Source organism: Marinomonas gallaica (genome assembly GCF_001639745.1).
Lineage (GTDB): Bacteria > Pseudomonadota > Gammaproteobacteria > Pseudomonadales > Marinomonadaceae > Marinomonas > Marinomonas gallaica.
On the sequence record NZ_LTAX01000014.1, the window covers coordinates 1 to 83322 of the forward strand.

The following is an 83322-nucleotide window of genomic DNA, read 5'->3' on the forward strand; positions in this document are numbered from 1 at the left end:
CATTTAAGACTTCAAAATTTTTAGAAGTCTCCAGCGAGCGCCCACACAAATTATCTGATTATCTATTTTAAAGAGCGGCTGACGCGTTGTGCTTCGTTGTTGTGAAGCGTTGTCCGTGTCAGTGGAGGCGTATAATACGCATCTGAATTTTTAGCGCAAGAACTTTTTAAAAAACTTTTAATAGTTTTTAATTCCATGGATTTGTCGGCTTCCCCTATTGCGAGCCAGCGACAGGTAGAAGCAAAGCGCAGAAACTAAAAGAAGCGCCACGCGCTTCTTTTAGAGTAAGTTACTAGGCCCAAACGAATACGGCAGGAGCTGATCCATACTAAGCGTTTTACGTATGCCTTTTTCAGGCGAACAAATGTGTATAAGAGTCAGCCCATCTGAGAACTCTCGTATGCGTTGACGACACCCACCACACGGGGAGACCAATAGCTCGCCGGCTCCCATTACGTATATCTGTTTAATACGCTGACCGCCGCCCATGACCATCGCGGCAATTGCACCCGCTTCAGCGCAGGTGCCTTCGGGGTAAGACGCATTTTCTACATTACAGCCAGAGAACAATTCACCTTCTGCTGTTTCAATGACAGCACCTACTTGGAAGTTTGAGTAAGGCACATAGGCCTTACTCATTGCTTGTCTGGCCAACTCAATACATTGTTCAGCCTGACTCATTAAGCACGCTCCTTCACATAGGGTTTACCAATGGCTTTAGGACCTACGGCTTTACCAATGAAACCCGCTAACAATAGCACCGTCAAAACATATGGCAGTACTTCAATCGCTTGAACAGGGACCTCACCAATCCCGGGCAACGAGACACCCTGCAGACGAACCGCTACTGCATCCAAGAAACCAAACAGCAAACACGCACACAACACAGGCACTGGACGCCACTTACCAAAGATCAACGCAGCTAGCGCCATATAGCCTTTACCTGCACTCATATCTTTTAAGAAACCCGCATTATGTGCGGTGGATAAATACGCCCCTGCGATGCCACATAGCACCCCACAGATAATCACTGCACGATAGCGCACCAACGCAACAGAAATACCGGCAGTATCTACAGCGTGAGGGTTTTCACCTACGGCACGTAAACGTAAACCAAAGCGCGTTTTGAACACCACCCAGTATGTCGCAGGCACAAAAGCAAATGCTAAATACACTAGAATGTTATGACCGCTTAATAGCTCCGAGTAGATTAAACCAATCACAGGCACATCGGCGACCTGCTCGGCAAAAGGCAATGTAATCGGAGTAAAGCGCGCATCACCTGTTAAAGCGGGCGTTTGGCCACCTTGACTAAACCAATCCAACCCCAGTGTAACCGTCAACCCTGCGACAATGGTATTGATCGCTACCCCCGACACAATATGATCGCCACGATGAGTAATACAAGCAAAGCCATGAATCAAAGCAAGGCAAACTGATGCACCGATGGCAAACAGCAGACCTATCCAAGCTGAACCAAATACAGCTGCCGCTGCCGCTGCCGCAAACGCGCCACCGAGCATTTTACCTTCAAGACCAATATCCACGATTCCTGAGCGCTCAGAGAACAAACCCGCTAATGCGGCTAAAATCAATGGTGTCGATACACGTAACGTCGCATCGAGAATCAGTATTAATGTTTCAAACATACCGCGCTCCTATGCTGCCGCTCGTCTTAAAAAGAAACCTTCAATCCTGCCTTTAAACATGTTCTCCAGTGCACCAGAAAACAGAATAACAAGACCTTGAATCACTACCACAATTTCAGGGGTAATGGTCGGGATTTCAAAAGCCAGCTCTGCGCCGCCTTGGTACAAAGCCCCAAATAGCATCGCCGCCAAAATAATGCCCACCGGATGATTACGCCCCATCAATGCTACCGCAATACCAGCAAAACCATACCCTGCCGTAAAGTTAAGCAGCAAGTTATGGTTCACACCCATAATTTCGTTCACACCAACCAAACCGGCAAAGCCGCCAGAGATTAGCATGACCCAAATAGTTACTTTCGCGTTATCTATACCTGCGTACTGAGCCGCAGTTGGGTTTGTACCCACAGTACGTAACTGATACCCCCAGCGAGTGTGCCAAACTAGTCCCCAATACAACACACAGCATAGAAGTGCCAATATAAACGCCATATTCAATGGCGAGCCCCCAATATCCAAACCAAACGGCGAAAACAAGTCGTGCATATACGGAAGCCATGCGCTTTCTTCAAAAGTACGACTGATAGGAGACATCACCCCTTCTGCTTTTAACCAGTTCACCATTAGATATACCATCAATGATGATGCGATGAAGTTAAACATAATCGTTGTAATAACGATGTGACTGCCGCGACGAGCCTGAAGATAAGCCGGAATATAGGCCCATGCCGCACCAAACAACGCCCCACCAATAATCGCTAACGGCGCAATCACAATTAAAGGCAATGAACTGTCAAACCATAAACACAACAAGCCTACACCCAAACCACCAATGTAAGCCTGCCCTTCTCCACCAATGTTAAAAAGCCCCGCTTTAAAGGCAATCGATACTGCTAAGCCCGTAAAAATAAGGTTCGTGGCGTAATAAAGCGTGTAACCAATACCTTCATCATACCCAAAGGCACCATAGATCAAGTAACCGGCCGCTTCGATTGGATCTTCACCAATGGCTAGGAACACAAGACCGGAAACAAAAAATGCTAGCAAGATGTTCAGCAGCGGAATCAATCCAACACTGACCCACGCAGGGACTTTCGCTTGGCTCATTCCGGCGCTCCTTGCTCTTCATTCCATGCATTGGCCATCATCAGACCCAACGTACGCTCATCCGCTTCACTTGCATCGACTTGACCCACAATAGCCCCATCAAACATCACAATAATTCGATCACTTAATGCCATAATTTCATCTAACTCGACTGAGACCAGTAAGATCGCTTTACCAGCGTCCCGCAATTTAACTATCTGTTCATGAATATTTTCAATTGCACCAATATCCACACCACGAGTCGGCTGGCCGATAAGCAGCACCTCAGGGTTTTGCTCTACTTCTCGAGCAATAACGATTTTTTGCTGATTACCACCAGAGAAGTTCGCCGTTTTCAAATGCGGATTAGGAGGTCGAACATCCCATGCGGCCATTCTTTCATTACACTCATCCAACATAGCTTTGCGGTCCATTAGGATAGCGCCATTGTAATCGGATGAGTCATGGTAACCGAGTACTGCGGCTTCATAAGCTTCAAACCCCGTTACCAATCCCATTTTATGTCGATCTTCCGGCACGTGCGCCATCTTAAGATCACGCATTTGCGCGGCGGTCTTCGCTGCATTCGCTGTGATCGTCTGTCCTGCGAACTGAATCTCGCCTGATGCCATCGGCGTAATCCCAGACAGAACATTCAATAATTCACTCTGACCGTTACCGGATACACCTGCTATACCGAGAATCTCGCCCGCCTTGAGCTCAAGAGACACTTTCTTCAATCGTTCGACGCCCTGACCATCAAAAAACGATAACTCTTTAGCCGTCAGCACGGCTTGTTGCGGCTGAGCCTCATCTTTATTGACCTTAAGACGGACTTTTTTTCCGACCATCAATTCAGCCAACTCTTCCTTGTCAGTTGTTGCTGTTTCACGATGCGCTACCATTTCACCTTGCCGCATCACAGACACATTATCTGTCGACGCAAGGATCTCGCGCAGTTTGTGCGTAATCAGTAGAACGGTGACACCTTGTTCGGTCAAAGATTTTAAAATTCGAAATAAGTGGTCAGCCTCTTGCGGCGTCAACACCCCGGTTGGCTCATCAAGAATTAGAATTTTCGCGCCACGGTACAGCGCTTTTAATATTTCAACACGCTGCTGCAAGCCTACAGGCAAGTTCTCAACGACCGCATCCACATCAATATCTAAGCTGTATTCCTGTTCTAAGCGCTTCAACTCTTTGCGCGCCGCACTAATACCTTGATTCAAGACCGCGCCACCTTCAGCGCCCAAGATGACATTCTCCAATACGGTAAAATTTTCAACCAACATAAAGTGCTGGTGAACCATACCTATACCTACTTTAATGGCATCTTGAGAATTGCGAATATCGACCTGCTGCCCGTCAATAGAGATCGTACCCGAGTCTGCTTCATAGAAACCGTAGATGATGCTCATCAAGGTAGATTTGCCTGCACCGTTTTCACCAATAATGCCGTGAATCGTGCCTGCGGGTACCTGCAAACCAATATCTTTATTGGCCTGTACGGCACCGAATCGTTTCGAGATCCCTTCTAACTCAATCGCGTATGGATGTGTTTGATCACTCATATTTTGTTCTATGCAAAGTTCCAAGCAAAAAAAAGCAGCTGCTCACCACTAAAAATAGTGAACAGCTGCTTCTCTAGCGATTAATAATTACAAGTGCTATCAGACATATAGTCATGTACGCTGATCTCACCACTGATGATTTTCGCTTTTACGTCGTCCATCTTCGCTTTCATATCGGCTGTGATTAGGTCTTTATTGTAGTCATCCTGCGCCCAAGAAACGCCACCATCAGACAACCCAAGTACTTCTAACCCAGGCTTCCAAGTACCGGTATTCGCTTCTTCAAACACCTTGTATGCAGCCGCATCAACTCGCTTAACCATAGACGTTAGCATTGTGCCCGGTTGGATATGATTCTGGTTTGAGTCCACGCCAATCGCCAGTTTACCTTCATCTTTAGCGGCTTGGTAAACACCGATACCAGTACCACCCGCAGCCGCAAACACAACATCCGCACCTTTAGAGAATTGACTCTTCGCCAATTCAGAGCCTTTTGTTGGATCGTTAAATGCCGCACCTGTTGACCCCGTCATATTCTGAATAACGGTTGCATTAGGCGTCACAAACTTGACACCTTGTTCGTAGCCACAGCCAAACTTACGGATCAGTGGAATATCCATGCCCCCTACAAAACCCACCGTATCGGTTTTAGACGCCATGGCGGCTAATGCACCAACAAGGAATGACCCTTCATGCTCTTTAAAAACAATCGACTGTACATTTGGCAGGTCAATCACGGCATCAATAATGGTAAATTCCACATCAGGGAAATCTTGTGCGACCTTGGTTACCGCTGACATCATAGTGAAGCCCACTGCGACAATTGGACTGTAACCACGTTTCGCTAAACGTCGGAGATTCTGCTCGACCTGAGCTTCGTTCTTAGGCTCAGACTCACGAATTTTAATGCCAGTATCTTCCGTAAACTTGATAATGCCGTTATATACACCTTCGTTAAACGACTTATCAAACTTGCCAGCCTGATCGTAAACGACAGCTGGCTTAATATCCGCAGCATAGGCTGATGATGCTGCAATGGCTAATGCGGTAGCCGACGCAAGAAAGACACCTTTCATTAATGATTCCCCTTTGAATGCTTCTCGATTCCAACTTAAAAGAGATAAAGCTGGCTAATCGGTCAAAAATAAACTGATTATTGTTTGAGCGCAATGCCAGCGTGCACATTTGCACCATTATTGCTGTTGAATTTATGTCTGGTTGGATCCACCATTCATAAAATGTAGACGGTTTTTAAAGCGTTTGCCGCTTAAAATAACAGCAAAACGCACAATCACCTCTGGCAATGCGCGCAGTACACAGTACTACGCTGCCCCTGACGGATCTCCGTTAAAGGCAATTTACACACAGTACACGGCAAATCCGCACGACCATAGACTTTAAGTTCCTGTTTAAAGTAGCCTGGTTTTCCTTCACCGCTAACAAAGTCTTTCAAGGTGGTACCACCTTGCTCAATCGCTGCCGCTAACACCTGTTTGATGCATTCCACAAACAGCGCTAGGCGTTTCTTACTGATGTTACCGGCCGCTCGTGTCGGACGAATACCCGCCATAAACAAGGCCTCATTAGCGTAGATGTTTCCCACTCCGACCACGACCTTACTGTCCATGATGAATTGCTTAATCGCCTGCTTTCGCCCTTTCGCTCTTTCATGAAGATAATCCACACTGAACGCCTCCGTCAGAGGCTCGGGACCAAGATGAGAAATTAGCTCATGAGCATACCAATCACCGTCACTCCACAGCATAGCGCCAAAGCGACGCGGGTCGGTATAACGCAACACTTTGTTCAGCCCGACAAAATGAATGTCCACATGATCGTGAAACATGGGCGGGGTATCGGGTTCGACAAAGTACAGGCTTCCTGACATACCTAAATGAATAATTAGGGTGCCCACAGCGGTATGCACACCAATGTATTTTCCACGACGAGTTACATCTTGAACAGTTTGGCCTGGCAACAATGTACTTATCGCTTCAGGAATCGGCCAACGCAGCTTCGGTTGGCGGATTTCAATGCGCGCAACGGTTTGCTGAAGGATATGCGGCGCAATGCCATTTTTGGTGGTTTCAACTTCGGGTAATTCCGGCATAAATTCCTCAAGTCCACAATGGTTAGCTTATTTAAGATACAAAAAAACCGGCACAAGGCCGGTTTTTTTGTTAACAAAGCAGCAAAATTATTTAATTTTTGCTTCTTTGTACATCACATGCTTACGTACAACTGGATCAAACTTTTTCATCTCCAATTTTTCTGGAGTGTTACGTTTGTTCTTGTCAGTCGTGTAGAAGTGACCAGTACCTGCAGAAGATACCATGCGAATTAGATCGCGAGCGCCTTTAGAAGCCATGATTCAGATTCCTTATACTTTTTCGCCACGAGCACGCATTTCAGTCAAAACTGAATCGATGCCTTTTTTATCGATAATACGCATGCCTTTAGAAGATACACGTAGACGTACGTAGCGGTTTTCACCTTCGACCCAAAAACGGTGCCAATGAAGGTTAGGAAGGAAGCGACGCTTTGTGTGACGCTTTGAGTGAGAAACGTTGTTACCTGTAACAGGACGCTTCCCAGTAACTTGACAGACGCGAGACATAATTTAATTACCTTATGCTATCCGAAAATTATTGGAAGTTGATACTTCCTCAGGCGGAGCGTGGGTCACTCTGGAACTTCTTCTGAGAAGAAGACACTGGGGCCACAAAATCCCGTACCGAGGATATAGCGGCGCGAATTCTCCCACAGTCCCCTGCAAACAGCAAACGATTTGTTAAAAAATTGATCAACATTCATAGCTCAGTAGACTTTTTCGCTTCCAAAGTAAGAAGGTCAACCCAGAAATAAAACAAGCCATTATGAACGATAGAATGACATTGGAAATGATGTACAGATCGTAGGCTTCTTCCACCTTTAACTTGATTGCCATGGACAATATAAAAGTCGAGGAAGAACTACCTATACTCCCCCTTCGTTCAGAGAGTATTAGCTAACACCGAAATGATTGCTTGCGTCAGCTCTTGATGAATATCAGATCGACTGCGCTGACCACCATCGTCACATAAGGCATCCGTTTCTTTAACTGCTTTTAAAAACGCTGCAGCACCTTCCCTGCATTCAGGTAAAAAACTGAAATGTACCGCATCATGGACGTATGTCAGAGAACTATTTGGGGCAAGCTCTGCGAGTGTATCGGCTTTGACAGATACAGGCACTTTTGCTGGATCCCCTAAATTGATAAACGATAAAGGAGCATTTATGTGCTTTAAACTAGTATGGTCAAATGCCTTAGCTAAGCTCGGATCAATTAGCACCGCCGCCCTAACTCTTGGGTCGATATTAGACTGCTCAAACATAGCTCGATCCGTCTCATACAAGTCAAAACGTTCGACACTTACCTTTTTTTGATTAATGTAGGCCACACCTGAGGCAAACCAATGGCAGTCAGCCATGCTTGGGTAGCGCTCACAATATTGAGCATAATCCTCTAAGCTAGCCGTTGCACCGACCAGTTCCATCGCGGCCGCACCCCCTAAAGAGAACCCCAATACACCGATACGCTTTTCATCAACATGTTCTCGCCATGTAGAATGAGTTGTCAAAAAATCAATCAGAGTCGAAAGATCATCGGTGCGTTGCCATATCTTGGGCGTATCTTCTGGTGTCGAATCTCCTGTCGTTGTCTTTGGGTGATTAGGGCCTGCAACAACATACCCAGCACGCGCTAATTCTGTAGCGATCCACGCCATCCCTTTCACTGATGAACCAGAACCATGAGACAATAAGACTAACGGAAAAGAGCCTTTTACAGCGGGCGCATCACGCCAAGCAGGCACCCCTTCAAATACTTTACTAGCACCTACTTCTTTTAAAATTCCACCTTGCTTTGCCGGATACCAAACATCCACAGATAAATATTGATCACGCATCGAAGAAAACACCTGAAACGTTTGCACCCCCACCAACGCCTCACTTTTTTCTTCGGCGTATAGAGGCGCAGCCAACATGCCTTGCACCCAAATACAAATTAGCAAAACACCATATAATTTCATAATAAACCCACCCATCTCATTCAGTAAGTGAAGCGTCTATTATTGGAAGGCGATCATTTAAAGCGCCCTAAAACAGGTTTTAGGACGTTCTAAAACAGGATCTGGGAGAATTTGTGCTATAAATGCCCCCTCTCCGCCAACGACAATGGCCGGCTATCGCCCACAATAAAATGATCCAGTAAGCGCACATCAATGAGATCCAATGCTTTGCGAATACGCTCGGTAATATTGATATCCGCTTGGCTGGGCTCGGACACACCTGATGGATGATTGTGCGCCAAGATCACTGCGGCGGCATTATGGGTTAATGCGGCTTTAACGACTTCACGCGGGTAGACGGCCGCGCTATCGATGGTGCCCATAAACAACTCTTGGTAGCGAATTAGCCGATGTTGTGAGTCTAAAAACAACACGGCAAAAATCTCTCGCTGGGAGTGGCGTAGTTGCGTGGCAAGGTAAGTACGCACCGCTTCGGCGCTGTTGAAGATGGTGTCGCGGGTCAGTTGTTCCTGTAGATGTCGCTTGGACATTTCCAGCACGGCTTGTAGCTGGGTATATTTGGCATCGCCCAAACCGAAGCCTTGGCAAAATTCGTCGCGTGTGGCAGATAATAACGCTCGTAACCCACCAAACTGATGCAATACGCGTCGTGCCAACTCTACCGCACTGACACCTTGAGTGCCGGTACGTAAGAAGATCGCCAACAGCTCAGCATCACTGAGCATATGGGCGCCTTGCTGTATTAATTTTTCTCGCGGCCGTTCGGCTTCTGGCCATTGCTTGATACTCATAAACACCTCCTTGTGGTACGCTTTACCAAACTCAATACCGTGCACTGGCGACATCCTGTCGCATAGAAACAGCACGGTAAAATCGACTAATTTGTAATCAGAAGCTTATTATGTCCAGTCTTTTAAATAAACAGATTTTAGTGGGAATTACGGGTGGCATTGCGGCCTATAAAACCATTGAACTGATCCGCCTATTAACCAAAGCCGGCGCAGACGTACAAGTTGTATTCACAGAAGGCGCCAAAGCCTTTGTGACAGAAATGACCTTACAAGCTGTCTCTGGGCATCCTGTCCGCAGTAGTTTACTCGACCCGGCGGCAGAACTCGGTATGGGACATATTGAACTGGCAAAATGGGCGGATGCGATTTTAGTGGCCCCGGCCTCGGCGGACTTTATGGCGCGCTACAGCCAGGGTATGGCAAATGACCTACTCACCACGCTTTGTCTTGCTAGCGAGGCGCCCGTGATCCTTGCTCCAGCTATGAATCAAGCGATGTGGAAACACCCTGCCACACAAGCCAACCTTAAAACACTTCAAAGTCGTGGTGTAGACATGATTGGACCGGCTTCCGGGGCTCAAGCCTGTGGTGATGTCGGTGTAGGTCGCATGGAAGAACCTGACAATATTTTTCAATCGCTGAAGTTTATTTTAATGCCTACGCAGCAAGACTTAACTGGCCAACATTGGGTTATTACGGCCGGTCCAACCATGGAAGCCATCGATCCCGTGCGTTACATCAGTAATCACAGCTCTGGTAAGATGGGCTACGCGCTCGCCGAAGCCGCCAAAGTACGTGGCGCAACGGTTACACTCGTGAGTGGTCCAGTCAATCTACCTGCCCCTAGCGGTGTGCATCTGGTTGCCATAAAAAGCGCCGACGATATGCTTACTGCGTGTCGTGCTGCCATGACGTCGCCAGCAGATGTCTTTATCGGCGCCGCTGCCGTAGCGGATTTTCGCATGAAAGACGTTGCCACACAGAAAATGAAGAAGACTGGTGACAGCAATGAAATGCAGCTGACATTGGTTAAAAACCCAGATGTGATCGCCACGTTAAGCCAAGAAAAAGCCGCAAAATGTATGGTTGGCTTTGCCGCCGAAACACAAGATGTAATTGCTTACGCAAAAAGCAAGCTAGAGCGAAAAGGTCTGGACCTCATCATCGCCAACGATGTATCACGCACTGACATTGGTTTTAACAATGATGAAAACCAAGTTACCGTGTTATCCAAAGACCAACAATGGACACCGCCGAAAGAAGCGAAATCCGCCCTCGCCGTCGAGCTTGTCGAACTGATCACGCAACACCAATCCCAAATGTCATGAGTTAACCGATGAAACAACCTATTCAACTAAAAATCTTAAATCCTAAAATCGGCACAGAGCTGCCATTACCAAGTTATGCCACAGAAGGCTCTGCAGGATTAGACTTACGTGCCTGCCTTGACGAAGCCATTGTGCTGGCCCCAGGCCAAACCACATTGCTTCCGACAGGCCTTGCGATTTATATTGAAGATCAAAATCTAGCAGCGACGATTTTGCCGCGCTCCGGCCTTGGTCATAAACACGGTATCGTCTTAGGCAACTTAGTCGGTCTAATTGACTCCGATTACCAAGGCGAATTAATGGTGTCATGCTGGAACCGTGGTCAAACGACCTTCACTATTGAACCAGGTGAACGTGTTGCTCAGCTTGTGCTGTTGCCGGTGGTTCAGGCTGAATTCAACATCGTTGAAGAGTTTGAAGCAACCGATCGCGGCACGGGTGGTTTTGGCTCTACCGGAACCAAGTAACTCTCCGCTCCTGATTAATTTAGGTGAGTAAAACTCACCTAAATTAGCTCTCTTTTTGAACTGCCTCACGCTTCTTGCCTTTGGTAAATAAAGATCTCTTCTTTTGGTCAATTTTGCGTCAACTTTCATCATTTATAACTAGAGAGTCGACGCAGTTCACGTTATTATTTTGAGACATAAGTGGTCGCTTACACTCGCTGTAATGATTCTGCTACATGCTTCAAGTAGACTCCAGCGAACAACGCTTTGCGTCACTTCACTCTCTTCTTTGACTCAGTCAAAAGAGCTCTTTAAATAACAATAGGAGTGTTCCCATCGTGGCTTACACACGCGAATCTGCATTAGATGTTGCTCAGGTATTGAGCGAGTCGCTACCCTACATTCAGCGCTTTGCTGGCAAAACGCTGGTCATAAAATATGGCGGCAACGCCATGACTGACGAAGCGCTTCAAGCAGGGTTTGCACGCGATATCGTGTTAATGAAAGCGATTGGCATCAACCCAATTGTGGTGCATGGTGGCGGTCCGCAGATTGGCGAGATGCTAGCCAAGCTCAGTATCGAATCTAAATTCATCAATGGCATGCGTGTGACTGACACCGCGACCATGGACGTGGTGGAAATGGTGTTGGGTGGTCAGGTAAACAAAGACATCGTCAACATGATTACTCGTGCTGGCGGTAAAGCCATTGGCTTAACGGGTAAAGACAGCGGATTTATTAAAGCGAAAAAGCTGTTTGTAAAACATCAAGCAGAAGGCATGAGCGCACCAGAACAAGTAGACATTGGTCATGTCGGTGAAGTGGCAAGCATTGATACAAGTGTTCTAAAAGTCTTAGAAAACAGTGACCTGATCCCTGTTATCGCACCTATTGGTATTGATGAAGAAGGCAATGCCTACAATATCAATGCGGATTTAGTGGCGGGTAAAGTTGCAGAAGCGGTCAATGCTGAAAAGTTAATGCTACTGACCAATATTTCTGGAGTACAAGACAAGCAAGGTAACGTACTAACAGGCCTTAGCACGATGCAGGTCGACAATCTGATTGCGGACGGTACGATTTATGGCGGCATGCTACCAAAGATCAGCTGTGCCCTTTCTGCTGTAAATGCCGGTGTCACGAGTGCGCACATTATTGATGGTCGCGTACCACACGCTACGCTACTAGAGATCTTTACGGATACGGGCGTAGGGACCTTGATCACGAATCAAAACCAAAACGCTTAACTCGCAAACAACATAATTTTAAAAGCGATAGGCAACATTGATATGACCACAAAAAAAAGCGATCGACGCACGGAAATATTACAAGCTCTGGCGGCCATGCTGGAAAGTAGCCCTGGAGCACGTATCACTACTGCTGCTTTAGCAAAAGAAGTGGGCGTCTCTGAGGCGGCTCTCTATCGTCACTTCCCCAGCAAAGCGAAGATGTTTGAAGGGTTGATCGAGTTTATCGAAGAAACACTTTTCACTCGTATCCACCGCATCGTTCAAGAAGAAAGCGATGTACTGGTACGATTAGAGATGATTTTGAAGTTGACACTCGGATTCGCAGAGCAAAACCCTGGGATGTGCCGCTTACTAACTGCGGATGCGCTCGCAGGAGAAACAGAGCGACTACGGGTTCGAATCGCCCAATTGTTTGATCGTATCGAAACACAGTTGCGTCAGGTGTTACGTGAGTCTGAGTTGAAACAAGCCATGCGGCCTGCCATGGGAAGCAACGCTTGTGCGAATTACCTACTGGCATTATTGGAAGGGAAAATTCGTCAATACGTACGTACTGAGTTTAAAACAAAGCCAACTCAGGCCTGGCAGGAACAATGGCAAGTTATTGCCCCAAGCTTAATGATTGATCACGACTAAGCGTGATCAATCATTAGCCGTTAGACACCGTATTGGTCGCGGTAAGCTTTCACGGCTTCAAGGTGCTGAGCAAACTCAGGAGAGTCTTGTTCTGATAGATAAGTCATGATGTCATTTAGAGACACGATGCTGACCACAGGCATATTGAAATCACGCTCCACTTCTTGGATCGCAGATAACTCGCCTTGGCCACGCTCTTGACGATTCAGTGCGATCAGAACACCGGCTGGCTGTGCGCCCGCCGTATTGATGATATCCATGACTTCACGAATCGCTGTACCTGCGGTGATGACGTCATCGATAATCATGATGTTGCCTTGCAGCGGAGCGCCGACTAATGTGCCGCCTTCGCCGTGTGATTTTGCTTCTTTGCGATTAAACACGTACGGTGTATCAATGTCGTGATGATCATAAAGCGCTACGGCGGTGGTCGTCGCCAGCGGAATACCTTTGTAAGCAGGGCCAAATAAAACGTCGAATGACACGCCTGCTTCGACTAGGGCTGCAGCGTAAAAGCGGCCCAGTTTAGCCAACGCTTGGCCTGAGCTAAATAAGCCAGCGTTGAAGAAATAAGGGCTCACACGTCCCGATTTAAGTGTGAACTCGCCAAAACGCAACACGTTTTGCTCGATGGCGAACTCAATAAATTCTCTTTGGTAAGGTTTCATGCCGACTCCAGAAAGATAAATAACTATAAACAAATTGCCTCTTGCCAGAAAAATATGCTTTCCTGACAAGGAATGGGCGCTAATATAACACACGGCTAGGAATTGTAGGGACCAGAAATGAAGGTCATCAGCCTTAATGTAAACGGTATAAAACAAGCAGCAGAACGCGGCTTCTTCGAATGGATGGTACGCCAAGACCCAGATGTGGTGTGTCTGCAAGACATTCAAGCAGATGAACGCAGCTTAAACGACAGCGTTTTCTTTCCATCTGGGTACAATGCGTACTTTTTTGATTCGATGGAAAATCCAGAAGAAGCAGGTGTGGCCATCTACAGCAAAGCCATGCCTAAAGCGATTATGACAGGAATGGGATTCCCTGAGTGTGACTTCGAAGGACGCTTCATCCAAGCCGACTTCGACAAAGTCAGCATTGGTTCATTCCTCACGCCGCACGGCTCAAACCACGAAGAAGCACTACAAGAGCAGAAATATCGCTTTATGGAAGGTTTCAAGAACCACCTAATCAAAACACGCCGAAAACGTCGCGAGTTTATTTTCTGTGGTACGTGTAATGTGGCACGTTCACCCATTGATGTGAGCAGCTGGTTTGTCAATCAACGCAATTCAGGATTCTTACCTGATGAACGCAAATGGATTAACGAGATTTTCAATGATCACGAATACATCGATGCGTTCCGTCAAGTAAACAAACAAGATAAACAGTACACTTGGTGGCCTGATTATGAGCGCGCTTGGAAGCTAGATGAAGGTGGTCGCTTAGATTATCAAATCACAACGCCTGGCCTTAAACACATCATTCAAGGTGGCAGTGTCTACAAAGGGCAGCGTTTTTCGGACCACGCCCCATTGATCATGGAATACGATCTAGACTAACGTTAACGTGCGTTGAGTGTATAAAAAAGCCCAAGAACATACGACATTCTCGGGCTTTTTTAACATACAATCGCGCTCGCTTAATCTTGAGCGGTCGTCTCAGCATGAACCGTTAAGCGCAGCTGGTGCATTTCACCGGCTGGGATCTCATATTGGTTATCCAGTGCATTAGCAGTTTCAACACAAACGAATTGACGATAGTCACCTTCTTCCATATCCGTTCTTAACTTCGCAAGCGCCTCACCAGGGTTCCATAATACTGTAGATTGAGCCCCTTCCGACGCCACTACAAACTTACGCTTAAACACAGGATCATGAAGCTCTAACACTTCTGGCGCATTTAGATAAACACGATCTAATGCTTCACAGGGTGAAACAACACCAGATTGTTTCGATATTTTGTTGTCATCAAACTTATCAACGTACTTCACACCCTCTAAACCGCGCACTTCAGCGGATTGATTATCGCCAATATGGAAATAAGTATGAAGTGCCTCAGAAACAGGCATAGGTTTGTCGGTTAGATTGGCAGCAGAAAAATTGATACTAAACCCATCCCCCAAACGGAACACTTGACGCAACTCAAACGCATATGGCCACATCTCTTCAATAAGGGGATGATCTTCTGATGCCAACCGAATAACGATTTTCACATCACCATTTTTGAAACGTCCGACTTCAACTAGCTGCCAACGAAAGTATCGAGCTAAGCCGTGAGCAGGTAAATCTTCGTCTTCGACATTCGAACCAAACCAAGGCCAGCATACCGGTACACCAAAATGGCGACGCCCAAAGCGCGTTTGCGCCCCTTCATTAGCCGATTGAAACAGTAAGTCAGGTTGTCCGGCCGGAACAAAACTCACCAAGTGCCCGCCCCACAGTGCAATACGGGCCGTAAAACTTGGCTGGTCGATGATAATCTCATCGCATTCTCTCAGACTATTAGGCAGTATTTCACCGCCTAATTCCTCTAGCTCGCGCATCAGCTGAGCATCCATTTATCGCTCCAAAAATTCTCTTCAATTGAGTCATATTAGCCCTTCACGCCTGTATTACAATAGTTTGACGTTATGCTGAACATTCAAATCACAAAATAATACTCCGAATGCAAAAATAGCTTACTAAATCGTCGACTTTGCGCTATAACGCTGCCATCGTAATGGCAGGTTAAATCAGGCAAAATAACGCAATTCTACTATCCTTATTTAATACGCTTCTCCCTCTTCAACACTCTTGAGAATATGACACTATGAGTGATTATTTTGACCAGAAATCCGTGATCGGTAACGCCGAATGGTGCACCTTTCCATCATTAAACATCCCGGCAATTAAAGCTCGTGTCGACTCAGGAGCTAAGACATCGTCTTTGCATGCAGTCAACATTCAATCCTTCCAGCGAGCAGGCCAGCTTTGGGTAACCTTTGAAGTTCACCCGATTCAAGAAAGTCGTAAAGTCGTTGTTTACTGCGAGGCTGAGGTTGTTGATCAACGGGTTATCAAAAGCTCAAGCGGCGACCGCGAGAAACGTTACGTCATTCAAGTACCGTTACAGCTTGGTGAACGCACGTGGGAGGTTGAGCTTACGTTAACGGATCGCGACAGCATGGGTTATCGCATGCTCTTAGGCCGAGAAGCCATGAACGGCCGCCTACTGGTTGATCCTCAAGTGAGCTGTATATTCGGGGATCGCCCACAAGAAACGCTAGCAAAGCTGTATGAGACACCAGAGATTCGCGAAGGCGGTCTACGTATTGGTGTACTCGCGAGTAACCCTGAGCTGTACAGTAACCGCCGCATCATCGAAGCTGGCGAAGCCATGGGGCACGAAATGCAGTTTCTTAATGTGCGCCACTGCTATATGAAACTGGACGCTACGACTCCCGAAATCCACTATCGTGGCGGCCGTATTCTGAACGACTTGGATGCAGTGATTCCACGCATTCGACCAAGCATGACGTTCTACGCGTGTACCTTGCTTCGTCAGTTTGAGTCATTGGGCATTTTCTGTCTAAACGACTCAACTGCAATCGCTCAATCACGTGATAAGCTGCGTTCACTGCAATTACTGCTTGAACATGGACTAGCCATTCCGACCACTGGGTTTGCCAATTCACCGTTAGATACAAACGATCTGATTAATATGGTGGGTGGCGCACCACTCATTGTGAAGCTATTGGAAGGCACACAAGGTAAAGGGGTCGTTTTAGCCGAAACGAAAAAGGCCGCTGAATCTGTCATTAACGCCTTTAAGAGCCTTAATGCGAATATTTTAGTGCAAGAGTTCATCAAAGAAGCCAGTGGTAAAGACTTACGCTGCTTTGTAATCGATGGCAAAGTGGTCGCATCCATCCAGCGTGTAGCCGCTCCTGGAGAGTTCCGCGCTAATATCCATCAAGGTGGTCGTGCTGAATTAGTGAAAATCACGGCGGAAGAAAAACGCATTGCAATCAAAGCCGCGAAGGCGATGAATTTAAAAGTAGCAGGCGTGGATTTAATTCGCTCAAACAATGGCCCATTACTGCTTGAAGTAAACTCCTCTCCAGGTTTGCAAGGCATCGAAACGGCTACCAATGAAGACATTGCCTCGATGATGATCTCGGCTATTGAAAGACGCCTTGCAGCAAAAGCTCGCGACGCCCTTTAACAATATAAAGCAAAAAGGCTCTTACACCATCTATAAGAGCCTTTTTGCTTATTCTAGCTTCAATAGGAGATCTAGCCTGCAACCACGGTTTGATTACGACCTTTGTCTTTGGCACTGTAAAGCGCTTGATCCGCACTTTCGACCCACTGTTCGATCGAATCGTGGGCTTGGTTAAGCTCACTACAGCCTAAGCTAATGGTGATTTTTAGATTGCCTTTACTGGTTTTAAAGACATTTTCTTCCACTTGGGATCGAATCTTCTCACAGTAAATTTTGGCATTTTCTTGTGTGGTGTTTAGCAGCAAAATACAGAACTCCTCACCACCATAACGCCCAACAAAATCCCCTCGACGGGATCCGCTGGACAACATTTTCGCCATTTCCTGCAGCACAGCATCGCCAGTCTGGTGACCGTAGTTATCGTTCACACTTTTAAAATGATCTATATCGACAATGACTAACGAGTGCGGACCACTATTCCCTTTTATATAGGCATCAAAGGTAAGCTTAATCGCTCGGTCTAAGCTAGCACGATTATGAAGATCCGTTAGCCCATCCGTTTTACTCAGTTGATCTAGCTTACGATTAACAGCAGAAAGCGCGGCTTTATTGACAGCCACATCCGTTACATCATAAACCACTAAACATAAATGATTGACCGTACCGTTGGCATTATTAATCGGACGAATCACAACATTCTGAAACATCAGCTCTGAAATGCTGGTAATGGCTCGGTAAGATTTAAACGGAAATAAATAAGGGCGCTGTTCCCACGAAATGTAAATGGGCGTTCTTAGCGCTAATACCGTATCCAATTTTTGCTGTAACCAGTTTTGATTGATGGATGGAAAAATATCAAACAAGCTACGTTGACGAGCACTCGTCGAACTCACACCAGAATGGTTTTCCATAAAACCATTCCAAAGCTCCACTTCGTAATTATTGTTGATCACAACCAATCCCACATCGATATGCTGCAACATATCAAACAACCAATGCAGCTCGGTCATATCTGTCTGTTGCGTCATTTCAATCATCCTCAACCAAATAAGACAAAAGATCCTCTAGTACGGGTAAGGAATCTTCTGTGAACAACAACATCAAATCACAACTAATTTGGTAATTATCCACTTCGTATACGATCTCAACAGCCAGCGTTCTTTTCCATTGAGCACGTTTCACATTAATAAGATCAGCGACTTTAATATGCTGACCTAAGACCACTGGATGACTGTAGCTGAAATCAATATTTAGCTGGTCACCTAGCGCTTTAATAAAAGGCCCTATTAATACAGAGGAGATATCCATCTGTAATTCAACTTCTAAATTATGATCAATGTCTTCCGTCACATTTAACAGTTTGGCCATTTCAGGAAAACTTGAGTCAGAGAAGATCAGCAATGCTTCCATCGCAATGCCGGCACCAACAAACCCTTGAGTCACGGCAGAGCAACGACCAGTATTCATTGCACCGTAGGTCAGTGCCATCTGTAATTCACTGACTTCTAAAATATTGACTTTGGGGACAGGCAGTTTCACAAACACATTGAGCATATCCGCTAATACACTCGCAGCCCGCCCCATCGCGACGTTAGACACTTCTTGCAAACACTGACTTAGACTGAAGTCGTCTGCGGCACTGCTCTCGAGTACTAAACCCTGTGAGTTCGCGCCATCACCAAACAAGTTGTAGTCTTCAAGTGCTTTTTCCAGTACGTCTTGATCGACCGGTTTTTTTAGAAAGTCTAATGCGCCCAGTGCTTTTACGCGCTCCAAAGCTTTCGTCTGGATATCACCTGAAACGACTAACACCTGAGGAGCGTTGGCAACCGACTGCAATGCTTCTAGTGTTTGGTAGCCATCCATCACAGGCATATTCAAATCTAGAAACAGAACATCAACTTCATTCGATTGAATATGCTCCAATGCTTCTTGACCGTTTGTCGCGAATTCTACTTGGGCATCCCATTCTTTGGGCAAAACTCGAGCTAACTGCTTACGCGCAATTCCAGAGTCATCACATATGAGAACTTTTTTGCTCATTAGAGTTACAACCGCCTATGAATTTAGAGCAACTAACCGCTCAATTTTTCTACAAATTTCATCAAGTGTATCGTTTTCAATACACGATTTATAGTCACTCTTTCGACACACTGATATTAGGCAAACGACAACAGCGCCTCAACAACCTGCTGTTCATCATAACGGTCAGGCTTATTGCGGATAAGATCCGCTTTTACGACCGTTACTCCCCATAACTGCAACTGTAATTCATCCACCTCACCATAATCGTAGTTGCTGTCTAACAGTATCCAATTAAGTACAGGCGTCTGACGGTTTAGTTCTGGCGAACCGAGCATTAAGCGCAACAAATACTCGATACGAGCCATGATTGACCAACCCTTTTGTTCCGGATCCTCCCCTAAATTCGGCAAATACAGCTTAGGATTTGGATTCGCTACGATCGCCTCAGAAACGCCGGACACCAGTAAATTAGCCACAACACTGGTGAAAAAACTGCCTGGTGGATAACAAATGATATCGGCTTGCTCAATGTTCTGCCGACGGTCTTCAGGGACTTGCGCTGATATAGGGTGATTCTCCGTCAAGCCATGATTGAGCCAAATCTCTTCAATTGGAGACGACAATGGCCGACATTCTTTTCCAGTTATCAAGTGCTGACCTAAGATACATTCACCGGAGATTAAACGAACCCCTAAGTGATGTGTTTCATCCACGATCGTCGTGACTTCACCAAGCGTTTTAACCAGTCGGGAGAATAGAAAAATAATGGGATCAAGTAATTGCTGATTGCCCAAATACCCTCCTGAAATAATCAAGTTACCAACACTGGCCCCACGAAGATCAAAGTCCTCTGGCAAATGCGCTTGCAATCGAGCCAATTGCGCTTTGATCAACGATTTCATTGGTGCCACAATGGGCTGCATCAACACATGAGAACCATCGGTTAATTGACCAAATTCCTGCCACAACTGCTCATCGGACATATCGTGTGCCAAACGGTAGCTGAACAGATCAAATACATCGGGCTGCCCTAAAACCGTTTCGTCCGCCAATGCCATAATGCGACTTCGTAAATCCCCTACCGCTGGCATATCAAATGCTTGACGTAACTTTGCCGAACTACCGCCAGAATCAAACGGAGTGACCATGTGGATCGAATGGTGTGTATAACGCTTAAGCTGACGTGAAATTTTATTAAGAGCAGAGCCGCCACTGAAAAATAAAATAGAAGGGGCGAGCTCTGGGAGGCTTTGATAACGATGAACTCGGACGGAGTCCGGTACCACAAGTCGACGCGAGACGTTGAACATAAAATTATCTACTACTGGGTCAATGGAGGTTCTTCCGTGGATTCAGCTTGATGTAGGGCTCGCCATACCATCATACAGTTTCGGCCACTATTTTTTGCTTTATAAAGACTTTTATCCGCCTGATCAAAAACCTTTAGAACGGCATCTTCAGCAGTTTGCTGAACACTAATGCCACAGCTCACACTCAAATATTCGTGAGGCGATGTTGGATGAGGGACGCGTTGGCCGTAGACATCCTCAACAATGGACTGAGCAATATTGACTGCCCGGCGCTCTGGGCAGTCAGGGATAAAGACTAAGAACTCCTCCCCACCATAGCGAATCGCAAGACCTGACGCAGGTGTATTGCGCTTAATCACAGACGCCACCATTTTTAAAATATTGTCGCCCTGCAAATGGCCTAGCTGATCGTTATAGTGTTTAAAATAATCCACATCAAATAACAGAACCGCATAACCACCTTCCCTCTCCCCTGATTGGAAAGAGGCCACTTGCGTATCAAACAACTTTCGGTTTAGTAACCCTGTCAGTGGGTCAATTTTTGCTTCACTTTCCACCACCATCAAAGTTCGCTTAAACTCTTGCTCTGCTTTGATTTGCTCCGTTACGTCCATGAAACACACTAAGTCAGCTCGCTGGTTATCCCAAAATACAACATCGCTGACAATTTCATACCAATGCTGATTGTGCTCATCTAAGTACGTTGCTTTATCAGCTGCTTTTAAACCACTTTTTGATGCTCGAATACTCTGCTGAACTGATTCAGGGAATTCATCCACACAACGCAACTCTCGTTCCGAAAATAACTGGCTCAAGGATTCACTGCAATACAAGAGTTGCTCACCTTGAAACACCGCCACTTTCATGTGCGAATGTTTAATAATCATCTGCAGTTGGTGGCTTGTGGCTTCGATTTGCTGTTGCTGAGCGGTGATCGTATCCACATAATTCTGCAGCTGCTTCACCAACACACCTAATTCATTACGCTCATCAAACAGAGCCACATCGTCAGCGGTGATCTTTTTCTGTTGCCCGACTAAGTGTTTCAGTGCCTGTAAACGCCTGAACAGTTCCCGATGTAAATACACAATCAACGACAAAGCAACCAGCAACTGAATAATAAACATCACCGTAAGCACATCGATAAAGCGTTCAGAACTCGCAGAAATATCATTTGCTTGAAACGTGACATTGTCTTCTGTTTCTATATATACACGATGCCCAAAATCAACCACGCTCCCTAGAAGAATTCGATTTTGAGTACTGAGCCCCAAAACTTCTGTGCGATAGACTTCTTTTTTGGACAGCAACTCAAATACACCGTTAGGTGCACTGATCAATGGATTGATGGCTTGAAATGATGCGCTGTCTACTTGAGATAACGACGCCAACGTTTTGCGGATGTTGGCCAGCGTTCTATTCTGCTCGTAAAGATGCTCGTTTGCTGCCAACTGGTTTAAGTCCTGCCAAAGACTATCCAGTAAGACTTTCGCATCGGCTTGATTCACTAATTTATAATGCTCTATGGCTTGTTGTAGAGCTTCTGTGGTGCGTGCAATCAACGTATCTTCTACTTGATCTAACATCGCTTTAGAAAGCGACATATTCATAACACTTGGCTCAACTTTCGCTACAATTTCTGTCAATCTTTGAATTTGCTCGTTAGCGCTGCCAAGCGTTTTTAAGCTAAGTTGTAGCTCTTCCACTTGCTGACGTACTTGTGACATCAATATTCGGCTGTAAGCAGGCGAGTTACTATTAGAGACTTCATTAGAAAGTGTTGCTAAACGGGTGATGCTCAGCTGAATACTGTTCAGTGTTTTTAAGGCAGGCAGCTCTTGTTCTGATTGTTTCGAAACCGCAATGTTTAATTGAGAAAAGTAATACAGTGAGACTGCGCCCGACACCAACATCAGCAGCACCATAGTGAACACAGCGGCTGCAATTCGAGCACGCAAACTCTTGCGAATACTCAACGATTTATCGGGCATAAATTAACGACCTATATCACTTGAAGGTGTGCGATTAATGATTCGACCTTCAATGGCTGGAGAAATGGTGTCAAATTGCTCTAAATAGTCAGAGACAATATTCCATACAAGACGCTGACTGCTTAAGTTATCGGAAATAACCGTTACGTCAGAAAAATTATACCCATCCCCACCTTCTAGCATGTAGTCCGAGATAGCTAGGGTATAGCGCCCTTTTTCAAGAGGCTGCCCTTGAGCATTCTTTATGCTCATTATACGTTGACCTACGGGCTTGCTGCCATCGTATTCATAATGAAGCCCAGACACCTGAAGGAAGCGGCCATCTAAATCTTCCACGCGAGAAACACTGTGCTCTAACAGCTGCTTAATTTTGTCCGCATTCACTTCGACGACGTAGACATTCCCTCCAAAAGGTAACTCACGCTGTACGTCTCGACGGGTTAGCACATAGCCAGCTTCATAATCACGATAACCACGAATCCCACCCCCAACTGTCGCGGCAAAATCCGCTCGAGTATAGTGCCGTATCGCATCCAAAACGATGTTCCCCCAACGGGACTCTTCGCTACGTAAAATATTACGATGAGAATCCATTGGCGCAGCAAGAGTAACGAGTTCTTGATTCAGTACCACGTCTAATTGACTTGTATAACGTTTGATCACAGCTTGGAGTTGATCATCTGGCGGCTCATTCGCCACATGAACAATGTGCCCCGTCATTCCATTAGGCTGAATGTCAATCACCGCTAACTCGTCGTCGACACCTCCAGAGAACATCACTAATGGGCGCTCTGAGTGCACTTTATCCGCGCCATCCTGAGTCACCATGATAATGTCTAGGCTCTGTAAGCGACTCAGTGGGACAGATTTCAGATAAGAATTTTCGGTAATTAACAGTACTTTATCTGCACCCTGCTGACGTGCTTGCTCCGCCCAACGCAGCAACTGCTCAGACGTTTCATCCACAATGGCCTGATTAAACAAAAAAGTCGTGTTTACTTCACTCGATACTGTCATCAGTACGGCGAGGGTCATATCACCTAGTGGCAATAAAGCGTAGGGGCGCACGCCTTCAACATGACTCAAAGTGCGACGATCCAATAAATTCGATAACACCATAGGAAACAGAGCTTGTGTACTCAGTAAAGAAATTTGGTCAAAACCGTCGTTGAATTCTCGTCGATTGACGCCCAGAGCATCAACAGACATCGAATTCATAATAGATATCATATGAGCGCCTTTGTCATAAACCGATAACGGATTCGGATAAAGGCTATCACCACCATGAATAAACAAGACTGGCTCATCACCTTGTTTCATTCTTTTGACGTAATTTGAGATCTTCGCTAAGGAATAACCATTTTCATCTGGGTATAACTCTGGAGCATTAGAGGTGAAAATGATCTTCGCGGCCTCCACATTTGCACTCATTAAAGTGATCGTAAAAAGCGTTGTAATAATTCCTTTCATATCGGCGGTCTCATAACTATTTAAACGTCAGTGTACATTCAACTTATTGAGTAAACATGACAGTCAGCTAGACATCTTGATGCTTTTTCCCTAGCCATGTATTAATCACCTCATTCAAGCGGTCTTTTGAAATAGGCTTAGCAACATGATCATCCATGCCTGCCTCAAAGCAAAGCTGGTCATCACCTTTCATTGCATTTGCGCTGAGTGCAATCACCGGTACATCTTTCGCTGTTGCAGATTCGGTTCCTAAACAGCGTATTTTGTGAGCCGCCTCATAACCATCCATGACTGGCATTTGACAGTCCATGAATATTAAGTCGTAGGTTGTTTGCGCCATCATATCTAATGCAACTTGACCATTTTCTGCCACATCCACCGACAAACCAAATAGGCCAAGCATGCCTTTAGCGACAATTTGATTGGTCAAATTATCTTCCACTAGCAAGACTTTTGCCTGTAAGTCCATAGACGTTGCCGGCTCGGTTTGATCAACAACCGTCTCAGATGTACGGTGCTGAACACTGTCTAATGCAGCAAATAATGCTTTACGATGAACCGGTTTATACACTGATGCTGCACCACAACGCTCAACTTCGGTAGTTTGACTTCCCTGACTTACGAGCACAATCACTTGATTTTGAATCGTGACCATTGCTCCACGAGTTTCATCATTTAAATAAGACTCATCAACAATCAATATATCGCCGTCATTGATAACATTTAGATTCGGTAGCACATCCGAAAACTCACTGGAAACGTGCCATCTTTGCAGCATGGCCTGAATGTAAGGTTTATCCTCCGCCTCTAGCCCCAATGCATAGACCTTAGATACGTTTTGCAATGTTTTTGAAGATAGCTCATTCAAAACCGTTTCTTTAATCGGTAAATTCAACTCAAACCAAAACGTCGCACCTTGCCCTAATTGGCTTTCAACACCGATCTCACCCATCATAGCATCGATCAACTCTTTACTAATCGCCAAGCCTAGCCCCGTACCACCATAACGCCTTGTCGTAGAGGCATCAGCTTGCTTAAAGCGTTGAAACAAACGTTTTTGCAGACTATCGGAAATACCAATACCACTATCAACGACTTGCAGCTTAAAGGTTGCTTGATTACCGGCTTGAACTTCTTGATGAGCAACCAGCCGCACCACGCCTCCCGTTTCGGTAAATTTAATCGCGTTGCCTAGTAAATTAAGAAGCACTTGTCGTATACGTAAACGATCGCCAAATACCATGGTCTCAGGCAATAATGTTTGTGGTGCGACTAAAACCAAGCCCTTCTCTTGGGCTTTAATACGCATCAAACTCGAAACATCCTCAAGTAAGTCTTGTAAATCAAAATACTCTGGTTCAAGTTCTAATTCGCCCGCTTCAATTTTAGACAAGTCCAAAATATCATTCACCAAGTCCAGTAACGCATCACCACTTTGATGCGCAAGCTCCACCAGCTTTTGTTGCTCCGTACTCATGGATTGGCTCTTCATTAATGTAAGACTGCCCAGCATACCGTTGAGTGGCGTACGAATTTCATGACTCATATTGGCCAAAAAACGGCTTTTAGCTTGATTCGCTTCTTGGGCCTCTTGTGACACCTGCTTCAGCTTTTCTCCTGACTCACGTAACGCTAAGTTGGCCTGAGACAACTCTTTTGTACGCATGGCTACTTGTCGCTCTACTTGCGCGGCATGACTGAAGACAAGACTCAATACCCATCCCAACAGTCCAGCAACGAATAACCCCCCCACCAGAACGAAATGTGTTCCCCAAGGCTGCTCGATAAACTCTGAGTGACTCACATGAATCAATTCCCAGCGGTGAGCTCCAACCGGAATCATGGATCGATGATAAAAAGGAAATGCTTGCTCAGATATTCCCTTTAATAGCGCGTCACTGCTTAACGATGCATTTTTGCTAGAGGCGAGGATGTACGGCGCTTGATTGGCTTGTCGATCAACTAAATAGACTTCAACACCGCCTACTGGATTACGATCCAGTATGCGGGATGATAGGTCATTGATTTCAAAGAGGCCTGTCGCCATCGCATAAAGTTTCTGGTTTTTATATGCAGGAAGAAAAATCAGAACGGCTTTCGTATTCTGGATTAAGGTAATACTAGACGTCGGCATGGCAGCATTGAGTCTGATCGCATTTTTAATTGCGGTACGTCTCGATGCTTCTGAATAGACATCAAACCCAACTGCCTTCTTGTTCGGCTCAAATGGGTAAATCAACCCTACAGACACATAACGATCTCGTGCCTTTACAGGCTCCAACTCACCTTCCGAATTTCGTTGCTTGACTTCAAATGGAAAGCCATACAAAGCACTCATAGTGGCTTCGTAATCCGAAATGTCTTTCGCTTCAAGTACATGATTAACGGACAGCGCTTTGATTGCCCTATCTTGACTCATCACGACGTCACTGTAATTTTGGAACTCTTGTCTTGATACTTGACCGCTCCCGCGAATGTAACCCACCAGACCGTAGAGAACATCTGTTGAATTCTTTACTCTTTCGCTGAGCAATGTTGAGCTTAAATCGGCATTTGCGTTAAAGGCTTGTCGCTGTTTGTCAAACTCAAAATACGCTGTTGATATGGATAGAATCACTGTGGTTATCGCCACAATAAACAACGCCAAAATAATACGAACGGGGTGATCGTAGTAAACGGAAAAATGCTTACGGAACAAGACGGCTAACCATGGCACTAAGACAATGACGCCCACGGAGTCACCAAGCCACCAACTTAGCCAATTTAATGGCGCTTGATCCGCCGACAAGACACCAAAAGAATAGAGAATAAAGGTTCCCGCGCTGGCACTGACAAGACACCCAATAGGACCCGCTAACAAGATAAAACTTAATACATGGCGTATGTTATAAAACTGAAGTTTTTTGCCAATAAAATATCGTATTAAGGCGTAACTAAACGCCGTTTGGACAGAGCTGCCCAACGCGATAAGCACGGGGATTAAAAAAGAAATTTGCCCCGTATTGCTATAACCAATAGAGATATTAACTAAAGCAGAGCCTAAGAAAACACCCATGACAGGGCGATAACCAAATAATAAACACGCCGCAATGGCCACACCCGATGCCGGCCAAATCACCGTGGCATACCCTGGAGGAATGGCAAATGCCTGCCCAAGCCAACCCGCCGCAAAATAACAAATCGCCGCGATGATAACTATTTTCAAACTTTGATTTATGAGCATAAATACCCTTTCTAATCTCGGTGCTCGCATTGGTAGAAGGTCTACCTAGAAGCAATATTCCGCAGCATTTTCCCTTCTTTCGAATATAGCAAAGCTAAGCATTTAAATATAAGAAAAGATGAAAGAATGTGTAAATGCGCTTCTTAGGGATTAAAAGATAGTTAACCGGCAATCACACATGCTGAATTTGAAGATTGGTTTTTTGGAGGGGCTAGAAACTAAAAAACCCCGCTATAAGCGAGGTTTTAAATGGTGCCCAGAGGCGGAATCGAACCACCGACACGAGGATTTTCAATCCTCTGCTCTACCGACTGAGCTATCTGGGCATACTTTAACGGGATAAGGCACCGTTTTTTTACTGAAAAATTGTATAAAACAAGCTTTTAGTAAAATGGTGCCCAGAGGCGGAATCGAACCACCGACACGAGGATTTTCAATCCTCTGCTCTACCGACTGAGCTATCTGGGCAAGTGCGGCGTATTATAAATAACTGATCATACTCGTCAACTCTTTTTTAAAATTTTTATTGATAAGTTAGTAAATTAGCGCGCTCTGGTATGATTAACACATCTTGAGGAGACCTTAGATGCTAAACATTGTTTTATACCAACCAGAGATTCCACCTAATACTGGCAATGTCATCCGACTTTGCGCCAATACCGGCTACAAGCTGCATCTTATCGAGCCACTTGGTTTTGATTTAGATGAGAAAAAAGTGCGACGTGCTGGGCTTGATTACCACGAATTAGCAAATGTTAAACGCTACACCGACTGGGAAGCCTTTCTTGAGCAAAACGAAGGTCAGTTGGGTACTGTTTATGCCTTGACAACAAAAGGTAGCCACACTCATTCTGAAGCACAGTTTAAAGCCAATGATGTTCTTGTCTTTGGTCCAGAAACAAGGGGGTTGCCAAGCGATTTTATCGAAGCGCTCCCCTATAGCCAGCGCTTACGCTTGCCGATGCAAGCGGGCTCACGTAGCTTAAATCTTTCTAATACCGTAGCCGTGATGGTCTATGAATCATGGCGACAACTTGATTACGTATTACCCAGCTCGAAATAAAGGGAACGTACTATGCTGCTAGGAAAGCTAATACATCGCCAAACTCGGTCCCGATTAAGATATCGCAAGCAAGTACACCTGCATGCCGCCAAAGATCTAAAGCGACGCTTTATAATGCTCGCCATGGTCGTTGCTGTACACAGCATCGCGATGGTGTATTTTGAAGACTTAGATTGGTGGCAGGCATTTTGGCTAACCATGACCTCGGCCAGCACCACAGGTTATGGCGATTTATCGGCAGCGACTTTTTGGGGTCAGTTTGCCACCATTGTATTAATCTACGGTATGGGTATTACCTTGCTGGCTCAGATTGCCAGTGACTACGTAGAAATTCGCATCATGCGCAAAGAAATGAAGATCAAGGGACGCTTGGAGTGGAGCGATATGCAGGATCACCTTTTAATCATCAATACACCTTCAACGAATACTGAACGCTATTTGAGCTTGATGGTTCAACAAATTTGCAATACTCCTGGATTAGATGATGTACCCATTCAAATCCTGACGCCTAAGTTTCCAGAAGGGTTGCCGGAAACACTCAGAGCAAAAGGCGTCGTTCACCATACAGGTGATGCAACCAGTCCTGGCATGCTCAACAATGCAGGGGTAGCAAACGCTAAATACATCGTGGTGCTGTCCCCAGATAGCTTAAATGCCCACAGTGACAGTTTGGTGTTTGATACCTTACACCGCATTCAAGAGATCGGTACAAAAGCTTTCATATTGGCGGAAGCCATTGATGATGCGAACCGCCAACGCTTCCGTGAAGCAGGCGCCAAAGCCGTCATTCGACCAATACGTGCTTACCCAGAAATGCTGGTACGCTCAATTGTCGCACCTGGCACCGAGCAAGTACTGGAAGATTTGTTTCGCTATCAAGGTGATCATACCGTACGCATAAATGTCTCGTTGTACGATGTGCGCTGGGCGGATGTGGTGACACAATTGATTCAACGAGATATGGGCACAGCCATTGGTTTTGAAGATACGATGGGGAATATTGTGACGCACCCTAAATCAAGTGAGCACATTAGCTTAAACGCTCTAATACTATTGATTGGGGAAGATCAAGTTACGCCAACCAGTGCAGAAGTAAAAGCGCTTCTAGCCCCAAAAAACTGACGTTCAGATCACACCAATGACGCATAAAAAAGCCAAGCAAAAATTGCTTGGCTTTTTTATTAAAGTTGACCCGTCAATACAAGGTACTTTTCCATTAACTGTTCTTCCGATTCCTTGAAATTAGGATCATGAGGGATACAGTCAACAGGACATACCTGCTGGCATTGAGGCTCATCGTAGTGGCCAATACATTCGGTACATTTAGTAGGATCGATCACGTAGATCTCTTCACCTTGGCTAATTGCTTCGTTTGGACACTCTGGCTCACATACATCACAGTTGATGCATTCATCGGTAATGATTAGAGACATGATGCTCTCCTAATAAATCTGATGCCACTCAGGGCATTCATATAATCAATCAAGAACGCTTTTCAGCCGCCAAAGCGGCTTTATGATAGTGTTCGGTTAACACGTGCTTCACTTTAGGGTGAACAAACATTCCGAAGTCACCATTCAATGAAGCAATCTCACGCACCAATGTTGACGATATATAGGAGTGTTTTTCTGACGGTGTCAAAAATAGGCTCTCTACATCCGGTGCAATAACGCGGTTCATATTCGCCAGCTGAAATTCGTACTCAAAATCCGATACAGCACGTAAACCACGCACAACAACCTGACCATTAACAGAGCGTGTAAACTCAGTTAATAAGTTATCAAAGCCAAGTACTTCGACATTATCTAAATGCCCCAAGACATCCTTAGCCAGTTCAATTCGCACATCATGAGCCAAGACCGGTCGTTTCTTAGGACTTGCCGCTACAGCAACAATAACCTTCGGAAACAGTTTAGCCGCACGCTCCACAAGATCGGTATGACCGTTTGTGATGGGATCAAAAGTGCCTGGGTAAACTGCGATTGTACTCATAGCTCTAGTCCAAGTTAGTTTTGTTTAAAGAACCAGACGATTCTCGGCTTACCTTTAGGCTGGGCATCATATAAGAATATTCTGTTCTACTCAAATCAGCCGCCTAAATCTGACCCAATTTGTTAAATAACAAATGGCGCAATAAATTGTTTCAGCACCGAAATGCCTAAGAAGATAAAAATCGGCGATAGGTCAAAACCACCCAAAGATGGAATAAAGCGATGGCATAAGCGATACAAAGGTTCACATATTTGCATCACCAACAATGCCCCTGGATGACTCGACGAAGGCGCAACCCAACTTAAAATCACCGAAATCAACATGGCCCAGAAATACAGATCCAACAAGTGGTAGACAACACCTGCCACCGTATAAATCACGTAATGAGTAGGCGTTAACTTGAAACCCACAATAGTCATCACTAGAACGAGAATCAACGCTTGTACAGCCAGAGCCAATACCACAGAAGACGTATCAACACGACCAATGGACGGAATCACTTTACGCAAGGGCTTCAATAACGGACTGGTCGCTTTTACAATGCCTTGGCTAATAGGGTTATAAAAATCCGCGCGGGTTAATTGCAAAACCAGACGCAACAAGACAATAAATAGGTATAAGTTACCTAATGTTTTTACTACAAGAATTAGCGGATCACCCATCTTTTTGGCTCCTGTTTACATTATTTATTGGCAAATTCTTCGCCAAGTTCTTTAGAGCGCTTAGCACATGCTTCGATCGCTGCAGTAAAAAGTGGTTCAATGCCCTGCGCTTCTAACGTTTCCAAAGCCGCCTGAGTGGTTCCATTTGGCGAAGTAATATTACGGCGAAGCTGAGCAATGTCATCGTCTAGTTGGGTCACCATTTCGGCCGCCCCTTTCATCGCGTACGTTGCCAGTTTACGGCAAGTAGCGTCATCCAGTCCCTGCGCTTTACCTGCTTCAATCATAACTTCAAGAACTCGGAAGAAATACGCTGGTGCGCTACCAGATAACGCAGTGACCGTATGCATTTGGTCTTCTTCATTGACCCAAACATGGTTACCGAAACTATCAAAAGCTTGAGCAACCCATTCTTTTTGTGGCTCAGTCGTCTTGTCATTGGCAATCAAACCCGACATGCCACTGCCGACTAACGCTGGCGTATTCGGCATAGAACGAACCACGGCAACAGGTTTAACCAACCATTCAGCTAACGCATCGAGTTCAATACCGGCGGCAACGGAAACAAACAACTGATCATCACGCACAACACTGGCAAAATCTTCTACAACCGATTGCAGCATATTGGGCTTTACACATAGAAAGACCACATCAGCTTGTGCTACAGCGTCTTTGTTGTCGGCATACATTGTAATACCAAAACGCTGCTCAATCGCCTCATGATCGTCGACATTAATGGAACTGCCAACAATAGACTCACCATTATAACCACTTGCCCGCAATCCACCTATAATCGCAGATGCCATGTTACCTACACCTACAAAAGCAATTTTTAAACTCATTTTTCACCTATCTAAACTAATGACTTAAGCGAGCTAAGCTCGCTATGATGTGTAATTTCGCGCACCGAAAATTGCTGTACCGACGCGTACCATGGTGCTACCTGAGGCAATGGCAGCGGCCATATCTCCAGACATTCCTATAGACAAGGTGTCAATATCACAATCTTGTTGTTGCAGTGCTTTAAATGCCTGATAAAGCGGGGCATATACTTGAATTTGATCCGCTTCGCTGGTTTGCGGCGCAGGAATCGCCATTAACCCTCGCAATTTGATATTGGGCAGCTGTTGTATCAACGATACCATGTCATCAAGCTGCTCTAATAAAATGCCTGATTTAGACGCTTCACCACTAATGTTAACTTGGATCAGAACATTCAACGGTAGCTGTTCAACAGGGCGCTGTTCACTTAATCGACGCGCAATTTTCTCGCGATCAATGGTGTGTACCCACGCCATTGTTTCTGCTATCTGGCGAGATTTATTGGATTGGATCGGACCAATGAAATGCCACTCGATATCACTTAGGTGACTCAAATGCTCGTGCTTATCGACCGCTTCTTGAACGTAGTTTTCACCAAACATTCGCTGACCTGCCGCATACGCCGCCTCTATATCAGCCAAAGGCTTAGTCTTACTAACCGCTAACAAGCGTACGCTATCAGAGGTTCGATCAAACCGTTGCTCTAACGCTACAATGTCTTGTCGTACATGCTTAAGGTTTTCCGCGACTGACACAGCCTTCCCTCTAAACTCGTTAAATATATTAAACGTCGTATGCTTCATCTAAGTTCTGAACAAACTTACCGTAGTATTCAAGACGGTAACCTAGCCTCTCCGAAACAGCATTCGCAGCCGCGACAGACGCAACGTGCAGTTTTATATGATTCGCTTGCTCTGGGTACAAAGACATCCCAATTTTGACGTCGCCACTTAATACGGAAACTTGATTAGGGTCCACCTTCAATAACGCTTTCTCTATTTTTTGCGCTACGATCGGAGCATCGTCTAATTGCATAATCCGCATGGCCATCACAAACTCGTGATCCGTCTTGTTGGCTAACAAATCATTGTCTCGCAACGTTTCTCGTAATGTATCTGACAACAATTTCAGTTCATCCTCGTTTGCATCTTCATTGACCAATACAGTGACATAAGCCAAACGCTGAAAATAACGTCGTGCGTCTCGCAGCATCATATCTAATGCTTTATCAAAGGCATGAGATTGCAGTAACCCGGTTACTTTATTGGTGTGCTCTTGCAGCCGAACGTCTGTATGAAGACGCGCAACGATGGCATTAAACCAATACGGTAATGTTTGAAGCACTTGCTCAACGGACCAGTAATACAAACGCCGCTCAGATTCAGAATTCAAATTTGGTGAGAATAAACAAAAAGTTAGCCAGTTTTTGTTTTCATCGTGCAAACTTACCATGTCACACGTTTCAAGAAAGTGTTCATTCAGAGAGTTATGCCAACAGCTCCAGTCTGTTTTTGTGGATAGATTATGTTCTCTAGCAAATGGTCGTGATGGGCTGGCTACGAAAGTAGACAGCGTCTGCGGTATATGATGGAGGACGCCGAGAGAATCGGCCATTTCAGGCCAATCTTGATAGTTCAAAATGCGCCACTGAACCAGCTCTTTATCACACCAAATAACGCATGGACGCAGTGTATTAGGAAACAACGACCAAATACTGTTTACAACCTGTTCAGTATATGAAGTCAAACCAGCACTGTTAGCCACTAAATCCAACAAAACCAGATCAACTTTGCGTAGCTGTAACAAAAAATCGCGCTGTATGAGCGATTCATGCACAGCTTCAATCTGTGACGAGTCTTGCTTTAGTGCATCCATTATTGCTGTCTCCATAAACTCCATTACCAAACCAGTTAAAGCCCTTAACAAATATAAATACGCCCAGTAGGGCGTATTTATATAAACCTGTTAACTCTATCATAAATTAGAGTCTATTCTGAGCAAAGCTAGCTAAGTGTGTACACGCGCTGCCCAGAAATAAAGGTCTGCACAACTCGGCCAGTCATTTGCTCACCCGTAAAGCCCGAGTTCAAGCCTTTAGATTTACGTGTTGGATGATCCCAAAGCCAGCGATCGGTACTATCGAAAATAACAAAATCAGCAAAGCTACCGACAGCTAAAGAACCCGCTTCTAGGCCAAAACATGCTGCCGGACCATAGGTCAAAGCGGTAAGTAGCTGATCCAGAGATAAGTCGCCCTCATCCATTAAACGTAGCGCCAAAGGCAGCAAAACTTCTACGTTTGCCATACCAGGCTCAGTTGCTGCAAACGGTGCGACTTTAGCCATTTTTTCGTGAGGTTGATGATCCGAGCAAATTGCGTTGATAACGCCTGTCTTTAACCCCTCAATAAGGGTCAAACGATCGTTCTCAGAACGCAATGGCGGAATAACATGGAACTGACCATCAAACTCTTTCAGTACTTCATCGGTTAATAGCAGGTTATGCAACGCGACATCACATGTAACGTCTAACCCTGCCGCTTTCGCATTCGCGATCATTTCGACAGACTTAGCACAAGATAATCGAGCAAAGTGCGCTCGCACACCGCTTTTTTCAACCAGCAGCAAATCTCGCATCAATGCAATGGTCTCTGCTGTTTCTGGAATTCCAGCCAAGCCGTGCATAGTAGACATCATGCCTTCATGGGCGCATCCACCTTCAGATAGACTACTGTCATCAGAGTGAAAGACTACCAATAAGTCATGTGTCGCGGCGTATTCAAGCGCACGTGAGAGTACTCGATTACTCGCAATATCATGACCGTGATTGGAAAGCGCTACACAGCCTGCATCTGTCAAAGCAACCATATTGCTCAATTGCTCACCTTGCAATCCTTGCGTGAGCGCACCAATAGGGAACACATTCGCCATCCCCGCGTCATCGGCTTTATCTTGAATCAAAGCAGCAACGGCCGGCGTATCCACAATCGGCTTCGTGTTAGGCGGACAAATCAACGTAGTCACACCGCCGGAAACAGCGGCCCTTCCTTCGGAAGCAATGGTGCCTTTTTGAGAATAACCCGGCTCTCTTAAGGCGACGGCGGTATCAACCAATCCTGGTAATACCCACTTACCTTCGACATCAACAACCTCACAGTCGTCGAAACCAGATGGCGCTTCGCCAATGGCCACTATACGATGGTCTTCGACAAATAGATCCACAACAGCGTCCAGATTTTGACTCGGGTCGATGACACGACCATTACTAATACGCAATTTCATAGTTAGCCCTCATCTCCCGCCGTCTGTTGTTCTTGCATTTGTCCACTCATGGCCATGGACATCACAGCCATGCGCACCGCAATACCATTGGTCACTTGATCAAGAATGACGGCTCGGTCGCTATCCGCCACCTCCGAAGAAATTTCCACACCACGGTTAATTGGGCCAGGGTGCATAACAATGGCATCGGGCTTCGCCCATGCCAATGTTTCTTCCGTCAAACCGTATAAACGGTAGAACTCGCTCTCGCTAGGAAGCAAAGCCCCCGCCATACGCTCTTTTTGCAGACGTAACATAACAACAACATCCACATCATCAAGACCCACTTTTAGGTCGTGACAGATCGTCGCCCCCATGTCGCGGAAATATTCTGGCACTAATGTTTTTGGTCCAACTAAGCGAATATCATCAACACCTAACGTTTTTAAGGCGTGCAATTCAGAACGTGCTACCCGAGAGTGAAGAATATCGCCCACTATGGCCACTTTTAAGCCTTCGAATTGGCCTTTGTGGCGTCGAATGGTCAACATATCCAGCATTGCTTGCGTAGGGTGAGCATGACGCCCATCACCGGCATTAATAATGGCAACGTTTGGGGTGCAGTTTTCGGCGATGAAATGTGGAGCGCCACTGTCTTGATGGCGCACGACAAACATGTCACTTTGCATCGCCTCTAGATTTTGTAGGGTATCCAGTAAGGATTCACCTTTCGACGTCGCTGACGTGGCGATATTGAGATTGATAACGTCCGCCGATAAGCGTTTTGCAGCCAACTCAAATGTTGTACGAGTTCGCGTGGAATTTTCAAAGAAAAGATTAACGACTGTTTTACCACGCAACAAAGGTACTTTCTTAACGGACTGCTCGCCCATTGAAAGGAACGATTCGGCACGATCGAGAATCTCTGTCAGAATATCTTTACTTAAGCCATCCAAGGTTAGAAAGTGCTTTAGTTGACCTTGTTCGTTTAACTGTAACGCCCGAGGGTCGGATCGCATCATAGTTTGCTTTCCTCAATCACTATGTATGATAGGAAAATGCCCGGCGTAGACTTGGCTACGCCGGGCATTCGTGGAGCTAGATGATTACCAGCGAACCACAGTATCCAAGATCTAATTGTCGTATGAGTTGCTTAAAAAATAAAGCGTACATACTAATTTTAGTGGGTTTCCATCACAGAAACAGACAACGGTGTCGGCCCAGACAATTTTATCCGCTGATTTTCAGTCAAGGTGAGTTTCTCCCCAACAATATCCGCACGAATAGGCAACTCACGACTGTTTAGGTCAAATAAAATGGCCAATGTGATACTGGCAGGACGACCGAAGTCAAAAATCTCATTCATCGCCGCCCGAATCGTACGCCCAGACATCAACACATCATCAACCAGAATGACATGACGATCTTCAATGGCAGGTAGATTCGTGTGCCCTACCTGCGGGTGTAGACCTGCGCGAGTAAAGTCATCACGATAAAAAGTAATGTCTAACGTCGCCAGTTCTTCATTGGTCGGCACGGCGTTAAGGATTTCATTTGCCACCCATACGCCACCTGAATGAATACCAACCACAATAGGGTTTTCTAGGTTTTGCTGCCGACAGTAGTCAGCTAACTGCTGCTTCATTGAGTTCAGCGCTTTATCGAGATCCAACGTCATGTGTGATGGTTATCCTTGATTCATTCTTCGGGTTGAGAAGCCAGCTGCGCAAACCATGATTCCAAAATCATTTGTGCTGCCAGCCCATCGACCGAATTTTCTTTAAAGTTCCGATGCCCGCCTTGAGCAATCACATGCCCTTTCGCTTCATAGGACGAGAGGCGTTCATCCATCATATGGTAAGGACGGTTATAACGTCCATGTAGACGTTTCGCGAACTTTCGTGCCCGTTGACACATTTCATTTTCGCTACCGTCCATATTCAAAGGCAAACCCACCACAAAGGCATCTGGCAGCCATTCTTCAACTAAAGCACTGATCGTATCCCAGTTAGGAATACCTTCATTCGCTTTCAATGGATTAAGGGGACGACCTTGCCCTGTGAGGCTTTGGCCAAAAGCCACACCTATTCGGGTCGTACCAAAGTCAAACCCCAATGCAGTATAAGCTGCATTGGGGTTTGCTGATGTATCTGATGTTGACACTTGGGTCATCAAGCGTGTCCTATTTCAGGCGATAAAAAACTCATATCCAAACCTAGTACTTTTGTCGCGGCACTAAACTGCATATCACTCGGTGTATTAAATAATACGTCTAAATCCGCTTCACACACCAGCCAATCATTGTTCGCAATTTCATTTTCTAACTGACCTTCTTCCCATCCGGCACAGCCTAAGGTAATGAGAAACGATTTAGGCCCATCTCCAGCGGCAATGTGCTCCAGAGTTTCAAGCGACGCTGATAAACACACGTCCTCAGTTACAGCTAAGGTGTTCCCCCAACTCCGATCACTAGTATGCAGAATAAAACCGCGTTCAGACTCTACGGGGCCACCTACATAGATGGTTTCGGAAGTAAGTTTGGGGCGAGCCATTTGCATTCCCAAATGCTCTGCGAGTTCGCCAAAATCAATACTGGACGGACGGTTTATTATCACCCCCATCGCGCCTGTGTCCGTGTGTTCACACAAATATACGACTGTGTGTTCAAAATTTGGATCATTCAAATGTGGCATAGAAATCAAAAAGTGATGCTTTAACGATTGAAAAGTATTCATCATACGAACCGCCCTCTATTTGAAATCGACGCAAGAGCTCGCGTCTGTCTATTCCCCGATCGATAAAGACGCTCTTTTAATAAACCTGCAAATCGAGGATCGTATTGCCAGTATAGGACAAGGAATTCATTTGCCCAGAAACAAATCAGTATTTTCTGAATTCATCTTCATTTTGCAAGAAATGCTGTTAAACTCTTTAATATTCAACCAAATGGTTATACTTTAAATTATTCACTGGTAACAAAGGACGCTCTCTTGTACGACAAATCTCAACAACTTAGTTTAGAGAAATGGCGTGATCACTACCTCGAAGAGACCATCGACCTTCGCTATTTCTTTCATAAAGGCTGGTCGTCCTAGTCATACCTTCTTACGTATCCCGTCAATTTTTTCTGTTAGCTAGGCAACCTTCTAGCACATATCGGACTTGATCATAGGAAGACAACATGACTTTAGAAGCCGTCGATTACCGTAGCCCAAATGCCGCCCAAGACTTTGTGAAATCCCTTCGGGAAACGGGCTTTGGTGTACTAAAAAACCATCCTATTCGCCAGCAACTGGTGTCAGACATATACCGCAACTGGCAAGATTTTTTTAACAGTGCAGAAAAGCATACCTACCGCTATAACGTAGGCACACAAGACGGTTACTTCCCGCCCGATGTGTCAGAAACAGCAAAAGGGCATAGCAAAAAAGACATCAAAGAATACTTCCACTATTACCCTTGGGGTCAGTGCCCTTTGCAACATAAAGACCAATTGACACAGTATTACGAAGAAGCCAACACCTTGGCTGAAGAGCTGCTCGGTTGGATTGAACAGTATTCACCGGAAGAGGTAGCAAGCCACTACTCCCAACCACTATCAGGCATGATTGAAAACAGTGATCAGACTTTATTACGAGTCTTACATTATCCACCTCTGCAAGGGGATGAAGAACTCGGAGCCATTCGAGCTGGGGCTCATGAAGATATAAACTTGATTACTATTTTACCTGCGGCAAATGAACCTGGGTTACAAGTAAAGCTCAAAGATGGCCGCTGGATAGATGTACCATGCGACTTTGGCAACCTGATTGTTAATATTGGCGACATGTTGCAAGAAGCGTCTGGAGGCTATTTTCCATCGACCTCCCACCGTGTGATCAATCCAGAAGGCACCGATAAAACCAAATCACGTATTTCACTGCCTTTATTCCTGCACCCTCGCCCAGATGTTGTGTTATCGGATCGCCATACGGCGGGCTCATACTTGCATGAGCGCTTAACCGAACTTGGTGTCATCTAAAACCACAGTACAAACTACAAAAAATGGCACCAGTTTAAAGCTGATGCCATTTTTCATTTATCGCTATTCGGTAGCAGAGTCTTTAATACAGCGCTTTCACCAGCAAGATTCCACCTGAAATAAGCAGCATTGTCATAGCAATGCGCTTTACTATAGCGGCTGACAACCATGACAACAGATAACGACGTGACAGCATGGTCCCCAACAGCACGATGGGCGTACCCACCAAAGAGACTGTGATCATATCGTCTGTGACAAGCCCTGAGATCAAAGAGGCACTGGTACGAAAGCCCGCTAACACTAAAAATACGCTCAATAGTGTTGCACGTATGACAATAAGTTCAACCGGCTGGCGATACATCAAATACGATATCGGCGGTCCAGCAGTAGAAAACAATCCACTCAACATTCCGGCAAACGCACCGCTGACACCAAAATGCCACGACGGCGACAATGTCGCTTGCGGTTCAGGACGTAAAAGCGAGCTTAGGCACACCAGTATCATCACGCACCCCAGCAAGCCTTGCAGTAAGTTCAATGCATACTGGCCCATATGCTCTAACCAATACAGCCCAACCGCAACCATTGGCAATGCTACCGCAAGAAACACAAACATCTGGCGAAACTGAGCCTGTCGCCAAACATTTCCATATAAGCCCGATATACTGTTCACAATGCTTAGCGCACTGGCGATAAATGCTAAGTCGGCGATCGGTAATAAACCAAATGCGCCGCCAATGCCCAATACGACTAAGCCAAACCCAAACCCCGTCGCTGTTTGAATATAGGCTCCAAAAGCAATAACAAAGAGTAAAACCACTAATGAAACCGTCATAAAACTTACCTTACATAAACCTATCAAAAGCATGAAACATGCATATTTGGACTCAGAGACAACAGTTTTGGACTACGAAACAAGTAATTATTACACGTTCCACTAACGTTAAGGCAGCCGACGATAATTACTATTATCGTCTGAGCGATACTAAAATAATTAAGGGAGTATTTTATGAAAGCTGCTGTTGCCAATACGTTTGGCTCAATTCTAACCATTGAAGACGTCCAAAAGCCTACCATTGAACCACATCAAATCTTAGTCAAAATTCATGCCTGCGGCGTTTGTCATACGGATCTCCATGCTTGTCACGGTGATTGGCCTGTCAAACCTACGCTGCCGCTGATTCCTGGCCACGAAGGCGTTGGCGAAATTGTAGAGCTAGGCAGCGCAGTGACACATCTAAGCCTTGGCGATAGAGTCGGTATCCCATGGCTGTACAGTGCCTGCGGTCACTGTGAATACTGCCTAGCAGGCCAAGAAAGCCTGTGTATGTCGCAACAAAATGCTGGCTACTCGGTTGCAGGTAGCTATGCTGAATATTGTGCTGCGCATGCTGACTACGTCATTAAAGTACCCGACAACTTGAACTACGTGGATGCGGCACCGCTTTTCTGCGCAGGTGTCACCACTTATAAAGCGCTAAAGGTATCCGATGCAAAACCAGGCCAATGGGTCGCAGTGTTTGGTGTCGGTGGACTTGGGCACCTAGCTGTTCAATATGCAGTAGCAATGGGTTTACGCGTTGTCGCGGTTGATACCGGTGAAGCGAAGCGTGAATTAGCCACCTCACTTGGAGCTGAGCACTTCTTTGATTTTAAAACAGACAATGTGGTCGAAGATATCCGTGACGCAACAGGTGGTGTTCATGGCAGTGTCTGTACAGCAGTGAGTAAAGCCGGGTTCCGACAAAGCTATGACGTGGTTCGTCGCGGCGGTAAATGCGTATTAGTTGGCCTGCCACCTGAAGACATGCCATTGCCTATCTTTGATACTGTTCTTAATGGTGTTAGCGTTGTTGGTTCAATTGTTGGCACGCGTAAAGACCTCGAAGAGTGTCTAGAATTCGCGGCACGTGGCAAGGTCAAAGCAATCATCACCGAGAAAAAGCTCGACGATATCAATGCCATCTTTGAAGATATGGAAAAAGGCGATATCACAGGCCGTATTGTCATGTCACTTTAACCCGCTAGGCGCTGGTTTCAATCGTTTAAAACCAGCGCCTACCTATAAACTAAATTAATATCACCAAGCACACTGATTCGCTCATAAAAACGCCAGTTTTTCTGCCACTTTTTCGATGGTCTGTGGTATCTTAGCGCATCCTTGAACATTGTTTGCATTTTTGCAAAAACAAGCGTCTAGGACGATCACTTTATGGGGGGTTACGTGTTTTTTCAGCGAGTGCAAAAATCTTTGCTGCTGTCCGTTATTTGCGGTTTTCAAATGAATGCTTGGGCTCAGACCGTCACGTTACCGGTGGTCGACTTTCCTCCCTACATTATGATCTCTGAATCAGATAATAGTATCTCTGGTATGGACATTCGTGTTGTCGAAGCCGCCTTCAAAGAAGTTGGTATTCAGACCACGTTTGAAAAGAAACCGTGGCACAGCATCATCCAAAACATGCAAGCAGGAAAGGTGTTAGGAACCGTCACGTGTTCTCGTCGCCCTGAGCGCGCACCGTTTATGTATTTCAGCGATGAGCTGAGCGCAACCAGTCGCGCGGTTATTAGTCGAGTAGAGCTGGACACTCACGCAATAGAAACTATCTACGACCTTGCAGATTATCAAATTATTTCCGTCGAAGGCTGGGATATGGAACAGCAATTACGCAGTCTCAGCATTCCTCATCAATTAGCGCAAAACATCACCCAAGGCTTAAACTCCGTTGTCAGTGGTCAAACAGACCTTTTTTATGTGTCTGATTACCCTGCATTGTATCAAGCACGTATTCTTGGTATTCATAAAAGTCTAAAAGTCACTAATATTGTATCGGAGCCACTGGTCCCCTTACACGTCTGCTTCAGTAAACACTACCCCGAGTCACGTGAGCTGCTACAAGAGTTCAATAAAGGGCTACAGATCATTAAACGTAACGGCACCTACCAAACCATCCGCGACGAATACCTATAGCCCTTTCATTTTTAGATTGGGCAAGCAGGCAAATGCCAAATTTCGTCTGCGTATTCTTGGATGGTTCGATCGGATGAAAACTTAGCCATTCTCGCCGTATTCAAGATCGCCATCTTCGCCCAATGATTTTGATCTCGATACGCCTCGCTCACTCGTTCTTGGCATTCAACATAAGCACGATAATCTACCAACACTTTAAAGCGGTCGCCCTGATCTAATAAGGTGCGACGGATCTCATCGAACGCATGCGGGTCATACGGGCTAAAATACCCTGAACACAGCCAGTCTAGTGCATTTCTAAGCTCTTCATCTCCATAATAATAGTCATATGGGTTATAGCCATTACGATCAAGCGCCTGAACATCTTCGATTTTCAGGCCAAAGATAAAAATATTCTCATCGCCCACTTCTTCTTGAATTTCAACATTGGCGCCATCCAATGTGCCAATGGTTAATGCGCCATTCAAAGCCAGTTTCATATTTCCTGTACCAGAGGCTTCTTTACCAGCAGTGGAAATTTGTTCTGATAAATCAGCCGCAGGGATGATCTTCGCCGCCAACGAAACACGATAGTTCGGTAGAAACACCACCTTTAATTTGCCTTGAATACGCACATCATTATTAACGGCTTCCGCCACCGCATTAATGGCGTAAATGATAGTTTTAGCTAAAGCATAACCTGGTGCTGCTTTGGCCCCAAAAATAAAGACCCGAGGGACCATATCCATATCAGGATTGTTAAGTAGTCGATGATATAAAGTTAGAATATTTAACAAAGTTAAATGCTGACGCTTGTATTCATGCAAACGCTTGATTTGTACGTCAAACATGGCATTCGGGTCTACATCAACACCGCATTCCGCTTTGATCACCTGCGTTAATGCCTGTTTGTTCTGCAACTTCACCTTCATGAAGGCTTGTTGAAATTCTGGCTCGTCAGCGAAATTTTCTAACTTTCGCAAGCGGTCTAAATTCTTTGGCCAATCAGATTCGATACCGTATTGATCAAATAATTGCGCTAAGCCTGAGTTACAGTTCAATAACCAGCGTCTTGGCGTAATGCCATTGGTTTTGTTGGTAAACTTGCCTGGATAGAACTCGTCAAAGCGCGCAAACAAATCCGTCTTCAAGAGCTGCGAGTGCAAGGCTGCTACACCGTTCACTTTATGGCTACCCACAACCGCAAGATGTGCCATACGCACCATCTTGCCATGCCCCTCTTCAATAATAGAAAGTGCTTGTTTGATGTCATCACGACCAGGCCAACGGGCCTCCACATCATCCATTAAGCGGTGATTAATCTCATAAATAAACTGCAAGTGACGCGGCAACACCTTTTCAAACAGCGCAACGCTCCATGTCTCAAGCGCCTCTGGTAACAAGGTGTGATTGGTATAAGCAAAAATTCGGGTTACTAAGGACCATGCTTGATCCCAATGCAGGCGCTTGTCGTCCACTAAAATGCGCATCAACTCCACGACAGCAATCGCTGGGTGTGTATCATTTAGTTGGATCGCGGCCTTTTCCGCTAATACTTCCCAATCCGAGCCGTTATTACGCTCAAAACGTCGTAAAATATCCGCCAAAGAACAGGCCACGAAAAAGTATTGCTGTACTAGCCTTAGCTCTTTGCCATTTTCCGTTGTATCGTTTGGATAAAGCACCTTCGAAATCGTTTCACCAATCGCTTTAGATCGCACCGCTTCAACGTAGTCGCCTTTGTTGAACTCATCTAAGTCAAAGTCCTCTGTTGAGCGAGAAGACCACAACCTTAGAAAGTTAACCGTTTTGGTGTCGTAACCAGCGACGGGGATATCATGGGGAATGCCCAATACATTTTTTGTTTCGACCCAAAGCGGATGGTAATTACCATAACTGTCATAGGATTCCTCTACACGGCCATAAAACTGAATGGTTTGCGCGTACTCGGGGCGAACTAACTCCCAAGGCGTCCCATAATTGATCCATGTATCAGGATGTTCCACTTGTTTCCCACTCTGAAACGCCTGTTTGAAGAGACCGAATTCATAGTAAATGCCGTAGCCGACAGCAGGTAAATCGAGTGTTGCCAACGAGTCTAAGAAACAGGCTGCCAACCGCCCTAGCCCACCGTTACCCAATCCCATATCCATTTCTTCATCACAGATTTCATCCCAATTTTGGCCAAGCTCTGTAATAGCTTGCTGGGCTTGCTCAAACACTCGTATGTTATGCACGTTATTTACCAGCATTCGCCCCATCAAATATTCCATTGAGAGATAATAAAGTCGGCGTACATTGTCTTGATTATGGCGCGCTTGAGTCTCCACCATGTCATCGATGATGCGATCACGCACCGCAAGGGATAGACAAAGCCACCAATCACGCTTTGAAGCTTGCTCTGAACGCAGCGCTAAGGTGTAACGCATGTGGTACAAAATACCCTCTTTTAGCTCAAGACAAGAAGCTGTGTTGGTATTGGATAGCTCTTGAGAAGTATTCGGCATTGCTATCGTCCTCTGATAAACGATTAGGGATACGTAAAGTGTATGTGCCGTATGTTGCAACGGCATTGCGAGGGCTGTCTAGGGATAAATACGCACTCAGAAAACCTATTAATGCGTTAGATTCATGCAATAAAAAAGCCGACTCTTTGAATCGGCTAAAACAAAAGCAGTTTTTAACGCTAAGCATTACCAAACAAAGTGGCGTGCTTCCACGCCAAGAGCACTAAAGGCAATCGAACGCCCCTGTTTCTGTGCGAGTGCATGACATACGATCAAAGGGATTAGATGCTCTTCACGAGGGTGACAGAAACGTCCGCCTTCTACTTCCGACCAATGCAACCAACGCTGCTTCGCTTCGTTTAGGTCTAGATGGCTGCTGGTCACGGTTTCATCAAGCCATGTTTGAAAAGCGTGCACATCGTGTTTCACTTGTGGTGTTTTTGGAGCAAAAAAAGCACGCATATTATGAAAACTAAAACCGGAGCCAATCACCAACGCATCCTCAGGAAGGGCTTCAGCTAACTGCTCTCCTAACATCCAATGCTGGTCTGGGCTTAAAGAGCTGGCTAACGAGATTTGCACAACTGGAATATTTGCTTCTGGATACATCAGCATCAAAGGGATAAACATACCATGATCAAACCCACGCTTTTCATTTAAACCTATGTGTGTGCTTTTCGCTTCCATTTTATCAGCGATGTCACGCGCCAGTTTAGGGGCGCCCGGCGCGGGATATTGAAACTGATAAGACTCATCAGGAAAGCCATAATAGTCATAGATCAAATCGGGATTTTCAGCCGTCGTTATTTCAAAGCCCGACGTTTCCCAATGGGCACTGATCATGATGATAACCGACGGTTGTTTTGGAAATTGCTGAGGTAACGCCTTAAGTGTAGAGACCAATTCCGCATGGCTTGGGTCACCTAGCAGAGGCATAGGCCCACCACCATGAGATACAAATGCGACATGAGACATACATTGCTCCTTGAACGTTTTATGTTCAATAATTTTTACGATGCATCAAACATTAACCTTATCTTTATTGACAATAAATACATCAAAAGACAATGCATTGTTTACCTATCAGAAACAGTTATAGACCGCAGTCACTTATCTAAACAGCCAATTGACTGTTCAGCACTATACCAATAGACTCCTAAAAAACACCAAGTAGCGCCAAAAAATAACACCTAGTCAAATGTAAAATTTATGATGAGCATGGTAGATTCGACGTCATGATTTACACAAGTCGTACTTATTGCACCATGATCTTTACACATTGTCACAGACTGTGACGGCGTAAACTCAACGGTGTGACGAGCTGGCAACAACCAGCATTAAAATAATTAGAAGCGCTCAACGCGCGATTATCACTGGAGAACCTCTATGCAAGAGTTCATTGATTTCCTGAACGGAGTCATCTGGAGCCCTGCGCTCATCTATTTGTGCTTAGGAGCAGGTCTGTTCTATTCGATCCTGACTCGATTCGCTCAAGTCCGCCATTTCAAAGAAATGTGGTCATTGCTATTTAACTCTACGCCATCTGAAAAAGGTATTTCATCGTTTCAAGCCTTAGCAGTATCTCTTTCAGGTCGTGTTGGTACAGGTAACATTGCCGGTGTTGCTGCCGCAATCGGCTTCGGTGGTCCAGGTGCTGTATTCTGGATGTGGGTGGTCGCTTTCCTTGGCGCGAGTACCGCTTACGCAGAGTCAACGCTAGGTCAAATTTACAAAGTGAACGATAACGGTCAGTACCGTGGTGGTCCAGCGTATTACTTTGAAAAAGGCCTTCGTCTAAAATGGTTAGGTGTGTTGTTTGCCCTAGCTTCTATTCTTGCTTGTGGTGTGTTCCTTCCTGGTATCCAAGCCAACTCCGTTGGTAATGCTGTTGCCCAAGTCTTTGGGTCTGGCGATATCATTTCTACCTCTTTCGGTGAAGTGGGCACGACCAAACTCGTCGCTCTGGCTGTTATTCTAGTCGTTCTGGCGTTCATCATTTTTGGTGGTATCAAGCGTATTGCGAACTTTACCCAAGTTATTGTGCCATTTATGGCAATGGGTTATGTGATCATGGCTCTGATTGTTGTCTTCCTAAACCTTGATCAAGTGCCTGGCATTTTTGGACTGATCATTTCTGATGCATTCAGTGCTCAAGCAGGTTTTGGTGCAGCAATTGGTTGGGGTGTCAAACGTGGTGTTTATTCAAACGAAGCCGGTCAAGGCACAGGCCCTCATGCGGCTGCGGCAGCTGAGGTTCAACACCCATCTCAACAAGGTTTGGTTCAAGCGTTCTCTGTCTACGTTGATACGTTGTTCGTATGTACTGCAACAGCATTGATGATTCTGATCACACAAAAATACAACGTTCAGGGTACATTACCTGATGGCCAGTTCATCGTGCAAAACCTACCAGCTGATGTAATCATTGCCTCACCTGCGTTCACGCAAATGGCACTGCAAAGCATCTTTGGTGGTTTTGGTTCAGCGTTTGTCGGCATCGCTTTGTTCTTCTTCGCCTTCACGACAATCTTAGCCTACTACTACATTGCTGAAACAAACGTAGCGTACCTACGTCGTGCGTTGAAAATTAATGTATCTCTAACGTTTGTTAAGCTATTGATCATGTTTATGGTGGCCTACGGTACTGTAAACACAGCAGGCTACATCTGGAATCTTGGTGATGTGGGGGTTGGTCTAATGGCTTGGTTGAACATCGTTGGAATCATCGCCATCTTCTTTATGGCTCGTCCAACAATGAAAGCCTTGAAAGACTACGAAGATCAAAAAGCCGCTGGTGTAGAAGAATACACTTTTGATCCGAAAGCGCTCGGTATTCAAGGCGCTGACTTCTGGGAACAACGCCTAGAAGAGCAAAAAAACAAAAAGTCTTAATCTAACCACAGGTTAGTATGATTAATAAAAAACCGCTTGAGGTCATCTCAAGCGGTTTTTTTATGTACATAACTAATCAACCTACGCCACGCTAATCGGCCGAACAGGCCTGCTAGGTAAGGTTGTGCGATAACGCTGTTGATGGGCGTTCGCCAAACAATAACCGATAATCTTTCGCAAACTGGCTCATATGCCAAAATCCCCACTGAGCTGCCAAATCGGCGATATTTTGTCCCGCTTCAGCTTCCATCAAAGCACGTCTTACTCCATTCAAACGAGACATCCGTAGATATTGAATCGGACTGATATCAAGGATACTTTCAAAGGCATATTGTATGGAACGTCGACTCACATTGGTCACTTGGCAGAGGTCCGTCACGGTTAGAGGCGTATCAGGGTTTTCCTGTATAAACGCTCGCGCTAAGTCCACAACCTGTTTGCGATGGTGGTAGCTTTGGGTTTGAGCGGGGGCAGGACGCTCCACTTTAAGCACTTCTAACAATGCCATCATAACAAGGTCATGAGAAATGCGTGCAGATAAGCCTTGAGTGCTGCCTGATCCTAACAACCGATTGAGTAAGAAACGCACCTCTTGCAATGTTTTTTCTGGCAACACTAATCGACCATATTCATTGAGCTCAGACCATTTCAGTTCCACATCATGGATTTCAGCCATACGCATCAATGCTGGCAACTTAACGACCATGCCATACAACTCATAGTCCTGTGGTGTGGTCAGATCAAACTCACACCCACCAGGACGACACATAATATTGTCAGATCGAACTGACAATCCATTAATACGACTGTCTGATTGATCATTTAAAGGGATACCTAACCAAACAGAATCAGGCCACACCATACATTTTTGTTGTAGTGCCTGACTGGTCACTTCTTTAAACACTTGGAGATCATTAAAAGGCAGCTCCACAATCGAGCCATGAAAGCCTCCACGACTGATTTGGTCATACTCTTGCTGCCAGTTCGTTAAGTTAGCTGCGTGCATGTCTGCATCAAAGGCCTGTTTGCAAGACACCTTAACGCTCTTTATTGGTGCGACGTGATTTTTTAGCCCTGCCATCTTTTTCTCCATTTATCAAATTTGCGCAAACTGCAAACATGAAGTTTTTATAGTTATTTGATTTATAAGGGGTTTTAAAAATTGCCAAAATTCGATAACGCCCATGTAACGGTATTCAACAAAATAGAATAACTTGCTAATCGCTTTACAAAGCAATTCCTATTCCATAAGGCAGCGTTATCAAAGCAGGCTTTTAAAAGTAGACTCAAAGGTGCCAACATGGCAAATGACAACACACAATATCGCTTTCGACATACGGTGGGGGGACGAACATTTGGCTTTAAGAACCTTGCCGATTTAATGGCTAAGGCCACCCCCGCGCGCTCAGGTGACCGTCTTGCAGGTGTCGCGGCAGAAACCGCTGAAGAACGCGCCATCGCGCAGATGACATTGGCTGACGTTCCTCTCAAACTGTTTTTGGAAGACCTGCTCATTCCTTATGAAGACGATGAAATCACCCGTTTAATCATCGACGAGCACGATAAAGGCGCTTTTTCTGTCATCTCCCATCTCACCGTCGGTGGCTTTCGAGACTGGCTGCTAAGTGACCTAGCCACACCAATTACCTTAGAACGCATACGCTTAGGCGTGACACCTGAAATGGCGGCCGCCGTGTGTAAGATCATGCGCAACCAAGACCTTATTTTGGTCAGTAAGAAGTGCCATGTGAAAACTGCTTTTCGGAACACCATCGGCTTACCGGGGCACTTATCAACTCGTTTGCAACCCAATCATCCAACAGATGATTTAACAGGCATTGCTGCCAGTATTTTAGACGGTTTGATGTACGCCAACGGAGATGCGGTCATTGGCATCAACCCCGCCACCGACAATGTGGCACAGGCTTGTCGTTTGATGAACATGATGGATGAGGTCATTCAACACTACGAGATTCCGACGCAGTCATGCGTGTTAACGCACGTCACCAACACCATTGAATGCATTGAACAAGGCGCACCAGTTGATCTGGTGTTCCAGTCCATTGGCGGTACGCAAGCGACCAACGATAGTTTTGGTTTTAATCTAGCTACTCTTGCCGAGGCTCGCGAGGCTGCGCTATCACTTAAGCGCGGCACGGTCGGTGATAACGTGATGTATTTTGAAACCGGACAAGGCAGCTCGCTTTCCGCTAATGCACACCACAATCTGGATCAACAAACCTGTGAAGCACGAGCCTATGCAGTAGCGCGAAAATTTAAACCGTTGTTGGTTAATACCGTCGTTGGCTTTATCGGCCCAGAGTACTTATTCGACGGCAAGGAAATTACTCGAGCAGGCTTAGAGGACCATTTCTGCGCCAAGCTATTAGGCTTACCCATGGGCTGTGATGTCTGCTACACCAACCACGCCCAAGCCGACCAAAATGATATGGACAACCTGATGACGTTGCTTGCCGTTGCAGGCTGCACTTTCATCATGGGCATTCCTGGCTCTGATGACATCATGCTCAACTACCAAACCACCTCATTCCACGATGCCATGTATGTACGCCAAGCATTAGGCCTAAGCCCTGCGCCAGAGTTTGATCAATGGCTAAAACACACCAACATTTTTAGTGATGACCAGTTCACATTGAATCATAAAATTCCCACAGCTTTTGAAACGTCACTAAAACGCATGTTGGGAGACCATTAGTATGAAGCGAATCTTTCCAACGCACCCTATCGAAGAGCCCGTCATTGAAAATCCATGGCAACGCTTACGTGAGTTTACAGACGCACGTATTGGCTTAGGGCGAGCGGGCATTAGCGTACCAACCAAACACCTACTTGCCTTCCAGTTGGCCCATGCCCAAGCCATTGATGCGGTTCACACTCCCCTCGATATAGATGGACTGATCGAAAACCTTATGTCCCAAAGCTGGTGCCCCAAAGGCCAGCCGCTACGTTTACATAGCCGAGCAGAACATCGCGACATGTACCTACAACGCCCAGATTACGGTCGCCTTCTGAATAAAGCCTCAGAGCAAACCTTAGAAGATCACGCTTACCTGTGTGATGACGAATACGATCTGGCATTTGTAATTGTTGACGGTCTATCGGCCTTCGCTATTGAAGAGAACGTAACGCCCTTTTTAGGAAAATTGATCCCGCAACTGACGAGCGGGCCAGAGCCTTGGCGCATCGCTCCGTTTTGCTTGGTCGAACAGGGGCGTGTCGCCATTGGCGATCACATTGGCGACCTTCTCAGAGCAAAATGTGTTGTTGTGCTGGTAGGCGAGCGCCCCGGCTTGAGCTCACCCGACAGCATGGGGCTCTACCTAACTTGGAGCCCTAAGGTGGGGCATACCGACGCCTTTCGCAACTGTATCTCCAATATCCGTACTGCGGGGCTGAACTACCCTGAGGCTGCCCGCAAAGCACTCTACTTGCTTAATGAAGCGCGTAGCAAACAACTCTCCGGCGTCAAACTTAAGGATCGCACAGACGATTCCGTGCTGGAGCATGAAAACGATAACAACAACTTTCTAATCACTCAAAAACCTTAACCATAACAGTACACATGAGGAACACACATGGCTGAACAAATGGATCAAGACTATCTGGCCAAGCGCCAGCTAAAGCGCGGCACCGCTGGTTGGATGCTACTCGCAGGTCTAGGGGTGTCGTACGTCATCTCCGGAGACTTCGCAGGCTGGAACTTCGGTATTGGCGAAGCTGGCTGGGGCGGCTTCGCCATCGCAGCTGTGCTGATGGGCATCATGTACCTGACACTGGTGCTATCGCTAGCCGAAATGTCAGCATCAATACCCGCTGCGGGTGGTGGCTACAGTTTCGCTCGGCAAGCGATGGGGCCTGTCGGTGGCTATATGACTGGTTTGGCAGTGCTCATTGAATATGCATTGGCTCCAGCGGCTATCGTTATTTTCATCGGTTCAGCGGTAGAAGAACTACTCGGTTTCAATGGCCCTGTTGTCTACGCCCTGTTTTACCTCGTCTTTATCGGCATTCATTTAGCTGGTGTGGGCGAAGCCCTAAAAGTTATGATGGTCATTTCTGGTTTGGCAGTGGTCGCAATTTTAGGTACGGCGGTCGCATTAATCGGCGATTTTGACGCCTCGCGCCTGTTTGATATCGCACCTACCGACGCAGCAGGCGCATCAGAGTTGATGCCTTTTGGTTGGTACGGAGTTTGGGCAGCACTGCCGTTTGCAATGTGGTTATTTCTCGCTGTGGAAGGGGTTCCTCTAGCGGCCGAAGAAGCCAAAGATCCGGCGAAAGATGTGCCGAAAGGTATTATTGGTGCGATGATTTTCTTACTATTTACCGCAACCCTAGTCGTCTTATTGCTGGCTGGTGTTACCGGTGCAGAAGCAATCGGCAGCAGTGCGGTACCGTTAGTGGATGCTTTGAACGTAGCCGGTAAACCAACGTTGGCGACACTGGTGAATGTGCTTGCACTGGCCGGTTTGGTGGCATCATTTTTCTCCATCATCTATGGCTACAGCCGTTTAGTCTTTGCCTTGTCACGTGCTGGCTACTTACCAAAAAGCTTGTCTCTTACGAATAAACGTAAGGTCCCTGCCCGCGCACTGATTGTTCCTGGCGTATTTGGGTTCCTAGCGTCATTAACGGGCGAAGGGGATCTGATGCTAGGAATGGCTGTGGTTGGTGCCACCGTGTCGTATGCATTGATGGCGCTAAGTCATATTCTACTGCGCATTAAACAGCCTGATATGCCTCGTCCTTATAGAACACCGGGGGGCATTGTTACTTCCAGTATCGCCTTGGTGCTATCGATTATTGCGCTAACAGGTGTTTTCGCCTATGACCCACGTGCCTTTATGTATACCTTGGCACTGTTTGTGATCGGCGCCGCGTATTTCTTTTTGTACAGCAAAAATCGTCTCGTCGCGAAAACGCCTGAAGAAGAGTTCAATATGCTGGCACAAGCGGAAGCCGATTTAACCACAACCCCTTAAAACGCTCTAATCTCTTAGTCTTATCATAGACAACTCTCCTATTTAGGAGCGCCCTTCACGATCTAATCGTGCGGGGCGTTTTTTTGGCTAAACTGCTTTAACCACATTTGCCTATGCTTAATTCGATCCCTTAGCAATCGCTGAATATCCTTAAACGGCTGTGACCACTGACCTATCATCCCCATGTCATCAATCGCTTTCTGGGTACCAAAACGAATAGCTTGATCATCGTGCCCTGCGTGCCAACTACCAAATAATCGATCCCAAATAGCCAACACCACACCAAAGTTACGATCATAGTGATGACGCGCTACCGAATGGTGTATCTGATGTTGCGCGGGTGAGATAAGCCATTTTTCAATACGAGGACCGTAGCTAAGCGCCACGCCAGAATGACGTAAATTTGCCCCGAATACATTAAACAAAAATGTCGTGACTAGTACGCCGTAGATCTGCCATAAACTGACTTGATTAGGAAAAGCCACCAGAAATACGCTGATAACAAAACTTTGAGAGACCATAGAGCGGAGGAAAAACAATAACCCTTCAACGGGGTGAGTGCGAAAGACGGTAAACGGCGTTAGTACTTTGGCACTGTGATGCACCTGATGAAACACCCATAACCAAGGACTTTTGTGCATACACCAGTGCACAAAAAAACGCGAAAAATCATCGATTAGAAAGTAGCATAAGGTAAATAAAACCATTACAACGGAAGTCGACCAGCCTAGCTGCAGATCACGAAAGCCGTGTTCTTGCCAATAGAAGTATAGCCAACTAATCCAAACCGCCTGAGTAAGTGCTTTCGGGATCAATAACGCTAATAAAAGGCGATTAACCAGCCACAATGCGTAATCAGTTCGCGCTGAGCGATGGAACCAGACTCGCCATGATAAATAAGGCTGTAAACGCAACCATCCCTGACGACCATAGCGAATGGTTAATAGCGCGCCCGCAAACAACAATGCCGACGCAAGATACCAAACAGACACTCGCTTGCTCGTATCCAACAAAGACGAGCCAGCAAATGCCAGCTCGTCTCCTAACCAAGCAACAATGTTTTCCAACATTATTAAAACGCCCGTTTAGTCATTTTCAGCGCTTTTACCTGCGGTATTAATTTGTTCTAAAACAGCGCTCATGCCGCCCGTTTTATCTTTCAGCTTTGCTTTTAAGTCAAAATGTTGGGCTAGTAGGTTTTGCACTTTGATCATATTCAATTTGTATTCTTGCATAATGCCCGCATTGGTTTGTACAAAGCCACCTTTACCATCGTATGCGGCCACTTGCATGTCACCGAACAGTACAGGGCTAAAGCCAATCAAACGATCTAGGCTTGCTTGCGCTTTACCTAGATCTCGACCCGCAGCTTCAAGAGACAGCGCAAAACCTTTTAATTCACCCCAGTGTTTTACGTAATCACGGAATGCTTTGCTGACATCACCATGCGCTTCTTCAATGATCGCGATTTTCTCAAGATCAGCGTAGACGCTACCCGCGTATTTGAACGCCGCCTCAGCAATGACTTGCTGCCACGCCGTCGCAATCGTTGCTGCGTAACCCTTTAATTCACCGCGCTGCTCGTCAGTTAGACGTTCACCATTTGCTTTGCTAATCAACTGGCGACCGTCAACAAACGCCTGCATGATCGTATGGAAGTATGTGGTATCAGAGCTGGCATCGATGCTGGCGGCATAATAAGCGTGTGCAAACGCCATTTCTGACTTCAGGTCTACAACACCATCACCATTTGCATCGGCTTTTGCGAAGTACTCAGGATTCTGTTTGGTAATTTGCACAACTTCATTTGGCGTAAGCTCTAAACCATGTGCCGGCGCACCAAAGTAACCAAACGCTTCGTCCCATACATGTTCTTTACCTGTATAAGGTACGCCTTCTTTATAGGCTTCGTTATTTGGATGCTGATCTGCCTCTAACTTCTCTTCTAAGTAATGGTTAACCGCTTTGTTATAGAACACTGCGCCCATGGCAAACTTAGAGATTAGCTGAGTGTAATCGTAACCATTAACAGGGTCATAACCTTGCTTACTGTTTGCTGCCAGTTCTACCCATTGTTGTAACAACTCTTGTGCTGTTGGATTGCCAGGCCAACCTGTGATCACGCCATCGTAAGCGCTGGATAATAAGTCTTTCCCCTTAGAGAGTTCGTCAACTTGAGACTGCTTAATAGCAAAACCCTCTTTGCTAGCAGGATCAAGAATAATACGACCTTCTTCTTTGCCAGATAAGTACATCAACATCCGCGTTTGGTCGCCTTGGCTCACCACTTTTTTCAACGAATTATGCAGGGCATGACGTGCAATCTGACCGGAGTAGGCAACAGAGGAAGTCGCATCACCGTCATAGCCTTTTAACGTAACATCGAATTCATAAGACATGGCATTAGCCTGCGCAGCCCCCGCAGTGACTAGCAAAGCAAGTAAGGTCTTTTTCATTGTTCTAACCCTTAGATTTAAATAGTTGATAGTATCAAGTACATTAGAAAAAACTCATTAAAAGAGAACTTAACAATTATAAGAACCATTATCAATATTAATTGTATATATAACCCTTATATCTGTTTTTCAAAGAACACTTTTATTGACGTACTATTTATTCTTAAAACCTTCTATAAATCGCTTTATTTCTTCCCTAAAACTCCTATGATCGCTTTTCCTTACACAGCTTTCTTAGAGGGTGACTGCGTGCTAAATGAAGAGTTTATCGATCTGCTAAAACATCTTATTCGTGCTCCTTCCGTAGTCGGCGCGGAGCACTCGTTTTTTCGAGTTCTGCAGCGTGAGCTTGAAGAGCGTGGCGCGAAAGTAACCTGGTATGAAGGTGTCTTAGTCGCACAAGGCAGTGATCCATTTAGTACCATGTTCTCTGCGCACATCGATCGACATGGTTTAGTGTGTACTGGCCCTAACGAATTTCAATACGCCGCATTTGTCTCAGCCAATCGAACCGATCTATTGAACAATTCTGTGTCTGAGCAGCTCATGACAAAGGTAACGGAGCGCTTTAACCAAGAAAACGTTTATGCTTACGAACCTTGGTCTGGTGGCTACCGTGGAAAAGGTGTCATCCGTAATGGCTACATCTGTGAATACCGAAACAACTTAATTTTCGAAGTCGAAGGCCTAGAAGGGGTTGTTGCTGGCACGCCAGTCGCTTTTGAAGACACACTCGCTCGTAATGGCGATCGTTTAGAAGGTCAGCTCGATAATGTTATTTCGGCCGCTGCGCTGGTTCACCTATTCAGCCAAGGGTTTACTGGAACCGCTTTTTTTACCGCGCAAGAAGAAGCAGGTAAAAGCTGGCGCTACTTGCTAGAGTGGTTTAGACGCTTTGGCGGCACAACTAACCGCTTGTTCGTTGTTGATACGAGTCCATTTCCAGATATAGAAAGCGCAGATCAACAGCTACTCGTTTTGCGTGAAAAGGATGCTAACGCTTCCTTTAACCCCGAAAGTACAGCGTTGCTCGAACAACTATGTGAAGAGATTGGCTTTAGCTTCTTATATAAGAACCGTTATGTTGAAGCAGAGAACGAAAAATTAATCGCTGCCGGCCAGTCGCCAAGCTCACTTGGCAGTACTGAGTTAGGTCGCATCATCTCGGCATCTAATGGCTTGGTCGATGGTACTACTTTACAAATCCCAACTACGGGCTATCACACTATGCATGAATCGGCTTCATTTGCTTCAGTGAATGCGTTTCTACTATTACTGCAGGCGATTGCAAAACTGCGCTAAGACTGTCTGAAAGCTCGACTATACTCAAAACTGTGGCCATACGAGTGCACATTTTGCTCTTATAGCCTTTTTTAAGTGATTAGCCTAAGCATTTTGTGCAAAAGTTATGTAATTGAAGAGGGATTATTTCAAGAATACTAATGAGTTAAGACGCTATCATTGTGTAAAGAAGCCATAATACGTCAGTTTTTTGTCAAGTTGCTTCAAATGCTTCACAAGTCAGACAATCTTTGCACTTTTATATCTAAGTCAAATTATAAATATTTAATGTACACTTAAGCTATTACTAAATGACATCCCCCCTAAGGAGAGAGACATGTCTAACATTTTTAAGAAAACAGCAATTCTAAGTGGTATCCTTGCAGCATCAGCAACGGCTGTGCACGCAGAAGAGCCAGTTGCAGGTTTCACACTTACACCAAGCATTGGTTATTCCGCACCTGATAACAATCGTGACTTGGATGACGATCGTGCGTTCGGTCTTAGCTTTGGTTACCAATTCGATAACCCATGGGGCGTTGAGTTCACTTACCTAAACTTAGACAGTGAACTTAGCAACGGTCAAAACATCGATGCTGATCAATACCGTCTTGACGGTTTATACAACTTCTTTAACAGCTCTAGCGTAACGCCTTACCTAGCAGCGGGTCTTGGTTCTACGCACTACGACTTAGATCTTGACGGTGACGAAAACACTCAGCTTAATGCGGGTGGTGGTTTAAAATTCGCACTAAGCGACAATACGTCTCTACGTGCTGATTACCGCGTTGTAGAAGATTTAGAAGCAGATCACACAGACCAAGTAGCAACAATCGGTCTTCAGTACTCTTTTGGCGCTAAAAAAGCGGCACCAGCGCCAGCACCAGTTGTTGAACCAACGCCAGTGGTTGAAGTAACGCCTGTTGTTGAGCCAGAGCCAGCACCACCAGTGAAAACAGTACTACCATACGACATTCACTTCGCATTCGACTCTGCTCATGTTGCTCAGTCTGAATACTCTGATCTACAAAACATTGCTGATCACCTAGAAGCAAACCCTGAGCAAGTTGCTCAAATCCGCGGTTTTGCTGATTCAGTGGGTCCAAAAGAATACAACGAAACATTGTCTGTAAAACGTGCTGATGCTGTTGCCAAACGATTAGTTGAAGACTTCGGTGTAGACGCTAGCCGTCTAGACACTGTTGGTTACGGTGAAGCGTACCCAGTAGTAGAAAATACATCTAAAGCAAATCGTCAGCTAAACCGTCGTACAACGACTGTTTCTTTCTCTTCTCGCGAAGCGATGGAAAACGATATGCCTAACTAAGTTTTTGACTTAGTTTAAAAGAAAAACCAGACTTCGGTCTGGTTTTTTTGTGCCTTTCATTTACAAGACTATTAACAATTGCCCTTCTTCGCTTGCCCCGGCGGACAGAAGCTATTGTTATCGCTACCTTTATCATGTTTACGCTTACCATCATGATCACCACTACGACTGGCCTCAACATCGACACCGCCAATTTCACCGGCTACTCGATGTACCGAACAACCCGATACAATTAGCGCGGCTAAAGCCACTAGCAATATATTTTTCATCCATCTCTCCTGATATTCTTTTTCGCCAGACTAACGGACAAAGCGCTGTTTAATCGAGTGTTTTTACACAGGCAAAGCATTCCTTTCGCAATTTAGACACTCCACTTTACGCCATAAATCCGGTATAAAAAAAGGCGATACGCAGTTGCGTATCGCCTTTTCAGTTTGGAACGTTTAGCCGACGAGGTTAAGCCTCAAAGCGATCCAAGTTTTCTAGTGGGTAGAAATCTGGGTAAGGTAAAGATGCAACACCAGAGTCAACGGCAGCTTTAGCCACGGCTGCAGACACTTCAGTTAGCAAACGCGTGTCCATTGGTTTCGGTAGAATGTATTCTTTACCGAACGTCAATGCAGAGCCACCGTAAGCCGCAACAACATCCGCAGGCGCTTCTTCTTTCGCTAGGTTTTTCAAAGCATTCACCGCAGCTACCTTCATCTCTTCGTTAATCTTCGTTGCACGCACATCCAGCGCACCACGGAAAATGAACGGGAAGCCAAGTACATTGTTTACTTGGTTCGGGTAATCAGAACGGCCTGTTGCCATGATCAAGTCAGAACGCGCAGCCAAAGCAGCTTCTGGATTAATCTCTGGATCTGGGTTTGAACATGCAAACACCACTGGATTGGCAGCCATTTTCATCAGCTGATCAACCGTCAATAAGTCTGGACCAGATACACCGATGAAGACATCCGCACCATCAATTGCATCGTCTAAGCTGCGCGCATCCGTTTCGATTGCAAACGTTGCTTTGTATTCGTTCAGGTCATCACGACCAGAATGAATAACACCTTTGCGGTCAAGTACGTTGACGTTCTCACGCTTTGCGCCACACGCAATAATCAAGTTCATACATGCTGTCGCCGCGGCACCTGCACCCAGACATACGATTTTCGCGTCAGCAATGTTTTTGCCCTGTAGCTCAAGAGCATTTAATAGACCTGCAGCCGTTACAATAGCAGTACCGTGTTGGTCATCATGGAAAACAGGGATAGAACAACGCTCAATCAACTGACGCTCGATTTCAAAACACTCAGGCGCTTTGATGTCTTCTAGATTGATTCCACCGTATGTATTGGCAATACGCGCAACCGTATCGATGAACGCTTCAGGGCTTTCAGCTTCTACTTCCACATCAACCGAGTTCACACCAGCAAAACGCTTAAACAATACGCCTTTACCTTCCATTACTGGCTTAGACGCCAACGGACCGATGTTGCCTAGACCAAGTACCGCAGTGCCATCAGAAATGACGGCTACTAGATTGCCTTTACCGGTATAACGGTAAGCTGCCTCTGGGTCTTTCGCAATTTCACGGCACGGCTCTGCTACACCTGGACTGTATGCCAAAGATAAGTCGCGAGACGTTGCTGTTGGCTTGCTGATAGTGATGCTAAGTTTGCCTGGTACTGGTTTCTCATGGTACTCAAGCGCAGCTTGTTTTAGATCTTCTGCCATTTTTGTTATTCCGTCTATTTAATAGTGTTGTTCGTTCGCTTTGCAGCAAATGGATGGGCGTCTTTCTGGCTTTTCGATACTAGGAGTACCGACCTAGAAGAAGCTCCTTATAAAATTATAATAGTGCGTATCGGTTAATCCGACGACTTAATTCTACGTAAGTCTTGAGGATGTTTCACCGTCAATACGACGGATTTAAACCGATCTTGCTGGCGTTTCTTGCGTTGATACTGCCAGCCTCGAGCTTCGATCATCTTACCCTGTAGATAGAATACATCTTTTTGAGCCCAATAGTGCTCTGCATATCGAGGAATATTGATCACTAGATCTTGATCAGTCTCTAGCCACCAACCGCCACGATTATGCGTAATGGACGTCAGTGTTGATCGTACGACCGCAAAGCCTGCTTGTGGCTGCCAATGCGTCGAGTATTGCCAAAGTCCGCGTTTTGCTTCACGGGCGCTTAGCTCCGCTTGAACAAAACAATCTTGGTATTTTAGATTAGGCGGAACAGCAACACGATAACCTAACCCATCGGATAGTAACCGACTTGTTATCGAGTCTCGATCTTTCGTAAATAAATAATACAGCTTACGACCATAGCGGTCTTCGTTTTCTTGCGCACTTTGCCAATAAACGTGACTTCCCGCAAGCGCCGTTAAGCGCTGCTTGGCTTCTAAAGCATACGCTTCATGGTGTCCCTGCTCGTGATCCAGCTCCGGTGTATTAATACCCACGAGACGAATTTTACGGCCATCCTTGAGGTATAGGGTATCGCCGTCAATGACTTTGGCGACTTGTGCCTTTTGTAAATCGCCATCGGCAAGGCATTGCCCGAAACTTGGGAATGACAGGCACAAAAAAAGCGCCAAGAGAGCTTGGCGCTTTTTTTGAATCAGCATACGTATCATCCACCAATTACTTAGTAGTACGACGTGCTCCGAAACGTTTGTTGAAGCGATCAACACGACCACCTGTATCAAGCATTTTCTGCTGACCAGTGTAGAACGGGTGACATTGGCTACATACATCGATGTGTAGATCGTTGCCAAGTGTAGAATTTAGAGTCAATGTGTTGCCACAAGTACAAGTTGCAGAAACAGTAGAGTAATTTGGGTGGATATCTTTTTTCATCGTTTTTTACCTTAAGGTTTGGTGTGCCGCCACTTAGTCAGTAATTCAGATTGCTAAGCACCGCACGATTCGTTGTACATCAATTGTACAGTGGTACCAAGAGCCGCGTATTTTAGGCGTCAAAACAGCTTTCGGCAAGCCCTTTTACGATAATTTCACCGTCTGAAAGCAAGTGAAAAGTTCACATTTTCTCGCCAGACTGACGTACACTTAACACATACGCTGTCGTTTGAAATCTTTTTGTTGATAAATCAAGGTATTAGTCTTTTATGGAAGACACACTTCTCACCAAAGACCCCTATGTCAAAGTGGCTTTAAATGTGCCACTACGTGCCAGTTTTGACTATAAAATCCCTAAAGCCTTGGCCTATCGCCATCATATTCGTCCTGGCATGAGGGTCAAAGTTCCATTTGGGAACGGTGACCGTCAAAGCATTGGCCTTGTTATTGAAACCAGCACGCAAAGTGATTTTAGTGATGCTCAGATCAAACCATTAACTGCACTACTAGACGACAGTCCCATCATTCCTCAGGAGCTGTTTGATCTATGTGCTTGGGCCGCACGCTATTACCATCATCCTATTGGCGAAGTCTTTTTTCACGCATTACCCACCAGCTTACGTAAAGGCGAAAGTGCCGATTTTCGCACTGAAACCTGGTGGTTTGTGACAGAGCAGGGTCAACAAACTGACATCGACAGTTTAAAAAACGCAAAACAGCAAAAAGCATTTTTAGAGGCCATACAACAGCACGCTGAGCATGGCTTAAGCCCGCACCTAATAAGCGTGTTAGAACTCACTACCAATGCCGCAAAAGGGCTTGAGAAAAAGGGCTTAGTACGCAGTGAACAGCGTAATTTAAAACGTACAGTAGAAACCCATGCACATCAGACACAAGTACCGCCGAGCCTAAACTTAGAACAAGCCGCCGCGACAAAAACCATCCTCGCCATGCGCAATGAGTTTGGCGTCGCATTATTAGACGGCATTACGGGCAGTGGCAAAACTGAGGTATTTTTACGTGTCATTGAGGCCCTACTTCAAGAAGACAAGCAAGTCTTGGTGATGGTGCCTGAGATTGGCTTAACGCCTCAAACCCTGCGACGTTTTGAAAGCCGTTTTAATACCGACATCGTCTTGATGCATTCGAATATGACGGATCGCGAGCGCTTAGACGCTTGGCTGATGATTGAACACGGTGATGCCAAAATTATCATTGGCACTCGATCATCGGTGTTTATTCCAACCGCGAACCTAGGGCTGATTATCATTGATGAAGAACACGACGCCTCCTACAAACAACACGAAGGTTTCCGTTACCACGCTCGTGACATGGCAATAAAACGTGCTCAGGGGCAAAACATTCCGGTGTTGCTCGCCTCAGCCACACCCTCCTATGAAAGTCTCGCCAACGCCTTACAAAAACGTTATCTATGGCTCAAATTACGCCAGCGTGCAGGGGAAGCGGAGTTACCACAAATGGAGCGTGTCGACCTACGCGGCCAAAGTCTCAAGCAAGGCTTCAGCGAATACACACTGGAACGTATGCGCCAAACCTTGGAACGTCGCGAACAAGTATTGGTCTTCCTCAACCGTCGCGGCTATGCTCCGACATTAATGTGCCATCAGTGCGGCTGGATCGCTGCGTGTGATCATTGCGATGTGAACCTCACCGTTCACAAACGCGCCAATAAACTGCACTGCCACCATTGCGACAGCCATAAGCCCCTTACTCAGGAATGCCCAGAATGCCATAGCAACGAATTGTTTACCGTTGGTGAAGGCACTGAGCAAGTCGAGGGTGTACTAAACCAGTACTTCAAACAGACGCCCGTATTGCGTATTGACCGAGACAGCACCCAACGTAAGTCGGCACTCACGCAAATCACACAAAAAATCCACGAGCACGATCAAGCGATACTGGTGGGCACGCAAATGCTTGCCAAAGGCCATCACTTCCCGAATGTGACTTTAGTCGTGATCATGGACGCCGACGTGGGCCTTTTTTCTTCTGACTTTCGTGGCATGGAGCGCACCGCTCAACTGATCACCCAAGTGGCTGGGCGTGCAGGTCGCAGCAGCAAACGCGGCCACGTACTGTTGCAAACGTACCACCCGGACCATGCAGCGATTCAATGCTTGTGCGAACAAGGCTACGAAGCCTTAGCGATGGATGGCTTAAGGGAGCGTCAACAACTCGCTCTGCCGCCATTTCATCATCAGGTGGTTATTCGCGCCGAATCGCAACAAGAGCAACAAGCGATGGGGTTATTGATGCATTTGCGCAACGAATTATCCGTACACCTGTCTGATGATATGCAAGTCGTCGGTCCCTATGCCGCCATCATTGTCCGAAAGGCTGGCCAACACCGCGCATTGTTAAGTATAAAAAGCCCTCAACGAGGCAATTTGCACCGTGTCATCGCATCGGCAAGTCGGTGGCTTGAACAAAACACGAAAAATCATAAAATTCGGTTCGCGATCGACGTCGATCCGCTGGAAACTTTCTAATGCACTGCGCATAATGTGCGCACTCAACTAAAACAATGATTCTCATATGTTAGATTTCATGCTCTTAGCGACCCAGAACAACCGTTCAAGAAAAGGAGCGACGCGTAAAGCACCGCCACCGCCCCCAAAACGCAGCTTGCCGTGGTGGCTTTGGCTCGTCGTACCAGCGCTGTTAGCGTCGTTTGTGTTTGTGCTGGTCAAATTAGCCTCGGTGGAAACACAACCTAGCACGACCAAAGTGCAGACCGTTGCGCCAGCCAAACCTGCGCCAGCTAAACCAAAAGAAACCGTGAAAGCGGCACCTAAAGCAGCGGAAAAACCACAAAGCGATAAATTTGAGTTTTATCAGCTGCTGCAGGACAGCGAAGTGGATACCAGTCACGTCGATGCTTACGAGTATCAACCACGTGAAGAGGAAAACTTCAGCTATATGATTCAAGCCGCATCGTTCCGCTCCAGCGCCGATGCCGACCGTCTTCGCGCCAAGCTAATTTTATCTGGCCTAACCGCATCGATCAAAGCCAGCACCAGTGAAGATCGTGGTACATGGTATCGTGTCGTTGTAGGACCATTCGACACTCGCTCTGGTGAGAGTCGTGCACAAGATAAATTGGCCGAGATGGGCATGAATTCCTATACCTACAAGATCAAAAAAGAACCGTAAAAAGCGCAACAACCCGTAAAGCGCCTAACGATTCCCGTTTGGCGCTTGAAATCCTCACGCTTACCCCCATTTTGATTAGTAATCGAATGTGGAGTAAATCATGACTACGATTCTAACCGTACGTAAAGACAACCAAGTCGTCGTTGGCGGCGATGGCCAAGTTTCCTTAGGCAACACAGTAATGAAGGGCAATGCCCGTAAAGTGCGCCGTCTATACCGTGGCGAAGTCATCGCTGGATTTGCCGGAGGCACAGCTGATGCATTCACCCTGTTCGAACGATTCGAAAGCCAATTAGAAAAGCACCAAGGTCACCTTGTGCGTGCTGCGGTGGATCTTGCCAAAGACTGGCGTTCAGACAAAGCCCTACGCAAACTGGAAGCGATGCTGATCGTGGCTAACAAAGAAAGTACGCTAATTATTACGGGCAACGGCGATGTGGTCGAACCGCAACACGGTGCCCTTGCCATTGGCTCTGGCGGTAACTTTGCCGAAGCCTCTGCCCGCGCCTTGCTCGAAAACACCGAGTTAAGTGCCCAAGACATCGTTGAAAAAAGCCTGAACATCGCGGCTGATATCTGTGTCTTCACCAACCATAGCCTAACGATCGAAACCGTCATCATCGATCCACAGCTTGAAGACAACTCACAGTAACGAATTTAAGAGATTAGACCCATGAGCTACATGACTCCAAGAGAAACGGTCAATGCCTTAGACCAACACATTATCGGCCAGCAAAAAGCCAAACGCGCAGTCGCAATCGCCTTGCGTAACCGCTGGCGTCGCATGCAATTACCCGAAGAAATGCGCGCAGAAATCACACCTAAGAACATCCTGATGATTGGTCCAACTGGTGTGGGTAAAACTGAAATCGCACGCCGTTTGGCAAAACTTGCTAATGCACCATTCATTAAAATCGAAGCAACAAAATTCACCGAAGTCGGCTATGTGGGCCGTGACGTCGACTCTATTATCCGCGATCTGATGGAATCTGCGATTTCCATGTTGCGCAAGCAAGAAACAGAGCGCATGAAAGACAAAGCCGAAGACGCCGCCGAAGACCGCATCCTTGATGCCCTACTTCCACCGGCACGCGGTTTCGAAGAAGATTCAGCGTCTAACTCAACGCGCCAAGCGTTTCGTAAAAAACTGCGCGAAGGTCAGCTAGACGACAAAGAAATCGATATCGAAGTGTCGGATTCCCCTACAGGCGTAGAAATCATGACGCCACCGGGTATGGAAGAAATGACCAGCCAGCTACAAAGCCTGTTCTCCAACATGGGCGGCGACAAAACCAAAAAACGTAAGCTGAAAGTAAAAGACGCACTGCGCCAAATCCGTGAAGAAGAAGCGGGCAAACTGGTCAACGAAGAAGAACTGAAAGCACGCGCTGTCGAAGCTGTTGAACAACACGGCATCGTGTTTCTCGATGAAATCGACAAGGTCGCGAAAAGCTCGGATCGCTCCAGCGGTGAAGTGTCTCGTGAAGGTGTACAGCGTGACTTGTTACCACTGATCGAAGGTAACACGGTCAGCACCAAATACGGCATGATCAAAACGGATCACATCCTATTTATTGCGTCCGGTGCATTCCACCTATCCAAGCCATCGGATTTGATTCCCGAGCTACAAGGTCGTTTACCGATTCGTGTTGAACTGGACGCACTGACCGTAAACGACTTCAAGCGTATTTTGACGGAACCTAGTGCGTCCCTGACAAAACAGTACGTAGCACTGGCGAAGACGGAGAACATTCATCTAAACTTTACCGAAGAAGGCATCACACGTATTGCGGAAATCGCTTGCCAAGTGAACGAACGTACTGAGAACATTGGTGCTCGTCGTCTGCATACCGTTTTGGAGCGCCTACTCGAAGAAGTTTCCTATTCTGCAAGTGACATGCCGGATGAGCAACAAGTTGATGTTACGGCTGAGTACGTAGATCAGCAACTTGGCGAAATCGCTGAAAACGAAGATCTTAGCCAGTACATTTTGTAATTTGATAACCTTTTAAGATAGATCGAGAGCAATCATGGCAACGCCTGTTCCAACAAAAATTCACTACCATAAACAATCCCGTGAACTGGAGCTGGCGTTTGCCGATGGCTCAAGCTATCGCCTCAGCGCTGAATATTTACGTGTTCACTCACCGTCCGCGGAAGTCCGCGGTCACGGTGCGCAAATTCCAATTTTACAGCATGGCAAACGCAATGTGATGATTATGAACATTGAGCCTGCAGGCAACTATGCCATTAAAATTACCTTTGATGATGGCCATGATTCTGGCCTGTATTCGTGGGACTACCTATACAATCTAGGCAAAAACCACGATGAGCTCTGGCAGATGTATTTAGATCGCCTTGAGAAAGAAGGCCGCACGCGCGACTCTTCTAGTATTCAAATTCATCAAGTACATTAAACTGGATCGAAACCATGTCTTTTAGCCTTGCCGCCTTTAGCTCTATCGAACATGCCATCAACTACGCCCTGAAACAGGACCCGCCATCGCAACGCCACTTGGCAAAGCTAGCGGGCCAGCAAATTTTTCTGGAAGTAGAAGATTTTAATCTGATCATTCAGATTCATGTGTTGGAAGAAGGCGTCATGCTCGACTGCCCACAAAGTATGGAAGACATGGAGCTGGACGCAAAATTGGATACCCATGTTAAAGGCCCAAGTAGCGCTTATCGCAAGCTTCTAGAAGGGGATGGTTTCTTCGATGGAGATTTGCGCATTCGCGGTAACGCTCAAGCACTGATGACGTTGCATAAAGTCATGCAAGGCTTTGAGTTTGACTGGGAAGGTATCTTAGCAGACAAGATTGGCGATCTACCTGCCGCAACCTTTGCACGTCTTATGCGCACACAATGGACATGGTCAAAACAAGCCGCCACCAATGCTCGCGTACATTTAGTCCACTACCTGCAATCCAACAGTGAGCTATTGCCAAGCAAGATCGAGTTTGATCACTTTGTCGATGAAACCGAACGCTTAGGCATGCAGATCGAACGCTTAGACGCCAAACTCAAACAAGCCGAGCGCAAGCGCGGTTAAACTCTAATTTATATACTGTTTTCATTTAAACGCCTTAATTTTAAATGAAAACAGTCATTAATAGCTTAAAAGATCGATCATCGATAAAAATCAAAGCCTCAGTTCTTTCTATTTTTATAGCTCCAACTATTATGTAAAAATGCCAAGAAAAAAAAGAAATATAAATAGGAATTTATTTTTATTTCATCAAAACTTTCACCGGAAGAAAAGAAAAAATAAGCAGCCAACAGTGGGTAAATATAAAAAGTAAATCTTATATATGAAAACAAAACCTTATTAAAAATTAGGTACTGAACAAACAAGGAAAAGATCAAAAATAAATAAAACTCAAAATTATCCATACGAATCCCATTTAATTTATTGGATCATAATACTCTCTAGAAATATAGTCAGATCTTGCCGAGTATTGCTGGCCAATCCCTCCATTCACATATGCCTCAGAAAAAATCAATACATCTTCATTATTAAAATATGGCATTTTTTCATAAATATAATCCCTTAGATAGGAACTGATAGCTCCAGCAAAAACTCCGCCAACAACTCCGCCAACATTTCCACCATATCTTTTTGCTATTAATGGAATAGGCGACACGGCAGCATTTGCAACTTTCATAGAGAAATTCATATTTTTAACATTCATATTTTTAGCCTTATCTTCGGAAATGGGGCCAACAATATTCATACTAATCAGTATATCTCGACTTTCTCTGGGATGCATACCTGCTGACATATTAAAAAGAATTTCATTTGCCATCTCGCTAACACGATATCTAATTCTTGAATGCTCTATTACTAAAAAATCTCTTGGTCGAAACTTATCATTCCTATTTACCAAGTAGTTCAACCTATAAAAAGGGGATCCGACTATCTCGCCAGTTATTTTATTAAGAAATTCCATTTAAATCTCCAAGTAAGCCAGCTTTACGCTGGCTCATATGATTTTTAACACTGCTATATTACTTCTTACTATTTTGCACTTCGTACAAACGATAGAATTCATGCTGATCGTAAGATCCATGAGAGAAACAAAGCTCGTAGTTCATATCTTTGGGTAGTTTGCCTTCCGGCGTATATAGGCCCGCGTAGCCAGGAATATACAGTTTTGTATGGCGATCTGAACCATCGAAATAAAGCATGCTTTGTGTCGCGCCGTCGGCTTTGTTAACAATGCGGTATTTTAATGATGCGGTGTCAATGTCTTCTGCTTTGTAAAGCATAGCTTGGTCGTTTAGCTCCGTGTCTACACCAGAAATACGCACTAAGAAGTCTTTTGCAGATTTCTCGCCAACACGCATCACAGACACCGAAATAGGCGAACCACAACCTTCATAGTTGTATACGACTCGACCTAAGTCAGGGCGCTCTTGAGCAGCGAAAGTTAATGCAGAGAAGGTGGCGCCTAGGCCAATAAGAAGCTTACGATACATGATGATCAATCCCTTGTGTTTAATGAAGATCGCACCATAGCAAGCGACTTTACTAGGTAAAAGCGCAAACTTTGCCACCTGAAATAATTTTTCAATTTCATGACGAAAAGAGCCCATACATTACGCTTTGTATACAGTCCTTCTTCAGCGTATCTCGCGATCACTCTATAACAATAACGCAATGGAAGCTTACAGCGTCACACTGCGTAGCAACCATTGCTCAAAGTCGATTGCCGACATAGGACGGGCAAAATGATAACCCTGAAGGTAATCACATCCTTGGCATGCTAAATACTCAGCTTGAGCGACTGTTTCGACCCCTTCTGCGACCACCTTCATATGAAGACCTTTAGCCATCGCAATGGTCGCAATTACGATGCATTCATCGGATTCGTTTTTACCTATACCGCCGACAAAAGATTGATCAATTTTTAAATAATGGGCTTCCAGTTCTTTGAGGTAACTGAGTGAGCAATAGCCGGTGCCGAAATCATCAATCGATATACTGATATTGTGATTACGAAATAATGATAAGTTACGTATCAACTGTTCTGAGCGCACCATTAACGTCGTTTCGGTGAACTCAATCGCAATCGCTTTCGCTGGAATATTGTAAAGCCTCATGCCTTCCAATAACTCTAATGCGACATCCGAGTTCGACAACTGAATGGTAGATATATTGATCGATAATTTACCGACTGGAATATCTCGGTCACGCCAATCTGCTAGTTGACGCAAGGAGGTATCAATGATCCAGCGCCCTAACTCGATGATTTGACCACTGTCTTCAGCAATCGGGATAAAGTCTGCAGGAGAAATCCACTCGCCACCGCGCTGCCAACGAACCAGCACTTCAGCACCTATTGATGCTTCGCTAAGAGCCGCGACCTGTGGCTGATAATGCAGTGATAGCTGATCACTCTGACTCAATGCTTCTTCCAAATGACGCTGAGTCGCCACCCGACGCTGCATGTTTTCATCCATGGACTCATCAAAGAAGCGGTACGTATTTTTACCCGAGTGCTTGGCTCGATACATCGCTAAGTCGGCTTGGCGTAATAGAGCCGAGGCATCAATTGAGTCAATCTCATTCATCGATACGCCAACACTGCAACTTACAGAAAACGTGGTATCACGATAATCAAAAGGAACCGCCAATGCTGACACGATACTTTGCGCTAGATGGTGTATTTGGGCTTCAGTGCCAGCAGGATGTAGGAAAATCGCAAACTCATCGCCTCCTAAGCGTGACAACAATGCCTCATCAGGCATCAGTGATTGCAACTTATTAGCAACACGCTTTAGTAATGCGTCCCCCGCATCATGGCCCAAGGTATCATTGATTTCTTTGAACCGATCTAAATCGATAAACATTAATGCTACGGAGCCATATTGACGCTTAGAGACACAGTCTTCTAAACATTGCTCAAAGTATCGGCGATTAGCCAATCCAGTCAAATCGTCATGTTGCGCCATATACAAGACTTGTTGCTCTGCTTGTTTACGATCCGTAATGTCTTCGTGTACCGCGATAAAATATTCGATTTCATCTTTGTGACCCACGACTGGCGTAATGGTTTGATCGACCGTAATAAGACTGCCATCTTTGTGGCGATTAATCAGCTCATTGCGCCAACTATGGCCTCGGCTGATCGTACTCCAGAGCTCTTTAAAAAATAAACGTTCATGCACACCAGAATTTAATACACGTGGTGTTTTACCTCTCACTTCTTTCAAGCTATAGCCTGTTAAACGAATAAAAGCATCATTTACCCATTCAATTTTCCCTTTGGGGTCGGTAATAAAAATCGCATTGGCGGTACTTCGAATCGCCATACTGAGCAGGTAGTTATTCCCTTGTATCTGATCTCGTTTATGTCGTAGCACGAGGTACATGGCAAGCATCACCACTAAAACACTCGCCAACACCGCAAAGATGGTTTTAACGACTTGAGCATCATGGTACCAGTTGGCGAGGGCATCTTTGTTATAAGACCTTATGGCGATGACAATGGGATAAAAAGACGTAGCACGGTAACTGTCTAGGTATTCGCCCTCTTGCCCTTGGCCTCGTACCTCGCCCCAAGATCGCTCCATAATCAGTGATTGCAGCTTTTCATCTAATAGCTCAAGGTCATTACCAATAACGTTTTCACCCGTAAATAAAAACAGTGATACTTCGCGTCGGCTGCTGGAAACGGACTGAAACAGGCTTTGATAGTAATTCAAATTAATCGATCCAATGACATAGCCGACCACTTCACCATGGAGCTTGTAAGGCACACAGATTGGCCAGTATTCAAGCTCTGGAATCATTACTTCATCCCCCCAGAAGCGACCCTTTTGCGAAGGTAAAAATAAAACTTCTGTATTCGATACGCGTTGCGAACATTGCTTGGCTAGGGCTAGCGGCACCACATCAATACTGCGCATTTGCGGTAGGCCGTGCAGTAACCGGTTTTTAAGTGTTTCTAATGTACGAGGTGGCCGCTCTAACACGTTGGCTGAAATCGTTTGTAATGCACCAACAGCAGATTGCAAAGAACGAATCACAGAATCCTCGAGCGCATACGCTAACGAGGCACTGGTCATAGACTGCTCCTCAAGAGAACGTTCATAACCACGCACCAGAATATTTTGTAAACTGATCGCCATCACTAACAACACAATGACGGCACTCGCCACGATCACTGTCTGGCGCTGTATGATAGTAGATATAATTTTGAGCAATGTTATTAACCTAGATCAGTTCAAATACGTTATAGATCTGCATAATAAGCGTAGCTTATCGTTTATATTATTAAGAGGTTTTGACATATGTCGCTTAGAGCCAAAGCAAGTGCTTTCTTTTTCGGGATTCTTATACTACTCACTGGAAATGCTTTCGCAGAAACGAATCCGACCCTCGACGCTATCACAGAAAGAGGGCAAGTAAACGTTTGTATTTGGCCTGACTATTTCTCCATTACCTATCTCAGCCCACGCACACAGCAGCTAGAAGGGATCGACATCGATTTAAGTCAAGCGCTGGCAACGGATTTAGGCGTTAACGTAAATTACGTCAAAACCCATTTTGGCCGTTTTATGGATGACCTAGAAGCAGGCAAGTGTGATGTCGCCATGTTTGGTGTTGGTAATACCGAAGCACGCCGTCAGCGCATTGCTTTTACTGAGCCTTACTTGGCCAGCAATATGTATGCAGTCACTACACAAAATCATCCGTTTATTAAACGCTGGCAGGATATAGATCAGAAAGGCGTCATCGTGTGTGTCCAAAGAGGGACTTACATGGAAAGCGCCATGCGTAAGTCACTCAAACATGCCACGCTAACCACCGTCCGTAAACCAAACGAACGAGAATTAGAAGTACTGTCTGGCCGAGCAGACGTTTTTATTACAGATTATCCTTACGGGCAGAAGATGATCCATGTATACGACTGGGCTGAGCTGCTCGCGCCACCCGGTAAGACAAAGCAGTTCCAATACGCTTATGCGGTTGCCAAAGGCGACACCAAGTGGCTTGCACGCATGGAACAGTTTGTCAGTGATATTAAGCAGGATGGACGCTTAGAAACGGCGGCGGCAAACAACAACTTGTCGCCAATCATCATTACAGAGTAAAGCCCACCCCCCTAACTGAACGATCAAAAAAGCCCGAGCATGCACACCATGCTCGGGCTTTTTAATGATCAGAAGCATTAAGCTTACATACGTTCTAGGGTTTCGATGCCTAACAGCTCTAGACCTTGTTTCAAGGTCGATGCCGTATTCAACGCCAATTGCAAACGGCTTTCTTTGACCGCGTCGTCTGCGTTTAGAATTGGGCAGGCTTCGTAGAAGGTCATGAAGATACCCGCCAGCTCGTATAAGTAGGCACACAAGAAGTGTGGCATACCATCGCTGATCACTTGCTGAACCGCTTCTTCTAACTGACAAAGTTTCACTGCCAAAGCACGCTCTTGGTCTTCTACCACGGTAATCGGTGCATTCAACGCTGATACGTCCATTTCTGAACGGCGTACAATACTCGCCACGCGTGAGTAAGCGTACAATAAATAAGGCGCTGTATTGCCTTCGAAGCTCAACATAGAGTCCCAGTTGAACACATAATCAGACGTACGGTTTTTCGACAAATCGGCGTATTTTACCGACGCAATACCAACCACTCGGCCGATATTGCGTTGCTCATCTTCCGACATGTCTGGGTTTTTAGACGCTACCAATTGGAAGGCGCGCTCTTGCGCTTCTTCCAGCAATGCAGACAGCTTCGCCACACCACCAGAACGGGTCTTAAATGGTTTACCATCACTGCCCATAACCGTACCGAACGGCATGTGCTCTAGGCTGGTTTCGGGCTTCACAAAGTTCGCTTTACGCGACAAGGTAAAGATTTGCTGGAAATGCAACGACTGACGCGCATCGACGAAGTACAACACTCGATCAGCATTTAGTGCTGTCTGACGGTAACGCACTGCTGCCAGATCCGTCGTAGCGTATAAGAAGCCACCGCCCGTTTTCTGCACAATAATAGGGGTAATCTCACCCTCTTTGTTTGCAAACTCTTCCATGAAAACACACTGTGCGCCGTTTGACTCTTGCAATAGGCCCTGCTCTTTCAGCTCATTGACCACATTCGCTAAGTCGTCGTTATAAGCACTTTCAGGTTTCACATCTTTACGTGCTAGAGAAACACCTAGCATTTGGTACGTCTCTTCACAGTGCTGTAATGACACTTGAATGAATTCGTTCCAAAGCTTCAGACATTGCTCATCACCAGACTGAAGTGAAACAACTAATTCACGAGCATGCGCCGCAAATGCTTCATCTTCGTCAAAACAGATTTTCGCTTCACGATAGAAGGTTTCAAGATCAGAAAGCGCCATACTCACTTCCGAACTCTGCGCACGTAGACGCTCCATGTACGCCAGCAACATACCAAACTGAGTGCCCCAGTCGCCGACGTGGTTCTGACGGACAACATTGTGGCCTAAGAACTCAAGGGTACGTACTACCGCATCACCAATGACCGTAGAACGCAGATGACCCACGTGCATTTCTTTGGCTAAGTTGGGGCCAGAGTAATCCACTACCACGGTTTGCGGATCCGCAACAACGGTCACGTCTAAGCGATCACTGTTACGCAGCTGCGCAAGAGCACCACTTAACCATTCGTTTTTCACAAAAATATTTATGAAGCCAGGGCCTGCAATTTCGACTTTGTCAGCCACATCAGACATGTCCAATTGCTCAAGTACTTTGGCCGCAAACTCTCGTGGATTCGTGCCAATTTTCTTAGCCGCGCCCATGATGCCGTTGGCTTGGTAATCACCAAATTGAACTTTTGCAGACTGACGAACCAATGCTGGCGCATCTTCAGCCGCACCGGCTGCGACCATGGCCGCTTGAATACGTTGATTAAGAAGCGTTTGAATATTCACAAAAAACCCATTTGTAGAATCACACAACCCTCTGGCAAAGCAATTCACCAGAGGGTTGTCATGTTAGTAGAAGTTGGCGCTATGATAACCGATTTTCGACGATTTAGCGAAAGAACAGCTTACACGCTGGGTTATCGTTCTCGTCTTGGTAAGGGTAGCCCAGTTCATCTAAGTAGCGCGTCACATCAGTTTCTTCACCTACCGCCTGTAAGCCCACCAATACTCGACCGTAAGCATCACCATGGTTACGATAATGGAACATAGAAATATTCCACTGACCGCCCAACGTATTGAGGAATTTTAACAAGGCACCAGGACGTTCAGGGAACTCAAAACTGTACAGAAGCTCGCCTTTATCGCTGCGCAAATGACCGCCGATCATGTGACGTACATGAACTTTTGCCGTTTCATCATCGGTCAAATCAATGATTTCATACTCTTTCAGATCCTGTAGCAGCTCTTCTCGGCTGTGTGGGCTACCGCCTAATCCAACCCCTACAAAAATCACCGCTTCGTTGTCATCACTGTAGCGGTAGTTAAATTCGGTAATGGCACGGCCCACTAGCGCCTGACAAAAGTCTTTAAAACTGCCTGGTGCTTCTGGAATTTTCACGGCAATAATCGCTTCGCGTTTTTCACCTAATTCCGCACGTTCTGACACATGACGTAGACGGTCGAAGTTCACGTTGGCACCAGAATTAATCGCCACTAAGCGCTGACCTGTTGCACCTTCGCGCTCAATGTATTTCTTCAACCCTGCCAGTGCACACGCGCCTGCAGGCTCAGTGATGGCTCGGGTATCATCGTAGATATCTTTGATCGCTGCACACATTTCATCGGTGTTCACAGTGATGACTTCATCGACGCATTCTTTGGCAATTTCAAACGTGTTTTTACCAATCTCAGCGACCGCCACCCCTTCAGCAAAAATGCCTACTTGAGCCAAACGTGTCGGCTTGCCTGCTTCCAAAGCCGCCTTTAAACACGCCGCATCCGTTGGTTCCACACCGATAATTTTGATTTCAGGACGCAAGTATTTGATGTACGCCGAAACACCCGCAATTAAGCCACCACCGCCAACAGGGATAAACACCGCATCGATGTTTCCTTCGATCTGGCGCAACAGCTCCATACCGATGGTACCTTGACCCGCAATGGTATCGATGTCATCAAACGGGTGAACGTAAACTTGGCCTGTTTGCGCCATGATTTCTTGAGACTTCGCAAAGGCGGCATCAAAGGCATCACCAGACAACACCACTTCCGCACCACGAGCACGAACGGCATTCACTTTTACATCGGGTGTGGTTTCAGGCATAACAATCGTGGCTTTAATACCTAACTTTTTCGCAGCCAATGCTAAGCCTTGAGCATGATTACCCGCCGACGCTGCAATGACCCCTTTGGCACGATCGGCTGCGGAAAGCTGAATAATTTTGTTGTATGCGCCACGAATCTTAAACGAGAACACTGGCTGTAGGTCTTCTCGTTTCAAAATAATGTCGTTACCCAAACGCTTAGAGAGTTGCGTGGCATGGGAAACGGGAGTTTCTACTGCGACGTCATAGACTGGCGCTTGTAGAATTTTTTTGATGATCGTATGAGGCATATACATTCCTGCTTTTTTCTCCGAAAGCACGCCAGCAATGTGGCGCTCAAGGGGGTAACTCTGCTAAAAAACGAACCCGCAATATACTCCTTCCGCCCTTTATGAGCAAAGCCTTGGGCGGGATTTGACTGCTTTTTAGGTGAACACGGCAACTTCGTCCTAGAGGGGTAACAATAGCTCGGCTAACTGACTATAATGTGCTCACCCAATCGGGGTAACACCCTCACTCAAACATCAGTCACAGGTTTATCCAGCATGACGCAAGACGATTTAAAAAAAGCAGTTGCTGTCGCCGCAGTTGAATACATTTTACCGCTACTTGAAGAAGACACCATTGTCGGTGTGGGTACGGGTTCAACCGCTAACATGTTCATAGACGAATTGGCGAAACACAAACAACTATTCGACGGCACAGTTGCAAGCTCTGAAGCTTCTGCAGAACGTCTAAAAGGTCACGGCATTCCTGTGTATGACCTAAACGCTGTGAACTCGATCCGTGTTTACGTAGATGGTGCCGATGAATCAAACAATCACCTTCACCTAATTAAAGGCGGCGGTGCAGCACTAACACGCGAAAAAATTGTGGCCGCATGCTCAGAAGAATTCGTTTGCATCGCAGACGAATCAAAACTTGTGAAAGTATTGGGCGATTTTCCACTACCCGTGGAAGTGATCCCGATGGCGCGCAGCTACGTGGCGCGTGAATTGGTCAAACTTGGCGGCGACCCAGTGTACCGTGAAGGTGTGGTCACAGATAACGGCAACAGCATCTTAGACGTATACAACATGCAGATCGTTGACCCAGTGAAATTGGAAAGCCAAATCAATGAGATCGTTGGTGTGGTGACAAACGGCTTATTCGCTGCACGCCCAGCAAACGTCTTGTTGCTAGGCACTCAGTCTGGTGTGAAAACACTTAAGGCTTAGTTTGTCAGATAGCCCGAGACCATTTCTCGTTTCTCGCTCTACGCGCAAGCGCTAGAGGTCGCTTCAAAACGAAACTGGTCTCAGTCTTAGCAGACTTATCTGGATAGGTGTTAGAACCTAACCATCTAAACTAGCTCTACGGTCTTGTTGGGCAGGGGCTCAACGTTATTTTCCAGTGACTTTTAGCGCTTGCGCGTGGAACGGAAAATAATTGTTGAGGCCTAGCCTTCCTACCTAAACTCGTTCCGCAGACTTATTAAGGTAAAGCCCTGCGTTATTTTTCAGCGACTTCTAGCGCCTGCGCGTAGAGCGAAAAATAATTGCAGGGCTCTAGCTCGCTAAATAACCAGCAGAACTAATAAACTAGAACCAGCGACTCTTACGCATCAAAACAAATTGACCGATGCCCATGAATACCAGCACTCCGACAAACAGCCAGAATGCGGCACTATTCTCTACTCCAGGCATGCCACCAATGTTGATACCAAATAAGCCCGTTAAGAAGCCTAATGGCATAAAGATACCGGACAGGATCGACAGCACGTACATACGCGCGTTCATCTTCTCCGCTTGGTGGTTGGCAAACTCTTCCTGCATTAATAGACAACGCTCACGTAAGGATTCAAGTCCTTCCACATAACGTGTGATCTCATTGGAAGCCTCCTGTATTTTCGCGACTTGCTCTTTCGTCATCCATGGCAGAACTTCCACGGCTAAACGCGCAATGGCTTCCTTTTGCGGCACCAGAAATCGACGTAAGCGGACGGTTTGCAAACGACGCTCAACTAAAGTACTACGTTGCTCCGGCAATACTTCCTCGGCCATATCTTCTTCAAGATCACCCAGCGTATCCTCTATACCGTCAATCACCCCTGCCATACGTATCGTGAGGGTATGCGTTAATGTGGCGATAAGATCGGCTATGTTTTCCGCGCCAATGCCCTGCTCTAACTGACTAACTTGCTCCATTACAGAGAGTAAACGTCGGCGGCGTGTAGAAACTACGAAATGCGGCGTCACCCATAAACGTAAAGACACCATGTCAGACGGATCTGAATCAGGGTTAAGGTTGACTCCACGTAGCGTCATTAATACACCATTTCCCATTTTGACGGTACGCGGACGTGTTTCGTCGGCATATAACGCTTGCACGACAGCCTCTGGAATTGAATCCATATTATCCATCCATTCACGTCCACCGTTTTGAGAACAATCGATGTGTACCCAGTGCGCTCCACTTTGGGGAACATCAGCCGGTAAGTCTGACATGCGTTCCGCACCGCCATGACCATCAAATTTCAAATAATGCAGTAAATATTCCATAACGTTTTCTCTCGCAGTGCTCAGTCCAAACCTTTGAACTCGTTAATTATTGGCTTTATAAGCTGACGTCAACTCAAGGGGGTGGCATAATTTCAATCATTGACTATTTATTAAAGGATCCTATGCCATGCAAAGTCTTTCTCAATTTTTAGAGTCTGATTCCTCTTCCGCATCATTACAGGAAGTTTTGTTCGTCACAACACAAACATGTATCGAAATTTCGAGCGCTCTAAAGAAAGGTTCTTTAGCCGGTATTCTGGGCATGGCAGGCAATGAAAACGTACAAGGTGAAGAACAAAAAAAGTTAGATGTCATTTCTAACAACATGCTAAAAAGTGCGTTATTGGCTTCTCCTGCCGTTCGCGCCATTGCGTCTGAAGAAGAAGACGACATCGTTCCAGCAACGACTACCGGCGAGTATCTGATTGCCTTTGATCCATTAGATGGTTCATCAAACATCGACATTAACTCAATGGTAGGTACGATTTTCTCCATCTATCAACAAATAGGCAGTGAACCAGCAACCGAAGCGGATTTTCTAAAGCCTGGTAAAGAACAAGTCGCGGCTGGCTATGTGCTGTATGGCCCATCAACAATGTTGGTCTACTCTACAGGCAATGGTGTGCACATGTTCACACTGGATGTTGAAAAAGGTGAGTTTATTCTGACCCGTGAAAATGTCCAAGTTGAGACCGAAACACAAGAGTTTGCCATCAACATGTCAAACCAGCGTTTTTGGGCTGACGCCATGCAACATTATGTGAATGACCTTGTTGCAGGCAAAGATGGTTCGCGCGGTAAAAACTTCAACATGCGATGGGTTGCTGCCATGGTCGGTGACGTACACCGCATCTTATGCCGTGGTGGTATCTTTATTTACCCATGGGACAACAAAGACCCAAACAAGGCCGGTAAACTGCGTTTGATGTACGAAGCAAACCCAATGGCAATGTTACTCGAACAAGCTGGCGGTAAAGCCTTCACGCACACAGACCGTATTTTGGATATCCAGCCTGAAGGCATTCACCAGCGCGTTGCGGTGGTATTGGGTGCGGCCAACGAAGTGGATAAGTGCTTGAGTTATTAACAATGTATTTTTGATACTAAAAGACCGACTGAATTAGTCGGTCTTTTTTATGTTCGTGTATCAGAAGTAGAGAACTCTTGATAGGAACGCCCTATTTAGTCTACGGTTACGCCAGATAAAAACACTTGCACTTGCTGATGGGTATCACCCCAAATATGAGTTTTCACATCTTGTAAAAACTTCTGCGCTTCAGTCAATGTTACAATACCCGACATCAGCTCTACACCAACCCCTTCTTGACCAAAGAAAAAACGCCACACATGGCCATCTACTTTTACTTCACCTTCACCGTTTACATAAGACACTTGCTCGAAGGTGTAATCTGATGGCACAAAACATGATAACTCTTGTCCTGTTTCACCGTATTTCATGTCCGGAACATACCCTTGACGATCGACTAATCCGAATTTCATACTGCACTCCTGTTGTTGTTTTCTTCAGCATAGCCCTTTCAAAATTTATTTGCTGCTATTTTTAATAAGCGCTTGTCCAGCATCAGCTATTTAACGGCCTTGTTCGCGCTGTCGCACTCACACCGCCAGACTTTGCAAGACTTAATTGCACAGTTATTGCTTACTCAACCTTCCCTGTTAATCCTTCATCAGTAAAAGCCTAATAAGGTGCTGCCTTTGTGCGTGGATTTGGCAATCAAAGCCAAATTTAAAACAGTAATAACAACACAACATAGGCAAGAACCAATGCAAACAAACGAACGTCAGCCCTTCGTTTATGCCAACATGCGTTTGGCATTTATTTTATTGATCACCTGCTTTGTCGCATGGGGTGTGGCAGCCAATATGACTGACCCACTGGTAAAAGTGTTTAGCAAGATCTTTACCATGAGCAACCTACAATCCGCTCTGGTGCAATTTGCTTACTACGGCGCGTACTTTTGTTTGGCATTACCGGCCGCGTTTATCAATGTGCGTTTCTCCTATAAAACCGGGGTGCTAACCGGTTTAGGCTTAGCCTGCTTAGGCGCGTTGGCGTTCTACCCTGCTAGCATTTCCATGACCTATGGCTTCTTCCTTGCTGCGCTGTTTATTATGGCAGCGGGGTTATCCATCCTCGAAACCTCTGCAAACCCTTTTGTTATGGCCATGGGACCGCAAGAGAATGCCACACGCCGCTTAAACTTGGCTCAGGCGTTTAACCCGGTTGGCACCAACATTGGCGTGTTTCTGGCGGCGGCGCTTATCTTGCCAAACCTGAACACGGCGACCGCTGAAGAGCGCGCAGCCATGACACAAGATGCACTCAATGCGGTACGTGCCGCTGAGCTTCAAGCCGTCATGACACCGTATGTCGGCATGGCCATGGTGCTGTTAGTGATTTGGCTGTTGATCGCCTTCGTTAAAGTACCGCGCGCAGAAAATGCGGGCATCAGTACTGAACAAGAAAACCATGATGGTTTTCCTGCCACACTCAAGCGCCTAATGAAGTTGCCGCAGTACCGCTGGGGTGTGGTGGCCCAGTTTTTCAATGTAGCGGCACAAACCTGTGTGTGGACATTTACCATCCAATACGTGCAAGAAACCATTGGTGGCACAGAAGCCAGCGCGTCCGACTACTTGCAGTACAGCTTGATCTTATTTTTGATTTCACGCTTTGTGATGACGTGGCTAATCGGTATCTTCCGCCCAACCATTCTCTTAGCGTTGTTGGGCGCGATTGGCGCTCTGCTGTGTGTGTACGCTGCCATGGCCTCAGGTGTGTCAGGTATTTGGGCCATCGTCGCAATTTCAGCGTGCTTGTCGTTGATGTTTCCAACCATTTACGGCATCGCGTTAAATGGTCTAGGCAAGGATACTAAGTTTGGCTCAGCAGGCTTAGTGATGGCGATCTTAGGCGGTGCAATCATGCCAATGGTACAAGGTGCGGTGATAGATACCTATGGCGCCACAGTGTCTTATCTAGTTCCTGCTATCTGTTTTGTCATTGTTGCAGGTTACGGCGTCTTTGCAATTCGCCACATTCAAGACTAATCCTAGTCTCGTAAATTAACGTTCCTAAAGCGTCTACCCTTGGTAGGCGCTTTTTTGTATTCAGCACCTTTATGTTGACACTTCTTGTAGCTTTCACTACCTGAGAATCGCATTTATTCGTATTTCATGCGAGGTCTGTTCAATGTCTTATATTTGCCCTGTTTTGCTGACAATTGATGCTGAGCTAATCAACTTTCCTATGGCAATTTTTGTTTTACATTGTAGATAACAAAACAGATCTTAAGAAGGACAGCAAAATGAACTATCAAGGCGAAAACATCTCATTGAATCTCTCGCGCTTCCAAGACACGTTAGTCATGAACTTAAAGCCGTCAGGCCGTCCAAGTGACGATGATTTTGATAAGTTATCAAACATGATTGAGACCGCCGTCTACTCAATTCAAGCACCGCATATGGCACTGTTAGTTGACCTAAGCGAACTGCAAGGCGTGAGTGCACACAGTGCATGGCGAGAATTATTGCACAGCCTCAAGATTGGCTGTGAGTTTGATCGTATTGCAGTGTTTGGCCATAACCACTGGCGCAATCTCATGATCAATGCGTTAAGCTGGTTGATTTCACCCAATTTAAAAGTCTTCCAACGCAAAGACGAAGCAACCAACTGGGTAATGGCGTCCTAACCTATATCCGCGTTAGGACGGCAATGAGTCGTGTACTGATGTCACTTGAGCATGTTTTGATTGCTTATGTTGATACATCGCTTCATCGGCTTCTGTCAGACTTACCTTTTTATCTTTCTTAGGGTTGCCTTTCGAAAAACCATAGCTAATTCCAGACGTTGGCCACTGAGTTTTAAGCTCTGTCTCGATGTTCAAAATAAGCTGTTGCAGCTGAGATTTTAGCGCAATCATGTTTCTATCTTGAGCCTCTACCAGCCATACAAATTCATCGCCACCAACTCGAAAAACACTATCATCTTCCGCTATTTGGTCACGCATCAAACTGGCCGCTTCGATTAAAAAGCGATCGCCTTCTTTATGTCCGAGACTGTCATTAATGGTTTTCATACCATCAAAGTCGATGAACACAATCCAATAATTTCCATTAAGCTCAGATAGCTTTTCATCCATCGCAAAACGATTGCCCACATTCGTCAGCATATCGACTTTCGCTTGATATAAAATCTCCGTCAGCTCCTTTTGTTTCACACGCAGCCATTCGGACAAAGACAACAATATACAAAAACAATCCAACGCCAACGCCGCTAATACCACCAACTCTGGGTACGGTAAAACAGACCCAGCTAAGGCATGAGATGCGGTGTAATACACCAATGAAGAGCCGTAAAGCAGGTTACCCGTTAAGTAGTATTTCGCTTTGAAGTCATGCAGGCCAAGCATGGTTATCCCAGTGAAGATACTCAATGGCACCCAAATTAACGCCAGTATATGCGCCAAATAAAACACCGTTATGAATGGCAACCACAGCATAATGACCGCCATCACAGCACCACAAACAGCCACACCACGAAAAACGCGATATAACCTCGGTGCATGCTCTTGAGTATTAAATAAACCCGCGGTAAACATGGCCGCACATGCAATCGCAATAGGGAAAAGATGCATGCCAGCGTAGGTTAAATTAACGCCCAGCGATGGCAGCAAACTGTTGATTTCCCCCGAAGCAACCGCCCAACCAATGCCGTGCAAGCCTACGTACCCAGCAAACCAAAACGTCAACATCAGCTTGGTACGGAAATAAATAGCCAAGGCTAAAAGCGCCAAAGTCAGCATGACAAAAACCGAGCCTTGAGTCACCAGCCGGACAACGCTCTGAACATGGTAATAATCTGATGCATTATAAAGCGTGAGGGTAATCGGCGTGGGGTAATACTGAGCGCTAATGACAATCCACAACACACCACGACTTTGCTCAGGTACATTAACCAGGAAGGCTTGGGCATGCAGCATATCGGGTAAGCGTTGAGGGCTGAGTGTAGCAAAGTCTGCAATCTTTCGTGGCGGCTGTCCCTCGGGCTGCCAATAAGCAACACCGTTGTCCAGAAAGTTGGCTCCCACTACCACAAAGCGTGATTGGGCTTGCCCTGCAGACAGCGATAGTTTGGTCAGATACCTGCCTGTTTGACCAATGATCGTACCGCTTGGCTGTGTACTTTGATGAAGCAAAGACAACGTATCTTCATCTAGATCCACGCCCTTTTCTAGCTGAATGGGATGCCATAAACCGTTATCGTCTAATTTGATCGTTGCATCACCCAACTGCAAAGTCGAATCAGACGCCGCCCAAAGCAATGAGCTAAACGACAGCAATACGAAACATGCCCCAGTAGACAAGACAACAGTGAGTAAATAACGGCAAAAGGGTCGCGGCACAGACAAAAAAGCCCCCTAAACAAATGTCTTATGATCAAGAAGTGTACCGTATTTATTAGAACTTTCTGTAAGAGTATTGTTACCCCGAGAACAAACTCACTCGACAGGAACCACACACTCGGGGTAACTTCGGAAATTAAGTACTCTTTTAAGTATTATCACACTAAGGATTGCGCCATGATCTCCCCCGTTATCCAAGAAGAAGCCACTGGCTGTGGCATTGCCTCGGTCGCCAACATCGTCGGCAAAACCTACCCCGAAATGAAAGCCATCGCCAATGGCCTCGGCATCTACGCCGACGACACCGCACTTTGGTCTGATACGCAATATGTGCGCACCTTACTAAAGAATGAAGGCATCGCCACCTCAGACAGTGAAACACCGTTTACGACATGGGATACCTTACCAGAGACCGCCCTACTGGCGATCAAACATCATCAAGAAGACGGCAAAGACTTCTGGCATTGGGTGGTGTTTCGACGAATCGACGGTAACGCCATGGTCATCGACTCCGCCGCGTATTTAGATTCGAATATCCGAATGGATTTTGGGGATATGTCACCGAAGTGGTTTATTAAAGTTAGTCTACTCCATGAATCAAGTTTCGATGCCTAAGGTGTTAATACGATAATCAACAACAGGATGGAGAGATCAAGAGCTGTTAAATAGGAAATGGGGCAAACTGCTTTTTATTCTTTAATAATTTAAGTCTATTCACATTGAATATGTAGTGGTCAACTAATTCCGGACAGTAAATTAGGTTGATTCTCTGCTTTGGCAGGTGGCACTCCATCGTTAA

76 protein-coding genes, 2 tRNA genes and 1 pseudogene are annotated in these 83322 nt (G+C 45.8%); 30 read left to right on the forward strand and 49 right to left on the reverse strand.

The window, feature by feature from the left end; all coding sequences use genetic code 11:
* Positions 1-279 precede the first annotated feature (279 nt).
* The 10 genes from AYW76_RS13005 to radC all read right to left on the reverse strand — a co-directional run bounded on the left by AYW76_RS13005 (position 280) and on the right by radC (position 9167).
* Positions 280-681, reverse strand: a complete 402-nt coding sequence (locus tag AYW76_RS13005) for a cytidine deaminase (RefSeq protein ID WP_067220922.1) — start codon at positions 679-681, stop codon at positions 280-282.
* On the reverse strand, positions 681-1649 hold the full coding sequence (locus AYW76_RS13010; RefSeq protein ID WP_067033024.1) for an ABC transporter permease: 969 nt from the start codon (positions 1647-1649) through the stop codon (positions 681-683). Before AYW76_RS13010 ends, AYW76_RS13005 begins: the two co-directional genes overlap by 1 nt.
* A 9-nt stretch (positions 1650-1658) precedes the next feature.
* The gene (locus AYW76_RS13015) at positions 1659-2756 is read right to left on the reverse strand and encodes an ABC transporter permease (RefSeq protein WP_067220926.1); all 1098 of its coding nucleotides are present in this window, start codon (positions 2754-2756) and stop codon (positions 1659-1661) included.
* Positions 2753-4306 carry an ABC transporter ATP-binding protein gene (locus AYW76_RS13020; RefSeq protein WP_067220930.1) on the reverse strand — a complete coding sequence of 518 codons (1554 nt, stop codon included), beginning with the start codon at positions 4304-4306 and terminating at the stop codon, positions 2753-2755. The genes AYW76_RS13015 and AYW76_RS13020 overlap by 4 nt, the downstream gene beginning before the upstream one ends.
* An 80-nt stretch (positions 4307-4386) precedes the next feature.
* Positions 4387-5382 (reverse strand): BMP family lipoprotein, encoded by a 996-nt coding sequence (locus AYW76_RS13025; RefSeq protein ID WP_067220935.1) that lies wholly within the window; start codon positions 5380-5382, stop codon positions 4387-4389.
* Positions 5383-5597: 215 nt separating this feature from the next.
* A complete protein-coding gene (gene mutM, locus AYW76_RS13030) occupies positions 5598-6416 on the reverse strand; it encodes a bifunctional DNA-formamidopyrimidine glycosylase/DNA-(apurinic or apyrimidinic site) lyase (RefSeq protein ID WP_067220938.1) in 819 nt (272 codons plus the stop codon).
* An 87-nt stretch (positions 6417-6503) separates the two neighbouring features.
* Positions 6504-6674, reverse strand: coding sequence for a 50S ribosomal protein L33 (gene rpmG, locus AYW76_RS13035; protein WP_067033005.1), 171 nt, complete (start codon positions 6672-6674; stop codon positions 6504-6506).
* Positions 6675-6686: 12 nt separating this feature from the next.
* Complete coding sequence (gene rpmB / locus AYW76_RS13040) at positions 6687-6923, reverse strand: 50S ribosomal protein L28 (RefSeq protein ID WP_067033002.1); 237 nt, start codon at positions 6921-6923, stop codon at positions 6687-6689.
* A 376-nt stretch (positions 6924-7299) separates the two neighbouring features.
* Positions 7300-8376: an alpha/beta hydrolase family protein gene (locus AYW76_RS13045; protein ID WP_067221097.1), complete on the reverse strand. Its 1077-nt coding sequence runs from the start codon at positions 8374-8376 to the stop codon at positions 7300-7302.
* A 116-nt stretch (positions 8377-8492) separates the two neighbouring features.
* A complete protein-coding gene (gene radC / locus AYW76_RS13050; RefSeq protein WP_067220941.1) occupies positions 8493-9167 on the reverse strand; it encodes a RadC family protein in 675 nt (224 codons plus the stop codon).
* A 110-nt stretch (positions 9168-9277) separates the two neighbouring features.
* Between radC and coaBC the strand changes: the two genes are divergently transcribed.
* The 4 genes from coaBC to slmA all read left to right on the forward strand — a co-directional run bounded on the left by coaBC (position 9278) and on the right by slmA (position 12827).
* Positions 9278-10495, forward strand: a complete 1218-nt coding sequence (gene coaBC, locus AYW76_RS13055; RefSeq protein WP_067220945.1) for a bifunctional phosphopantothenoylcysteine decarboxylase/phosphopantothenate--cysteine ligase CoaBC — start codon at positions 9278-9280, stop codon at positions 10493-10495.
* Between the two features lie 8 nt (positions 10496-10503).
* Positions 10504-10962: a dUTP diphosphatase gene (dut, locus tag AYW76_RS13060; protein WP_067220950.1), complete on the forward strand. Its 459-nt coding sequence runs from the start codon at positions 10504-10506 to the stop codon at positions 10960-10962.
* 317 nt (positions 10963-11279) lie between these two features.
* Complete coding sequence (gene argB / locus AYW76_RS13065; protein WP_067220955.1) at positions 11280-12188, forward strand: acetylglutamate kinase; 909 nt, start codon at positions 11280-11282, stop codon at positions 12186-12188.
* A 42-nt stretch (positions 12189-12230) separates the two neighbouring features.
* Positions 12231-12827 carry a nucleoid occlusion factor SlmA gene (slmA, locus tag AYW76_RS13070; protein ID WP_067220960.1) on the forward strand — a complete coding sequence of 199 codons (597 nt, stop codon included), beginning with the start codon at positions 12231-12233 and terminating at the stop codon, positions 12825-12827.
* 20 nt (positions 12828-12847) lie between these two features.
* Here the strand turns inward: slmA and pyrE are convergent, their stop codons facing one another.
* Positions 12848-13495: an orotate phosphoribosyltransferase gene (gene pyrE, locus AYW76_RS13075; RefSeq protein WP_067220963.1), complete on the reverse strand. Its 648-nt coding sequence runs from the start codon at positions 13493-13495 to the stop codon at positions 12848-12850.
* A gap of 117 nt (positions 13496-13612) precedes the next feature.
* Here pyrE and AYW76_RS13080 point away from each other — a divergent pair, with 117 nt between their 5' ends.
* Entirely contained in the window at positions 13613-14389 is a 777-nt protein-coding gene (locus tag AYW76_RS13080; RefSeq protein WP_067032943.1) for an exodeoxyribonuclease III, read from the forward strand.
* An 80-nt stretch (positions 14390-14469) separates the two neighbouring features.
* Here the strand turns inward: AYW76_RS13080 and AYW76_RS13085 are convergent, their stop codons facing one another.
* Positions 14470-15387: a D-hexose-6-phosphate mutarotase gene (locus AYW76_RS13085; protein WP_067220965.1), complete on the reverse strand. Its 918-nt coding sequence runs from the start codon at positions 15385-15387 to the stop codon at positions 14470-14472.
* Between the two features lie 251 nt (positions 15388-15638).
* Here AYW76_RS13085 and AYW76_RS19375 point away from each other — a divergent pair.
* Both AYW76_RS19375 and rimK read left to right on the forward strand, forming a co-directional pair.
* Positions 15639-16049, forward strand: a pseudogene (locus tag AYW76_RS19375) (ATP-dependent zinc protease family protein); the annotation flags it as partial.
* Positions 16050-16118: 69 nt separating this feature from the next.
* On the forward strand, positions 16119-17033 hold the full coding sequence (gene rimK / locus AYW76_RS13090) for a 30S ribosomal protein S6--L-glutamate ligase (protein WP_231872612.1): 915 nt from the start codon (positions 16119-16121) through the stop codon (positions 17031-17033).
* 71 nt (positions 17034-17104) lie between these two features.
* Here rimK and AYW76_RS13095 read toward each other — a convergent pair whose 3' ends face one another.
* The 8 genes from AYW76_RS13095 to AYW76_RS13130 all read right to left on the reverse strand — a co-directional run bounded on the left by AYW76_RS13095 (position 17105) and on the right by AYW76_RS13130 (position 27520).
* Positions 17105-18061, reverse strand: a complete 957-nt coding sequence (locus AYW76_RS13095; RefSeq protein WP_067220969.1) for a GGDEF domain-containing protein — start codon at positions 18059-18061, stop codon at positions 17105-17107.
* A gap of 1 nt (position 18062) precedes the next feature.
* Complete coding sequence (locus tag AYW76_RS13100; RefSeq protein WP_067032936.1) at positions 18063-19076, reverse strand: response regulator; 1014 nt, start codon at positions 19074-19076, stop codon at positions 18063-18065.
* 116 nt (positions 19077-19192) lie between these two features.
* Positions 19193-20368 carry a GAK system CofD-like protein gene (locus AYW76_RS13105; RefSeq protein ID WP_067220974.1) on the reverse strand — a complete coding sequence of 392 codons (1176 nt, stop codon included), beginning with the start codon at positions 20366-20368 and terminating at the stop codon, positions 19193-19195.
* An 11-nt stretch (positions 20369-20379) separates the two neighbouring features.
* Positions 20380-22359, reverse strand: a complete 1980-nt coding sequence (locus tag AYW76_RS13110; RefSeq protein ID WP_067220979.1) for a GGDEF domain-containing protein — start codon at positions 22357-22359, stop codon at positions 20380-20382.
* Positions 22360-22362: 3 nt separating this feature from the next.
* Complete coding sequence (locus tag AYW76_RS13115) at positions 22363-23829, reverse strand: bifunctional metallophosphatase/5'-nucleotidase (RefSeq protein ID WP_067220984.1); 1467 nt, start codon at positions 23827-23829, stop codon at positions 22363-22365.
* A gap of 67 nt (positions 23830-23896) precedes the next feature.
* Entirely contained in the window at positions 23897-27052 is a 3156-nt protein-coding gene (locus AYW76_RS13120; protein WP_197467826.1) for a CHASE domain-containing protein, read from the reverse strand.
* A 250-nt stretch (positions 27053-27302) separates the two neighbouring features.
* A tRNA-Phe gene (locus AYW76_RS13125) sits at positions 27303-27378 on the reverse strand.
* A 66-nt stretch (positions 27379-27444) separates the two neighbouring features.
* Positions 27445-27520: transfer RNA gene (locus tag AYW76_RS13130), tRNA-Phe, on the reverse strand.
* A 118-nt stretch (positions 27521-27638) separates the two neighbouring features.
* Here AYW76_RS13130 and trmL point away from each other — a divergent pair.
* Together trmL and AYW76_RS13140 are read left to right on the forward strand one after the other, a co-directional pair.
* Positions 27639-28115, forward strand: coding sequence for a tRNA (uridine(34)/cytosine(34)/5-carboxymethylaminomethyluridine(34)-2'-O)-methyltransferase TrmL (gene trmL / locus AYW76_RS13135; protein WP_067220988.1), 477 nt, complete (start codon positions 27639-27641; stop codon positions 28113-28115).
* Between the two features lie 12 nt (positions 28116-28127).
* Positions 28128-29237, forward strand: a complete 1110-nt coding sequence (locus AYW76_RS13140; protein WP_067220991.1) for a potassium channel family protein — start codon at positions 28128-28130, stop codon at positions 29235-29237.
* A gap of 59 nt (positions 29238-29296) precedes the next feature.
* On the opposite strand, the gene AYW76_RS13145 is transcribed toward AYW76_RS13140, so the two are convergent.
* The 11 genes from AYW76_RS13145 to AYW76_RS13195 form a co-directional block, all read right to left on the reverse strand.
* The gene (locus AYW76_RS13145) at positions 29297-29548 is read right to left on the reverse strand and encodes a YfhL family 4Fe-4S dicluster ferredoxin (protein ID WP_067032924.1); all 252 of its coding nucleotides are present in this window, start codon (positions 29546-29548) and stop codon (positions 29297-29299) included.
* Between the two features lie 49 nt (positions 29549-29597).
* Positions 29598-30107 carry a pantetheine-phosphate adenylyltransferase gene (gene coaD, locus AYW76_RS13150; protein ID WP_067032922.1) on the reverse strand — a complete coding sequence of 170 codons (510 nt, stop codon included), beginning with the start codon at positions 30105-30107 and terminating at the stop codon, positions 29598-29600.
* Positions 30108-30229: 122 nt separating this feature from the next.
* On the reverse strand, positions 30230-30769 hold the full coding sequence (locus tag AYW76_RS13155; protein ID WP_067032920.1) for a YggT family protein: 540 nt from the start codon (positions 30767-30769) through the stop codon (positions 30230-30232).
* Positions 30770-30789: 20 nt separating this feature from the next.
* The gene (gene proC / locus AYW76_RS13160; RefSeq protein ID WP_067220994.1) at positions 30790-31611 is read right to left on the reverse strand and encodes a pyrroline-5-carboxylate reductase; all 822 of its coding nucleotides are present in this window, start codon (positions 31609-31611) and stop codon (positions 30790-30792) included.
* A gap of 42 nt (positions 31612-31653) precedes the next feature.
* Positions 31654-32394, reverse strand: a complete 741-nt coding sequence (locus AYW76_RS13165; RefSeq protein WP_067220998.1) for a YggS family pyridoxal phosphate-dependent enzyme — start codon at positions 32392-32394, stop codon at positions 31654-31656.
* Positions 32375-33466 (reverse strand): nucleotidyl cyclase domain-containing protein, encoded by a 1092-nt coding sequence (locus tag AYW76_RS13170; protein WP_067221001.1) that lies wholly within the window; start codon positions 33464-33466, stop codon positions 32375-32377. The genes AYW76_RS13165 and AYW76_RS13170 overlap by 20 nt, the downstream gene beginning before the upstream one ends.
* A gap of 128 nt (positions 33467-33594) precedes the next feature.
* A complete protein-coding gene (locus AYW76_RS13175) occupies positions 33595-34872 on the reverse strand; it encodes a dihydroorotase (RefSeq protein ID WP_067221003.1) in 1278 nt (425 codons plus the stop codon).
* A gap of 2 nt (positions 34873-34874) precedes the next feature.
* Entirely contained in the window at positions 34875-35873 is a 999-nt protein-coding gene (locus AYW76_RS13180) for an aspartate carbamoyltransferase catalytic subunit (protein WP_067032909.1), read from the reverse strand.
* Between the two features lie 158 nt (positions 35874-36031).
* Positions 36032-36529: a bifunctional pyr operon transcriptional regulator/uracil phosphoribosyltransferase PyrR gene (gene pyrR, locus AYW76_RS13185; protein WP_067032907.1), complete on the reverse strand. Its 498-nt coding sequence runs from the start codon at positions 36527-36529 to the stop codon at positions 36032-36034.
* Positions 36530-36549: 20 nt separating this feature from the next.
* Complete coding sequence (ruvX, locus tag AYW76_RS13190) at positions 36550-37023, reverse strand: Holliday junction resolvase RuvX (RefSeq protein WP_067032905.1); 474 nt, start codon at positions 37021-37023, stop codon at positions 36550-36552.
* Positions 37023-37589, reverse strand: a complete 567-nt coding sequence (locus AYW76_RS13195) for a YqgE/AlgH family protein (protein ID WP_156489077.1) — start codon at positions 37587-37589, stop codon at positions 37023-37025. Before AYW76_RS13195 ends, ruvX begins: the two co-directional genes overlap by 1 nt.
* Before the next feature lie 443 nt (positions 37590-38032).
* Here AYW76_RS13195 and AYW76_RS13200 point away from each other — a divergent pair, with 443 nt between their 5' ends.
* Complete coding sequence (locus AYW76_RS13200) at positions 38033-38872, forward strand: isopenicillin N synthase family dioxygenase (RefSeq protein WP_067221005.1); 840 nt, start codon at positions 38033-38035, stop codon at positions 38870-38872.
* A gap of 82 nt (positions 38873-38954) precedes the next feature.
* On the opposite strand, the gene AYW76_RS13205 is transcribed toward AYW76_RS13200, so the two are convergent.
* Positions 38955-39707: a sulfite exporter TauE/SafE family protein gene (locus AYW76_RS13205; protein WP_067221009.1), complete on the reverse strand. Its 753-nt coding sequence runs from the start codon at positions 39705-39707 to the stop codon at positions 38955-38957.
* Between the two features lie 174 nt (positions 39708-39881).
* Here AYW76_RS13205 and adhP point away from each other — a divergent pair, with 174 nt between their 5' ends.
* Positions 39882-40892, forward strand: a complete 1011-nt coding sequence (gene adhP / locus AYW76_RS13210; protein ID WP_067221012.1) for an alcohol dehydrogenase AdhP — start codon at positions 39882-39884, stop codon at positions 40890-40892.
* 204 nt (positions 40893-41096) lie between these two features.
* The gene (locus tag AYW76_RS13215; protein ID WP_067032897.1) at positions 41097-41843 is read left to right on the forward strand and encodes a transporter substrate-binding domain-containing protein; all 747 of its coding nucleotides are present in this window, start codon (positions 41097-41099) and stop codon (positions 41841-41843) included.
* Between the two features lie 11 nt (positions 41844-41854).
* Here AYW76_RS13215 and AYW76_RS13220 read toward each other — a convergent pair whose 3' ends face one another.
* Together AYW76_RS13220 and AYW76_RS13225 are read right to left on the reverse strand one after the other, a co-directional pair.
* The gene (locus AYW76_RS13220) at positions 41855-44329 is read right to left on the reverse strand and encodes a glycogen/starch/alpha-glucan phosphorylase (RefSeq protein WP_067032895.1); all 2475 of its coding nucleotides are present in this window, start codon (positions 44327-44329) and stop codon (positions 41855-41857) included.
* Between the two features lie 186 nt (positions 44330-44515).
* On the reverse strand, positions 44516-45304 hold the full coding sequence (locus tag AYW76_RS13225) for a DODA-type extradiol aromatic ring-opening family dioxygenase (protein ID WP_067221018.1): 789 nt from the start codon (positions 45302-45304) through the stop codon (positions 44516-44518).
* 411 nt (positions 45305-45715) lie between these two features.
* Here AYW76_RS13225 and AYW76_RS13230 point away from each other — a divergent pair, with 411 nt between their 5' ends.
* The gene (locus AYW76_RS13230) at positions 45716-47221 is read left to right on the forward strand and encodes an alanine/glycine:cation symporter family protein (protein WP_067032889.1); all 1506 of its coding nucleotides are present in this window, start codon (positions 45716-45718) and stop codon (positions 47219-47221) included.
* Between the two features lie 112 nt (positions 47222-47333).
* Here AYW76_RS13230 and AYW76_RS13235 read toward each other — a convergent pair whose 3' ends face one another.
* Complete coding sequence (locus AYW76_RS13235; RefSeq protein WP_231872610.1) at positions 47334-48257, reverse strand: helix-turn-helix domain-containing protein; 924 nt, start codon at positions 48255-48257, stop codon at positions 47334-47336.
* Positions 48258-48521: 264 nt separating this feature from the next.
* Here AYW76_RS13235 and AYW76_RS13240 point away from each other — a divergent pair, with 264 nt between their 5' ends.
* From AYW76_RS13240 to eat, 3 genes are read left to right on the forward strand one after another with little or no spacing between them, the layout of a single operon-like run.
* Positions 48522-49937 carry an ethanolamine ammonia-lyase subunit EutB gene (locus tag AYW76_RS13240; protein ID WP_067221024.1) on the forward strand — a complete coding sequence of 472 codons (1416 nt, stop codon included), beginning with the start codon at positions 48522-48524 and terminating at the stop codon, positions 49935-49937.
* A gap of 1 nt (position 49938) precedes the next feature.
* Positions 49939-50790, forward strand: coding sequence for an ethanolamine ammonia-lyase subunit EutC (eutC, locus tag AYW76_RS13245; protein WP_067221026.1), 852 nt, complete (start codon positions 49939-49941; stop codon positions 50788-50790).
* Positions 50791-50817: 27 nt separating this feature from the next.
* Positions 50818-52224 carry an ethanolamine permease gene (eat, locus tag AYW76_RS13250; protein WP_067221028.1) on the forward strand — a complete coding sequence of 469 codons (1407 nt, stop codon included), beginning with the start codon at positions 50818-50820 and terminating at the stop codon, positions 52222-52224.
* Between the two features lie 62 nt (positions 52225-52286).
* Here eat and AYW76_RS13255 read toward each other — a convergent pair whose 3' ends face one another.
* Entirely contained in the window at positions 52287-53294 is a 1008-nt protein-coding gene (locus AYW76_RS13255; RefSeq protein WP_067221031.1) for a sterol desaturase family protein, read from the reverse strand.
* Between the two features lie 15 nt (positions 53295-53309).
* Positions 53310-54680: a DUF4856 domain-containing protein gene (locus AYW76_RS13260; protein WP_067221034.1), complete on the reverse strand. Its 1371-nt coding sequence runs from the start codon at positions 54678-54680 to the stop codon at positions 53310-53312.
* A 249-nt stretch (positions 54681-54929) separates the two neighbouring features.
* Between AYW76_RS13260 and AYW76_RS13265 the strand changes: the two genes are divergently transcribed.
* Together AYW76_RS13265 and AYW76_RS13270 are read left to right on the forward strand one after the other, a co-directional pair.
* A complete protein-coding gene (locus AYW76_RS13265) occupies positions 54930-55982 on the forward strand; it encodes a peptidase M42 (RefSeq protein ID WP_197467827.1) in 1053 nt (350 codons plus the stop codon).
* 316 nt (positions 55983-56298) lie between these two features.
* A complete protein-coding gene (locus tag AYW76_RS13270; protein WP_067221041.1) occupies positions 56299-57288 on the forward strand; it encodes an OmpA family protein in 990 nt (329 codons plus the stop codon).
* Between the two features lie 71 nt (positions 57289-57359).
* Here the strand turns inward: AYW76_RS13270 and AYW76_RS13275 are convergent, their stop codons facing one another.
* The 4 genes from AYW76_RS13275 to rpmE form a co-directional block, all read right to left on the reverse strand.
* Complete coding sequence (locus tag AYW76_RS13275) at positions 57360-57557, reverse strand: membrane lipoprotein lipid attachment site-containing protein (protein ID WP_067221045.1); 198 nt, start codon at positions 57555-57557, stop codon at positions 57360-57362.
* A gap of 187 nt (positions 57558-57744) precedes the next feature.
* Entirely contained in the window at positions 57745-59013 is a 1269-nt protein-coding gene (locus AYW76_RS13280) for a malic enzyme-like NAD(P)-binding protein (protein ID WP_067032859.1), read from the reverse strand.
* A gap of 134 nt (positions 59014-59147) precedes the next feature.
* Positions 59148-59915, reverse strand: coding sequence for a thermonuclease family protein (locus AYW76_RS13285; RefSeq protein WP_231872611.1), 768 nt, complete (start codon positions 59913-59915; stop codon positions 59148-59150).
* Positions 59916-59931: 16 nt separating this feature from the next.
* The gene (rpmE, locus tag AYW76_RS18980; protein WP_082866227.1) at positions 59932-60147 is read right to left on the reverse strand and encodes a 50S ribosomal protein L31; all 216 of its coding nucleotides are present in this window, start codon (positions 60145-60147) and stop codon (positions 59932-59934) included.
* 269 nt (positions 60148-60416) lie between these two features.
* Here rpmE and AYW76_RS13290 point away from each other — a divergent pair, with 269 nt between their 5' ends.
* The 6 genes from AYW76_RS13290 (at position 60417) to AYW76_RS13315 (ending at position 66373) form a co-directional block, all read left to right on the forward strand.
* Positions 60417-62657, forward strand: coding sequence for a primosomal protein N' (locus AYW76_RS13290; protein ID WP_067221050.1), 2241 nt, complete (start codon positions 60417-60419; stop codon positions 62655-62657).
* A 46-nt stretch (positions 62658-62703) separates the two neighbouring features.
* On the forward strand, positions 62704-63321 hold the full coding sequence (locus AYW76_RS13295; protein WP_067032853.1) for an SPOR domain-containing protein: 618 nt from the start codon (positions 62704-62706) through the stop codon (positions 63319-63321).
* Between the two features lie 100 nt (positions 63322-63421).
* A complete protein-coding gene (hslV, locus tag AYW76_RS13300; RefSeq protein ID WP_067032851.1) occupies positions 63422-63973 on the forward strand; it encodes an ATP-dependent protease subunit HslV in 552 nt (183 codons plus the stop codon).
* A gap of 21 nt (positions 63974-63994) precedes the next feature.
* Complete coding sequence (gene hslU, locus AYW76_RS13305; protein ID WP_067221055.1) at positions 63995-65317, forward strand: ATP-dependent protease ATPase subunit HslU; 1323 nt, start codon at positions 63995-63997, stop codon at positions 65315-65317.
* A 34-nt stretch (positions 65318-65351) separates the two neighbouring features.
* Complete coding sequence (locus AYW76_RS13310) at positions 65352-65738, forward strand: gamma-butyrobetaine hydroxylase-like domain-containing protein (protein ID WP_067101606.1); 387 nt, start codon at positions 65352-65354, stop codon at positions 65736-65738.
* Positions 65739-65752: 14 nt separating this feature from the next.
* Positions 65753-66373: a ubiquinone biosynthesis accessory factor UbiJ gene (locus AYW76_RS13315; RefSeq protein WP_067032844.1), complete on the forward strand. Its 621-nt coding sequence runs from the start codon at positions 65753-65755 to the stop codon at positions 66371-66373.
* Between the two features lie 352 nt (positions 66374-66725).
* Here the strand turns inward: AYW76_RS13315 and AYW76_RS13325 are convergent, their stop codons facing one another.
* The 3 genes from AYW76_RS13325 to AYW76_RS13335 form a co-directional block, all read right to left on the reverse strand.
* The gene (locus AYW76_RS13325; RefSeq protein WP_067221061.1) at positions 66726-67271 is read right to left on the reverse strand and encodes a hypothetical protein; all 546 of its coding nucleotides are present in this window, start codon (positions 67269-67271) and stop codon (positions 66726-66728) included.
* Between the two features lie 58 nt (positions 67272-67329).
* A complete protein-coding gene (locus AYW76_RS13330) occupies positions 67330-67917 on the reverse strand; it encodes a hypothetical protein (protein ID WP_067221063.1) in 588 nt (195 codons plus the stop codon).
* 72 nt (positions 67918-67989) lie between these two features.
* Entirely contained in the window at positions 67990-70530 is a 2541-nt protein-coding gene (locus tag AYW76_RS13335) for a putative bifunctional diguanylate cyclase/phosphodiesterase (protein WP_156489078.1), read from the reverse strand.
* An 87-nt stretch (positions 70531-70617) separates the two neighbouring features.
* Between AYW76_RS13335 and AYW76_RS13340 the strand changes: the two genes are divergently transcribed.
* A complete protein-coding gene (locus tag AYW76_RS13340) occupies positions 70618-71421 on the forward strand; it encodes a substrate-binding periplasmic protein (RefSeq protein ID WP_067221070.1) in 804 nt (267 codons plus the stop codon).
* Between the two features lie 83 nt (positions 71422-71504).
* Here AYW76_RS13340 and argS read toward each other — a convergent pair whose 3' ends face one another.
* On the reverse strand, positions 71505-73238 hold the full coding sequence (gene argS / locus AYW76_RS13345; RefSeq protein WP_067221073.1) for an arginine--tRNA ligase: 1734 nt from the start codon (positions 73236-73238) through the stop codon (positions 71505-71507).
* 103 nt (positions 73239-73341) lie between these two features.
* Positions 73342-74847: a threonine ammonia-lyase, biosynthetic gene (ilvA, locus tag AYW76_RS13350; RefSeq protein ID WP_067221076.1), complete on the reverse strand. Its 1506-nt coding sequence runs from the start codon at positions 74845-74847 to the stop codon at positions 73342-73344.
* 255 nt (positions 74848-75102) lie between these two features.
* Between ilvA and rpiA the strand changes: the two genes are divergently transcribed.
* The gene (gene rpiA / locus AYW76_RS13355) at positions 75103-75774 is read left to right on the forward strand and encodes a ribose-5-phosphate isomerase RpiA (protein ID WP_067221079.1); all 672 of its coding nucleotides are present in this window, start codon (positions 75103-75105) and stop codon (positions 75772-75774) included.
* 363 nt (positions 75775-76137) lie between these two features.
* Here rpiA and AYW76_RS13360 read toward each other — a convergent pair whose 3' ends face one another.
* Complete coding sequence (locus AYW76_RS13360) at positions 76138-77097, reverse strand: zinc transporter ZntB (RefSeq protein WP_067221081.1); 960 nt, start codon at positions 77095-77097, stop codon at positions 76138-76140.
* Between the two features lie 127 nt (positions 77098-77224).
* Here AYW76_RS13360 and AYW76_RS13365 point away from each other — a divergent pair, with 127 nt between their 5' ends.
* Positions 77225-78184, forward strand: coding sequence for a class 1 fructose-bisphosphatase (locus AYW76_RS13365; protein ID WP_067221084.1), 960 nt, complete (start codon positions 77225-77227; stop codon positions 78182-78184).
* A gap of 95 nt (positions 78185-78279) precedes the next feature.
* Here AYW76_RS13365 and AYW76_RS13370 read toward each other — a convergent pair whose 3' ends face one another.
* Positions 78280-78597 carry a hypothetical protein gene (locus tag AYW76_RS13370; RefSeq protein ID WP_067032826.1) on the reverse strand — a complete coding sequence of 106 codons (318 nt, stop codon included), beginning with the start codon at positions 78595-78597 and terminating at the stop codon, positions 78280-78282.
* Between the two features lie 285 nt (positions 78598-78882).
* Here AYW76_RS13370 and fucP point away from each other — a divergent pair, with 285 nt between their 5' ends.
* Both fucP and AYW76_RS13380 read left to right on the forward strand, forming a co-directional pair.
* Complete coding sequence (gene fucP / locus AYW76_RS13375) at positions 78883-80169, forward strand: L-fucose:H+ symporter permease (protein WP_067221088.1); 1287 nt, start codon at positions 78883-78885, stop codon at positions 80167-80169.
* 257 nt (positions 80170-80426) lie between these two features.
* Positions 80427-80810, forward strand: coding sequence for a SpoIIAA family protein (locus tag AYW76_RS13380; protein ID WP_067032821.1), 384 nt, complete (start codon positions 80427-80429; stop codon positions 80808-80810).
* 12 nt (positions 80811-80822) lie between these two features.
* Here the strand turns inward: AYW76_RS13380 and AYW76_RS13385 are convergent, their stop codons facing one another.
* A complete protein-coding gene (locus tag AYW76_RS13385; RefSeq protein WP_231872613.1) occupies positions 80823-82523 on the reverse strand; it encodes a GGDEF domain-containing protein in 1701 nt (566 codons plus the stop codon).
* A 177-nt stretch (positions 82524-82700) separates the two neighbouring features.
* Here AYW76_RS13385 and AYW76_RS13390 point away from each other — a divergent pair, with 177 nt between their 5' ends.
* Positions 82701-83138 (forward strand): hypothetical protein, encoded by a 438-nt coding sequence (locus tag AYW76_RS13390; RefSeq protein ID WP_067221094.1) that lies wholly within the window; start codon positions 82701-82703, stop codon positions 83136-83138.
* Positions 83139-83322: the final 184 nt, after the last annotated feature.

Excerpts from the sequence above, each read along its gene's own strand:
- ruvX (WP_067032905.1), bottom strand. The coding sequence starts at position 37,023 with ATGACCCAAGTGTCAACATCAGATACATCAGCAAACCCCAATGCAGCT.
- AYW76_RS13280 (WP_067032859.1), bottom strand. The coding sequence starts at position 59,013 with ATGGCAGAAGATCTAAAACAAGCTGCGCTTGAGTACCATGAGAAACCA.
- rpiA (WP_067221079.1), top strand. The coding sequence starts at position 75,103 with ATGACGCAAGACGATTTAAAAAAAGCAGTTGCTGTCGCCGCAGTTGAA.
- hslU (WP_067221055.1), top strand. The coding sequence starts at position 63,995 with ATGAGCTACATGACTCCAAGAGAAACGGTCAATGCCTTAGACCAACAC.
- AYW76_RS13110 (WP_067220979.1), bottom strand. The coding sequence starts at position 22,359 with ATGCCCGATAAATCGTTGAGTATTCGCAAGAGTTTGCGTGCTCGAATT.
- adhP (WP_067221012.1), top strand. The coding sequence starts at position 39,882 with ATGAAAGCTGCTGTTGCCAATACGTTTGGCTCAATTCTAACCATTGAA.
- ilvA (WP_067221076.1), bottom strand. The coding sequence starts at position 74,847 with ATGCCTCATACGATCATCAAAAAAATTCTACAAGCGCCAGTCTATGAC.
- AYW76_RS13045 (WP_067221097.1), bottom strand. The coding sequence starts at position 8,376 with ATGAAATTATATGGTGTTTTGCTAATTTGTATTTGGGTGCAAGGCATG.
- hslV (WP_067032851.1), top strand. The coding sequence starts at position 63,422 with ATGACTACGATTCTAACCGTACGTAAAGACAACCAAGTCGTCGTTGGC.
- dut (WP_067220950.1), top strand. The coding sequence starts at position 10,504 with ATGAAACAACCTATTCAACTAAAAATCTTAAATCCTAAAATCGGCACA.
- AYW76_RS13220 (WP_067032895.1), bottom strand. The coding sequence starts at position 44,329 with ATGCCGAATACTTCTCAAGAGCTATCCAATACCAACACAGCTTCTTGT.
- AYW76_RS13100 (WP_067032936.1), bottom strand. The coding sequence starts at position 19,076 with ATGAGCAAAAAAGTTCTCATATGTGATGACTCTGGAATTGCGCGTAAG.
- AYW76_RS13095 (WP_067220969.1), bottom strand. The coding sequence starts at position 18,061 with ATGACGCAACAGACAGATATGACCGAGCTGCATTGGTTGTTTGATATG.
- pyrE (WP_067220963.1), bottom strand. The coding sequence starts at position 13,495 with ATGAAACCTTACCAAAGAGAATTTATTGAGTTCGCCATCGAGCAAAAC.
- AYW76_RS13020 (WP_067220930.1), bottom strand. The coding sequence starts at position 4,306 with ATGAGTGATCAAACACATCCATACGCGATTGAGTTAGAAGGGATCTCG.
- AYW76_RS13225 (WP_067221018.1), bottom strand. The coding sequence starts at position 45,304 with ATGTCTCATGTCGCATTTGTATCTCATGGTGGTGGGCCTATGCCTCTG.
- AYW76_RS13025 (WP_067220935.1), bottom strand. The coding sequence starts at position 5,382 with ATGAAAGGTGTCTTTCTTGCGTCGGCTACCGCATTAGCCATTGCAGCA.
- AYW76_RS13165 (WP_067220998.1), bottom strand. The coding sequence starts at position 32,394 with ATGAAGCATACGACGTTTAATATATTTAACGAGTTTAGAGGGAAGGCT.
- AYW76_RS13270 (WP_067221041.1), top strand. The coding sequence starts at position 56,299 with ATGTCTAACATTTTTAAGAAAACAGCAATTCTAAGTGGTATCCTTGCA.
- AYW76_RS13105 (WP_067220974.1), bottom strand. The coding sequence starts at position 20,368 with ATGTTCAACGTCTCGCGTCGACTTGTGGTACCGGACTCCGTCCGAGTT.
- rpmE (WP_082866227.1), bottom strand. The coding sequence starts at position 60,147 with ATGAAAAAAGATATCCACCCAAATTACTCTACTGTTTCTGCAACTTGT.
- coaD (WP_067032922.1), bottom strand. The coding sequence starts at position 30,107 with ATGAGTACAATCGCAGTTTACCCAGGCACTTTTGATCCCATCACAAAC.
- AYW76_RS13175 (WP_067221003.1), bottom strand. The coding sequence starts at position 34,872 with ATGAAATTGCGTATTAGTAATGGTCGTGTCATCGACCCGAGTCAAAAT.
- AYW76_RS13010 (WP_067033024.1), bottom strand. The coding sequence starts at position 1,649 with ATGTTTGAAACATTAATACTGATTCTCGATGCGACGTTACGTGTATCG.
- AYW76_RS13005 (WP_067220922.1), bottom strand. The coding sequence starts at position 681 with ATGAGTCAGGCTGAACAATGTATTGAGTTGGCCAGACAAGCAATGAGT.
- AYW76_RS13145 (WP_067032924.1), bottom strand. The coding sequence starts at position 29,548 with ATGTCTCTAATCATTACCGATGAATGCATCAACTGTGATGTATGTGAG.
- AYW76_RS13085 (WP_067220965.1), bottom strand. The coding sequence starts at position 15,387 with ATGGATGCTCAGCTGATGCGCGAGCTAGAGGAATTAGGCGGTGAAATA.
- radC (WP_067220941.1), bottom strand. The coding sequence starts at position 9,167 with ATGAGTATCAAGCAATGGCCAGAAGCCGAACGGCCGCGAGAAAAATTA.
- AYW76_RS13315 (WP_067032844.1), top strand. The coding sequence starts at position 65,753 with ATGTCTTTTAGCCTTGCCGCCTTTAGCTCTATCGAACATGCCATCAAC.
- AYW76_RS13360 (WP_067221081.1), bottom strand. The coding sequence starts at position 77,097 with ATGGAATATTTACTGCATTATTTGAAATTTGATGGTCATGGCGGTGCG.
- proC (WP_067220994.1), bottom strand. The coding sequence starts at position 31,611 with ATGAGTTTAAAAATTGCTTTTGTAGGTGTAGGTAACATGGCATCTGCG.
- AYW76_RS13310 (WP_067101606.1), top strand. The coding sequence starts at position 65,352 with ATGGCAACGCCTGTTCCAACAAAAATTCACTACCATAAACAATCCCGT.
- coaBC (WP_067220945.1), top strand. The coding sequence starts at position 9,278 with ATGTCCAGTCTTTTAAATAAACAGATTTTAGTGGGAATTACGGGTGGC.
- AYW76_RS13325 (WP_067221061.1), bottom strand. The coding sequence starts at position 67,271 with ATGGAATTTCTTAATAAAATAACTGGCGAGATAGTCGGATCCCCTTTT.
- AYW76_RS13240 (WP_067221024.1), top strand. The coding sequence starts at position 48,522 with ATGGCAAATGACAACACACAATATCGCTTTCGACATACGGTGGGGGGA.
- AYW76_RS13370 (WP_067032826.1), bottom strand. The coding sequence starts at position 78,597 with ATGAAATTCGGATTAGTCGATCGTCAAGGGTATGTTCCGGACATGAAA.
- AYW76_RS13230 (WP_067032889.1), top strand. The coding sequence starts at position 45,716 with ATGCAAGAGTTCATTGATTTCCTGAACGGAGTCATCTGGAGCCCTGCG.
- AYW76_RS13170 (WP_067221001.1), bottom strand. The coding sequence starts at position 33,466 with ATGGATGCACTAAAGCAAGACTCGTCACAGATTGAAGCTGTGCATGAA.
- mutM (WP_067220938.1), bottom strand. The coding sequence starts at position 6,416 with ATGCCGGAATTACCCGAAGTTGAAACCACCAAAAATGGCATTGCGCCG.
- slmA (WP_067220960.1), top strand. The coding sequence starts at position 12,231 with ATGACCACAAAAAAAAGCGATCGACGCACGGAAATATTACAAGCTCTG.
- AYW76_RS13330 (WP_067221063.1), bottom strand. The coding sequence starts at position 67,917 with ATGGGCTCTTTTCGTCATGAAATTGAAAAATTATTTCAGGTGGCAAAG.
- AYW76_RS13285 (WP_231872611.1), bottom strand. The coding sequence starts at position 59,915 with ATGCTGATTCAAAAAAAGCGCCAAGCTCTCTTGGCGCTTTTTTTGTGC.
- AYW76_RS13275 (WP_067221045.1), bottom strand. The coding sequence starts at position 57,557 with ATGAAAAATATATTGCTAGTGGCTTTAGCCGCGCTAATTGTATCGGGT.
- AYW76_RS13155 (WP_067032920.1), bottom strand. The coding sequence starts at position 30,769 with ATGGGTGATCCGCTAATTCTTGTAGTAAAAACATTAGGTAACTTATAC.
- AYW76_RS13140 (WP_067220991.1), top strand. The coding sequence starts at position 28,128 with ATGCTGCTAGGAAAGCTAATACATCGCCAAACTCGGTCCCGATTAAGA.
- AYW76_RS13380 (WP_067032821.1), top strand. The coding sequence starts at position 80,427 with ATGAACTATCAAGGCGAAAACATCTCATTGAATCTCTCGCGCTTCCAA.
- AYW76_RS13200 (WP_067221005.1), top strand. The coding sequence starts at position 38,033 with ATGACTTTAGAAGCCGTCGATTACCGTAGCCCAAATGCCGCCCAAGAC.
- AYW76_RS13120 (WP_197467826.1), bottom strand. The coding sequence starts at position 27,052 with ATGCTCATAAATCAAAGTTTGAAAATAGTTATCATCGCGGCGATTTGT.
- AYW76_RS13255 (WP_067221031.1), bottom strand. The coding sequence starts at position 53,294 with ATGTTGGAAAACATTGTTGCTTGGTTAGGAGACGAGCTGGCATTTGCT.
- rpmG (WP_067033005.1), bottom strand. The coding sequence starts at position 6,674 with ATGGCTTCTAAAGGCGCTCGCGATCTAATTCGCATGGTATCTTCTGCA.
- AYW76_RS13180 (WP_067032909.1), bottom strand. The coding sequence starts at position 35,873 with ATGATGCGATCCGACCCTCGGGCGTTACAGTTAAACGAACAAGGTCAA.
- trmL (WP_067220988.1), top strand. The coding sequence starts at position 27,639 with ATGCTAAACATTGTTTTATACCAACCAGAGATTCCACCTAATACTGGC.
- AYW76_RS13365 (WP_067221084.1), top strand. The coding sequence starts at position 77,225 with ATGCAAAGTCTTTCTCAATTTTTAGAGTCTGATTCCTCTTCCGCATCA.
- AYW76_RS13080 (WP_067032943.1), top strand. The coding sequence starts at position 13,613 with ATGAAGGTCATCAGCCTTAATGTAAACGGTATAAAACAAGCAGCAGAA.
- AYW76_RS13015 (WP_067220926.1), bottom strand. The coding sequence starts at position 2,756 with ATGAGCCAAGCGAAAGTCCCTGCGTGGGTCAGTGTTGGATTGATTCCG.
- pyrR (WP_067032907.1), bottom strand. The coding sequence starts at position 36,529 with ATGACGTTGGATCTCGATAAAGCGCTGAACTCAATGAAGCAGCAGTTA.
- eat (WP_067221028.1), top strand. The coding sequence starts at position 50,818 with ATGGCTGAACAAATGGATCAAGACTATCTGGCCAAGCGCCAGCTAAAG.
- AYW76_RS13195 (WP_156489077.1), bottom strand. The coding sequence starts at position 37,589 with ATGATGAATACTTTTCAATCGTTAAAGCATCACTTTTTGATTTCTATG.
- eutC (WP_067221026.1), top strand. The coding sequence starts at position 49,939 with ATGAAGCGAATCTTTCCAACGCACCCTATCGAAGAGCCCGTCATTGAA.
- AYW76_RS13115 (WP_067220984.1), bottom strand. The coding sequence starts at position 23,829 with ATGAAAGGAATTATTACAACGCTTTTTACGATCACTTTAATGAGTGCA.
- fucP (WP_067221088.1), top strand. The coding sequence starts at position 78,883 with ATGCAAACAAACGAACGTCAGCCCTTCGTTTATGCCAACATGCGTTTG.
- AYW76_RS13295 (WP_067032853.1), top strand. The coding sequence starts at position 62,704 with ATGTTAGATTTCATGCTCTTAGCGACCCAGAACAACCGTTCAAGAAAA.
- AYW76_RS13290 (WP_067221050.1), top strand. The coding sequence starts at position 60,417 with ATGGAAGACACACTTCTCACCAAAGACCCCTATGTCAAAGTGGCTTTA.
- rpmB (WP_067033002.1), bottom strand. The coding sequence starts at position 6,923 with ATGTCTCGCGTCTGTCAAGTTACTGGGAAGCGTCCTGTTACAGGTAAC.
- AYW76_RS13205 (WP_067221009.1), bottom strand. The coding sequence starts at position 39,707 with ATGACGGTTTCATTAGTGGTTTTACTCTTTGTTATTGCTTTTGGAGCC.
- AYW76_RS13340 (WP_067221070.1), top strand. The coding sequence starts at position 70,618 with ATGTCGCTTAGAGCCAAAGCAAGTGCTTTCTTTTTCGGGATTCTTATA.
- AYW76_RS13260 (WP_067221034.1), bottom strand. The coding sequence starts at position 54,680 with ATGAAAAAGACCTTACTTGCTTTGCTAGTCACTGCGGGGGCTGCGCAG.
- AYW76_RS13390 (WP_067221094.1), top strand. The coding sequence starts at position 82,701 with ATGATCTCCCCCGTTATCCAAGAAGAAGCCACTGGCTGTGGCATTGCC.